Source organism: Pseudomonas sp. RT6P73, assembly GCF_054897715.1.
Genome location: NZ_JBUBUV010000002.1, coordinates 6,294,433 through 6,407,451, shown reverse-complemented (window position 1 = coordinate 6,407,451; position 113,019 = coordinate 6,294,433). Strand labels below are relative to the sequence as shown.

At 60.3% G+C, this 113,019-nt stretch carries 108 protein-coding genes, 1 pseudogene and 1 riboswitch (2 of these 110 cut by a window edge); of the genes and pseudogenes, 53 read left to right on the top strand and 56 right to left on the bottom strand.

Annotation, left to right across the window (positions count from 1 at the left end; all coding sequences use genetic code 11):
* On the top strand, positions 1-11 hold the 3' portion of the coding sequence (locus tag ACYZT6_RS29480; RefSeq protein ID WP_462029683.1) for a hypothetical protein. It extends 334 nt beyond the left edge of the window; the window shows 11 of its 345 coding nt (coding positions 335-345); its start codon lies off the left edge, out of view; the stop codon is at positions 9-11.
* Between the two features lie 91 nt (positions 12-102).
* On the opposite strand, the gene fba is transcribed toward ACYZT6_RS29480, so the two are convergent.
* The 6 genes from fba to tkt form a co-directional block, all read right to left on the bottom strand.
* Positions 103-1,167: a class II fructose-bisphosphate aldolase gene (fba, locus tag ACYZT6_RS29475; RefSeq protein ID WP_131060610.1), complete on the bottom strand. Its 1,065-nt coding sequence runs from the start codon at positions 1,165-1,167 to the stop codon at positions 103-105.
* 236 nt (positions 1,168-1,403) lie between these two features.
* Positions 1,404-1,736 carry an MliC family protein gene (locus ACYZT6_RS29470; RefSeq protein WP_462029682.1) on the bottom strand — a complete coding sequence of 111 codons (333 nt, stop codon included), beginning with the start codon at positions 1,734-1,736 and terminating at the stop codon, positions 1,404-1,406.
* Between the two features lie 56 nt (positions 1,737-1,792).
* Positions 1,793-2,014, bottom strand: a complete 222-nt coding sequence (locus ACYZT6_RS29465; RefSeq protein WP_462029681.1) for a hypothetical protein — start codon at positions 2,012-2,014, stop codon at positions 1,793-1,795.
* A 34-nt stretch (positions 2,015-2,048) separates the two neighbouring features.
* Positions 2,049-3,212, bottom strand: a complete 1,164-nt coding sequence (locus tag ACYZT6_RS29460; protein ID WP_462029680.1) for a phosphoglycerate kinase — start codon at positions 3,210-3,212, stop codon at positions 2,049-2,051.
* Between the two features lie 12 nt (positions 3,213-3,224).
* A complete protein-coding gene (gene epd, locus ACYZT6_RS29455; RefSeq protein ID WP_462029679.1) occupies positions 3,225-4,277 on the bottom strand; it encodes an erythrose-4-phosphate dehydrogenase in 1,053 nt (350 codons plus the stop codon).
* Between the two features lie 151 nt (positions 4,278-4,428).
* Complete coding sequence (tkt, locus tag ACYZT6_RS29450; RefSeq protein WP_438658960.1) at positions 4,429-6,426, bottom strand: transketolase; 1,998 nt, start codon at positions 6,424-6,426, stop codon at positions 4,429-4,431.
* A gap of 260 nt (positions 6,427-6,686) precedes the next feature.
* Between tkt and ACYZT6_RS29445 the strand changes: the two genes are divergently transcribed.
* From ACYZT6_RS29445 to ACYZT6_RS29430, 4 genes are all read left to right on the top strand, one after another.
* Entirely contained in the window at positions 6,687-7,682 is a 996-nt protein-coding gene (locus ACYZT6_RS29445) for an ArsR/SmtB family transcription factor (RefSeq protein ID WP_462029678.1), read from the top strand.
* 18 nt (positions 7,683-7,700) lie between these two features.
* Positions 7,701-8,891 (top strand): methionine adenosyltransferase, encoded by a 1,191-nt coding sequence (metK, locus tag ACYZT6_RS29440; RefSeq protein ID WP_010466931.1) that lies wholly within the window; start codon positions 7,701-7,703, stop codon positions 8,889-8,891.
* Between the two features lie 241 nt (positions 8,892-9,132).
* The gene (ligB, locus tag ACYZT6_RS29435; RefSeq protein WP_462029677.1) at positions 9,133-10,806 is read left to right on the top strand and encodes an NAD-dependent DNA ligase LigB; all 1,674 of its coding nucleotides are present in this window, start codon (positions 9,133-9,135) and stop codon (positions 10,804-10,806) included.
* A 98-nt stretch (positions 10,807-10,904) separates the two neighbouring features.
* Positions 10,905-11,300, top strand: coding sequence for a DUF1090 domain-containing protein (locus tag ACYZT6_RS29430; RefSeq protein WP_462029676.1), 396 nt, complete (start codon positions 10,905-10,907; stop codon positions 11,298-11,300).
* Positions 11,301-11,485: 185 nt separating this feature from the next.
* Here the strand turns inward: ACYZT6_RS29430 and ACYZT6_RS29425 are convergent, their stop codons facing one another.
* Positions 11,486-11,935, bottom strand: coding sequence for a c-type cytochrome (locus ACYZT6_RS29425; protein WP_462029675.1), 450 nt, complete (start codon positions 11,933-11,935; stop codon positions 11,486-11,488).
* A gap of 127 nt (positions 11,936-12,062) precedes the next feature.
* Here ACYZT6_RS29425 and mltA point away from each other — a divergent pair, with 127 nt between their 5' ends.
* The gene (gene mltA, locus ACYZT6_RS29420; RefSeq protein ID WP_462029674.1) at positions 12,063-13,247 is read left to right on the top strand and encodes a murein transglycosylase A; all 1,185 of its coding nucleotides are present in this window, start codon (positions 12,063-12,065) and stop codon (positions 13,245-13,247) included.
* A gap of 145 nt (positions 13,248-13,392) precedes the next feature.
* Here mltA and ACYZT6_RS29415 read toward each other — a convergent pair whose 3' ends face one another.
* Positions 13,393-13,776, bottom strand: a complete 384-nt coding sequence (locus ACYZT6_RS29415; RefSeq protein WP_462029673.1) for an MAPEG family protein — start codon at positions 13,774-13,776, stop codon at positions 13,393-13,395.
* Between the two features lie 40 nt (positions 13,777-13,816).
* Positions 13,817-14,650 carry an EamA family transporter gene (locus ACYZT6_RS29410; protein ID WP_462029672.1) on the bottom strand — a complete coding sequence of 278 codons (834 nt, stop codon included), beginning with the start codon at positions 14,648-14,650 and terminating at the stop codon, positions 13,817-13,819.
* Positions 14,651-14,951: 301 nt separating this feature from the next.
* Here ACYZT6_RS29410 and ACYZT6_RS29405 point away from each other — a divergent pair, with 301 nt between their 5' ends.
* The gene (locus ACYZT6_RS29405; RefSeq protein WP_462029671.1) at positions 14,952-16,121 is read left to right on the top strand and encodes an MFS transporter; all 1,170 of its coding nucleotides are present in this window, start codon (positions 14,952-14,954) and stop codon (positions 16,119-16,121) included.
* A gap of 212 nt (positions 16,122-16,333) precedes the next feature.
* On the opposite strand, the gene ACYZT6_RS29400 is transcribed toward ACYZT6_RS29405, so the two are convergent.
* Complete coding sequence (locus ACYZT6_RS29400; RefSeq protein ID WP_462029670.1) at positions 16,334-17,227, bottom strand: formate/nitrite transporter family protein; 894 nt, start codon at positions 17,225-17,227, stop codon at positions 16,334-16,336.
* A 205-nt stretch (positions 17,228-17,432) separates the two neighbouring features.
* Entirely contained in the window at positions 17,433-17,837 is a 405-nt protein-coding gene (locus ACYZT6_RS29395; RefSeq protein ID WP_010466921.1) for an acyl-CoA thioesterase, read from the bottom strand.
* A gap of 192 nt (positions 17,838-18,029) precedes the next feature.
* A riboswitch (S-adenosyl-L-homocysteine riboswitch) is annotated at positions 18,030-18,132 on the top strand.
* Between the two features lie 23 nt (positions 18,133-18,155).
* Here ACYZT6_RS29395 and ahcY point away from each other — a divergent pair.
* The 4 genes from ahcY (at position 18,156) to ACYZT6_RS29375 (ending at position 23,715) form a co-directional block, all read left to right on the top strand.
* The gene (ahcY, locus tag ACYZT6_RS29390) at positions 18,156-19,565 is read left to right on the top strand and encodes an adenosylhomocysteinase (protein ID WP_462029669.1); all 1,410 of its coding nucleotides are present in this window, start codon (positions 18,156-18,158) and stop codon (positions 19,563-19,565) included.
* Between the two features lie 185 nt (positions 19,566-19,750).
* Entirely contained in the window at positions 19,751-20,596 is an 846-nt protein-coding gene (metF, locus tag ACYZT6_RS29385) for a methylenetetrahydrofolate reductase [NAD(P)H] (protein WP_462029668.1), read from the top strand.
* Between the two features lie 197 nt (positions 20,597-20,793).
* Entirely contained in the window at positions 20,794-21,609 is an 816-nt protein-coding gene (locus ACYZT6_RS29380; protein WP_462029667.1) for a substrate-binding periplasmic protein, read from the top strand.
* Positions 21,610-21,831: 222 nt separating this feature from the next.
* On the top strand, positions 21,832-23,715 hold the full coding sequence (locus tag ACYZT6_RS29375; RefSeq protein ID WP_462029666.1) for a DEAD/DEAH box helicase: 1,884 nt from the start codon (positions 21,832-21,834) through the stop codon (positions 23,713-23,715).
* Positions 23,716-23,959: 244 nt separating this feature from the next.
* On the opposite strand, the gene ACYZT6_RS29370 is transcribed toward ACYZT6_RS29375, so the two are convergent.
* The 3 genes from ACYZT6_RS29370 to ACYZT6_RS29360 all read right to left on the bottom strand — a co-directional run bounded on the left by ACYZT6_RS29370 (position 23,960) and on the right by ACYZT6_RS29360 (position 27,162).
* Entirely contained in the window at positions 23,960-24,553 is a 594-nt protein-coding gene (locus ACYZT6_RS29370) for a YceI family protein (RefSeq protein WP_462029665.1), read from the bottom strand.
* 32 nt (positions 24,554-24,585) lie between these two features.
* On the bottom strand, positions 24,586-25,137 hold the full coding sequence (locus ACYZT6_RS29365) for a cytochrome b (protein ID WP_462029664.1): 552 nt from the start codon (positions 25,135-25,137) through the stop codon (positions 24,586-24,588).
* Between the two features lie 252 nt (positions 25,138-25,389).
* Complete coding sequence (locus ACYZT6_RS29360) at positions 25,390-27,162, bottom strand: flavin monoamine oxidase family protein (RefSeq protein ID WP_462029663.1); 1,773 nt, start codon at positions 27,160-27,162, stop codon at positions 25,390-25,392.
* A 222-nt stretch (positions 27,163-27,384) separates the two neighbouring features.
* Here ACYZT6_RS29360 and ACYZT6_RS29355 point away from each other — a divergent pair, with 222 nt between their 5' ends.
* A complete protein-coding gene (locus ACYZT6_RS29355) occupies positions 27,385-28,791 on the top strand; it encodes an adenosylmethionine--8-amino-7-oxononanoate transaminase (RefSeq protein ID WP_462029662.1) in 1,407 nt (468 codons plus the stop codon).
* A 165-nt stretch (positions 28,792-28,956) separates the two neighbouring features.
* On the top strand, positions 28,957-29,676 hold the full coding sequence (locus tag ACYZT6_RS29350) for a 16S rRNA (uracil(1498)-N(3))-methyltransferase (protein ID WP_131060587.1): 720 nt from the start codon (positions 28,957-28,959) through the stop codon (positions 29,674-29,676).
* A gap of 99 nt (positions 29,677-29,775) precedes the next feature.
* Here the strand turns inward: ACYZT6_RS29350 and trhA are convergent, their stop codons facing one another.
* Positions 29,776-30,393 carry a PAQR family membrane homeostasis protein TrhA gene (gene trhA / locus ACYZT6_RS29345; protein WP_462029661.1) on the bottom strand — a complete coding sequence of 206 codons (618 nt, stop codon included), beginning with the start codon at positions 30,391-30,393 and terminating at the stop codon, positions 29,776-29,778.
* Positions 30,394-30,522: 129 nt separating this feature from the next.
* On the opposite strand from trhA, the gene ACYZT6_RS29340 reads away from it, so the two are divergent.
* Complete coding sequence (locus ACYZT6_RS29340) at positions 30,523-31,443, top strand: LysR family transcriptional regulator (RefSeq protein ID WP_223431182.1); 921 nt, start codon at positions 30,523-30,525, stop codon at positions 31,441-31,443.
* A 184-nt stretch (positions 31,444-31,627) separates the two neighbouring features.
* Here ACYZT6_RS29340 and madM read toward each other — a convergent pair whose 3' ends face one another.
* From madM to mdcA, 9 genes are all read right to left on the bottom strand, one after another.
* Positions 31,628-32,392 carry a malonate transporter subunit MadM gene (gene madM, locus ACYZT6_RS29335; RefSeq protein ID WP_462029660.1) on the bottom strand — a complete coding sequence of 255 codons (765 nt, stop codon included), beginning with the start codon at positions 32,390-32,392 and terminating at the stop codon, positions 31,628-31,630.
* Position 32,393: 1 nt separating this feature from the next.
* Positions 32,394-32,810, bottom strand: a complete 417-nt coding sequence (gene madL, locus ACYZT6_RS29330; protein WP_462029659.1) for a malonate transporter subunit MadL — start codon at positions 32,808-32,810, stop codon at positions 32,394-32,396.
* 65 nt (positions 32,811-32,875) lie between these two features.
* Positions 32,876-33,787, bottom strand: a complete 912-nt coding sequence (mdcH, locus tag ACYZT6_RS29325) for a malonate decarboxylase subunit epsilon (protein WP_462029658.1) — start codon at positions 33,785-33,787, stop codon at positions 32,876-32,878.
* The gene (locus ACYZT6_RS29320; protein ID WP_462029657.1) at positions 33,784-34,395 is read right to left on the bottom strand and encodes a malonate decarboxylase holo-ACP synthase; all 612 of its coding nucleotides are present in this window, start codon (positions 34,393-34,395) and stop codon (positions 33,784-33,786) included. The genes mdcH and ACYZT6_RS29320 overlap by 4 nt, the downstream gene beginning before the upstream one ends.
* Positions 34,389-35,192: a biotin-independent malonate decarboxylase subunit gamma gene (gene mdcE / locus ACYZT6_RS29315; protein ID WP_462029656.1), complete on the bottom strand. Its 804-nt coding sequence runs from the start codon at positions 35,190-35,192 to the stop codon at positions 34,389-34,391. The genes ACYZT6_RS29320 and mdcE overlap by 7 nt, the downstream gene beginning before the upstream one ends.
* Entirely contained in the window at positions 35,189-36,031 is an 843-nt protein-coding gene (locus ACYZT6_RS29310) for a biotin-independent malonate decarboxylase subunit beta (RefSeq protein WP_462029655.1), read from the bottom strand. Before ACYZT6_RS29310 ends, mdcE begins: the two co-directional genes overlap by 4 nt.
* The gene (locus ACYZT6_RS29305) at positions 36,024-36,323 is read right to left on the bottom strand and encodes a malonate decarboxylase subunit delta (RefSeq protein WP_008026217.1); all 300 of its coding nucleotides are present in this window, start codon (positions 36,321-36,323) and stop codon (positions 36,024-36,026) included. The genes ACYZT6_RS29310 and ACYZT6_RS29305 overlap by 8 nt, the downstream gene beginning before the upstream one ends.
* Complete coding sequence (locus ACYZT6_RS29300; protein WP_462029654.1) at positions 36,323-37,180, bottom strand: triphosphoribosyl-dephospho-CoA synthase; 858 nt, start codon at positions 37,178-37,180, stop codon at positions 36,323-36,325. Before ACYZT6_RS29300 ends, ACYZT6_RS29305 begins: the two co-directional genes overlap by 1 nt.
* Positions 37,180-38,850, bottom strand: a complete 1,671-nt coding sequence (mdcA, locus tag ACYZT6_RS29295; RefSeq protein WP_010466882.1) for a malonate decarboxylase subunit alpha — start codon at positions 38,848-38,850, stop codon at positions 37,180-37,182. Before mdcA ends, ACYZT6_RS29300 begins: the two co-directional genes overlap by 1 nt.
* Positions 38,851-39,633: 783 nt before the next feature.
* Between mdcA and ACYZT6_RS29290 the strand changes: the two are divergent.
* Positions 39,634-40,016: pseudogene (locus ACYZT6_RS29290) on the top strand (DUF6124 family protein).
* Positions 40,017-40,135: 119 nt separating this feature from the next.
* Here the strand turns inward: ACYZT6_RS29290 and ACYZT6_RS29285 are convergent.
* From ACYZT6_RS29285 to pilG, 6 genes are all read right to left on the bottom strand, one after another.
* A complete protein-coding gene (locus ACYZT6_RS29285) occupies positions 40,136-40,591 on the bottom strand; it encodes a chemotaxis protein CheW (RefSeq protein ID WP_462029653.1) in 456 nt (151 codons plus the stop codon).
* Positions 40,584-46,484: an Hpt domain-containing protein gene (locus tag ACYZT6_RS29280; RefSeq protein WP_462029652.1), complete on the bottom strand. Its 5,901-nt coding sequence runs from the start codon at positions 46,482-46,484 to the stop codon at positions 40,584-40,586. The genes ACYZT6_RS29285 and ACYZT6_RS29280 overlap by 8 nt, the downstream gene beginning before the upstream one ends.
* 51 nt (positions 46,485-46,535) lie before the next feature.
* On the bottom strand, positions 46,536-48,593 hold the full coding sequence (locus tag ACYZT6_RS29275; RefSeq protein ID WP_462029651.1) for a methyl-accepting chemotaxis protein: 2,058 nt from the start codon (positions 48,591-48,593) through the stop codon (positions 46,536-46,538).
* A gap of 146 nt (positions 48,594-48,739) precedes the next feature.
* Positions 48,740-49,279 (bottom strand): chemotaxis protein CheW, encoded by a 540-nt coding sequence (locus ACYZT6_RS29270; RefSeq protein ID WP_462029650.1) that lies wholly within the window; start codon positions 49,277-49,279, stop codon positions 48,740-48,742.
* A gap of 10 nt (positions 49,280-49,289) precedes the next feature.
* Positions 49,290-49,655 carry a twitching motility response regulator PilH gene (gene pilH / locus ACYZT6_RS29265; RefSeq protein WP_027926574.1) on the bottom strand — a complete coding sequence of 122 codons (366 nt, stop codon included), beginning with the start codon at positions 49,653-49,655 and terminating at the stop codon, positions 49,290-49,292.
* Positions 49,656-49,712: 57 nt separating this feature from the next.
* Positions 49,713-50,117 (bottom strand): twitching motility response regulator PilG, encoded by a 405-nt coding sequence (pilG, locus tag ACYZT6_RS29260; RefSeq protein WP_219095115.1) that lies wholly within the window; start codon positions 50,115-50,117, stop codon positions 49,713-49,715.
* A 234-nt stretch (positions 50,118-50,351) separates the two neighbouring features.
* Here pilG and gshB point away from each other — a divergent pair, with 234 nt between their 5' ends.
* The 7 genes from gshB (at position 50,352) to ACYZT6_RS29225 (ending at position 56,415) form a co-directional block, all read left to right on the top strand.
* Entirely contained in the window at positions 50,352-51,323 is a 972-nt protein-coding gene (gene gshB / locus ACYZT6_RS29255) for a glutathione synthase (protein WP_462029649.1), read from the top strand.
* 106 nt (positions 51,324-51,429) lie between these two features.
* Complete coding sequence (locus ACYZT6_RS29250) at positions 51,430-52,329, top strand: energy transducer TonB (RefSeq protein WP_462029648.1); 900 nt, start codon at positions 51,430-51,432, stop codon at positions 52,327-52,329.
* A 192-nt stretch (positions 52,330-52,521) separates the two neighbouring features.
* Entirely contained in the window at positions 52,522-53,094 is a 573-nt protein-coding gene (locus ACYZT6_RS29245) for a YqgE/AlgH family protein (protein WP_077747229.1), read from the top strand.
* Entirely contained in the window at positions 53,094-53,531 is a 438-nt protein-coding gene (gene ruvX, locus ACYZT6_RS29240) for a Holliday junction resolvase RuvX (protein ID WP_003195067.1), read from the top strand. The genes ACYZT6_RS29245 and ruvX overlap by 1 nt, the downstream gene beginning before the upstream one ends.
* 80 nt (positions 53,532-53,611) lie before the next feature.
* Positions 53,612-54,115, top strand: coding sequence for a bifunctional pyr operon transcriptional regulator/uracil phosphoribosyltransferase PyrR (gene pyrR, locus ACYZT6_RS29235; RefSeq protein WP_462029647.1), 504 nt, complete (start codon positions 53,612-53,614; stop codon positions 54,113-54,115).
* A 27-nt stretch (positions 54,116-54,142) separates the two neighbouring features.
* Complete coding sequence (locus ACYZT6_RS29230; protein WP_007897943.1) at positions 54,143-55,147, top strand: aspartate carbamoyltransferase catalytic subunit; 1,005 nt, start codon at positions 54,143-54,145, stop codon at positions 55,145-55,147.
* On the top strand, positions 55,144-56,415 hold the full coding sequence (locus ACYZT6_RS29225; RefSeq protein ID WP_462029646.1) for a dihydroorotase: 1,272 nt from the start codon (positions 55,144-55,146) through the stop codon (positions 56,413-56,415). The genes ACYZT6_RS29230 and ACYZT6_RS29225 overlap by 4 nt, the downstream gene beginning before the upstream one ends.
* Before the next feature lie 108 nt (positions 56,416-56,523).
* Here ACYZT6_RS29225 and ACYZT6_RS29220 read toward each other — a convergent pair whose 3' ends face one another.
* Entirely contained in the window at positions 56,524-56,955 is a 432-nt protein-coding gene (locus ACYZT6_RS29220) for an NINE protein (RefSeq protein WP_131060571.1), read from the bottom strand.
* A 249-nt stretch (positions 56,956-57,204) separates the two neighbouring features.
* On the opposite strand from ACYZT6_RS29220, the gene ACYZT6_RS29215 reads away from it, so the two are divergent.
* On the top strand, positions 57,205-57,822 hold the full coding sequence (locus tag ACYZT6_RS29215) for a C40 family peptidase (RefSeq protein ID WP_461956131.1): 618 nt from the start codon (positions 57,205-57,207) through the stop codon (positions 57,820-57,822).
* Between the two features lie 156 nt (positions 57,823-57,978).
* Here the strand turns inward: ACYZT6_RS29215 and ACYZT6_RS29210 are convergent, their stop codons facing one another.
* The gene (locus ACYZT6_RS29210; protein WP_461977523.1) at positions 57,979-59,013 is read right to left on the bottom strand and encodes a type IV pilus twitching motility protein PilT; all 1,035 of its coding nucleotides are present in this window, start codon (positions 59,011-59,013) and stop codon (positions 57,979-57,981) included.
* A 56-nt stretch (positions 59,014-59,069) separates the two neighbouring features.
* Here ACYZT6_RS29210 and ACYZT6_RS29205 point away from each other — a divergent pair, with 56 nt between their 5' ends.
* The 10 genes from ACYZT6_RS29205 to ACYZT6_RS29160 all read left to right on the top strand — a co-directional run bounded on the left by ACYZT6_RS29205 (position 59,070) and on the right by ACYZT6_RS29160 (position 66,069).
* A complete protein-coding gene (locus tag ACYZT6_RS29205; RefSeq protein WP_462029645.1) occupies positions 59,070-59,756 on the top strand; it encodes a YggS family pyridoxal phosphate-dependent enzyme in 687 nt (228 codons plus the stop codon).
* A 35-nt stretch (positions 59,757-59,791) separates the two neighbouring features.
* Complete coding sequence (proC, locus tag ACYZT6_RS29200) at positions 59,792-60,610, top strand: pyrroline-5-carboxylate reductase (protein WP_462029644.1); 819 nt, start codon at positions 59,792-59,794, stop codon at positions 60,608-60,610.
* Positions 60,611-60,634: 24 nt separating this feature from the next.
* Complete coding sequence (locus ACYZT6_RS29195) at positions 60,635-61,222, top strand: YggT family protein (protein WP_462029643.1); 588 nt, start codon at positions 60,635-60,637, stop codon at positions 61,220-61,222.
* Positions 61,222-61,518 carry a DUF167 domain-containing protein gene (locus ACYZT6_RS29190; RefSeq protein ID WP_462029642.1) on the top strand — a complete coding sequence of 99 codons (297 nt, stop codon included), beginning with the start codon at positions 61,222-61,224 and terminating at the stop codon, positions 61,516-61,518. The genes ACYZT6_RS29195 and ACYZT6_RS29190 overlap by 1 nt, the downstream gene beginning before the upstream one ends.
* A gap of 181 nt (positions 61,519-61,699) precedes the next feature.
* Positions 61,700-62,839, top strand: coding sequence for a homoserine O-succinyltransferase MetX (metX, locus tag ACYZT6_RS29185; protein ID WP_462029641.1), 1,140 nt, complete (start codon positions 61,700-61,702; stop codon positions 62,837-62,839).
* 7 nt (positions 62,840-62,846) lie between these two features.
* On the top strand, positions 62,847-63,467 hold the full coding sequence (gene metW / locus ACYZT6_RS29180; protein WP_462029640.1) for a methionine biosynthesis protein MetW: 621 nt from the start codon (positions 62,847-62,849) through the stop codon (positions 63,465-63,467).
* 26 nt (positions 63,468-63,493) lie between these two features.
* Positions 63,494-63,928, top strand: coding sequence for a DUF4426 domain-containing protein (locus ACYZT6_RS29175; protein ID WP_462029639.1), 435 nt, complete (start codon positions 63,494-63,496; stop codon positions 63,926-63,928).
* Complete coding sequence (rdgB, locus tag ACYZT6_RS29170; RefSeq protein ID WP_462029638.1) at positions 63,925-64,521, top strand: RdgB/HAM1 family non-canonical purine NTP pyrophosphatase; 597 nt, start codon at positions 63,925-63,927, stop codon at positions 64,519-64,521. Before ACYZT6_RS29175 ends, rdgB begins: the two co-directional genes overlap by 4 nt.
* Positions 64,518-65,723 carry a radical SAM family heme chaperone HemW gene (hemW, locus tag ACYZT6_RS29165; RefSeq protein ID WP_462029637.1) on the top strand — a complete coding sequence of 402 codons (1,206 nt, stop codon included), beginning with the start codon at positions 64,518-64,520 and terminating at the stop codon, positions 65,721-65,723. Before rdgB ends, hemW begins: the two co-directional genes overlap by 4 nt.
* Positions 65,724-65,745: 22 nt before the next feature.
* Positions 65,746-66,069, top strand: coding sequence for a DUF3392 domain-containing protein (locus ACYZT6_RS29160; RefSeq protein WP_131061120.1), 324 nt, complete (start codon positions 65,746-65,748; stop codon positions 66,067-66,069).
* A 147-nt stretch (positions 66,070-66,216) separates the two neighbouring features.
* On the opposite strand, the gene ACYZT6_RS29155 is transcribed toward ACYZT6_RS29160, so the two are convergent.
* The 5 genes from ACYZT6_RS29155 to ACYZT6_RS29135 form a co-directional block, all read right to left on the bottom strand.
* Complete coding sequence (locus ACYZT6_RS29155) at positions 66,217-67,008, bottom strand: hypothetical protein (protein ID WP_462029636.1); 792 nt, start codon at positions 67,006-67,008, stop codon at positions 66,217-66,219.
* 186 nt (positions 67,009-67,194) lie between these two features.
* Positions 67,195-67,920 (bottom strand): tRNA (guanosine(46)-N7)-methyltransferase TrmB, encoded by a 726-nt coding sequence (gene trmB / locus ACYZT6_RS29150; RefSeq protein WP_462029635.1) that lies wholly within the window; start codon positions 67,918-67,920, stop codon positions 67,195-67,197.
* Between the two features lie 9 nt (positions 67,921-67,929).
* Complete coding sequence (locus ACYZT6_RS29145; RefSeq protein WP_008068101.1) at positions 67,930-68,724, bottom strand: thiazole synthase; 795 nt, start codon at positions 68,722-68,724, stop codon at positions 67,930-67,932.
* Positions 68,725-68,784: 60 nt separating this feature from the next.
* Positions 68,785-68,985, bottom strand: coding sequence for a sulfur carrier protein ThiS (gene thiS / locus ACYZT6_RS29140; protein WP_165557463.1), 201 nt, complete (start codon positions 68,983-68,985; stop codon positions 68,785-68,787).
* Between the two features lie 71 nt (positions 68,986-69,056).
* Positions 69,057-69,428 carry a DUF423 domain-containing protein gene (locus ACYZT6_RS29135; protein ID WP_462029634.1) on the bottom strand — a complete coding sequence of 124 codons (372 nt, stop codon included), beginning with the start codon at positions 69,426-69,428 and terminating at the stop codon, positions 69,057-69,059.
* Positions 69,429-69,502: 74 nt separating this feature from the next.
* On the opposite strand from ACYZT6_RS29135, the gene mtgA reads away from it, so the two are divergent.
* Positions 69,503-70,225: a monofunctional biosynthetic peptidoglycan transglycosylase gene (mtgA, locus tag ACYZT6_RS29130; protein ID WP_462029633.1), complete on the top strand. Its 723-nt coding sequence runs from the start codon at positions 69,503-69,505 to the stop codon at positions 70,223-70,225.
* Positions 70,226-70,423: 198 nt separating this feature from the next.
* Here the strand turns inward: mtgA and rpoH are convergent, their stop codons facing one another.
* The 4 genes from rpoH to ftsY form a co-directional block, all read right to left on the bottom strand.
* A complete protein-coding gene (gene rpoH, locus ACYZT6_RS29125) occupies positions 70,424-71,278 on the bottom strand; it encodes an RNA polymerase sigma factor RpoH (RefSeq protein ID WP_007897890.1) in 855 nt (284 codons plus the stop codon).
* A 112-nt stretch (positions 71,279-71,390) separates the two neighbouring features.
* Positions 71,391-72,413 (bottom strand): permease-like cell division protein FtsX, encoded by a 1,023-nt coding sequence (gene ftsX, locus ACYZT6_RS29120; RefSeq protein WP_462029632.1) that lies wholly within the window; start codon positions 72,411-72,413, stop codon positions 71,391-71,393.
* The gene (gene ftsE, locus ACYZT6_RS29115) at positions 72,410-73,081 is read right to left on the bottom strand and encodes a cell division ATP-binding protein FtsE (protein ID WP_461977547.1); all 672 of its coding nucleotides are present in this window, start codon (positions 73,079-73,081) and stop codon (positions 72,410-72,412) included. The genes ftsX and ftsE overlap by 4 nt, the downstream gene beginning before the upstream one ends.
* On the bottom strand, positions 73,078-74,577 hold the full coding sequence (ftsY, locus tag ACYZT6_RS29110; RefSeq protein ID WP_462029631.1) for a signal recognition particle-docking protein FtsY: 1,500 nt from the start codon (positions 74,575-74,577) through the stop codon (positions 73,078-73,080). Before ftsY ends, ftsE begins: the two co-directional genes overlap by 4 nt.
* A gap of 344 nt (positions 74,578-74,921) precedes the next feature.
* Here ftsY and ACYZT6_RS29105 point away from each other — a divergent pair, with 344 nt between their 5' ends.
* From ACYZT6_RS29105 to ACYZT6_RS29085, 5 genes are read left to right on the top strand one after another with little or no spacing between them, the layout of a single operon-like run.
* The gene (locus tag ACYZT6_RS29105; protein ID WP_462029630.1) at positions 74,922-76,277 is read left to right on the top strand and encodes a M16 family metallopeptidase; all 1,356 of its coding nucleotides are present in this window, start codon (positions 74,922-74,924) and stop codon (positions 76,275-76,277) included.
* Positions 76,270-77,760 carry a M16 family metallopeptidase gene (locus ACYZT6_RS29100; RefSeq protein WP_462029629.1) on the top strand — a complete coding sequence of 497 codons (1,491 nt, stop codon included), beginning with the start codon at positions 76,270-76,272 and terminating at the stop codon, positions 77,758-77,760. Before ACYZT6_RS29105 ends, ACYZT6_RS29100 begins: the two co-directional genes overlap by 8 nt.
* Entirely contained in the window at positions 77,760-78,371 is a 612-nt protein-coding gene (gene rsmD / locus ACYZT6_RS29095; protein WP_109635619.1) for a 16S rRNA (guanine(966)-N(2))-methyltransferase RsmD, read from the top strand. Before ACYZT6_RS29100 ends, rsmD begins: the two co-directional genes overlap by 1 nt.
* Positions 78,372-78,426: 55 nt before the next feature.
* Positions 78,427-79,425 (top strand): hydrolase, encoded by a 999-nt coding sequence (locus ACYZT6_RS29090; protein WP_462029628.1) that lies wholly within the window; start codon positions 78,427-78,429, stop codon positions 79,423-79,425.
* Positions 79,426-79,428: 3 nt separating this feature from the next.
* Positions 79,429-80,259: an AraC family transcriptional regulator gene (locus ACYZT6_RS29085; protein WP_462029627.1), complete on the top strand. Its 831-nt coding sequence runs from the start codon at positions 79,429-79,431 to the stop codon at positions 80,257-80,259.
* A 126-nt stretch (positions 80,260-80,385) separates the two neighbouring features.
* Here ACYZT6_RS29085 and ACYZT6_RS29080 read toward each other — a convergent pair whose 3' ends face one another.
* Positions 80,386-81,240 carry a sulfurtransferase gene (locus tag ACYZT6_RS29080; protein WP_462029626.1) on the bottom strand — a complete coding sequence of 285 codons (855 nt, stop codon included), beginning with the start codon at positions 81,238-81,240 and terminating at the stop codon, positions 80,386-80,388.
* 33 nt (positions 81,241-81,273) lie between these two features.
* Entirely contained in the window at positions 81,274-81,945 is a 672-nt protein-coding gene (locus ACYZT6_RS29075; RefSeq protein ID WP_109635625.1) for a TetR/AcrR family transcriptional regulator, read from the bottom strand.
* A 148-nt stretch (positions 81,946-82,093) separates the two neighbouring features.
* Here ACYZT6_RS29075 and ACYZT6_RS29070 point away from each other — a divergent pair, with 148 nt between their 5' ends.
* The 5 genes from ACYZT6_RS29070 (at position 82,094) to ACYZT6_RS29050 (ending at position 86,802) form a co-directional block, all read left to right on the top strand.
* Positions 82,094-83,524, top strand: a complete 1,431-nt coding sequence (locus tag ACYZT6_RS29070; RefSeq protein WP_462029625.1) for a coniferyl aldehyde dehydrogenase — start codon at positions 82,094-82,096, stop codon at positions 83,522-83,524.
* 28 nt (positions 83,525-83,552) lie between these two features.
* On the top strand, positions 83,553-84,098 hold the full coding sequence (locus ACYZT6_RS29065) for a twin-arginine translocation pathway signal protein (protein ID WP_462029624.1): 546 nt from the start codon (positions 83,553-83,555) through the stop codon (positions 84,096-84,098).
* A 159-nt stretch (positions 84,099-84,257) separates the two neighbouring features.
* On the top strand, positions 84,258-85,853 hold the full coding sequence (locus ACYZT6_RS29060; RefSeq protein ID WP_462029623.1) for a GMC family oxidoreductase: 1,596 nt from the start codon (positions 84,258-84,260) through the stop codon (positions 85,851-85,853).
* A gap of 115 nt (positions 85,854-85,968) precedes the next feature.
* Positions 85,969-86,448 (top strand): pantetheine-phosphate adenylyltransferase, encoded by a 480-nt coding sequence (gene coaD / locus ACYZT6_RS29055; RefSeq protein ID WP_131061099.1) that lies wholly within the window; start codon positions 85,969-85,971, stop codon positions 86,446-86,448.
* A 102-nt stretch (positions 86,449-86,550) separates the two neighbouring features.
* On the top strand, positions 86,551-86,802 hold the full coding sequence (locus ACYZT6_RS29050) for a YfhL family 4Fe-4S dicluster ferredoxin (protein WP_010466792.1): 252 nt from the start codon (positions 86,551-86,553) through the stop codon (positions 86,800-86,802).
* A 143-nt stretch (positions 86,803-86,945) separates the two neighbouring features.
* Here ACYZT6_RS29050 and ACYZT6_RS29045 read toward each other — a convergent pair whose 3' ends face one another.
* The 3 genes from ACYZT6_RS29045 to ACYZT6_RS29035 are packed head-to-tail and all read right to left on the bottom strand — an operon-like array spanning position 86,946 to position 88,997.
* Complete coding sequence (locus ACYZT6_RS29045) at positions 86,946-87,269, bottom strand: multidrug transporter (RefSeq protein ID WP_462029622.1); 324 nt, start codon at positions 87,267-87,269, stop codon at positions 86,946-86,948.
* 54 nt (positions 87,270-87,323) lie between these two features.
* The gene (mutM, locus tag ACYZT6_RS29040) at positions 87,324-88,136 is read right to left on the bottom strand and encodes a bifunctional DNA-formamidopyrimidine glycosylase/DNA-(apurinic or apyrimidinic site) lyase (RefSeq protein ID WP_462029621.1); all 813 of its coding nucleotides are present in this window, start codon (positions 88,134-88,136) and stop codon (positions 87,324-87,326) included.
* Positions 88,137-88,181: 45 nt separating this feature from the next.
* A complete protein-coding gene (locus tag ACYZT6_RS29035) occupies positions 88,182-88,997 on the bottom strand; it encodes an HDOD domain-containing protein (protein ID WP_462030030.1) in 816 nt (271 codons plus the stop codon).
* A gap of 364 nt (positions 88,998-89,361) precedes the next feature.
* On the opposite strand from ACYZT6_RS29035, the gene ACYZT6_RS29030 reads away from it, so the two are divergent.
* The 5 genes from ACYZT6_RS29030 (at position 89,362) to ilvD (ending at position 96,338) form a co-directional block, all read left to right on the top strand.
* Positions 89,362-90,558 carry a class I SAM-dependent rRNA methyltransferase gene (locus tag ACYZT6_RS29030; protein ID WP_462029620.1) on the top strand — a complete coding sequence of 399 codons (1,197 nt, stop codon included), beginning with the start codon at positions 89,362-89,364 and terminating at the stop codon, positions 90,556-90,558.
* 425 nt (positions 90,559-90,983) lie between these two features.
* Positions 90,984-92,063 carry a SagB family peptide dehydrogenase gene (locus tag ACYZT6_RS29025; protein ID WP_462029619.1) on the top strand — a complete coding sequence of 360 codons (1,080 nt, stop codon included), beginning with the start codon at positions 90,984-90,986 and terminating at the stop codon, positions 92,061-92,063.
* Positions 92,060-93,037 (top strand): diiron oxygenase, encoded by a 978-nt coding sequence (locus ACYZT6_RS29020; protein WP_462029618.1) that lies wholly within the window; start codon positions 92,060-92,062, stop codon positions 93,035-93,037. The genes ACYZT6_RS29025 and ACYZT6_RS29020 overlap by 4 nt, the downstream gene beginning before the upstream one ends.
* Positions 93,030-94,238 (top strand): multidrug effflux MFS transporter, encoded by a 1,209-nt coding sequence (locus ACYZT6_RS29015; RefSeq protein ID WP_462029617.1) that lies wholly within the window; start codon positions 93,030-93,032, stop codon positions 94,236-94,238. The genes ACYZT6_RS29020 and ACYZT6_RS29015 overlap by 8 nt, the downstream gene beginning before the upstream one ends.
* 258 nt (positions 94,239-94,496) lie before the next feature.
* The gene (gene ilvD / locus ACYZT6_RS29010) at positions 94,497-96,338 is read left to right on the top strand and encodes a dihydroxy-acid dehydratase (protein ID WP_462029616.1); all 1,842 of its coding nucleotides are present in this window, start codon (positions 94,497-94,499) and stop codon (positions 96,336-96,338) included.
* Between the two features lie 255 nt (positions 96,339-96,593).
* Here ilvD and ACYZT6_RS29005 read toward each other — a convergent pair whose 3' ends face one another.
* Positions 96,594-97,649, bottom strand: a complete 1,056-nt coding sequence (locus tag ACYZT6_RS29005; RefSeq protein ID WP_462029615.1) for an HAD family hydrolase — start codon at positions 97,647-97,649, stop codon at positions 96,594-96,596.
* Positions 97,650-97,903: 254 nt separating this feature from the next.
* On the opposite strand from ACYZT6_RS29005, the gene ACYZT6_RS29000 reads away from it, so the two are divergent.
* Positions 97,904-99,295: an L-cystine transporter gene (locus tag ACYZT6_RS29000; protein ID WP_462029614.1), complete on the top strand. Its 1,392-nt coding sequence runs from the start codon at positions 97,904-97,906 to the stop codon at positions 99,293-99,295.
* A 219-nt stretch (positions 99,296-99,514) separates the two neighbouring features.
* On the opposite strand, the gene ACYZT6_RS28995 is transcribed toward ACYZT6_RS29000, so the two are convergent.
* Positions 99,515-100,027: a dihydrofolate reductase gene (locus tag ACYZT6_RS28995; RefSeq protein ID WP_462029613.1), complete on the bottom strand. Its 513-nt coding sequence runs from the start codon at positions 100,025-100,027 to the stop codon at positions 99,515-99,517.
* Positions 100,028-100,112: 85 nt separating this feature from the next.
* On the opposite strand from ACYZT6_RS28995, the gene ACYZT6_RS28990 reads away from it, so the two are divergent.
* Positions 100,113-101,492 carry a DUF2868 domain-containing protein gene (locus tag ACYZT6_RS28990; RefSeq protein ID WP_462029612.1) on the top strand — a complete coding sequence of 460 codons (1,380 nt, stop codon included), beginning with the start codon at positions 100,113-100,115 and terminating at the stop codon, positions 101,490-101,492.
* Complete coding sequence (locus ACYZT6_RS28985; RefSeq protein WP_462029611.1) at positions 101,485-102,861, top strand: GTPase/DUF3482 domain-containing protein; 1,377 nt, start codon at positions 101,485-101,487, stop codon at positions 102,859-102,861. The genes ACYZT6_RS28990 and ACYZT6_RS28985 overlap by 8 nt, the downstream gene beginning before the upstream one ends.
* Before the next feature lie 137 nt (positions 102,862-102,998).
* Here ACYZT6_RS28985 and ACYZT6_RS28980 read toward each other — a convergent pair whose 3' ends face one another.
* From ACYZT6_RS28980 to ACYZT6_RS28950, 7 genes are all read right to left on the bottom strand, one after another.
* Positions 102,999-103,556: a phosphonate degradation HD-domain oxygenase gene (locus ACYZT6_RS28980; RefSeq protein WP_462029610.1), complete on the bottom strand. Its 558-nt coding sequence runs from the start codon at positions 103,554-103,556 to the stop codon at positions 102,999-103,001.
* Positions 103,556-104,689: a TIGR03364 family FAD-dependent oxidoreductase gene (locus ACYZT6_RS28975; RefSeq protein WP_462029609.1), complete on the bottom strand. Its 1,134-nt coding sequence runs from the start codon at positions 104,687-104,689 to the stop codon at positions 103,556-103,558. The genes ACYZT6_RS28980 and ACYZT6_RS28975 overlap by 1 nt, the downstream gene beginning before the upstream one ends.
* 117 nt (positions 104,690-104,806) lie before the next feature.
* Complete coding sequence (locus tag ACYZT6_RS28970; RefSeq protein ID WP_462029608.1) at positions 104,807-105,832, bottom strand: putative 2-aminoethylphosphonate ABC transporter substrate-binding protein; 1,026 nt, start codon at positions 105,830-105,832, stop codon at positions 104,807-104,809.
* Between the two features lie 84 nt (positions 105,833-105,916).
* The gene (locus ACYZT6_RS28965) at positions 105,917-107,641 is read right to left on the bottom strand and encodes a putative 2-aminoethylphosphonate ABC transporter permease subunit (RefSeq protein WP_462029607.1); all 1,725 of its coding nucleotides are present in this window, start codon (positions 107,639-107,641) and stop codon (positions 105,917-105,919) included.
* Positions 107,641-108,717: a putative 2-aminoethylphosphonate ABC transporter ATP-binding protein gene (locus ACYZT6_RS28960; protein WP_462029606.1), complete on the bottom strand. Its 1,077-nt coding sequence runs from the start codon at positions 108,715-108,717 to the stop codon at positions 107,641-107,643. Before ACYZT6_RS28960 ends, ACYZT6_RS28965 begins: the two co-directional genes overlap by 1 nt.
* A 232-nt stretch (positions 108,718-108,949) precedes the next feature.
* Positions 108,950-109,813 (bottom strand): LysR family transcriptional regulator, encoded by an 864-nt coding sequence (locus ACYZT6_RS28955; RefSeq protein WP_462029605.1) that lies wholly within the window; start codon positions 109,811-109,813, stop codon positions 108,950-108,952.
* A 15-nt stretch (positions 109,814-109,828) separates the two neighbouring features.
* Complete coding sequence (locus tag ACYZT6_RS28950; protein ID WP_462029604.1) at positions 109,829-112,114, bottom strand: heavy metal translocating P-type ATPase; 2,286 nt, start codon at positions 112,112-112,114, stop codon at positions 109,829-109,831.
* Between the two features lie 84 nt (positions 112,115-112,198).
* Between ACYZT6_RS28950 and cadR the strand changes: the two genes are divergently transcribed.
* Positions 112,199-112,648, top strand: coding sequence for a Cd(II)/Pb(II)-responsive transcriptional regulator (cadR, locus tag ACYZT6_RS28945; RefSeq protein ID WP_462029603.1), 450 nt, complete (start codon positions 112,199-112,201; stop codon positions 112,646-112,648).
* Between the two features lie 182 nt (positions 112,649-112,830).
* Here cadR and ACYZT6_RS28940 read toward each other — a convergent pair whose 3' ends face one another.
* Positions 112,831-113,019 carry the 3' portion of a hypothetical protein gene (locus tag ACYZT6_RS28940; RefSeq protein WP_462029602.1) on the bottom strand. 642 nt of this gene lie beyond the right edge of the window, so only the last 189 of its 831 coding nucleotides appear in the window; its start codon lies off the right edge, out of view — the gene reads right to left on this strand; its stop codon occupies positions 112,831-112,833.

Sequence of the window (113,019 nt, the reverse complement as noted above, 5' to 3'; positions counted from 1 at the left end):
AGAAAAAATAATATGGCCACATCAACTAATAGGAATAAAATATAACACCTACAAAAAACCCGCCTCTCGGCGGGTTTTTTATGCAACTCAAACGCAGAAGGCTTAGTTAACCTTGGCGTTCAACTCACCTTTCAGGTAACGCTGATACATCGCTTCCAATGAGATCGGCTTGATCTTCGAAGCATTACCGGCAGTACCGAAAGCCTCATAACGAGCGATACACACATCACGCATCGCAGTCACAGTCGCGCCGAAGAACTTACGCGGATCAAACTCACTCGGATTGGTAGCCATCAGGCGACGCATTGCGCCGGTGGAGGCCAAACGCAGGTCAGTATCAATGTTGACCTTACGCACGCCATACTTGATGCCTTCCACAATCTCTTCAACCGGCACGCCGTAGGTTTCTTTGATGTCGCCGCCGTACTGGTTGATGATCGCCAGCCACTCTTGCGGAACCGAAGACGAACCGTGCATTACCAAGTGAGTGTTCGGAATGCGTTTGTGGATTTCCTTGATGCGGTCGATGGCCAGCACGTCGCCGGTAGGTGGCTTGGTGAACTTGTAAGCGCCGTGGCTGGTGCCGATGGCGATGGCCAGGGCGTCGACTTGGGTGCGTTTGACGAAGTCAGCGGCTTCTTCCGGGTCGGTCAGCATTTGGCTGTGGTCCAGAACGCCTTCGGCGCCGATGCCGTCTTCTTCACCGGCCATGCCGGTTTCCAGCGAACCCAGGCAGCCCAGCTCGCCTTCTACCGATACGCCGCAGGCGTGAGCCAGGGCGACGGTTTGTTGGGTGACGCGGACGTTGTAGTCGTAGTCGGTCGGGGTCTTGCCGTCTTCGCCCAGGGAACCGTCCATCATTACCGAGCTGAAGCCCAGCTGGATGGAGCGCTGGCAGACGTCAGGGCTGGTACCGTGGTCCTGGTGCATGCACACCGGGATGTGCGGGAATTCTTCGATGGCGGCCAGGATCAGGTGACGCAGGAACGGTGCGCCGGCGTATTTGCGAGCACCGGCCGAAGCCTGGACGATCACCGGGGAGTCAGTCTTGTCAGCGGCTTCCATGATGGCGCGCATCTGCTCAAGGTTGTTGACGTTGAAGGCTGGAACGCCGTAGCCGAACTCGGCTGCGTGGTCCAGCATCTGGCGCATGCTGATAAGTGCCATTGTGTGTGTCTCTCCCGGTTTGGGTCGTTAATCGTGCCAGCCTGCCGTAGCGGCGGCGGCTATTCAAGTTATTGCAGATCGGGGGTTGGCCCGGGCTGCGAATTCGGGTGTTGCCTGAATCTCTGTAGGAGCGAAGCTTGCTCGCGAAAGCGGTTTAACAGGCAACACATGTGTTGAATGTGATGACGTCTTCGCGAGCAAGCTTCGCTCCTACAGGTTTCGCAAAAGCCTTTCAATTACTGCGCTTTACAACCGCGGCCAATCAAATCATTGGTGGCGACCCAGTAAACCAGGCCTTCCTCACCTTTTACGTGAAACGCCAGCATGTCATTGCTGTACAGCGAACCTTCGGCGCCGGGCTCAAGCTTCAAGCGGTAGACCTGATCGGCCCCGCCGAGGCGCACGTCGACTTCCTTGCGGCTGTCATCGGTGTAGCGCCAGAGCACTTTGGCCTGGCTGTCGCAGGTCCAGGTGGTCCAGTTGTCCGTCGATTCGGCAGGCGTGAACAGGTTGAAATTCGAGCAACCGGCCAGCAATGCCAACGCCATAACGGCGATAAAACCTTTCATCCATGTTCCTCGACTGACGGCGCACGCCGCCAGCCCTGAGTAATGTGTCAGACCCGTCAAGGGCAACCATGTTCCTTGGCCGGGGTCTGTGACTCGTATTTCTCCAGGCCATCAGGTCCGGAACGCTTGTTGATCACCGGGTTGGTTTCCGCTTGCCAGTCGGCCTGGTAACAGCCTTTTTCCACCGACTGCGGCGCAGGTTCTGGCTTGGCTTTCGGGTTACTCCCGCAAGCCACCAGCATACCCGCAGCGATCAACAGCGCTAACGGCTTGACCATGAGAACACTCCTTTGCGTGGCCAAATGGACGACCTCAGGCCTTGGCCCGGCTTTCCAGGACTTCAACGGCTGGCAAAACCTTGCCTTCCACGAACTCGAGGAACGCGCCGCCACCGGTAGAAATGTAGGAGATCTGATCGGCAACGCCATATTTATCGATGGCCGCCAGGGTGTCACCGCCGCCGGCGATGGAGAACGCCGAGCTGTCCGCGATGGCCTGGGCCAGGACTTTGGTGCCGTTACCGAACTGGTCGAATTCGAACACGCCAACCGGGCCGTTCCACAGGATGGTCTTGGACGACTTCAGCAGCTCGGCAAAATTCGCCGCGGTCTGTGGGCCGATGTCCAGGATCATATCGTCAGCGGCTACGTCAGCGATCAGCTTGACGGTAGCGGTCGCGCTTTCAGCGAATTCCTTGGCAACCACGACGTCGACCGGCAGTGGCACGCTGACTTTGGCCGCGATTTCGCGAGCGGTGTCCAGCAGGTCCGGTTCGTACAGGGACTTGCCGACCGGGTGACCGGCAGCGGCCAGGAAGGTGTTGGCAATGCCGCCGCCGACGATCAGCTGGTTGCAGATCTGGCTCAGGCTGTTCAGCACGTCGAGTTTGGTCGACACCTTGGAGCCGGCAACGATGGCAGCCATCGGCTGGGCCGGGGCGCCGAGGGCTTTGCCCAATGCGTCGAGTTCAGCAGCCAGCAGCGGACCAGCGGCAGCGACTTTGGCAAACTTGGCCACGCCGTGGGTCGAACCCTCGGCACGGTGAGCGGTGCCGAAGGCGTCCATCACGAACACGTCGCACAGGGCGGCGTATTGTTGGGCCAGTTCGTCAGCGTTCTTTTTCTCGCCTTTGTTGAAGCGCACGTTCTCGAACAGAACGATGTCGCCGGCTTTCACATCGATACCGCCCAGGTAATCGGCGACCAGCGGCACTTCGCGGCCCAGGGCCTTGCTCAGGTAGTCAGCGACGGGCTTGAGGCTGTTCTCGGCCGAGAACTCGCCTTCGGTCGGACGGCCAAGGTGCGAGCAGACCATCACGGCCGCGCCTTTTTCCAGGGCCAGCTTGATGGTCGGCAGCGAAGCCAGGATTCGCGCATCGCTGGTGACAACACCGTCCTTGACTGGGACGTTGAGGTCTTCGCGGATCAGTACGCGCTTACCTTGCAGATCGAGGTCGGTCATCTTCAACACGGTCATGGGTCGCATTTCCTACTGTTTTGGAGAGGCAGCTGCTTGCAGATAGTGTTCTGCAACGTCCAGCATTCGGTTGGCAAAGCCCCATTCGTTGTCGAACCAGGCCAGGATGTTCACCAGCCGTGGGCCGGAAACTCGGGTCTGACTGGCATCGACGATGGCCGAATGTGGGTCATGGTTGAAATCACAGCTTGCATGGGGTAGCTCGGTGTAGGCCAAAAGGCCTTTGAGCGGGCCGCTGGTGGCGGCCTCGCGCAGAATCCGGTTGACCTCGGTGGCGTCGGTGTCGCTGACGGTCTGCATCGTAATGTCGAGGCAAGACACGTTAACCGTTGGCACCCGCACGGCTTTGGCCTGAATTCGCCCGGCAAGTTCCGGTAGCAGGCGTTCGATGCCGCGCGCCAGACCAGTGGACACCGGAATCACCGACTGGAACGCCGAACGTGTACGGCGCAGGTCTTCGTGATGATAGGCGTCGATGACCGGCTGATCGTTCATTGCCGAGTGGATGGTGGTGATCGACACGTATTCCAGACCAATGGCCTGGTCCAGCAGGCGCAACAGCGGCACACCGCAGTTGGTGGTGCAGGACGCGTTGGACACCAGCAGCTCGTCGCCGGTCAGGCAATCCTGGTTCACGCCGTAGACGATGGTGGCGTCGACATCCGCCTCGCTGGCCATCGGCTGGGAAAACAGCACCCGTGGCGCGCCGGCGTCGAGGAACCGCTGGCCATCGGCACGCGTGTGGTAAGCGCCGGAGCACTCCAGCACCAGATCGACGCCCAGGGACGCCCAATCGATGCCTTCGGGGGTGGCACTGCGCAGGACCTTCACGCAGTCGCCATTAATATGCAGACAATCGCCATCGACCTTCACTTCACCGGGAAAACGCCCGTGCGTGGAGTCGAAGCGTGTCAGGTATTCGATGCTGGCCATGTCAGCCAGATCGTTGATCGCGACAATTTCAAACCCGGCCTTTTCGCCTCGCTCAAACAACGCACGCAAGACGCAACGACCAATCCGGCCGTAGCCGTTGAGTGCAACTTTGTAAGGACGCGGTTGAGGCATGGGATTCTCGATTACCGTGGTGAATCCGTCAAGTTCTGCGTTGAATGTTCAATTGCCTTCGCGGGCAAGCCTCGCTCCTACAGGTCGAGTTGATCTGTAGGAGCGAGGCTTGCCCGCGAAGACGTCAGCACAGACAACGCAGCTTTCGGACTTAGTCTTCCAGCAGCTCTTCAGCCTGACCCAGGATGTTTTCCAGGGTGAAGCCGAACTCTTCGAACAAGGCTGGCGCAGGCGCCGACTCGCCGAAGGTGGTCATGCCGATCACGCGACCTTCCAGGCCCACGTATTTGTACCAAAAGTCTGCATGAGCGGCTTCGATGGCGATACGGGCGCTGACCTGCAACGGCAGGACCGCTTGCTTGTAGCCGGCGTCCTGAGCGTCGAACACGCTGGTGCAAGGCATCGAAACAACGCGCACTTTGCGACCTTGCTCGGTCAGCTTGTCGTAAGCCTGAACCGCCAGACCCACTTCCGAACCGGTAGAGATCAGGATCAGCTCAGGCTCGCCTTCGCAGTCCTTCAACACGTAACCACCACGGGCGATGTCGGCGATCTGCAGCGCGCTGCGTTCCTGATGCTGCAGGTTCTGACGCGAGAAGATCAGCGCCGAAGGGCCGTCCTTGCGCTCGATCGCCTCTTTCCAGCAAACGGCCGATTCAACGGCATCGGCTGGACGCCAGGTGTCGAGGTTCGGTGTGCTGCGCAGGCTGGTCAGTTGCTCGATCGGCTGGTGAGTCGGGCCGTCTTCGCCCAGACCGATGGAGTCGTGGGTGTAGACGAACACCACGCGTTTCTTCATCAGCGAGGCCATGCGCACTGCGTTGCGCGCGTATTCCATGAACATCAGGAAGGTCGCGCCGTAAGGCACCAGACCGCCGTGCAACGCCACGCCGTTCATGATCGCGCTCATGCCGAATTCGCGAACGCCGTAGTACATGTAGTTGCCGCTGGCGTCTTCAGCCGAAACACCTTTGCAACCTTTCCACAGGGTCAGGTTGGAACCGGCCAGGTCAGCGGAGCCGCCCAGCAGTTCAGGCAACAGCGGGCCGTAGGCATTCAGTGCGTTCTGGCTGGCTTTACGGCTGGCGATGGTTTCGCCCTTGGCCGCGACTTCAGCAATATAAGCCGAGGCTTTTTCAGCGAAGTCTTCCGGCAGATCGCCGCCCAGGCGACGAACCAGTTCGTTGGCCAGCTCAGGGAAAGCGGCGGAGTAGGCAGCGAAACGCTGATCCCACTCGGCTTCGGCCGCTCGGCCGGCTTCCTTGGCATCCCACTCGGCATAGATGTCAGCCGGGATTTCGAACGGACCGTGGTTCCATTTCAGTGCAGCACGGGTCAGAGCGATTTCCGCGTCACCCAATGGGGCGCCGTGGCAGTCTTCTTTACCTTGCTTGTTCGGCGAACCGAAACCGATGGTGGTCTTGCAGCAGATCAGGGTTGGCTGATCGCTTTTGCGCGCGGTTTCGATCGCAGTCTTGATCTCTTCCGGATCGTGACCGTCGACGTTGCGGATCACCTGCCAGTTATAGGCTTCGAAACGCTTCGGGGTGTCATCGGTGAACCAGCCTTCGACTTCGCCGTCGATGGAGATGCCGTTGTCATCGTAGAAGGCGATCAGTTTGCCCAGGCCCAAAGTACCAGCCAGGGAGCCGACTTCGTGGGAAATGCCTTCCATCATGCAGCCATCACCCAGGAACACGTAGGTGTGGTGGTCGACAACGTTGTGGCCAGGACGGTTGAACTGCGCCGCCAGGACTTTTTCAGCCAGGGCGAAACCTACGGCGTTGGCCAGGCCTTGGCCCAATGGACCGGTGGTGGTTTCAACGCCTGGGGTGTAGCCGAATTCCGGGTGACCCGGGGTACGGCTGTGCAGTTGGCGGAAGCTTTTCAGGTCATCGATCGACAGGTCATAGCCGGTCAGGTGCAGCAGCGAGTAGATCAACATCGAGCCATGACCGTTGGACAGCACGAAGCGGTCACGGTCGGCGAACGATGGATTGCTCGGATTGTGCTTCAGGTAGTCACGCCAAAGTACTTCGGCGATATCCGCCATACCCATAGGGGCACCGGGATGGCCGCTGTTGGCTTTTTGCACGGCATCCATGCTGAGGGCACGAATGGCGTTGGCACGCTCACGACGGCTGGGCATCGCTGATCTCCTGGGGGCTGAATAAAACGAAACGGAAAAAAGGCGAGCATTTTCCCTCACCGGGCCGCCTCGGGGCAATGACAGATAGTCATCTGAAGGCGTTTTTCCAATTGTTAACAGCGGTTTCGACTGATGAAACCTTTTTGCAGTTCGTTTGTTGACTGAACCTAACGCCTGGAAGTGCCATCTATCGAGCAATATCAAAACTTTTTGATATTGCTCTTGCGGTGATTTCGGACCGTCACTAGACTGCTGGCCCTATGAATTTACGCGTGCCTTCCATTCAACATGACGATTGCGATGAGCTGGCGGCCCTGTGCAAGGCCGGCGGCGATCCTCTGCGGCTGAATGTATTGCGCGCGCTGGCCAACGATTCGTTTGGCGTACTGGAACTGGCGCAGATCTTCGGTATTGGTCAGTCGGGCATGAGTCACCACCTCAAGGTCTTGGCCCAGGCCGACCTGGTGGCGACTCGCCGTGAAGGTAACGCGATTTTCTACCGTCGCGCCCTGCCCCACACCGACCTGCTGGGCGGCAAGTTGCACGCTGCCTTGCTTGAAGAAGTGGACAACCTGACCCTGCCGGCCGATGTTCAGTCGCGGATCGCTCAGGTCCACGGGCAACGAGCCGCTGCCAGCCAGGACTTTTTCTCACGGGTCGCGGAAAAATTTCGTGCCCAGCAGGACTTGATCGCCGGCCTGCCGCAATACCGCGAAAGCGTGGTGGCATTGCTCGACAAGCTGAGTTTCAGTGAAGGCGCGACGGCCATCGAAGTCGGCCCCGGCGACGGTGAATTTCTGCCGGAACTGGCGCGCCGCTTCACCCAAGTCACGGCGCTGGACAACAGCCCGGCGATGCTCGAACTGGCGCGCCAGGTCTGCGAACGTGAAACGCTGGCTAACGTCAGCCTGCAATTGGCCGATGCATTGAATGGCGTCAGCCTTCAGGCCGATTGCGTTGTACTGAACATGGTGCTGCACCATTTCGCCGCGCCGGCCGAAGCGCTCAAGCACATGGCCGACTTGCTGCAACCGGGCGGTAGCCTGCTCGTGACAGAGTTATGTAGCCACAACCAGAGTTGGGCCAGGGAGGCCTGCGGTGATCTGTGGTTGGGGTTTGAACAGGACGATTTGGCCCGTTGGGCCACCGCTGCGGGACTCGTTCCCGGGGAAAGCCTCTATGTAGGCTTACGTAATGGTTTCCAGATCCAGGTCCGCCATTTTCAGCGACCGGCTGGCGACACTCACCATCGGTAAATTCAGGAAAAAATCGAGATGAGCGAATACTCCCTCTTCACCTCCGAGTCCGTGTCCGAAGGGCATCCGGACAAAATCGCCGACCAGATTTCCGATGCGGTGCTGGACGCCATCATTGCTGAAGACAAGTTCGCCCGCGTGGCGTGCGAGACTCTGGTCAAGACCGGCGTGGCAATCATTGCAGGTGAAGTCACCACGTCGGCCTGGGTCGATCTGGAAGAAATCGTGCGTAACGTCATTCTGGACATCGGCTACAACAGCTCCGATGTCGGCTTCGACGGTGCCACTTGCGGCGTGATGAACATCATCGGCAAGCAGTCCCCTGACATCAACCAGGGTGTTGACCGCGCCAAGCCTGAAGATCAGGGTGCCGGCGACCAGGGCCTGATGTTCGGCTACGCCAGCAACGAAACCGACGTGCTGATGCCAGCACCGATCACCTTCTCGCACCAGCTGGTGCAGCGCCAAGCCGAAGCCCGTAAATCCGGCCTGCTGCCTTGGCTGCGCCCGGACGCCAAGTCGCAAGTGACTTGCCGTTACGAAGGCGGCAAGGTTGTCGGTATCGACGCCGTTGTTCTGTCGACCCAGCACAACCCTGAAGTATCGTACAAAGACCTGCGCGAAGGCGTGATGGAGCTGATCGTCAAGCACGTGCTGCCTGCCGAACTGCTGACCAAAGACACCCAGTTCCACATCAACCCGACTGGCCAGTTCATCATCGGTGGCCCGGTGGGCGACTGCGGCCTGACCGGTCGCAAGATCATCGTCGACAGCTACGGCGGCATGGCCCGTCACGGCGGCGGCGCGTTCTCCGGTAAAGATCCATCGAAGGTTGACCGTTCGGCGGCCTACGCCGGTCGTTACGTGGCCAAGAACATCGTCGCTGCCGGCCTGGCCGAGCGCTGCGAGATCCAGGTTTCCTACGCGATCGGTGTTGCCCAGCCTACGTCGATCTCGTTGAACACCTTCGGCACTGGCAAAATCAGCGACGACAAAATCGTCAAACTGGTTCGCGAAATTTTCGACCTGCGTCCATACGCGATCACCACCATGCTCGACCTGCTGCACCCGATGTACCAGGAAACCGCAGCGTACGGCCACTTCGGTCGCACCCCGGCGACCAAGACTGTGGGCGAAGATACTTTCACCACCTTCACCTGGGAAAAAACCGACCGCGCCGACGACCTGCGTACTGCAGCCGGCCTGTAAGACTTTCCTGGCGGTACCAAAAGCCCCGCACGGTTCGCCGTGCGGGGCTTTTTATTGCGCGAAAATCGAAAGTACGCAGCCTCGTTTCACTCGACAGCTGCTACAAAAATATCTGTAGCAGCTGTCGAGTGAAACGAGGCTGCGTACTTTTGTCTCGAAACACACCGAAAAACATCCCTGCTGCCACCACCCGAAAGCTGACTAACCTTGAAAGCATTCCCCTTGAGCAAGGATGCTCACGATGCTTCTGCGCCTGTTTTCCACTTTGTTCCTGACCTTGTTCTGCCTGCACTCAACGGCCAACGACTGCCCCGACTGGTCACCCGCCCGCGCCCTGGACGAAATCACGGCCCTGCAAAAACAAATCGACTTCTGGGACGACAACTACCACCGCAATGGACGCTCACTGGTCGCCGACGAAATCTATGATCAATCCCGCGCGCGATTGAGCGAATGGCGTGAGTGTTTTGACTTGAGTCTTGCGCCCGACCCCTTGCGCACGGCGGGGGGCAAGATTACCCACCCCATCGCCCACACGGGCCTGGAAAAACTGCGTGACGGTCGTGCGGTCGAGCATTGGCTGCGCGAGCGCAATGATATCTGGATACAACCCAAGGTCGACGGCGTGGCCGTGACACTGATCTATCGCAACGGCGTGCTGCATCAGGCGATCAGTCGAGGTGATGGGGTAAACGGCCAGGACTGGACTGCTTCGGCCCGACTGATCGAGGCTATCCCCCGACAACTGGCACAACCATTGGATTTACTGGTGCAAGGCGAACTCTATTGGCGCCTCACCGATCACGTGCAAGCCAAGGCAGGCAGCCTAAACGCCCGCTCCACGGTGGCCGGGTTGATGGCCCGCAAAGAGCTGAACGCCGAACAGGCCGGTGGCATCGGGTTGTTTGTCTGGGATTGGCCGCAAGGTCCGGCCAGCCTGCCGGCACGCGTGGCGGCTCTCGATGGAATGGGTTTTCCTAGCACTGCGCCTTACAGTCAACCAATCAACGTATTCGCCGACGCTGAACAATGGCGCGATCACTGGTATCGCACACCCTTGCCCTTCGCCAGCGATGGCGTTGTTTTGCGTCAGAGCCAGCGTCCACCGGCCGAGCGCTGGCAGGCGCGACCGTCCTTCTGGAGTGTTGCCTGGAAGTATCCGTTTGCCCAGGCACTGGCCGAAGTGCGCAATGTCCACTTCAAAATCGGGCGGACGGGCCGGATTACACCGGTGCTGGATCTGTTGCCAGTGAAGCTCGATGACCGACAGATCAAGCGTGTGAGCGTCAGCTCATTGCGACGCTGGGAAGAGTTGGATATCCGCCCCGGGGATCAGGTGTCCATCAGCCTGGCGGGCCTGACCATTCCAAGGCTCGATGGCGTCGTGCTGCGCAGTACCGAACGCGCCGAATTGAATGTGCCATCGTCAGCAGACTTTCATCATCTGAGCTGCTGGCAACCGACGTCAGGATGCGAGAGCCAATTCCTCGCGCGCCTGACTTGGCTCAGCAGTAAGCAGGGACTGGCTTTGCCCCATCTCGGCCCTGGCACTTGGGAGAAACTTTTCGAAACAGGCCGCCTCAACAGCCTGCTGGATTGGTTGACCCTCGATGCTCAAGAGCTTGCTAACATTGATGGCTTCGGCGAACGCAGCGCGGCTCATCTTTTAAACAGCTTCAATAGCGCCCGGAAACGTCCGTTCGCTCGCTGGCTCAAAGCCTTGGGGTTGCCGCCCACCGGTCAGGCAAAGCTTGCCGATTCATGGCAGGAACTGGCGAATCGAAACACCGAACAATGGCAGGCAGAAGCCGGTATCGGCCCGGGACGCGCGACGCAGTTGAGTGCCTTTTTCCGCGACCCGCACGTGCTGGCACTGAGCCAAACATTACGTATGGCAGGGATCGACGGCTTTTAAACACCGCCGACACCCGGCAGCCCGGGAACCCAAAGGTGCCGACGGGCTCAAACGCCCATCGCCACATCGACCCGATTGTCTTTGCACATGGAGCTTTTATGAAATTTCTTTCACCGCTCGCCTTGTTGACCCTTTGCAGCGTGATGGCCGCTCCCCTAATGGCCGCTGAAGAAGCCCCTGAGCTGACCGGCTGCGCCGCGAAGAAACAGGGGATCATCAATCAGATCGAACTGGCCAAATCCCACGGCAACGCCGATCAACAGGCCGGCCTCGAAACGGCCCTGAGCGAAGTCACCGCCCATTGCACCGATGCCTCGCTGAAGAAGGAGCGGGAAAACAAGGTGCTCGACGCCAAGCATGAAGTCAGCAAGCGTCAGGCCGACCTGGACAAAGCCATGAAAAAAGGCGATCCGGAGAAGATCGACAAGCGCAAAAACAAACTCGCCGAGTCCCGCAAGGAATTGCAGGACGCACTCGACGAGCTGGATAAGTAAGCCCCGGAATTAAGCGAGGGAGCTTTTGTGGCGAGGGGGTTTACCCCCGTTGGGCTGCGAAGCGGCCCCAAATGCGGTTAGTCAAACAGACCGCAACTGCCGGTTTTACGACGGCTGCGCCGCCGAACGGGGCGATGCGGCGTTCCGACAAGCCCCCCTCGCCACAGGGCATGAGCAACATCAGATCAATGATCCCGAAACTCTTTATGGCAAGCACTACACGCATCTTCAACTTTCTGCACCGCCGGCCCCAGATTACTGGCCTTGTAAGGCTGAACCTTGCTGGCAATCACCAATTCACCGGTGGCGGTTTCAAGGGTGCGGACCATTTCCTGGAAACGTGCCTGCTGCTGCCACACATTATCCTTTGCGCTGGTGTGATCTTCTTCGCGCACCTGCGGGAAATGTTTCCACGGCTCGCGGGACAAGGCGTCAAGTTTCACAGCGCCTTCCTCGAATTTTGGACCGTCGAACGGGATACGACCACGCAACATACCGCCCAGGTCTTCGCCGGTCTTGAGCATCTGTTTGAAGATCGCCTTGCGTTGGCCCAGCGGCGAATTCGGGTCGACTCCACCGCAGGCAGACAAGGTCAGGCAGGCCAGCAATACAACGGAAAGTCTTTTAAGAGTCATGGTGGCTTCAGGTCACGGGAAACGGCGGCCAGTATCTCGCGTCATCGGCAAAGACCAATAGCCCTATTATCAATACGGGTTGTTTGAGCGCATGGAGCACTCGGGCAACCGGCAAAGGAATTACTCCATGAACAGCCGTTTCAAGGCATGGCATCACCACCTCGTGTGGACTTTTCCAATGGTGGCCGTGCTCGCTGGCTGCACCGGCGGCGATAAAAACACCCCTAAAACCCACGCGCTGGCGACCTACTCCAGTGCCACTTGGGAAGCCCTACCGGCAGTGTCCGACAACGACCTGGTCGCCGGCTTCGGCTCGTGGCGCAGCGCCTGCACCCGACTCAAGGCCGATCCGGTCTGGGGTTCGACCTGTGCGGCTTCCGCTAACGTGCCGCAAACCGCCAACGACATCCGCGGCTTCCTCAAGCAGAACCTCGACGTCTACGGCCTGCGCGCCGCCAATGACAATCCCAACGGTTTGATCACCGGCTATTACGAGCCGGTCTACCCCGGCAGCCTGACCCAGACCGAAGTGGCGAACATTCCGGTATACGGCGTACCCGAGGACATGATCATTGTCTCTCTGGACAGCATCTATCCGGAACTCAAGGGCAAACGCCTGCGCGGACGACTCGAAGGTCGCGTGCTCAAGCCTTACGACGACGCGGCAACGATTGAGACCAAAGGGGTCAAGGCGCCAGTGGTTGCCTGGCTGACCGACCCGATGAACCTGCAATTCCTGCAAATCCAGGGTTCGGGTCGCATCCAGCTCGACGACGGCCGCCAACTGCGCATTGCGTATGCCGACCAGAATGGCCATCCGTATCGGCCGATCGGGCGCTGGCTGGTGGAACAAGGCGAGCTGAAGAAAGAAGACGTGACCATGGGCGCCATCAGCACCTGGGCCAAGGCCAACCCGTCGCGCATTCCGGAGCTGCTGGGCAGCAACCCGAGTTACGTGTTCTTCACCCGCAACCCGGACAGCAACGAAGGCCCACGCGGCTCGCTCAACGTTCCGCTGACGGCCGGTTATAGCGCGGCAGTGGATCGCAAAGTGATTCCGCTGGGCAGTCTGTTGTGGTTATCCACCACTAAACCGGACGGCACCGCGCTGGTGCGGCCGGTGGCGGCGCAAGATACCGGCGGCGCGATTGCCGGCGAAGTGCGTGCGGATCTGTTCTGGGGCACTGGCGAGGCAGCCGGGCAATTGGCCGGGGACATGAAACAGCAGGGGCAGATCTGGATGCTGTGGCCTAAAGGCGCGGCGTTGCCGCAAGTGCCTCAAGTTGCCAATGCGGAAAAAGCCAAGCCCTGAAATCTGCACTGGCAGCCAGATAGCTTTCGCGGGCAAGCCTCGCTCCTACAGGGATGACCGTCGAACACACATTGTGTGTTCGCCGCAGATCCCCGTAGGAGCGAGGCTTGCCCGCGAAGAGGCCAGAGTAAACACCGCAAATCCGTCAGACTGAAACCACAAAGAAACTGACAATCAACCCCATCCCCACAAACCACACCAACGACCGCAAAATATGCCAGTCCGCCAGGTAGCAAATGATGTAGAGCAACCGGCTGGTGATAAACAAAACCGACAGCACATTGATCGTCACCAGCTCGGCATTGCCGGCCAGATGCGCAACGATCACCGCCGCCGCGAACGCCGGGGTCACTTCAAAACTGTTCAATTGCGCTGCGTGTGCGCGCCTACCCAAACCATTCAGCGAATCGAGAAAGTCCCGGGGGTCATGGTTGTCTCTCAGCCTGTAGCCGCCAACGACCTTTGCGATTCCCGTGCAGAGATAGGGCAGGAAGATCGCGATCAAAATGCACCATAGAGCAACCGTCATAAAGCAGTCCTTTCTTCAGTTTTAGAATGTTGAATAGCCGTCAGAACTTCATCACCAAAATACCAACCAGCACCAGCCCACAGGCTAAGAGCCTTGGCCTGCCGAAAGGTTCTTTCAGGTAGCGCATGCCGAACAGCACCACCAGGATCACGCTGATCTCGCGCAACGCCGCCGCTTCCGCAATCGACCCCAGCTGCATTGCCCACAGCACCAAAGCGTAGCTGAACAACACGCAGAACCCGACCGCCAGCCCCAGTCGCCACTGTTCACGCCAGAACAGCATGAACGCCGGGCGCTTGCGCACCAACGCCAGCAACGGGAACGGCCAGGCGCTGAGCAACGTGACCCAGACCAGGTAGTCCAGAGGGTGCGACCAGCGCCGCAACGCCTGGCCATCGATGAAGGTGTAGCAGCCGATGCACAGGCCGATCAGCGCCACCACCGGCAACATCGACCACGGCAGACGTGCACCGCCGCCGCCCTGCCAGAGCAGGCACAGCATGCCAAACGGGATTAACAGAATTCCGAAGATCTGCTGATTCGTCAGCACTTCGCCGGCGAAGATCAGCGTCAGTGCCAGCACCACCAGCGGCGACAGGCCACGCATCAGCGGATAGACCAACCCGAGGTCGCCGACCCGATAAGCCTGGATCAGCAGGTAGCGATAGAGCAATTCGAACGCCGCCGACGCCAGAATCCACGACCAGATTTCAATCGGCGGCAACACCACGAACGGCAGCATCAGGGCGACAAACAGCATCGCGACGCTGTCCATGCAGGCCACCACCAGCAACCGTTCGGCGCTGAACTTGATCAGGGTATTCCACGCCGCGTGCAACAGCGCCGCCACCAACACCAGAGCCGTTGCAAGCAAGGCACACTCCTTTTTTGTTGATCCCCTGCCCTGTAGGAGCCGGCTTGCTGGCGATGAACGATGACGCGGTCCGTTTGTTGGACCGCAGTGCCTGCATCGCCAGCAAGCCGGCTCCTACAAGGGACGAGGGATAATTGATTCGCCATATGTCGGCAGCTGTTTATACTGCAAGCGACCACGCCGCACTCAGTTGCGCACAGACTAATTCCAATAATTTTTGCCCCTGCCCGCGCTCATCGAGAACGGTCATCGGCATGCGTATGCCTGATCAGCGTCAAGACTACCGACAGAGACCTTGCGCATGCCACTCGCCTTGCTTGCCCTCGCTGTTGCCGCGTTCGGCATCGGCACCACTGAATTCGTCATCATGGGCTTGCTGCCCGACGTCGCCCGCGACCTCGCCGTGAGCATTCCCCACGCAGGTCTGCTGATCACCGGCTACGCCCTGGGCGTGGTGTTCGGCGCGCCGATCCTCGCGATCGGCACCGCCAACATGCCGCGCAAAGCCACGCTGCTGGGCATGACGTTGATGTTCATTCTCGGCAACGTGCTCTGCGCATTGGCGCCGAACTACGCCACGTTGATGGCCGCGCGGGTGGTCACCGCGTTGTGCCACGGTGCGTTCTTCGGCATCGGCTCGGTGGTCGCGGCCGGCCTGGTCGCACCGAACAAAAGGGCGCAGGCCATTGCCATGATGTTCACCGGCCTGACGCTGGCCAACGTGCTCGGCGTGCCACTGGGCACCGCGCTCGGACAGTACGCCGGCTGGCGCTCGACGTTCTGGGCGGTTTCGGTGATCGGTGTCATCGCAGCTATTGCGCAGTGGGTCTGGCTGCCGAAGGACATCGCGATGGACAAAGCCAACCTCGCCAGCGAGTTCAAAGTGCTGGGCAAGGTTAACGTGCTGTTGGCGTTGGGCATGAGCGTGCTTGCGTCGACCAGTCTGTTCAGCGTGTTCACCTACATCGCGCCAATCCTGCAAGACATCACCGGTGTCAGCCCCCATGGCGTAACGATCATGCTGCTGTTGTTTGGCGTGGGATTGACAGCGGGCAGCATGCTTGGCGGTCGCCTGGCGGACAGTCGATTGCTGCCTTCATTGGTCGGCATGGCGCTGGCCGTAGTGGTGGTGTTGGCTGCCTTCAGCCAGACCAGTCATTCGGTAATTCCGGCGGCGATCACTTTGGTGCTGTGGGGGATTTTCGCGTTTGCCCTGTGCCCGATCCTGCAACTGCTGATCATCGATCAGGCGCATGAAGCCCCAAACCTCGGTTCAACGCTGAACCAGAGCGCCTTCAACCTCGGTAATGCGGCGGGGGCGTGGATCGGCGGGTTGGTGGTTGCCAGCGGTGCCGATCTGGCGGACCTGCCATGGACCGGGGCGCTGGTCAGTGGCCTAACGGTGCTGACCGCGCTTTTCTACATCTACCTGCAACGTCGCGGTGCGGCTGCGGTCAATGTGTCCGGCTGAATAGCAGCGCCGCCCATGACATTGCTTTCGCGGGCAAGCCCGCTCCCACAGTGGATCTCAGTCGATTACAAACTTTGCATCCACTGAAGATTAATTGTGGGAGCGGCGGTGCGGCGATCCGACTTGCTCGCGAAGAAGTTGACGCGCTGCAACTGCCTGAACCCCCTATTTCTTACCTGCTGATATTTTCGGCACAGGCTGAGCATCACTGATTATTTTTTGCTCTTCCGCGGGTCGGATTCGGGCTCCGAGCCCTGATCCGCAGTCTTCTTCGGCGGTCCGCTCTCGCTGCGGATTTGCGCGTGGCTGATCAGCGCAAAGATGAAGCTGCCACCGATGATGTTCCCCGCCAGCGTCGGCCCGGCGAACACCATCCAGAAATCCTTCCACGGCAACTCGCCGGCAAACACCAGGTACGAGACCTCGGCCGAACCGACCACGATGTGGGTGAAATCCCCCAGCGCCATGAGGTAGGTGATGAGGATGATGATCCACATCTTGGCGCTCTCCATGGATGGAATCATCCAGACCATGGTCGCAATCATCCAGCCCGAAACGATGCCTTTGGCGAACATCTGGCTGGCGTCGTTCTCCATGATCTTGCGCCCGATATCGAGGAATGCCAGATCGGTCTTGCTGTCAAAAATCGGCAGATTCAGCATCACGTAGGCCACCAGCAACGTGCCGCAAAGGTTGCCCACCAGCACCACCGACCACAGGCGCAGCAAGCGGCCGAAATTATTCAGTGTGGGTTTGGTCATGATCGGCAGCACAGCCGTCAGGGTGTTCTCGGTGAACAACTGCTGACGGGCGAGGATCACCGCGAGAAAGCCTGCGCAGTAGCCAAAACTGGCGATGACCTTGAAGCCTTCACCGTCCGGCAGTCGGGAATTGAGCAGCCCCATGGCCATCAGCGACAGGCCCATGGTCAGGCCGGCGGCCAGCGCCGACCACCACAAGGCAGCGACACTGCGCTCGAGTTCCTGATCGCCCTGGGTTCGGATGATTTCGTGCAGCACCGCGGCGCGCGGTGGCTGGTTCTTGTCGACCTCGTGCCGTTCTTCCGGCGACAGGTTTGGGGTCTTGCCTTCTTTCTTGGCGTCCATAAAGCTCCGGAACCGGTGGTGTGTCATGTAGGTACGACACGCGCGGTTCGGAGCTGTTCACTGACCCGATGAATCAACGTTTATAGGGCGACCGCCATCGCGAGCAGGCTCGCTCCCACATTGGATCTTCAGCGAACACTATTTCTGTGAACGACAAAGATTAAATGTGGGAGCGAGCCTGCTCGCGATGGGCGCGCCGCCGATATCACTCGCTGGCGACGTCATCCTTGAACTGGTCTTTGACGTACTTGATCTCAGTCTGGCCATGCGGCGCGGGCAAGCCGTCTTCACCCAGATTGACAAAGACAATCTTGTCTACCGTGAGGATGCTTTTGCGGGTGATCTTGTTGCGCACTTCGCACTTCAGGGTGATGGAGGTGCGACCGAACTCGGTGGCGGTGATGCCCAGCTCGATGATGTCGCCCTGGCGCGAGGCGCTGACAAAGTTGATTTCGGAAATGTACTTGGTGACCACACGCTGATTGCCCAACTGGACGATGGCGTAGATCGCCGCTTCTTCGTCAAGCCAGCGCAACAGACTGCCGCCGAACAGCGTGCCGTTGGGGTTGAGGTCTTCGGGTTTTACCCATTTGCGGGTGTGGAAATTCATGGGGGGCTCCGGGCTTGAGGTGCTTGGGCGATACCTTATCGCCCCCCCAGCTTCAAGTTTTAAGCGACAAGCTGCAAGTTAAAAGCAGATTCGCTTTTACTTGCCGCTTGGAGCTTGTCACTTGCCACTAGCCGGATAAAGAAAGCTATAATCGCCACCGATTCAGAACGGCTACTACCGTTTTCCCGCCACCTGTCCGAGGGGCGCTGCAGCAGGTTCGACCTGTCAGGCTCGGATGGGGCGTTGACTGGCCATGATCGGCCGGACACTAAACGCACAACGGCGCCCATTCGCATACATTACGAATGGAGGCTCATCATGAGCGCTGTTATCACGCCTGCAGATTTTACCGATTACAAAGTGGCCGACATGTCCCTGGCTGCCTGGGGCCGCCGCGAAACCATCATCGCAGAATCCGAAATGCCTGCCCTGATGGGTCTGCGCCGCAAATACGCCGGTGAGCAACCGCTCAAAGGCGCGAAGATCCTCGGCTGCATCCACATGACCATTCAGACTGCCGTGCTGATCGAAACCCTGGTTGCCCTGGGTGCCGAAGTGCGTTGGTCATCCTGCAACATTTTCTCGACTCAAGACCAGGCCGCTGCTGCTATCGCTGCTGCCGGCATCGCGGTTTACGCCTGGAAAGGCGAAACCGAGGAAGAGTACGAGTGGTGCCTGGAGCAAACCATCCTGAAAGATGGCGCGCCTTGGGATGCCAACATGATCCTCGACGACGGCGGCGACCTGACCGAGCTGCTGCACAAGAAATACCCGGCGATCCTGGACCGCGTCCACGGCGTCACCGAAGAAACCACCACTGGCGTTCACCGCCTGCTGGACATGCTGGCCAAGGGCGAGCTGAAAATCCCGGCCATCAACGTCAACGACTCGGTGACCAAGAGCAAGAACGACAACAAGTACGGCTGCCGTCACAGCCTGAACGATGCGATCAAGCGCGGTACCGACCACCTGCTGTCCGGCAAGCAAGCGCTGGTCATCGGTTACGGTGACGTGGGCAAGGGCTCCGCTCAGTCCCTGCGTCAGGAAGGCATGATCGTTAAAGTCTCCGAAGTCGACCCGATCTGCGCCATGCAAGCCTGCATGGACGGCTACGAGCTGGTTTCGCCGTTCATCGACGGCATCAACGACGGCACCGAAGCCAGCATCGACAAAGCGCTGCTGGGCAAGATCGACCTGATCGTGACCACCACCGGCAACGTCAATGTTTGCGACGCGAACATGCTCAAAGCCCTGAAGAAGCGCGCTGTTGTCTGCAACATCGGCCACTTCGACAACGAAATCGACACCGCTTTCATGCGCAAGAACTGGGCATGGGAAGAAGTGAAGCCACAGGTTCACAAAATTCACCGTACCGGCGCTGGCGCATTCGACGCCCAGAACGACGACTACCTGATCCTGCTGGCCGAAGGCCGTCTGGTTAACCTGGGTAACGCCACCGGTCACCCAAGCCGCATCATGGACGGTTCGTTCGCCAACCAGGTGCTGGCGCAGATCTTCCTGTTCGGCCAGAAGTACGCCGACCTGTCGCCAGCCCAGAAAGCCGAGCGCCTGACGGTTGAAGTACTGCCGAAGAAACTCGACGAAGAAGTGGCCCTGGAAATGGTCCGCGGTTTCGGCGGCGTTGTGACTCAACTGACCAAGACCCAGGCCGACTACATCGGCGTGACCGTCGAAGGCCCGTTCAAGCCGCACGCTTACCGGTACTAACAGCAGCTGCGAGCTTCAAGCTTCAAGCAGCAAGTAAGAGCGATTCGTTTACTTGCGATTTGAGGCTTGCGGCCTGCTTCTTCATCGCTATTACGCAGCAGCGAGCTGTGAGCTTCAAAAGCAAGAATCGGCGCGAAGCCCTCTTGTACCTTGTAGCTTGCAGCTTGCAGCTGGAGGTCTCCTCCATGTCCCAAGACCGTCGCTACAGCTTCGAGTTCTTCCCTACGAAGACCGACGCTGGGCATGAAAAGCTAATCGCCACTGCTCGTCAGCTGGCTACGTACAACCCCGATTTCTTCTCCTGCACCTACGGCGCAGGCGGTTCGACCCGTGATCGCACGCTCAACACCGTGTTGCAGCTCGAAAGCGAAGTCAAAGTCCCGGCCGCACCGCATCTTTCCTGCGTTGGCGACAGCAAGGACGATCTGCGCGGCCTGCTGACTCAATACAAGGCAGCCGGCATCAAGCGTATCGTTGCCCTGCGCGGTGACCTGCCTTCGGGTATGGGCATGGCCAGCGGCGAATTGCGCCACGCCAACGACCTGGTTCAATTCATTCGTGAAGAAACAGGCGATCATTTCCACATCGAAGTCGCCGCTTACCCGGAGATGCACCCGCAAGCGCGCAATTTCGAAGACGACCTGAACAACTTCGTGCGCAAGGCCAACGCTGGCGCCGACAGTGCGATCACCCAGTATTTCTTCAACGCCGACAGCTACTTCTACTTCGTCGAGCGTGTACGGGCGATGGGTGTGAACATCCCGATCGTGCCGGGAATCATGCCGATCACCAACTACAGCAAGCTCGCGCGTTTCTCCGACGCTTGCGGTGCGGAAATCCCGCGCTGGATCCGCAAGCAGCTGGAAGCCTACGGCGACGACACCCAGAGCATTCAAGGCTTTGGTGAGCAAGTCATCACCGATATGTGCGAACGCCTGCTGCAAGGTGGCGCACCGGGGCTGCACTTCTACACACTGAACCAGGCTGAAGCGAGCCTGGCGGTGTGGAACAACCTGAAGCTGCCGCGCTAAGAGCAAGATCAAGAGATCGCAGCCTCGTTTCACTCGACAGCTGCTACAGAGTACTCATTTCCCTGTAGCAGCTGTCGAGTGAAACGAGGCTGCGATCTTTTGCATTCAGCGCACTTTTATTGTGCAGCAACACACGGAGATAGAGCTTGTGGATCCCGTTTCTGGCTCTTTATGATTTCTCGTCGTAATCTCAAGCCATGCCTTTGATCGCCCAGTTACTGACCGTGTTTCTTTTCACTTGCCTGAGCTTCGCCGCCCGGGGCGAGAAGCTGCGCATTGTCACCGAGCCGTGGGCGCCTTATGTCTATGAGCAAGACGGCAAATCCCTGGGCCTGGATTACGAAACCACGGACATCGTCTTCAAACGCCTGGGGATCGAAGTGGACTGGCAGTTCCTGCCGTGGAAACGCTGCCTGTCGATGCTTGAAACGGGCCAGGCGGATGGCGCGCTGGACATTTTTCACAGCGATGAACGCGACGCCACCTTGCTCTACCCCAGCGAACCGCTGTCGGAAGTCGAGTTCGTGATGTTCTATGCCAACGAGCGACCCCATCCGTTTCGCACCCTGGGCGACCTGAAAGGCCTGACCATCGGCACCTCGCCGGGTTATCTCTATAGCAAGGATTTCAGCGAATCGAACCTGTTCACCCGGGAGCCGGCGCCGACCCATGAAGCCAACTTCGGCAAACTGGTGCGCGGGCGGATCGACCTGCTGATCACCGATCGCCGGGTCGGGCAGCACTTGCTCGACGAATTGGGCATCCGCGACAAGATCACCGAAAACCCGACTGTCATCAGCCACCAGAGTCAGTTTTTGGCGGTACGGCGCAACGCCGGCATGGATTTGCTGGTGCAGCGTTTCGGTGCCGAGCTCAAGCGTTTCAAGCGCGAGCCCGCCTACGCTGAGCTGAGCGCCCGTTATGGCGCGGGGCCAGGCACCGGGGGGCAAGCCACCACCGCCACCACGGCCACGGTAAAAACCGTTGAGCAGCAGGAAAGCGGCGCGCAGTGATTGCTCTGTTATACTCCGGCGTTCCCGCCAGGCTCACGCCCGGACGCTCGGACTTGTTCAAGGCATCTCGATCCGCTACAGCGCAGCTTTTCAGCCCGCGCGAGCGCTCCAGACGAGCTTTCAAAGCCCAGCAGGACCGGACGGGATTGCGTTCTTCTTAAACGCCATTCGCGCCAGGCAAGACTCCCATTGGGCCAAGCCCTAACTAAAACAGGATTACTCATGTCCTTTGCTTCCCTCGGTCTCTCCGAGGCTTTAGTCCGCGCCATCGAGGCAGCGGGCTATACCGAGCCTACTCCGGTGCAACAGCGGGCTATTCCCGCCGTGTTGCAAGGTCGCGACCTGATGGTTGCGGCTCAGACAGGTACTGGTAAAACCGGCGGCTTCGCCCTTCCGATTCTGGAGCGGTTGTTTCCGGGCGGTCACCCGGACAAATCCCAGCGTCACGGCCCGCGCCAACCGCGCGTACTAGTCCTGACCCCTACTCGCGAACTCGCGGCTCAGGTACACGAGAGCTTCAAGGTCTATGCCCGTGACCTGAAGTTCGTCAGCGCCTGCATCTTCGGCGGCGTCGGCATGAACCCGCAGGTTCAGGCCATGTCCCGCGGTGTTGACGTGCTGGTGGCCTGCCCAGGCCGCCTGCTCGACCTCGCCGGTCAAGGCAGCGTCGATTTGTCCCACGTGGAAATCCTCGTGCTGGACGAAGCCGACCGCATGCTCGACATGGGCTTTGTCCATGACGTGAAGAAGGTCCTGGCTCGTCTGCCGAGCAAACGCCAGAACCTGCTGTTCTCGGCGACGTTCTCCAAAGACATCACCGACCTCGCCGGCAAGCTGCTGCACAACCCGGAACGCATCGAAGTCACGCCACCGAACACCACGGTCGAGCGCATCGAGCAACGTGTCTTCCGTCTGCCAGCCAACCACAAGCGTTCGCTGCTGGCGCACCTGATCACCGCTGGCGCCTGGGAACAGGTCCTTGTGTTCACCCGCACCAAGCACGGCGCCAACCGTCTGGCCGAGTACCTGGACAAACACGGCCTCGCTGCCGTCGCGATCCACGGTAACAAGAGCCAGAACGCCCGCACCAAAGCCCTGGCCGACTTCAAGGCCGGTGAAGTGCGCATCCTGGTCGCCACCGACATCGCCGCTCGCGGCCTCGACATCGACCAGTTGCCGCACGTGGTCAACTTCGAGCTGCCGAACGTCGACGAAGATTACGTTCACCGTATCGGCCGTACTGGCCGGGCCGGTCGTTCGGGCGAGGCGATCTCGCTGGTCGCTCCGGACGAAGAAAAGCTGCTGAAAAGCATCGAGCGCATGACCAAGCAGAAGATTGCCGACGGCAACCTGATGGGCTTCGACTCCAGCGCTGTAGAAGCCGAGAAGCCAGAAGTCCGCGAGCGTCCGGATGTGCGTAACCCGCGCAACCCACGTGGTCCGCGCGGCGACGGTCCGAACGGCACTGGCGGTGGCGGCGGTCGTAAAGACAAGGGCAAGGACAAGGGCGGCAAGGAAAAACCTGCAGCCACTGCCCGCGGTGATCGACCGGCGCGTGAACACAAGCCACGCGAAGGCACTCCGGCTCGCGAACAACAGCGTCCGGCGCCACGCGCTGCTGCTGATCGTGCTCCGGACGAGTTCCTGGACGACGACGTGGATAACTTCGGTAACCGCGTTGACTACGTTCCCCAGGCCAAACCGGCCCAGGGCCGTGGTCGTCGTCCGGGTGCACCGGCACAAGGCGCGGCAGCCGGCGCAGGCGCTGGTGCTCCGCGCACCGGCGGCAAGCCTCAGGGTCGCCAAAGCGGTCCGCGCAGCAGCGACGGCGCCACCACCGGCACGCCGCCGGCCAAGCGCAGCGGTCCACGCAACGGCGCTCCACGTGACGGCCAGGCCCGTCGCGAAGAGTCGCGCAACCGTCGCCCGGCCCGCACCGACGACCAGCCGCGCTCGGAACCCGCCGTGCAAAACCCGCGCGGCCCGGCACCGAAGATCATCCATAAAGAGTCGAAGACCGATCGGTTCCCGACTCCTGAGCAACTGGATCAATTGCCGGGCCGTCCTCGTGGTGAGAAGCCAGCGTTGCTGACACGCAATCGCTGATTAGCGCTGCAATGAAAAATGCCCCTGATCTCACGATCCGGGGCATTTTTTTATGCTTCATCATAACCCTGTAGGAGCGAGGCTTGCCCGCGAAGGGGTCAACCGGATTTCTGTGGTGAGGCCGCTGGCGCTTTCGCGGGCAAGCCTCGCTCCTACAGGATTTGTGGTGCGACGCAGATTATGTTCGGCAACAAAAAACGCCCCCGATCGTGAGATCGGGGGCGTTTTTGTTCAGGCGCGAAAATTATTTCGCTTTCACACCTTCAAACGTCACGTACAACTCGACCGCATCGGACGCTGGGCCCAGGTCTTTCTGCTTGCCGAAATCGGAACGCTTGATGCTGGTGGTGCCTTCGAAGCCGGCACGGTAGCCGCCCCATGGATCCTTGCCTTCGCCCAGGAAAGTCGCCTTGACCACAACTGGCTTGGTCACGCCCAGGATAGTCAGGTCGCCGGTCACGTCGGCAGTGTCTTTGCCAGCGGCGTTTTTGCCGGTGGATTTGACGCTGGTGGAGACGAACTTGGCGTCGGCGAATTTGCCCACGTTCAGGAAGTCACCGCTGGCGATATGCTTGTCACGTTCGGCGTGGTTAGTGAACACGCTGGCGGTGCGCACATTGAACTCGATCTTGCTGGCTTCAGGCTTGGCAGCGTCAAAGCTGAACTTGCCGTCGATGTCCTTGAAGGTACCGGTGATGTAGCTGTAGCCCAGGTGGCTGATCTTGAAGTCAACGAAGGCGTGCTGGCCTTCCTTGTCGACGACGTAGTCAGCCGCCATCACGTTAACGGACAGCAGAGCCGAACCGATTGCCAGAGCAGCGAGTGTTTTTTTCAACATGCTTTCTATTCCTTTGGAGTCGAGGTTGAACTTCAGGCTTTGCGGCCCAGCATTCGAGTGAGGGTCGCATCACGATCGATAAAGTGGTGCTTCAATGCTGCCAACGCATGGAGACCGGAAAAAATTACCAGCACCCACGCCAGGTACAAATGGATCACACCGGCGGTGTCTGCCTGGTCCGGTAGTCCGGAAACCAGCGCAGGAACTTCAAACAGGCCAAACACCGAAATCCCGACACCGTCTGCGGTGGAAATCAGGTATCCGGCAATCATCACAGCAAACAGACTGAGGTAAAGAAACGAATGACCGAATTTGGCGCCAAGACGCGTCATACGGCTATACGTTTCCAGTGTCGGCGGTGGTGGGCTGACAACGCGCCACAACACCCGCAGGAGCATGACCGCCAACAACACCAAGCCAATGCTCTTGTGCAATTCCGGCGCGTCTTTGCGCCAGGTGCTGTAGTAGTCGAGACCGACCATCCACAAGCCCAGCGCAAACAAACCAACGACCACCAGCGCCACGCCCCAGTGCATGAAGATGCTGACCCAGCCGTAGCGGGAAGAAGAGTTACGTAGCTGCATTGCCCAAATCCTGTGAGAACTGCGACCAAGACTATCGAGTTACCTATCGAATTAAAGCGGAAAATTTCGCTTTGAAATATCGAGAAATACGATCAAGAGTCTGAAATCGGTGAGTTAAGGAAAGATTAAAGACCAATGTGTAAAAAAAATGACGTCCAAATCAATAAAACCTGCCCCATGAGGTTTATTCGGTTCTTTTCTTCAGGCATAAAAAAACGCGGCATTTGCGCCGCGTTTCTTTAATCCCAAAGCTTACTGCGCTTTGGTATCTGTTGCCGGAGTCGCAGCGGGTTTGTCCGCTGGCTTCTTCGCCGGTTCAGCTTTCTTCGCAGGAGCTTTCGCCGGAGCCTTTTTGGCTTCGGTTTTAGCCGCTGGTTTCTTCGCCGCAGGCTTGGCGGCTGCCTTCTTGGCAGGCTCGGCTTTTACCGGCACAGCAGGCTTCGCTGCTTCAACTGGCGCAGCGGCCGGAGTTGGCGCTGGAGCAGGAGCCGGTGCTGGCGGAGCGACAGGCTCTGGTGCCTTGACCGGTTCCGGCTTCTTGCCGTCATCGGACGAACCGCCGAACAGGTTGGTGAAGAAGTTGCCTTTCTTCGCCGCCACCGCGCCGGCCGCCACAGCGGTCGCTGCCGGAACAACCTTGGCCGGTTCAAACGACTTGCCCGCCGCCAGGTCTTCAACCTGACTGGCAGCGCGCTGACCGGTGCGCAATGCGCCTTCCAGCGTGCCCGGGTACAAGGTGTCGGTGTGTTCGCCAGCGAACGCTACACGTTGCAGCGGACGTTCCCACAAGCGCCAGTACTTGCTGATCTGGCCCGGGCCGAAAGCCAGGTAAGCGCCACCCATCGACGGGTCGGTGCTGTAGCGGCGGATTTCATAACCGGTGAACGAACCGCGTGCCTGTGGATAAAACGCGTGCAGGCGAATCAGCACCTGGTCGACCATCTGCTTGTCGCCGAACGCCTGCATCACGCGCGCGTTGTCGCCAGACAGGTTGATCACCACGTTGGCGCCGCCCTTCAGCGCCGGCTCGACCCACAACATGCCCAGACCAGTGTTGCTGTAGATCTCGCCGGACATGCGCGCCTTGCTTTCCCACACTGGCGTCTTGAACTTCAGCATGATCTGGTCGCGCCAGCCGTAGTTGGTGCCTTTGATGGCGCCCAGGTGCTGGGCATCCAGCGCCGGGGTCATCTGAATCTTGTTCAGGGCGCGCAACGGCACCGCTACCACAACGTAGTCCGCCTGATAGCCAACGCTGCCGACTTTGACGGTCACGCCGTCCTTGTCCTGGCTGATGGACGACACCGGGGAGCTGGTTTTGATGGTTTTCAGTTGTTTGACGAAGGCCTGGGCCAGCACCGGGCTACCGCCGAGCAGGCGTGAGGCGCGCAGGTCGCGGTCGGAGACGCCACGGTAAACACGGCTCTGCTGTGCGAAATACAGCAGCGACAGGCGCGAAGGTTCGTCGTAACGGGTACGAATCTGCTGGTTCACCAACTGACGTGCAGTGGCTGGCAAGCTCAGGCGGTCAAGCCAGTTGGAGACGTTGATCTGATCCAGAGCGTGCAGCGTATTGTTGGCCGCCGGGTTCTGAGGATCTTCGATCGAGCGCGCCAGATCATCCACGGTTTTTTCATAGCGCTTGAGCGCTTCGGCAGTGGCGGGTTCCTTGGTGGCCAGGTCGGCAGCGGTGTAATACACGCCATCGATCAGGTAGCTCGGGGTCCGCACGAATTCAGGGGCTGGCGTGGTGCTCAGGTTGAAGGTCGATACGTATTTGTTCAGCACCGGCTGGGTCTTGTCGTTGCCGATCCACTCACTGGTGGCCATGCCGGAGCGACCGCCCAGGTTCGGCTTGGCTTCCAGCAGGGTCACCTGCCAGCCTTTGTTCTGCAGTTCGTAAGCTGCCGTCAGACCCGAGAGCCCGCCGCCGATCACGATCGCCGTTTTATCCTTGGCCAGCGCAGACACGCTGAACAGCCCCAACATCACCAGCGCACAGGCGCGCAGCCAACCAGCAGACATTCAGCGAACTCCGGAAATACACGAGGAAATAGCGGTTTTAGGAGTCAGACGACTCAAAGAACCGCGAAGAATACGTCAGCTATCAAAACGCCGCCAGCAACGTCTATCGACCTATACAAAGTAGCTCAATTGACACAATGGGTTGTCCCCGTGCAACGCATTGCATAGGCTTGCGCGATTGTTTGCCCGCGAAACCAGCGAGCCGCCTCGAGGAGACTGAACATGGGCCTGAATAATCAGTGGATGCAACGCGATCTCGCGGTGTTGTGGCATCCCTGCACCCAGATGAAAGACCACGAACAGCTGCCGCTGATCCCGATCAAGCGCGGTGAAGGCGTGTGGCTGGAAGACTTCGAAGGCAAACGCTACCTCGACGCCGTCAGCTCCTGGTGGGTCAACGTGTTTGGCCACGCCAACCCGCGCATCAACCAGCGCATCAAGGATCAGGTCGATCAGCTGGAGCACGTGATCCTCGCCGGTTTCAGCCATCAGCCGGTGATCGAGTTGTCCGAGCGCCTGGTGAAAATGACGCCGGAAGGCCTGACCCGGTGTTTCTACGCCGATAACGGTTCGTCCTGCATCGAAGTCGCGCTGAAAATGAGCTTTCACTACTGGCTCAACCGCGGCCAGCCGAACAAGAAGCGCTTCGTCACCCTGACCAACAGCTACCACGGCGAAACCATGGCGGCGATGTCGGTGGGTGACGTGCCGCTGTTCACCGAAACCTACAAGGCGTTGCTGCTGAACACCATCAAGGTGCCGAGCCCCGATTGCTACCTGCGCCCCGAAGGCATGAGCTGGGAAGAACACTCGCGCAACATGTTCGCCGCCATGGAACAGACCCTGGCCGAGAACCACGACACCGTCGCCGCAGTGATTGTCGAGCCGCTGATCCAGGGCGCCGGTGGCATGCGCATGTATCACCCGGTGTATCTCAAATTGCTGCGTGAAGCCTGCGACCGTTATGGCGTACATCTTATTCACGACGAAATCGCCGTGGGCTTCGGCCGCACCGGGACGATGTTCGCCTGTGAACAGGCCGGCATCCGCCCGGACTTCCTCTGCTTGTCCAAGGCCCTGACCGGCGGCTACCTGCCGCTGGCAGCCTGCGTGACGACTGAAGACGTCTACAGCGCGTTCTACGACGACTACCCGACCCTGCGCGCCTTCCTGCATTCGCACAGCTACACCGGCAATCCACTGGCGTGCGCGGCGGCATTGGCGACGCTGGATATCTTCGAAGAAGACAACGTCATCGAGAACAACAAGGCCCTGGCTCAGCGCATGGCCAGCGCCACTGCGCACCTGGTCGATCACCCGAACGTTTCGGAAGTGCGCCAGACCGGCATGGTGCTGGCTATCGAGATGGTCAAGGACAAGGCGACGAAAGAAGCGTACCCGTGGCAGGAACGTCGCGGCTTGAAGGTGTTCCAGCATGCGTTGGAACGCGGTGCTTTACTTCGACCGTTGGGCAGCGTGGTGTACTTCCTGCCGCCGTACGTGATTACGCCGGAGCAGATCGATTTTCTGGCCGAAGTGGCCAGTGAAGGCATCGACATCGCTACTCGCGATAGCGTCAGTGTTTCGGTACCGAAAGACTTTCACCCGGGCTTCCGAGATCCGGGCTAACAGTCACCGAGAAACCCTGTGGCGAGGGGATTTATCCCCGTTGGGCTGCGAAGCGGCCCCAAAGATGGGACTGCTGCGCAGTCCAACGGGGATAAATCCCCTCGCCACAAAAGCAAGCTCGCCCCCAATTACAATGCCGCACATCAGATTCAGTAGAGACCCAGCATGAGACTGTCCCGCTTCTTCATCGACGCCCCCCTGAGCATCGGCCAACACGAGTTGCCCGAGGCCCAGGCCCATTACATCAGCCGCGTGCTGCGCATGGCCGAGGGTGATGCGCTGCAACTGTTCGACGGCTCGGGCCATGAGTTTCGCGCCACGCTGGTGGAGGTCGGCAAGAAGCGCGTCGTCGTGCAGATCGATGAAAGCTTCGCCGGGCAGGTCGAATCGACGCTTGCGATCCATCTCGGCCAAGGCTTGTCCCGTGGCGAGCGCATGGATTGGGCGATTCAGAAAGCCACTGAATTGGGCGTCACTGAAATCACCCCGATTTTCAGCGACCGCTGTGAAGTCCGTCTGAAGGACGAACGCGCCGACAAACGCTTGATGCACTGGCGCCAGGTGGCGATCAGCGCGTGCGAGCAATGCGGGCGTTCACGGGTGCCGGTGATTCATCCGCCGCTGTTATTGGCGGACTGGTTGAAGCAGACCGAAGCTGAATTGAAACTGGTGCTGCACCCGGTGGCTGAGCCGTTGGTGAGTCATGAGAAGCCTGGGACGTTAGCGTTTCTGATCGGGCCTGAGGGTGGGCTGTCGGATGCTGAAGTCGATCAGGCAAAGAGCGCCGGGTTCCATGCCGCTCGCCTCGGGCCTCGGGTGTTGCGGACAGAGACCGCGCCGGTGGTTGCACTGGCGGTGGCCCAGCAGCTTTGGGGAGATTTCTAGGCCGCCATCGCTAGCAGGCTAGCTCCCACATTGAATTTTGGGTGTTCACCGGAGATCTCCTGTGGGAGCTAGCCTGCTAGCGATTGGCCGCGACGCGGTTTAAAGGACATAAAACATAATCGCGACAAAGTGCAGCACACTCCCCGCAATCACGAACAAATGCCAGATCCCGTGCGCATGCCGCAAACGGCTGTCCAGCGCAAAAAAGACAATCCCCACGGTGTACAACACCCCGCCCGACGCCAGCCAGGCAAACCCTGTACTGCCCAGCGCCGCGAGCAACGGCTTGACCGCCACAAGCACGATCCAGCCCATCACCGCATAAATCACGATCGAGAGAACCCGCGCTTCCGAACGCGGCTTGATCTCTTGCAGAATGCCGATCAGCGCCAGCCCCCAGACAATCCCGAACAGCGTCCAGCCCCACGGCCCGCGCAAGGTCACCAGGCAGAACGGCGTGTAACTGCCGGCAATCAGCAGGTAGATCGAAAAGTGATCGACCTTCTGCATGATCGCTTTCTTGCGCCCGCGCACGCTGTGGTACACGGTCGATGCGCTGTAAAGCACCATCAAGGTAAACCCGTAAATCGCCACGCTGACGATCTTCCACGGGCTGCCGTCCATGCTGGCAATCACCAGCATCCACACCACCCCGACCGTCGCCGCCACCGCCCCGACCAGATGCGTCCAGGCGTTCAATCTTTCCCCGTGATACATGTGTCGCTCACCTCAAAATTCGTTACAACATCGCGCAAGGCTCAGGCCTTGAGATTAAAAGCGCAATGTTTCAGATCACAAATCCCCTCATGCGTGCACAATCGAGCCATTCGAATAAGAGTCCACGCCATGTTGATCGACGAAGAGTTGACCCTGAAAAAACTCGAGGTGTTCCTCGCCTTCATGCGCACTGGCAACCTGGCCCGGGCCGCCGCCGAGTTGCAGACCAGCAACGTCAGCGTGCACCGCGCCATTCACTCCCTGGAAAGCGCTTTGCGCTGCCCACTGTTCAAACACGAAGGCCGCAACCTGACACCGCTGGAAAGCGCTTATGTGCTGGAAGAGCGGGCGCAGAAACTGATTCAGGACGTGGTCGAAACCGTGCGCCTGACCCGCGAAGCGGCCGGGTTCTCGGCTGAACGCTTCAAGCTCGGCTCGTTGTATTCGCTGACGGTGAAGACCGTACCGCAGCTGATCATGGGCCTGAAAATCCGCCGCAGCGAACTCAACATCGACCTGATCCTCGGCTCGAATTTCGACTTGCTATACAAGCTCAAGAACATGGAAGTCGACGCGATCCTGGTGTCGCTGGACGAGAGCGTCAACGACCCGGACTGCGAGCAGATTCCGCTGTTTTCCGATGACATCTTCCTGGCCACGCCGGCGGATTCGAAGTTTGCCCAACGGGCCGAAGTGGACCTGGCCGAAGTGCGCGACGAAACGTTCATCACCCTGACCCAGGGGTTTGCCACGCATCAGGACGGCAACCGGGTGTTCAAGCAGGCGGGGTTCGAGCCGAAGGTGGCGATGCAGGTTAACGACATCTTTACCCTGCTGAGCATGGTCAGCTCGGGGGTGGGTTATGCGCTGCTGCCGGGGCGGATTGCGGCGGTGTATGAGAACCGGGTAAAGCTGATTCCGTTGCAGGAAAAGTACCGGTTGCAGCAGCACATAGGCGTGGTGTTTTTGAAGGCCAAGGAGCGAGATCCGAATTTGTTGGCGTTGTTGGCGGAGTGTCGGATGTATGCCAATCGCAATGCTGTGGTGTGACTGAAAACCACCCCTCACCCCAGCCCTCTCCCCAATGGGGAGAGGGGGAAAGGGGGCCGATCTCCATGGTTTTCAAACCTGAGCTCGACTCGATATTTCAGGTCGCAGAATTTCTGAAGAAATCCCGGATCAGTCCCCTCGCCCCTTTGGGGAGAGGGTTAGGGTGAGGGGTGGTTTTGGAGTACTAGCCAACGATTCCGCGAACAATGAAGTACAGCAGCGATGGCCCCAGCAAGCACCCAAGCCCGGTATGGAACGTCGCCGTCAACGCGCCATAAGGCACCAACCGCCGATCCGTCGCCGCCAACCCGGCCGTCACACCGCTGACAGTGCCGGCCAGCCCGCCAAACACCATCGCCGAACGCGGGTTATCCAGCCCCATCCAGCGCGCGGCCATCGGCGTGCCGACCATCACCAGAATCGCCTTGATCAACCCGGTGGCAATCGACAACGCAACCACATCCGAACTCGCGCCAATCGCCGCACCGGTCACCGGCCCGACGATGTATGTCACCGCGCCCGCGCCAATGGTGGTCATGCTGATCGCATCGCGATAACCGAACGCCCAGGCCATGCTCGCGCCGACAATGAACGGCAGGATCGTGCCCAGCAGCAGCGCAATCACGCCAATCAACCCGGCCTTTTTCGCTTCGGTGGCCTGCACTTCGAACGCCGTAGCGACGATGGCAAAATCACGCAACATCGCGCCGCCCATCAAACCGATACCCGAGAACAGTGTCAGGTCCGCCAGGCCTTTTTGCCCACCGGTCATGGTGCCGCCGACCCAGGCCAGCACCAGCCCGATGACAATGGCAATCGCCGAGCCGTGAATCCGTCCGAACGTCAGCCGTTTGGACAACACCACCGACACCCACATGATCACGCCAACGAATGCGAACGCTGTGACCAGTCCGTTATTTGCCAGGCCTTTCTCAATGATTTCCAACATATCAACGGCCTCCTGCTGGCGTGCCAACCGGAGTTAATTCCACCGGTTCATCAGGCAACGGTTCGCCTTTGTGAGTGCGGCTGATCAGCGCAATCGTGCAGCCACAAATCACCACCGAACCGATTGCTGCCAACACCGCCACCGGGCCGCCGTGCAGGGCAGTCACGACGTTCTGTTGCGCAGCCATCGCGACCACCACCGGAATGTACATCGCGCCCCAGAAGCCGACGCCCATCTCGCAGTCCTTAGTCATGCCACCGCGTTTCTGCATCCACAGCCGTGCGCAGATCAACAGAATCATTGCGATCCCGACCCCGCCGACGTTTGATTTCACCCCCAGCAATACGCCAAGCATGTCACCCAGGATCACCCCTGCCAGCGTACAGATCGCCAACAGCGCCACACCGTAAATAATCATTGTTGTTGTCCTCAAAGTGCATCGTCGAATGTTGTTTTTGTTGTTCGAAGGCCTGAGTCGGTGGTCTAGGGTTGGCGGCTTCCCTCCTCACGCAACAGCGCCTGCAAGGTATCGAGGCGAGCACCGTCGAAAGCGATCACGGTGCCTTGCTCGAACACCCGGCGCGCCAGCCCGGTCAGCACCGCACCGGGCGGCAGTTCGATCTGTAGACGTACGCCACGCTCGTAAGCGCTTTGCACGGTGCCGCGCCAGTCGACGACGCGGCACATGTTGAAAGCCAGGTCATCGCGCAGGGCTTCGGTGTTGATGATGGGCCGGGCGCGACTGCCACTCAGGTAGCCCAATGTTGGTGTTTTCAGTTGCACTTTGGCGAAGGCTTCTGCCAGGGTTTTCGCCGGAGTTTCCAGCAGCGGGCAATGGGACGGCACGCTGACCGCAAGACGTTTGGCCAAGCCTGCACCGCGAACTCGCGCCAGCTCTGCGACGGCTTTCATCGCTGCATCACTACCGGCAATGACCACCTGGTTATCGGCATTGATATTGGCCAGATAAACCGGGGTGTCGACGCTGTGAACCTGCGCCAGCAATCCTTCCACTGTGGACAAATCAAGACCGATGATCGCGGTCATGCCGTAGCCTTGTGGATAAGCCCGCTGCATCAATTCACCGCGCAGGCTGACCAGATGCAGCGCATCGCTGAAGCTCAAGGCGCCAGCCACCACCGCTGCCGGGTAGGCGCCGATGGACAATCCCGCCACGTAATCCGGCGCCATTGATAACTGGCGCGAAGCCGCGACACCGGCAATCAACAAACAAAGCTGAACGGCCCGTGTCGACTTCAATGCCTCGGCAGAATCCAGCAGCAACGCGTCTTCGCCAAGCGTTTCACTCGCCTCGATCACCGTTTCGCGAGGCAAACGATGGAGCATGCCCGACTGCTGCGCGCCCTGGCCGGGGAACACCAGCAAACTGCTCATGCTGCTTGCTCCCACGGATCAATGACAAGGCAGGCTTCACGGGCGTTTTTCAACAAAACCTGGCGGGCAGGGCCGGCCCATTCGCGCAGGGCGACGGCACCGAAAGGTGTCTGCAACTGCATGTCCACCTGGCACAAAGCAGTATCCAGAATCTTCACCAGTTCCTGCGCCCTCAATCGGTCCAGCAGATGCGGCGTGCGCAGGATCAAGTCGAGATCACTGCCCTCGTGCAACGCCTGAAAACCGCTGGCCAATTCAAACCCGGCACTGCCGCTGACGCCCCACGCCCAACCACAATCGTCCAGCAGTGGCCGCAGCTGATTGAGGGCGTGTATTGCTGGTAGATCCCGCTCAATCAAGACATGACAAAGGTCTTCCGGTTGGACGCGACGAGAAATCGCATCGATCGCCATCGAGGTCGCATAACGCTGCTCACGCAAGCGCCCACGCACCCCGACCGCAACCTGACCCGACGCACTCAACGCACGCCGAACCACCACCGGTTGACCCGCACTGATCGACTCGATCACCCACGCAGGCGCGTCCACCGGCAACTGCTCCGGAGTCATGCCCCAAAGCAGGTCGTGGGCCAGGAACGTATTCACCACTGTTGTCTCAGCAGTTGGCGAACCTTGCTCGATGCTGCGCGGTTGGTCGCGCCCAAGCGGCTGCTCAGATCACGACCGTTGGCGGGAACATCGCCAATCGCCTGAATCAAACATTCAGTCACGCGCGCCAGGTCGGCTACGGTTGGCTGTTCAATCTGCTCGACCGACAAGGTTTCCCAAAGCAATCCCAGACTCGCATAGCTGTCGATGTCATACGCCATCGGCGGCACGCTGGCAGCCAGCGCTTCAAGCTCCTCGACACTGCGCAAGGTCACCCGCGCCGCCGAAGCCTTGCCCATCGCATGCACCATCACGCCGGGATCACGCAGCGCAATCAAGCGATTGGCCTGATACCCATGAGCCAGGAACGCCCCGGACATCGCCTTGCCCACCAGCAAACCAATCACCGCGTGGCCGGCCAACCGGGCGCGAGCATAGCTGTCCGCCGCACCGGCCAGGGCCTGATGAATCCCCAGCGCTTCTTCGCGACGACCGTAAGCCTGACTCGGCACATCGACGATGGCGATCAGGGCGCGCTTGTGCGGTGTATCCAGATCGGCGGTGATAACTTCATCCACAGCCTTGGCCAGACCCCAGCCTTCCAGCAGACCGACCTCGCCATTGCGGGCGCGGACGAAACGGTTGTCGGGGTCAGCCACCACGGCGATAAACCGTACAGCCTGATCACCCAACACACCGTCGGCCACCTTCAATGAATCGGGCAAACCATCGACCGGTTTCGCGCCTGCACTCAAGGCGTTGAACCAGTTCAAGCCCCTCAGGGAATACGTGCTCATGAGCGCTCTCCTTGATACAGATCGCGAACCGTCGCCGGCTCGATTTGCGGCATAGCGTCCAGACGGGCCAGCCGCTGCAAGAACAGGTCGGCCTGACGGCTGCGTTGTTGTTCTGGCAGACCTTGCTTGAGCAATTCACTGATCTGCTGCTGAATCTGCGCCACATCATCGGCGACATAACGGTCCACCAAACCACTGGCAAACCGTTGCTCGCCGCCGGTCAGGCTCCAGATGAAAGGACGGTCGCGAGAGTCATATTCCTCAAGCCCCGCTTCCTGTTCGATCACTTGCGGACCGTTGAGGCCAAGTCGCGCTTCCTGAGTCACCAGCAAATAGCTGCATAACCCGGCGGCAATCGACATCCCGCCGAAGCAACCCACGCTGCCGGCGACGACACCAACGACTGGCTGGTATTGGCGCAGATCGACAATCGCCGCATGAATATCGGCAATCGCCGCCAGCCCGAGGTTGGCTTCCTGCAAACGCACACCGCCGGTTTCCAGCAGCAACACGGCGCGGGTTGGAATGCCGTTGCGGTTATCTTCGGCGGCCAATTCCAGCGCGCCGGCCATTTTCGCCCCGCCGACTTCGCCGAGACTGCCGCCCTGAAACGCGCCTTCAATGGCGGCAATCACCACCGGTAAACCACCGATGCTGCCTTTGGCAATCACCACGCCGTCGTCGGCTTGCGGCACCACGCCCTGGCGCGACAGCCACGGCGACATGACACGTTGAAACGGGTCGAGTAATTCTCGGAAGGTGCCGGCGTCGAGCAAGGCTTTCGCACGTTGCCGTGCACCGAGTTCGACGAAGCTGTGCTTCTGGAGGAGATCAGTCATGGCCGATCTCCTCAAAACCTTGTTCCAGACGCAAGCGCACAACGCCCGGTGTCGCGCCGAAATCGTGGATATCGATGGCCATCGCCGGCGGTGTCTGGCCGTCGAACATCCGGGCAAACAGATGCTGCCAGCGTTGTTCCGCGCCATTGACCGAGGTCTGCACCTTGATCGTCAGTTTGCCGGCCTGACCCGGTTCGATCAGCACTTCCAGATCGCCCGAACCGACGCAGCCCACCAGCGTGCGACCGCGTGGCGGCTGCCCGGCGGGGAATTCAAAGGATAAGGTTTCCATCAGCAAGCTCCGGACTCGATGCGGTCGATAAACAGGCAGGCGGCGAGCAAATCCGCTGCACCACCGGGCGACGCATTCAATGCGATTAATTGTTCGTCCAGCTCATGCAAACGGCGGCGACCGGCGAGGCTGGCACTGCCGCCCGCATCGAGTACGGCCTGGGCACCGAGTTGCATGGCGTTAAGACCGTGTTCGCCCGCGCGGTAGAGCACGCAGGTGTCGACAAGATTGGTCATGATCGCCAGCAAGGCATCAAGCCGGGCGTTCTGCTCGCCATGGCCCAAGGCGCGGCTGCGTTTGAGTTGCGGCAAGGCGCGTTGCAGCACTGCCGGGAAACCGAGCTGAGCTTCTTCACGGGCACCGCGCGCGCCGTAACGTTGAGCGACTTGGGCGCCATGGCTGAATGGACGCGGTGCGTAACGGTCTTCGAGTAAAGCAAGGCGTGCGGCGCGCAAAGCAATCGAACCTGCGGCACTGGATTCAGGCTCAAGCGCGGCGGCGGTGACCAAAAGCCCCAAGGCCCAGATCGCCCCGCGATGAGTGTTCACGCCGCCAGTGGTGGCGAGCATCGCTTGCTCCCCTTCCCGACCCATACGCCCGACGGCTTCGCGCAGCGGCAAGCAGACTTCGCCGTACTCGCCGGCTGCTTCCGCCATTTCCTTGAATGCAGGCCACAGGGACAACGCCGAAGCGTGCATCAGCCCGAGGTGCAAATCGGTATGGGCGCCGTTGCCACGACGGTCGACCAGCGCCGGTTTCGGCGACAGGTCCGCTTCGTCGATCAACGCGTCCACGGCCATGTCCGCCAGCTGTTCAGCCAGGGAAAGCGTTTTCGGTTGCAGGTTGAATGCGTGCATTACCAGCTCCTGAACTTGGCGGGCGGGTTGTAGAGGCCCCCGGACCACTCGACGAGATCGGCCACACTTTTAGCAGCGAGCAATTCGCGGGTGGCGTCGGTGCGGCGGATGCCGAGGTCTTCGGGCAAGGCGATCAGGCCTTCGCGGCGCATGCGCGCGGTGTCTTTCGGGTTGTGGCGCAGGCCGATGGCGGTCACCCCGGCCACGGCGGCGATCATGGCCTGGCGTTCTTCGAGCGAGCGGGCCTTGTACAAATAGGCGATGCCTTCTTCGGTCAGCAGGTGGGTAACGTCGTCGCCGTAGACCATGATCGGCGCGAGTGGCATGCCGCTTTTTTTCGCCACCTCGATCGCATCGAGGGTTTCGACGAAGGTCGGTTTGCCGCCCTCCTGGAAGGTCTCGACCATTTGCACCACGAGTTTTTTGCCGCGTTCGAGCAAGGCTTCGGGCGCATCGTCGTGGCGCATGTCGAGCCAGGCCGGTGTGCTATGACGACGACCGCGCGGGTCGTGGCCCATGTTTGGAGCACCGCCGAAACCAGCCAAACGTCCACGCGTCACGGTGGAGGAATGCCCGTCGCCATCGACTTGTAATGTCGCGCCGATGAACAGGTCCACCGCGTATTGCCCGGCGAGTTGGCAGAACATCCGGTTGGAACGCAGGGAGCCGTCGCGCCCGGTGAAGAACACGTCCGGCCGCGCGGCGATGTAGTTTTCCATCCCCAGTTCGGTGCCGAAGCAATGCACGCTTTCGACCCAGCCGCTTTCGATGGCGGGGATCAAGGTCGGGTGCGGATTGAGCGTCCAGTTGCGGCAGATCTTGCCTTTGAGTCCGAGGGATTCGCCGTAGGTCGGCAGGATCAATTCGATGGCGGCGGTGTTGAAACCGATGCCGTGGTTCAGGGACTGGACGTTATGTTTTTCGTAGATCCCGCGGATCGCCATCATCGCCATCAGCACGTGTACTGGCTTGATGTGCCGTGGGTCGCGGGTGAACAGCGGTTCGATGTAGAACGGCTTGTCGGCCACCACCACGAAATCGACCCAGGACGCGGGGATATCGACTCGCGGCAGGTCGCTGACATCGTCCACCAATTGATTGACCTGGACGATGACGATGCCGTCGCTGAACGCGGCCGGTTCGATCAATGCGGGGGTGTCTTCGGTGCTCGGGCCGGTGTAGATGTTGCCGGCGCGGTCGGCCATGAAACCGGCCGAGAGCACGACGTTGGGAATCAGGTCGACCACCAGCCGCGCATAGAGCTCGATGTAGGTGTGGATCGCGCCGATTTCCAGCAGGCCGTCTTCCAGCAACTGGCTGATGCGCAGGCTCTGTGTGCCGGCGAAGGAGAAGTCGAGTTTGCGGGCGATGCCGCGTTCAAACAGGTCCAGATGCTCGGAGCGGCCGACGCTGGGCATGATCATGTGCAGGTCATGCAGCTTGGCGGGATCGGCCTTGGCCAGGGAGCGGGAGAGGAAATCCGCCTGCTTCTGGTTATTGCCCTCCAGCACCACGCGGTCGCCGGGCAGGATCAGGGCTTCCAGCGCTGCAACGATGTTGTCGGTGGGCAGCACCACACCGTCGGCCAGACCTCGCACAAGCTCGAGACGCCGCTGCTTTTCGCTGCGCCGCCGCGTCCATCGCGAGTCGGGGGATATTGTTGTAGTCATGACCACTCCACGGGTTCGCTGTCGTGGGAGTCACCTTAGGAGTGTTGGGTGGGGGGCATCAATCAAGCAGAGAGACGGATCGTTACGGTCAGGGTAATGGTTTGAAATGTTGGGTGGCTGTTAGATCCACCCCTCACCCTAACCCTCTCCCCAGAGGGGCGAGCGGACTGACCGAGGTGTTCTTGGAGCTACATCGACCTGAAATATCGAGTCGAACTCAAGTTTTGAAAAGCTTGAAGATCGGCTCCCTTTCCCCTCTCCCCTCTGGGGAGAGGGCTGGGGTGAGGGGTGGATTTCGAACACACCTAGTTTTCGTGTTGAAACCTCTGTCCTCAGAAAGCTCCACAGCGATCAGCGACAAGTCCCAAAAAAGGACCGATCAGTCCCTTTTTGGGAATCTTCAACCTGTCGCGAGCTGAATGGGGATTTGTGTTTAAAAGTTGCGCGGCAGGAAGGGTGAGCGACTACGCAGTCTGGCGTTGCTACCTACAGCAATGCGGGAACCCGCTGACTGGTGGGGTTTTACGTTGATCTTTATCGTTTATGGGTCGCTGCCAATTCAGCGACCGGGTCTGGACCCCCGAGGTGTAGAAGGCGCAATAGCGCCCCCTCATGACGTATGCTTGCGCACCTTTAATGTGTGTACTCCGTTATGGCGGCTGTGCGCGGGAGACTTTCGGGTCTACCGGGTTTTCTCCACCTCGGGTTCCAGCCCGCGTACAGCTGCCACCCCTTCGGCTGGAACCGATGGAGCAGCTGAAACTCATTACTGGAGATTTCACTATGTTCAAAGCCACTCCCAACCCCCCAGAAACCGACACCGATCCAGAGGCAGCCCTCGAAGCCGAAAAACTCAAAGAAGCCGCCGACCGCGCCTTCGCTCATTACTTCCCGCCCGCCCACGAAAAACCGGGCAAGCGCCGCAAGCATCCCCTCTTCACCGTCTCCCCCGATATCGATACCGAAGCCCTGCTGGCCAACGCCTCTGAAGACTTGCTGTCCATCAGCGCCATTGCGGCCGATCTGGCGGACGATGTGGAAGATCACGCCGCTCAGTAGCCTTGGCACTCAGCCGGATGGCCGATGGTGTGCAGTTGTTGGTGGAGCGGGCGCTGGATCATAACGAGTCGTTGCAGATGCAGCTGCGGGCTCAGGCCAAGGTTTAGCCGTTAGTTTTGCGGTGAATTGAAGGCCGCCTTCGCGGGCAAGTCGGATCGCCGCCCGCTCGCTCCTACAAGGACCACGCGAATCCTGTAGGAGCGAGGCTTGCCCGCGAAGGGGCCCGTTAGACTAGCCCGGCATTCACAAGCAAATCCTCAAGCGCCAGCAAATCCGGGACTTTGGCCACTTGCTCCCCCACCTGCACCGCCGCCTGTTCCAGCGAGCACAACGGCACATCGACATAACTCAACTGACTGTCGAGCTTGTACGACCGTGGAATCCCCTGCACCAGCAGCGCAATGAACTTCAGCTCCGGGCGTCCGCCCAAGGCATTCAGAATCACAATCCGCGCCCGCTCGCCGATGACGACTTTATTGCCGCACGCAGACTCAAAACTCAGCAACGGAATCTGCCGATCCCGCCACTTCACCAACCCCAGATACCACGGCGGTGTGTCCAGATCGAAGGCCCCCGGTTGATAGGCAATCAACTCCGCCACCGCCACGTTGGGCAGAATCAGATTGCGGTCAGCCAACGGCAACAGCAGGCCGGTGAGATTGCTGGTGCGATGTTCAAGCATGGGTTTTGCTCCACAGGGCGATGCTTTCGAGCAGCACCGATTCCTGGTACGGCTTGCCGAGGTAGTCGTTGACGCCGATGGCCATGGCGCGGTCGCGGTGTTTCTGGCCGGTGCGGGAGGTGATCATGATGATCGGCAAGTGCTGCAAACGTTCGTCGCTTCGCACTTGGGTCGCCACTTCGAAACCGTCCATGCGCGGCATTTCGATGTCCAGCAGCATCAGGTCGGGCATGTGCTCTTCGAGCAGCAGCATGGCGTCGACCCCGTCCTTGGCGGTCAGCACGTTCATGCCGTGGCGTTCCAGCAGACGGCTGGTGACCTTGCGTACGGTGACCGAATCGTCGACCACCAACACCAGCAGCGGTTTATGCGGCTCGACCTCCGCGTCCTGGGTCTGCGTGCGCTGCGGCATCTGCGCCTGCATGGCGCGGATCGGCGCCAGCAAGTCGAGGATCAGCACCACCCGGCCATCGCCCAGAATCGTCGCCCCGGACAGCCCCTGCACCGACGCAAACTGCGGCCCGAGGCTTTTGACCACGATCTCCCGAGTGCCGGCCATGGAGTCAACCTGCACGGCGATATGCCGCTCGTTGCATTGCACCAGCAAAACCGGCAGCGGCAGGCTCTGGCCCAGCAGTTTCGGGCGGGTGCTGGTTTTCAGCAGCTCACCGAGGTAGCACAGTTCGTAACGTTGTCCGGCGTATTCGTAGGTCGGCGGATCGAGTCGGTAATGCCCTTCGAGTTCGTTGGGCAACACACGAACGATGCCGTCGATGGTGTTCAACGGGATCGCGTACTGATCCTCCAGACACTGCACCATCAGCGCTCGGTTGACCGACACGGTGAACGGCAGGCGAATGCGGAAGTGCACGCCCTGCCCCGGTGTCGAGTCGATGACCATGGTGCCGCCGAGTTGGCGGACCTCTTCGTGAACCACGTCCATGCCCACACCACGCCCGGAGATCTGGGTGATTTTCTCGGCGGTGGAGAACCCCGGTTGCAGGATGAATTGCAGCACGTCGCGGTCGCTGATATCGGCGTCCGGCGCCAGCAAGCCACGCTTGATCGCCTTGCGCCGCACCGCCTCCAGCGGCACGCCCGCGCCGTCGTCGCGGATGTCGAAAATGATGTCGCCGCCCTCGCGGGACAGGTCGAGCGTAATCCGACCCTGAGCCGGTTTGCCCGCCGCGATACGCACCTCGGCCGATTCCAGACCGTGGTCCACGGCGTTGCGCAGCATGTGCTCCAGCGGCGCGGCCATGCGCTCGAGCACGTTGCGATCCATCTCGCCTTCGGCGTTACCGACCACAAACTCGACGTCTTTGCCCAGCTCACTGGAGACTTGGCGGACGATGCGTTTCAACCGCGGCAGCATGCGTTCGAACGGCACCATGCGCGTGCGCATCAGGCCTTCCTGCAATTCGGTGTTGATGCGGCCCTGCTGTTGCAGCAGGTTTTCCGCGTCCTGATTGCGGCGGTCGAGGGTTTCCTTGAGGTCGAGCAGGTCGGAGGCGGATTCGAACAGCGCCCGCGACAACTGCTGCAACTGCGAGTGACGGTCCATTTCCAGCGGATCGAATTCTTCGTAGCCCAGGCGTTCTGCTTCGACTTGCTGGCGGCTGAGAATCCGTCCCTGGGTTTCGGTATCGAGCCGCCGCAACTGATCGCGCATGCGCTCGATGGTGGTTTCCATCTCGCTCAGGGCCACCTGCGCATCGTTGACCTGTTGCTCGATACGGCCACGGAAGATCGACGTTTCGCCGGCCAGGTTGACCAGGTCATCGAGCAGCTCTGCCGAGACCTTGACCATGTCGGCACCCGCTTCGGCTTGCGGTGCGGGCGTGTCCGGTTTCGGCGCGGCGGGCAGCACCACTGGCGTATCGAGAACGGCTGGATGACTGAAGTTTTTGATCGCGTCGATCAACAGTTCGGCCGACGGCAACGGCTGACCGGCGCGAGCAGCATCGAGCATTTGCGCCAGTCGGTCGTGACTGCTTTGCAGCAGCGCGAATAGCGCCGGGGTCGGTTGCAGCACGCCAGCGGACAAGCCTTCGTAGAGAAATTCCAGCTCATGGGCGAGGTCGCCGACGGGGGCAATTTCCACCATCCGCGCACCGCCCTTGAGCGTGTGCAGGTCGCGCAACAGGGTTTCCACTTCCTGGCGGTTCGACGGCTCGGCTTGCCAGCGCACGAGGGCCGCGCCGGAGTTTTCGATGATGTCGAAACCTTCCTCAAGGAAGATGTCCAGCAATTCGGGGTCATGCCCCGGCGAGTCATTGGCCGGCGCCGGCTCTGCCACTTCCGCAGTGTTGGCGTTGCCCTGTCGGAACTCGCGAATCGCCTCGATCAGCTCGTTCGGAGCACCCAGGACGTGCTGGTTTTGCAGCTGTTCAAGCAGCACCGCGAGGCGGTCATGGCTCTGTTGCAGCAGCTGCGCCAAGGTTTCACTGTGGCTGTAACGGCGATCGACCAGACCTTCGTAAAGACTTTCCAATTCATGGGCCAGGTCGCCGACCGGCTCGACCTCGGCCATCCGCGCGCCACCCTTGAGGGTGTGCAAATCGCGCTGCAAGGACGACAGCGGCGCGGCGTTTTCCGGGTCGTTCAGCCAGCGCTGCAAGGCCTGACCGGCGCTCTCGAGAATATCCACCGCTTCTTCGAGGAAGATCGAAACGATCTCGTCATCGAGCTCGACCTGGGTCGCGGTCTGTTCCAGTTCCGCGGTGGCGCTGCCCAATTCCCGGATGCTCAGGGTGCGGCTGCCGTCGCTGCGGATCAGGCCCATGGACGACGGATCAAGGCTTTCATCCAGCAAACCGCGCAAGGCCCGGATGCGTTCCGGTTGCGGGCTGACTTCCTGGCCGGCGGCCAGTTCGTCGAGCATGTTGATCAGCGCTTCGTGGGCACTTTGCGCCTCGTGGAAAAACCGGTCGCTGACCGCCAGGCTACTTTCTTCCACCGCGCCATACAGGTCGAGCAACGCTTCGCACAGTTCATCCACCGGGTGCAGATCGGCGAGATGCGCGCCTTCGCCCAAGGTGGTCAATTCATCCAGCAACGCGGTGAGTTCCTGACGCTCGCCGGGGTGCTGCTGCCAGCGCTGCAACAGGCTTTCGGCGTCCAGCAGGATGTCCATGCCTTGAGCCAGGAAGTTGTTGATCAGTTGTGGATCACGCTTGGTCCGTAGCGCGGTGTTTGGCGCTTTCAACAGTGCGTCCAGACGCTCGGCGAGCAGCGCCTTGGTGCGTTCGATCAACGAATGAGCGCCCGGAACCTCGGCCAGCGGATCACCCTTGAGTTGCCGCAGTCCGAGACGGAACAAGCCTTCGGCTTCCAGCAGCAATTCGACTTCGTCGAGGTCGAGGGCGATCAGGTGCGCCTTGTACTCACGGGCGAGTTGATCCAGCGGCGTCGCCAGTTCGGCGATCGGCAATACGCCGGCCATTGAGGCGCTGCCTTTCAAGGTGTGCAACGCCCGTTGCAACTCGTCGCTGGCCTGCAGCGGTACATGCTCGGCGGCTTGATCGAGGAAGCGGTTGAGGCTGGCGAGATGGGTTTCGGCTTCCTTGCGGAAGATCTCCAGCAACAGCGGATCGAGGGCCGCGACGTCTTGAGTGTCTTCATCGCTGGCAGGCGTATCGCCCTTGGCGAGGGCATGGGCGCGAGCGGCCAATTGGTCGACCTGATTGCATTGGCGCTGGGCATTGGCGGCAAATTCAGCCACTAGCTCCGGCAGCAGGTCCAGTGCATCGCCGAGCAATTGTTGCACCGCCGCTCCGGGCGCAACGCTGTGTTCCAGCACGCGGTTAAGGAGGTTTTCCACCGCCCACGCCAGCTCGCCCAGCACCAGCGCACGGACCATCCGGCCACTGCCTTTCAAGGTGTGGAACGCCCGGCGCAGTTCACTCAACGCGGCTTTATCGTCCGGATTGGCCGTCCAGCGCGGCAAGTATTCCCGGAGGATATCCAGGACTTCATCGGTTTCTTCGAGGAAGACTTCCCGCAGCTCATCGTCCACCGGTTCTTCGCCGGCGGGCGGTGGCAGCAGGCTGCCCGGGGTGGTCAGGGCTGGTGGATTGACCGAAGACACAGGGCTGGCCAACATATCGGCCAACGACTGGACGGTATCGGGATCATCGAGCTCTTGCAGGTCCTGCATGACCTGGGCTTCACTCGGACTGAGCACATCCTCAAGCATCGGCACCTGCTGTTCGCTGGGGAAAAACCCGAGTGACGCCAGGCTTTTTTCCGCCACGTCGAGCAATTGTTCACCCGGTGCCTCGGGGTCGTCGCTGAGACGTTCCAGGTAGTACTCGATGCTGGTGATGACGTCGGCCAGGCTGTCCAGCTCCTGCCAGCCGGGCTGGCCCGGATCGAGCAGCAGATGCTCGCGAATGAAGTGGTTGCAGGTTTCGATCAGGCTTGCCGCACGGCTCAACGGAATCATCGACAGCGCGCCACGCACCTGAGTCAGCAACGCCGGCAAGGCCTGCAAATGCTGGCGGTCCCAATCGGCGTCGATGTAGTCGACGATCATGTCCTTGGCCTGTTGCAGGCAGATGCGCGCTTCCTTGATCACGATCTGGTGGATCTGCGTCAGGTCGGTGGTCGGCAGGTGACTTTCTTCCTGGCTCTCCGGCTCCACGGTGCCGACCATGCCGGCCAGCGTCGCTTCGACGTAGAGCAAGGCCCCGGCGACGTCCATGAGAATGGCGTCGTTGGGTTCGCGCTGGCCCTGAACAAGGCTCAGCACCACCGCCAGTTGATCGATGATGACTTTGCGCGGCTGGCCGAAACCCAGCACCGCCAGGGTGTCGGCGATTTGCCGCAGCGGTGCCAACAGGGTTTCGAGATCCGAAGTGTGCTGGCGGTCACTGCGCACGAACAGATCGAGGCGCTCCTTGACCCGCACCAGTTCCTCACAGAGTGCGGCGAGCACCGAGCGCATGGCGTCACGGTCGGGACCGGCCAGGCGTGCGCGTTCTTCGTCGACCATTGCGCTGTCAGGCAGCGCGTCGTCCAGTGAGTAACGATCTTTCATGGTCAGCATCTGCCCGGTAGGATGTTCGGCCTTGGCAATGTAGAACAGCAAACTCTTGAGCAACTCCGGCGGTGCCGGTTGATTGATGCCGCGTATGCCCTGTTCGAGCAGGCGCTTGAGTTCTTTGTCGGCGTCCTTGAACAGGCTGCGCAGCGCCGGGCTGTTGGCAATCGAGCCACCGCGCATGCCTTCGACCAGCGCCGAGGCGACTTGCCACAACGGGCTCAAGGGCGCATTGCCGCACAGACCTTCAAGGCGTGAAAAAACCTTGGTCAGATAACCGAGGTTAGTGTCGTCATCCTGTTCACGCAGCAATCCGACCAGTGCCATTTGCAGCATCTGCCGCAACTTGCGCAGCACATTGGGTAACTCCGCCGGTTCAAGCAGGGCCAGCGACTCTTCGTCCAGCGCCGGCAGGTCGAGCAATTGCGGGCTGAACAGACTGGTTTCCGACAACAGGCTTTCGCCCCGGGCACTGCGCAAGTCGTTGATCAACGGCAGCACCACCAAGGGCAGGTCACGGCGCGCGCCTTGAACCCGGTCAAGGTAGATCGGCAGTTGCCCGAGGGCTTGCAACAGCAGATGAAGCGCCTCGTCGCGATGGCTGACGCGGTTCTGTTGCAGGGCGGTGGCCAGTTGTTCCATTTCTTCGGCGAGCAGGGCCGCGCCGTAGAATTCGACCATCTGCAAACTGCCGTGAACCTGATGGATGCACGCCAGGCAATCGCTCAGGGCGTGCGTCGCCTGAGGGTCATCAAGCAGGGTTTCGATTGCTTGATGAGCCACTTTCAGCGTTTCGGCAATCTCGCCTTTGACCCACTCGAGGGCCACATAGTCGTGCCGATCACCCATAACCACTCCAAATCACTGCTCTACTCAAAAAAGCATTCGCCTGCCGGGGATTCACACTTTATCCGCAGCCTGCGCCTTGGCCGCCGGCAAGGTGAAACCGGACACCGAACGCCGCAGCTGGCTGGCCATTTTCGCCAGGTTGCCGATGCTCTCGGCGGTGGCGGTGGAGCCCGATGAAGTCTGCGTGGTGATCTGCTGGATCACGTTCATCGTCAGGGAAATCTGACCGGCCGAAGACGTTTGTTGCTGCGCAGCGTTGGAAATACTCTGGATCAGCGCCGCCAGGGTCTTCGATACACCTTCGATTTCTTCCAGGGCCACTCCGGCATCCTGCGCCAGACGCGCGCCGCGCACCACTTCGGTGGTGGTTTGCTCCATGGAAATCACGGCTTCGTTGGTGTCGGTCTGAATCGCCCGCACCAGGGTTTCGATCTGCCGGGTGGCGGCGGACGAACGCTCGGCCAGCCGCTGCACTTCGTCGGCCACCACCGCAAAACCGCGCCCGGCATCTCCGGCCATCGAGGCCTGGATGGCCGCGTTGAGCGCGAGGATGTTGGTCTGGTCGGCAATGTCATCGATCAGGCTGACAATGTCGCCGATTTCCTGAGAGGACTCGCCCAGACGTTTGATGCGCTTGGCGGTGTCCTGAATCTGCTCGCGAATGTTGTCCATGCCGTGGATGGTGTTGTGCACCACCTCGTTGCCCTTGTTGGCGATTTCCACCGAACGTTCGGCTACCGCCGAAGACTCCGCAGCGTTGGCCGAGACCTGATCGATGGACTGGGCCATGTCGTTGATCGCGGTCGAGGCTTCGCTGATCTGTTGGGCCTGATGCTCCGAGGCCTGAGCCAGGTGCATGGCGGTGGCCTGGGTTTCCTGCACGGCGGCGGCGACCTGGCCGGCGGTGAGGTTGATGGTTGCCACCAGGTCGCGCAGTTGATCGACGGAATAGTTGATCGAGTCGGCGATGGTCCCGGTGAAGTCTTCGGTCACCGAGGCGGTCACGGTCAGGTCGCCGTCGGCCAGGTCTTCGATCTCGTCGAGCAGGCGCATGATCGCGTTCTGGTTGCGCTCGTTCTTCTCGGCAGTTTCGCGCAACTGGCGATTGGTTTCGCGCACCATCACCAGGCCGATGAGGATGATCGACATCAGCGCCAACAGGCCCAGCACGTAGCCGCCGATGGTGTCGGTGTCGCGCCCACCGGCGAGGTTCTCGAAACCGGTGGCCAGGTGCGAGGCTTCGTCGAGCAGGGTTTGCGACAAGGTGAAAATGTTGGTCGCCGATTCGCGAACCTTGAACAGCTCCGGCGAGGTTTCAAGGATTTCATCGACAGAACCGGAGACGAATTCGAACAGTTCGGAAATCTCGGTCAACCGGGCGCGAGCATCGCGGTCTTCGACCTGGCTGACCCGCAGCGCCGCATTGCCCTGAAGCATGCCGTTGAGCACCTGACCGAATCGCGCGGCGTCACGACCGAAAGCGTCGGCGGCTTGCTGCGAGCTCTCATCGCCGGACAGCACAGTATTCACCGCGCCCAGAATGCGTTCGGCCAACAGCGACTGACGCTGGGCCATGGCCACCTGACCGGCCGGAGCACCGCGCTGCAAGAGAATTTCGACGACTTTTTCGTACTCGACCTGCAACTGCGGCACGGTTTCGGCCAGGGTTGCGGCGACTTGATGCAACGACAGTACGGTCTGCTCGCTGGAGAGAATCGCGTCGGTGTTTTTCAGCAGGCGCTCCCAATCGAGCTGCACGGCGCGCATTTCCGGGCGCACGGTGGACGGTGCCGGCGGCAGGCCGGTGACCGGGTCGCCCTTCTTCAGGTAACCCCAGCGTTGGGCGAAGTCGTTGCGTGCATCGCTCAGCAACTTGAAGGCAGCAGCCTTGCCGGCGGCGGCTTCGGTAGCGTTCTTGGCGATGCGTTGGGACAGCACGCGCAACTCGCCGGCGTGGCCGATGTACTGTTTGTCGTACGTGGCTTGAGTGTTGAGGTAAGCGAAGTTGGCGAACAGCAGCATGATGAAGATGATCAGCGCGATGAACAGCACGATGATCTGCGAGCGGCTGCGCGATCCTTCTGGCTTGCCTGTCTTTGTTTTTATCATCGGTCCTCGCCTGTACTGCCCAATTCAACGACGCCCTTGTAGGAGCGAGGCTTGCCCGCGAAGCAGGCGCTGCGGTCTTACAGGAACACCGCGTTTTCGTTCTTCGCGGGCAAGCCTCGCTCCTACAAAGTTGCATGTCGCCTTGATTACAGCGCTACATGCATAAAGCTTTGCGACTGCGCCAACGTAAACGGACTGAATATTTGCCACGTCTGCTCACGCTGAAACCGGCCTTGGACGAACGCTGCAATCGGCCCGTGCACATCAGTCATCGACACCGGTTCCAGACTGTCCCGGGCAAAGTGCTGCAAGCCGAAGACTTCGTCGACCATCAACCCGGCAAACACTTCGCCGTGTTCCACCACCAACACCCGCCGCTGTTTGCGCAGGGTCGACTGTTCATGACCGAAGAAGCCGCACAAATCCATGATCGGCAGCAATCGTCCGCGCAGGTTGGCCACGCCCTTGACCCAGGGTTTGACGCCCGGCAATTGGGTGAACCGCGGTTCGTGCAAGACTTCGCTGACTTCACCCATGGGCGCGACGTACCAGTGCTCGCCCAGGCGAAAACCGATGCCGCTCCAGCGGTCCTGCCGGGTCGGCTGGGACGGCAGATCCGCCGCCAGCAGACGACAGCGCTGGTCGATCTGCAGCAGCAGTTCGAAAGCCGTCAGCGACTCGGTCATGGCCGCACGATCAACCGGCCAGCACGTTGTTCAGGGTTTTGATCAGCGTCTCTTCGTCGACCGGTTTGGTCAGGTAATCCTTCGCGCCCTGGCGCGTGCCCCAGACCTTGTCGGTTTCCTGATCCTTGGTGGTGATGATGATTACCGGGATGTGCCCGGTGTCCGGGTCTTTGGTCAGCTGGCGGGTCGCCTGGAAACCGTTGAGGCCGGGCATGACGATGTCCATCAGCACGGCGTCTGGTTTTTCCTGGCGGGCCAGGGCCACGCCGTCGGCGCCGTTTTCGGCTTTCAACACTTCATGACCGTGCTTTTCCAGCATGCCGGTCAGTTTGTACATTTCGGTCGGCGAATCATCGACGATCAGAATACGTGCCATGGTCTTCCCCATTCTTGTCGACGCCGGGCCCGCTGGCCGGGCGTCACTGTGCGTGTCCTACTGCGGCAAAACGGCGGCGAAGCCCGGTACATGGGCCTGGATCGCGTTCAGCAGTTCTTCCTTGCTGAAAGGCTTGGTCAAAAACTGGTCGGAGCCGACGATGCGCCCCTTGGCCTTGTCGAACAGCCCGTCCTTGGACGACAGCATAATCACTGGCGTGGACTTGAACGCACTGTGGTTCTTGATCAGCGCGCAGGTCTGATAGCCATCCAGGCGCGGCATCATGATGTCGACAAAGATGATGCCGGGGTGATTGTCGGCAATCTTCGCCAGGGCATCGAAACCATCGATGGCCGTGATGACTTCACAACCCACGTTCTTCAACAGCGTTTCGGCGGTGCGACGAATCGTCTTCGAATCGTCGATCACCATGACCTTCAAGGCGCTGGAATGCTGGTCCATAAATGCTCTGCCGTCGCCTTTGCGAATCAAATTGTCCATTTCCGATAACCGGAGCCTCGAAACCCTTGATGTTTAAGGGCCGGAACGATATGGCAGCCTTTTTAGCACAGTCTCTAAATGCAATCTATCGGGGGACTGGCGCGGTGGTTTTTCCTTGACCGGAAACACACTGGGCGCCAATCTGACGCCACTTTTTCGTGTCCATTCGGACCACCCAAATTCGAGGAAAAACCCATGAGCGTTCGCGTCGGGATTGTCATGGATCCTATTGCCAGCATTTCCTATAAAAAGGATAGCTCGCTGGCCATGCTGCTGGCCGCACAGAAGCGCGGCTGGGAACTGTTCTATATGGAACAGCGCGATTTGTATCAGGGCGAAGGCGAAGCCCGTGCGCGGATGCGTCCGCTGAAAGTCTTCGCCAACCCGGAAAAATGGTTTGAACTGGAAGCCGAGACCGACGCGCTGCTGAGCGATCTGGACGTGATCCTGATGCGCAAGGATCCGCCGTTCGACATGGAGTTCGTCTACTCCACGTACCTGCTGGAGCAAGCCGAGCGCGCTGGCGTGCTGGTGGTCAACAAGCCGCAAAGCCTGCGCGACTGCAACGAAAAACTGTTCGCCACGCTGTTCCCGCAGTGCACGCCGCCGACCGTGGTCAGCCGCCGCGCCGACGTGCTGCGTGAATTCGCCGCCAAGCACGGCGACGTGATCCTCAAGCCGCTGGACGGCATGGGCGGCACCTCGATCTTCCGTCATCGCGCGGGCGATCCGAACCTCTCGGTGATTCTGGAAACCCTGACCGCGCTGGGCACCCAGCAGATCATGGGCCAGGCCTACCTGCCGGCGATCAAGGACGGCGACAAACGCATCCTGATGATCGACGGCGAGCCGGTGGATTACTGCCTGGCGCGGATTCCTGCCGCAGGCGAAACCCGTGGCAACCTCGCCGCCGGTGGCCGTGGCGAAGCCCGTCCGCTGAGCGACAAGGATCGCTGGATCGCCGCTCAGGTTGGTCCGACCCTGCGTGAGAAAGGCCTGTTGTTCGTTGGCCTGGACGTGATCGGCGAGCACCTGACCGAAATCAACGTCACCAGCCCGACCTGCATTCGCGAGATTGATAATGCGTTCGGCACCGACATCGGCGGGATGCTGATGGATGCCATTGAGAAGAAGTTGCAAGTTGCAAGCCACAAGCCGCAAGTTTGAAACACCCGGCATACAGCTTGTCGCTTGAAGCTTGTACCTTGAAGCTAAAAACCAACATTGCGCTATCATGCCGAGCCCATAAAATCGCGATGTTGGTTTTTCCCTCATGACTCTCCCGTCCGATCTGCCCGCTGAACTCGCCCATCGTGGTGTGCGCCCGGCCGATCGCCTCGGATTTACCCTGTTTCTCGCGGCGTTGATTCACCTGGCCTTGCTGTTGGGCGTCGGCTTTACGATGGTCGAACCCAAGCAGATCAGCAAAACCCTGGAAATCACCCTCGCCACCTTCAAAAGCGAAAAAAAGCCTGCGAAAGCGGATTTCCTCGCCCAGGAAAATCAGGAAGGCAGCGGCACCCTGGATAAAAAGGCGATCCCCAAGACCACCGAGGTCGCGCCCTTCCAGGACAACAAGGTGCAGAAAGTCACGCCACCGCCGGCCGCCAAGCCGCCAGTGCCGGAAGCCGCGCCCAAGGCTGCCGTGACCACCGTTGCGCCGAAGCCGAAAAAAGCCCCGGCCAAGAACGAAGAGGTCAAGCCACTCACCAAACCCGCCGTGGCAGCGCCGACGTTCGACACCGAACAGCTGTCCAGCGACATCGCCAGCCTGGAAGCGGAACTGGCCAACGAACAACAGCTGTACGCCAAGCGCCCGCGCATCCACCGCCTGAGCGCTGCCTCGACCATGAAAGACAAGGGCGCCTGGTATAAGGACGAGTGGCGCAAGAAGGTCGAGCGCATCGGTAACCTGAATTACCCCGACGAAGCGCGACGCAAGCAGATCTACGGCAATTTGCGCCTGATGGTCTCGATCAACCGCGACGGCTCGCTGTATGAAGTGCTGGTGCTGGAATCCTCCGGGCAACCGCTGCTGGATCAGGCGGCGCAGCGGATTGTGCGGCTGGCGGCACCGTTTTCACCGTTTACCGGGGATTTGTCGGATATCGATCGCCTGGAAATTATTCGGACCTGGAAATTCGCTCGTGGGGATCGTCTCTCCAGCAACTGACCACCTCCAATTCCCCTGTGGGAGCGAGCCTGCTCGCGATAGCGGCATCACATTCAACATCAAAGCGCCTGAAAGACCGCAATCGCTAGCAGGCTAGCTCCCACAGTTAATCTGTGTTGTTGCTGGCATTTGCGGCAATTCCTGTGCATCCCCAGCTTGTCAGTTCGCCCCTCCAACGCCACACTAGCGCTCATGAAGAACGTCAGCCCCAGCTACCTCAAGCATCACTTCCTGATCGCCATGCCTCACATGGCCGACCCGAACTTTGCGCACACTTTGACCTACATCGTCGAGCACACGGCCAATGGTGCCATGGGGCTGGTGGTCAACCGGCCGCAAGACCTGAATCTGGCCGATATCCTCGAGCAATTGCGCCCCGACATCGAACCGCCCGTGCTCTGCCAGCATGTGCCGATCTTTATCGGCGGCCCGGTCCAGACTGATCGCGGATTTGTTCTGCACCCCTCGGGCAAGACCTTTCAGGCGACCGTTGATCTGGAAGGCGACCTTTCCTTGTCCACCTCCCAGGATGTGCTGTTCGCCATCGCTGACGGTGTCGGTCCGGCCAAAAGCGTGATTGCCCTTGGCTACGCTGGCTGGGAAGCCGGGCAGCTCGAAGCCGAACTGGCGCAGAACGCCTGGCTGACCTGTCCGTTCGACGCCGACATTCTGTTCAATACCAGCAGCGAGCTGCGCCTGGACGCGGCGGCCAAGCACCTCGGGGTCAATCTCAGCCTGCTGACCAGCCAGGCGGGCCACGCCTGATGGCCCTGCGACTTATTCTGGGTTTCGACTACGGCACCAAACAGATCGGCGTTGCGGTGGGCCAGGTGATTACCGGCCAGGCCCGCGAGCTGTGTACCTTGAAAGCGCAAAACGGTGTTCCCGACTGGAACCAGGTCGAAGCCCTCATTAAAGAGTGGAAGCCCGACGCTGTAGTCGTCGGACTGCCGCTGAACATGGACGGCACGCCGAGCGACATGTGCCTGCGCGCGGAGAAATTCGCCCGCCGCCTCAATGGCCGCTACAACCTGCCCTTCTATACCCACGATGAACGCCTGACCACCTTCGAAGCCAAGGGTGAACGGCGTGATCGTGGCGGACAAAAGGGCAGCTACCGCGACAACCCGGTCGACGCCATTGCCGCCGCCCTGCTGCTGCAAGGCTGGCTCGACGAAAACACTGCGCTGTTCGAATCCTGAAGAGCCGTCACGGCGTCTCTCTTAGCTACAACCCGAGCCAAACCTCGCACGCACCGGCTCGGGCCCAAGAAGGAGCAACCATGAGCCTGCCCAATCCCGCCGAACTGATCAGCCAGATGGCGATCCGTCTCAAGGCACATCTGGAACACCGTGGCATCAGCGAACCACGCTACATCGGCATTCGTACCGGCGGCGTCTGGGTCGCCCAGGCGTTGCTCGAAGAATTGGGCAGCGACTCGCCGCTCGGCACCCTGGACGTGTCCTTCTACCGCGACGATTTCAGCCAGAACGGCCTGCACCCGCAAGTGCGCCCGTCCGCCCTGCCGTTCGAAATCGAAGGCCAGCACCTGGTGCTGATCGACGACGTGCTGATGAGCGGTCGGACCATTCGCGCCGCCATGAATGAACTGTTCGACTACGGCCGCCCGGCCAGTGTGACGCTGGTGTGCCTGCTGGACCTGGACGCCGGCGAGCTGCCGATCCGCCCGAACGTGGTCGGCGCGACGCTGGAACTGGCTGCCCACGAGCGAGTGAAGCTGTCCGGCCCGGAACTCAAGCTCGAACTGCAAGACCTCGCCCTTTAATTCGCCCTATTGAGAGTCCCCCTCGCGATGACGCCTCTAGAAACCAAGCGCCCGCTGCAGCTCAATGATCAGGGCCAGCTGCGACACTTCCTCTCGCTCGACGGTCTGCGCCGCGAGCTGCTGACGGAAATCCTCGACACCGCCGACTCGTTCCTCGAAGTTGGCGCCCGAGCAGTGAAGAAAGTCCCGTTGCTGCGCGGCAAAACCGTGTGCAACGTGTTCTTCGAGAACTCCACCCGCACCCGCACCACCTTCGAACTGGCAGCCCAGCGCCTGTCGGCCGACGTGATCACGCTGAACGTGTCGACATCGTCGGCGAGCAAGGGCGAAACCCTGCTCGACACCCTGCGCAACCTTGAAGCCATGGCTGCCGACATGTTCGTCGTGCGTCACGGTGATTCCGGCGCGGCGCACTTCATTGCCGAACATGTCTGCCCGCAAGTGGCGATCATCAACGGCGGCGATGGCCGTCACGCGCACCCGACCCAGGGCATGCTCGACATGCTGACGATTCGTCGACACAAGGGCGGCTTTGAAAACCTCTCGGTGGCCATCGTCGGCGACATCCTGCATTCGCGGGTGGCGCGCTCGAACATGCTGGCGCTGAAAACCCTCGGTTGCCCGGACATCCGCGTGATCGCACCGAAAACCCTGCTGCCGATCGGCATCGAGCAATACGGCGTGAAGGTTTACACCGACATGACCGAAGGCCTGAAAGACGTCGACGTGGTGATCATGCTGCGCCTGCAACGTGAACGCATGACCGGTGGCCTGCTGCCGAGCGAAGGCGAGTTCTACCGCCTGTTCGGCCTGACCACCGCGCGCCTGGCCGGGGCAAAACCGGATTGCATCGTCATGCACCCGGGGCCGATCAACCGTGGGGTGGAAATTGAGTCGGCGGTGGCCGACGGCCCGCACTCGGTGATCCTCAATCAGGTCACCTACGGCATCGCAATTCGTATGGCCGTGTTGTCCATGGCCATGAGCGGGCAGACAGCCCAGCGCCAATTCGAGCAGGAGAACGCCCAGTGAAGCTCAGCATTCTCGGCGCCCGAGTCATTGATCCAGCCACTGGCCTGGATAAAGTGACCGACATTCATATTGAAGCCTGCAAGGTCGTCGCCCTTGGCGCCGCACCCGCCGGTTTTGTGCCCGTCGACACCCTTGACGCCAAAGGCCTGGTGGCCGCCCCTGGGCTGGTTGACCTGAACGTCGCCCTGCGCGAGCCGGGTTACAGCCGCAAAGGCTCGATCGCCAGTGAAACCCGCGCCGCCGCGGCCGGTGGCGTGACCAGCCTGTGCTGCCCACCGAAAACCAAACCGGTGCTGGACACCTCGGCCGTGGCCGAACTGATCCTCGACCGTGCCCGCGAGGCAGGCAACACCAAAGTCTTCCCGATCGGCGCCCTGAGCAAAGGCCTGGAAGGCGAACAACTCGCCGAACTGGTCGCCTTGCGCGATGCCGGCTGCGTGGCTTTCGGTAACGGCCTGGACAGTTTCCGCAACACCCGCACGCTGTGCCGGGCGCTGGAATACGCGGCGACGTTCGACCTGACGGTGATTTTCAACTCTCAGGACCACGACCTGGCCGAAGGTGGCCTTGCCCACGAAGGCCCGACCGCGAGCTTCCTTGGCTTGCCGGGCATTCCGGAAACCGCCGAAACCGTGGCCCTGGCCCGTGACCTGCTGCTGGTCGAGCAAAGTGGCGTACGTGCGCACTTCAGCCAGCTCACCAGCGCTCGCGGTGTGGCCCTGATCGCTCAGGCCCAGGCCCGCGGCTTGCCGGTGACCGCCGATGTGGCGCTCTATCAACTGATTCTGACCGACGAAGCGCTGATCGACTTCAGCAGCCTATATCACGTCCAGCCGCCGCTGCGCACCCGCGCCGACCGCGATGGCTTGCGTGCAGCGGTGAAGTCGGGCGTGATTTCGGCGATTTCCAGCCATCACCAGCCGCACGAACGGGACGCCAAACTGGCGCCGTTTGGCGCGACCGAGCCGGGTATCAGCAGTGTTGAATTGTTGCTGCCGCTGGCAATGACGTTGGTGGAGGATGGTTTGCTGGATCTGCCGACGTTGTTGGCGCGACTCAGCACTGGACCTGCAGAGGCGTTGCGTTTGCCAGCGGGCACGTTGGCGGTAGGTGGGCCGGCGGACATCGTGCTGTTTGATCCGGCGGCTTCGACTGTTGCGGGTGAAAACTGGCTGTCCAAGGGCGAGAACTGCCCGTTCATTGGGCATAGTTTGCCGGGTGTGGTGCGCTACACGTTGGTGGATGGGCGCATCAGCCACCAGGCTTGAGACTGAGTTGTCCCAATCGCTAGCAGGGCTAGCTCCCACAGGGGATTTGTGTTGTTCACAGATCCTGTGTGGGAGCTAGCCGGCTACGGGCGGCGTTCCGACGATGGCTTACTGGAAGGTGCCTCTGTTCTGCGCGTTACGCACGGACACCTGATCATTCAGCGTCCAGAAGTCATACAAAACCCCCAGAAAGAACAACCCGCCTGTCACCAGGTACAGCAATCCGCTGATCCACTTCCCCTGATACATCCGGTGTACGCCGAATACCCCAAGAAACGTCAGCAGAATCCACGCAACGTTGTACTCGATGGGCCCGGCGGTGAAACGCAGGTCCGCTTCACGGTCCATGGCCGGAATCAGGAACAGGTCGATCAGCCAGCCAATGCCGAGCAAACCGAAGGTGAAAAACCAGATCGTCCCGGTCACTGGCTTGCCGTAATAGAAGCGGTGAGCCCCGGTAAAACCAAAAATCCACAGCAGATAGCCGATCATTTTGCTGTGCGTGTCTTGCTGCGGGCCGGCCTGTTGATAGGTGTTCATGAAGGACCTCGATTCACACGATAGATAAATATTCTTGAATTCTTTGTGACTTTTTTACAGGTTGCCGACGTATGGCACATGTTAACGTCGTTTCCGTCAAAGCCTTATACCACCTGACTTCTGTCCGACAATTGCGTCCATTTGCCGCTTATTTGGTTCCGTTGACCACAACTTGAATCGACCAACGGCCTCGGAACGTCAAAAAAAGCTGTTATAAAGTTGCGCGCTAACTTATATGAGCCTTGCCTAATGCGTCCATTTTTCAAGACATGGCTAACCATTTGCCTTTTGATGCCACTGGCCGCCCACGCCACCAATCGTGAGCAACGTCTTCCAAACGTTAATGGTTACACCCAAAAATCCCATGTTTCTGCTCCTTCGAGCAAAAACAAGAAATCCGAAAAACGTGCTCCACAGCTGGTCAGCAAAAGCAGCCTTGTTCCGCCGATGGCGACCAAGGAAAGCAGCAACGTGCTGAGTCGCGCCGTCAACGTCCTCGGTACACCTTACCGTTGGGGCGGCAGCAGCCCAAGTAAAGGGTTCGATTGCAGCGGCCTGGTGAAATACGCGTTCAACGACGCCACGTTCGACCTGCCACGCACGTCCAATGCCATGGCCAGCGGTCATGGCGAGAAAGTCGATCGCAAGGATCTGAAGCCGGGCGACTTGATTTTCTTCAACATCAAGAGCCGTCGAGTCAATCACGTTGCCATCTATCTGGGCAACGACCGCTTTATCCACGCACCGCGTCGTGGCAAGTCGGTGACCATCGACACCTTGAAGAAACCGTATTGGGAAAGCCACTACGTGGTTGCCAAGCGGGTTCTGCCGAAAGAGAAGAACACCCTTCAGGTTGTTCAGCGCTGATTTGAAATCCCCGGCCTGACCCGGGATTTGCTTTGATCGTGAGACCCTCTTCGCGGGCAAGCCTCGCTCCTACAGGTTTCCAGTCAATCGCGATATTGGCGAACGACAAATAACCTGTAGGAGCGAGGCTTGCCCGCGAAGGCGTTTCCGGACCGGTCAAAAATTGTCCGGTGACCGCGCCTTCTCCCGCGCATGCTCCCGGCTGATCAAGCCCTTGGTCACCAACTCCTTCAAGCACATATCCAGCGTCTGCATCCCCAAATTGCCCCCGGTCTGAATCGACGAGTACATCTGCGCCACCTTGTCTTCGCGGATCAGGTTTCGGATCGCCGAGGTGCCGAGCATGATTTCGTGTGCCGCAATGCGTCCGCCGCCGATCTTCTTGATCAGTGTCTGCGACACCACCGCCAGTAGCGACTCGGACAGCATCGAACGCACCATCGACTTTTCGTCCCCCGGAAACACGTCCACCACACGGTCGATGGTCTTCGCCGCTGACGTGGTGTGCAGCGTGCCGAACACCAGGTGACCGGTCTCGGCGGCGGTCAACGCCAGGCGGATGGTCTCCAGATCACGCATCTCCCCCACCAGAATCACGTCCGGGTCTTCCCGCAGCGCCGAGCGCAGGGCCGTGGCGAAGCTGCGGGTATCGCGATGGACTTCGCGCTGGTTGATCAGGCATTTGCGCGATTCGTGGACGAACTCGATCGGGTCTTCGATGGTGAGGATGTGGTGATGGCGATGGTTGTTGAGGTAATCGATCATCGCCGCCAGGGTGGTGGACTTGCCGGAACCGGTGGGGCCCGTCACCAGCACCAGGCCGCGCGGGGCCTCGGTGATCTTGCGAAACACCTCGCCCATGCCGAGGTCGTCCATGCTCAGGACCTTCGACGGAATGGTCCGGAACACCGCGCCCGCACCGCGATTCTGGTTGAAGGCGTTGACCCGGAAACGCGCCACGCCGGGCACTTCGAAGGAAAAATCAGTTTCCAGGTGTTTCTCGAAGTCCACCCGCTGGGTGTCGTTCATGATGTCGTAGATCAGTTCATGCACCTGTTTGTGGTCCAGGGCCGGCAGGTTGATGCGCCGCACATCGCCGTCAACGCGAATCATCGGTGGCAGGCCGGCAGACAGGTGCAGGTCGGACGCGCCCTGTTTAGCGCTGAAGGCCAGCAGCTCAGTGATATCCATAGCGCTCCTCAATTCCAGTAGAATGCCGCCAACCTTCAGACAGCCGGCGCCTCTTGATGTCCACGATAGCAGACAACATTCTCCAGGTTAGTTCGCGTATCCAGGCAGCGACCCAGGCTGCTCACCGCGACGAGCACAGTGTTCAACTGCTCGCCGTGAGCAAGACCAAGCCCGCCGAGGCCCTGCGCGAAGCCTATGCCGCCGGCCTGCATGACTTTGGCGAAAACTATCTGCAAGAAGCCCTGGGCAAACAGCTCGAATTGGCCGACCTGCCCTTGATCTGGCACTTCATCGGCCCCATTCAATCGAACAAGACTCGCGCTATCGCCGAGCACTTCGCCTGGGTGCATTCCGTGGATCGCTTGAAAATTGCACAACGCCTGTCCGAACAACGCCCTGCCGATCTGCCTCCCTTGAACATCTGCATCCAGGTCAACGTCAGCGGTGAAGCCAGCAAGTCCGGCTGCACCCCGGCCGACCTGCCGGCCCTGGCCAAGGCCATCAGCGAATTGCCGCGCATCCAGCTGCGCGGGTTGATGGCGATCCCTGAGCCGACTGAAGATCGCGCCGCCCAGGACGCTGCTTTTGCTGCCGTGCAAAGCCTGCAAGCCAGCCTGAACCTGCCGCTCGACACACTTTCCATGGGCATGAGCCACGACCTCGAGTCGGCCATCGCCATGGGCGCCACCTGGGTCCGTATCGGAACAGCCCTGTTTGGCGCCCGCGACTACAGTCAGCCATGAACCATGGCTGACGCACCTCTCTATAAGGACCTGACATGAGCAAGACTTGTATTGCCTTTATCGGTGCCGGAAACATGGCCGCCAGCCTGATCGGCGGCCTGCGTGCCAAAGGCCTGGACGCCGCACAGATCCGCGCCAGCGATCCGGGCGCCGAAACCCGCGCCAAAGTGCAGGCCGAACACGGCATTGAAGTTTTCGCCGACAACGCCGATGCCATTCAAGACGCAGACGTGGTCGTGCTGGCGGTCAAACCCCAGGCGATGAAAGCCGTGTGCGAAGCGATTCGCCCAAGCTTGAAGCCGAATCAACTGGTGGTCTCGATTGCGGCCGGCATCACCTGCGCCAGCATGAACAACTGGCTCGGCGCCCAGCCGATCGTGCGCTGCATGCCCAACACCCCGGCGCTGTTGCGTCAGGGCGTAAGCGGGTTGTTCGCCACGGCAGAAGTGAATGCTGAACAACGCCAGCAAGCTGAAGAACTTTTGTCGGCCGTCGGCATTGCCCTGTGGCTGAACGAAGAGCAGCAACTGGACGCGGTTACCGCCGTTTCCGGCAGCGGCCCTGCGTACTTCTTTTTGCTGATTGAAGCGATGACCGCCGCCGGCGTGAAGCTCGGCCTGCCAGCGGACATCGCCGCCCAATTGACGGTGCAAACCGCGTTGGGCGCCGCGCACATGGCCGTGGCCAGCGATGTCGACGCCGCAGAATTGCGTCGTCGCGTGACCTCGCCTGCGGGCACCACGGAAGCTGCAATCAAATCGTTCCAGGCCGGCGGCTTCGAAGCGCTGGTCGAAAAAGCACTCGGCGCCGCTGCGCACCGCTCGGCCGAGATGGCTGAGCAACTTGGCCGCTAATCAGCTCTTACAAAGGAATCAATGATGCTTGGACTCAATGACGCTGCCATTTTCATAATTAAAACCCTGGGCAGCCTGTACCTGCTGATCGTACTGATGCGCTTCATCCTGCAACTGGTTCGGGCGAACTTTTACAACCCGCTCTGCCAGTTCATCGTGAAAGCCACTCAACCGCTGCTCAAGCCGCTGCGCCGGGTCATCCCGAGCATGTTCGGACTGGACATGTCGTCACTGGTATTGGCGCTGATCCTGCAGATGCTCCTGATCGCGGTGATCCTGCTGCTCAAAGGCTTCATGGTCGACTGGCTGTTCCTGTTGCCATGGGCGCTGATCGCGCTCTTGTCGCTGTTTTTGAATATTATTTTCTGGGCGATGATCATCAGCGTGATTCTGTCCTGGGTCGCACCGGGCAGCCACAATCCGGGCGCAGAACTGGTCGCGCAGATCACTGAACCGGTACTCGCCCCGTTCCGTCGGATCATTCCGAACCTGGGCGGCCTCGACATCTCGCCGATCTTCGCGTTTATCGTGATCCAGTTGCTGCAAAGCTGGCTGATCCCGCGCCTTGCGTACTACGCCCTGATGCCGCAGGGGCTGCTCGGCCTGATCTGATGAACTACTTTCGCTGGGACGGTGACGATGTGATTCTGGAATGTCACCTGCAACCGGCAGCCCGCAGCGATGATTTCTGCGGGCTGCACGGTGATCGACTGAAGATCCGCCTGACGGCACCGCCGGTTGAAGGCAAGGCCAATGCGTATCTGATGGCGTTTCTGGCGAAGGCGTTTGGGGTTTCAAAGAGTCAGGTGAGTTTGATCAGCGGCGAGCTGAACCGGCAAAAACGTGTGCGGATCTGTTCGCCGAAAAAGCTGCCGGATTTGCCGGATCTGCTGCGTCCAGCAGGATAACCGCGTCATCGTTCTTCGCGGGCAAGCCTCGCTCCTACAGGATTGCGTAACCTTGTAGGAGCGAGGCTTGCCCGCGAATGCCACACCTCGGTCTAACTGAATGAAATCAGGCCCGCCCTTTGCTTGCCGCTAACCCCACCGGTCTTTAGACTTACGCCTCATTTCAACGAGAGCAGGGTCGATGCCAACTGCCTTTCCCGCCGATTCTGTTGGTCTGGTGACGCCGCAAGTGGCGCACTTCAGTGAACCCCTGGCCCTGGCCTGCGGCCGTTCGCTCCCAGCTTATGACCTCATTTACGAAACCTACGGCACGCTGAACGCCACGGCGAGCAACGCCGTGCTGATCTGCCACGCCCTGTCGGGTCACCATCACGCTGCCGGCTTCCACAGCCCCGACGACCGCAAGCCCGGTTGGTGGGACAGCTGCATCGGCCCCGGCAAGCCGATCGACACCCACAAATTCTTCGTGGTCAGCCTGAACAACCTCGGCGGCTGCAACGGCTCGACCGGCCCGAGCAGCGTCAACCCGGAGACCGGCAAGCCCTTCGGCGCCGACTTCCCGGTATTGACCGTGGAAGACTGGGTTCACAGTCAGGCGCACCTGGCTGACCGGATCGGCATCAGCCAATGGGCCGCCGTGATCGGCGGCAGTCTCGGCGGCATGCAGGCGATGCAGTGGAGCATCACTTACCCCGATCGCATTCGGCACTGCCTGGCCATTGCCTCGGCCCCCAAGCTGTCGGCGCAGAACATCGCCTTCAACGAAGTGGCGCGCCAGGCGATCCTCACCGACCCCGAATTCCACGGCGGTTCGTTCCAGGAGGCGGGCGTGATCCCCAAGCGCGGCTTGATGCTGGCGCGGATGGTCGGGCACATCACTTACCTGTCCGATGACTCGATGGGCGAAAAATTCGGCCGTGGCCTCAAGAGTGAAAAGCTCAACTACGACTTCCACAGCGTCGAGTTCCAGGTTGAAAGCTACCTGCGTTATCAGGGCGAAGAGTTCTCCGGGCGTTTCGACGCCAACACGTACCTGCTGATGACCAAGGCGCTGGACTACTTCGACCCGGCGGCCAACTTCGACGATGACCTGGCGAAAACTTTCGCCAATGCCCAGGCCAAGTTCTGCGTGATGTCTTTCACCACCGACTGGCGCTTCTCCCCTGCCCGTTCGCGGGAACTGGTGGACGCGCTGATGGCGGCCAGGAAAGACGTCTGCTACCTCGAGATCGACGCTCCGCAAGGCCACGACGCCTTCCTGATTCCGATCCCGCGCTACTTGCAGGCCTTCAGCAATTACATGAACCGCATTACGTTGTGAGAAAGCCATGAGAGCTGATCTGGAAATCATCCAGGAATGGATCCCCGCCGGCAGCCGCGTGCTCGACCTCGGTTGCGGTGACGGCGAGCTGCTGACCTGGCTGCGCGATAACAAGCAAGTCACCGGTTACGGCCTGGAAAACGACCCGGACAATATCGCCGAGTGCGTGGCCAAAGGCATCAACGTCATCGAGCAGGATTTGGACAAGGGCCTGGGCAACTTCGCCAGCAACAGCTTCGACGTTGTGGTCATGACCCAGGCGCTGCAAGCGGTGCACTACCCGGACAAGATCCTCGACGAAATGCTGCGGGTCGGCCGCCAGTGCATCATCACCTTCCCCAACTTCGGTCACTGGCGCTGCCGCTGGTACCTGGCGAGCAAGGGCCGGATGCCCGTATCCGATTTTCTCCCGTACACCTGGTACAACACGCCGAACATCCACTTCTGCACCTTCGAAGACTTTGAAGCGTTGTGCCGCGAACGTGAAGCGAAGGTCATTGATCGCCTTGCCGTGGATCAACAGCATCGGCACGGGTGGGCCAGTAAGCTATGGCCTAATCTATTAGGTGAAATCGGTATTTACCGCGTCAGCAGCCCAGGGTTGCAGGATCACAAAATCGCGGTCTGAACCACGACATTCCAAGGAGAACGATCATGGGTCGTCTAGCGCTGTTTGTACTCACTGCCTGCCTGAGCATCACTGCGATGGCCGCCGACGTCATCAAAGGTGATCGTCAGGAAAAATTTGGCGATGTGACGGTGCATTACAACACCTTCAACTCCACCTTCCTGACACCCGATATCGCCAAAGCCGCGGAGCTCACCCGCAGCAAGAACCAAGGCGTGATCAACGTTTCGGTGATCAAGGAAGGCAAACCGCTGATGGCTCAAGTCAGTGGAACGGTCAAAGACCTGACCAGCCAAAGTGTGCCGCTGAAATTCAAACAGATCACCGAACAAGGCGCGATCTACTACATCGCCCAGTTCCCGGTCGATCAGCAGGAAGTCCGCACCTTCGAGATCAAGGTGCAGAACGGCGATAAAACCAACACCATCAATTTCAACCAAGAGCTTTTCCCCGGCGAATGATGAACTTCACGCAACTCGTACTGGCCAGCCACAACGCCGGCAAACTCAAGGAACTCCAGGCCATGCTCGGCGAATCGGTGCAATTGCGCTCGATCGGCGAGTTCAGCAGCGTCGAGCCTGAAGAAACCGGCCTGTCGTTTGTCGAGAACGCCATCCTCAAGGCCCGCAATGCCGCGCGCATCTCCGGCCTGCCTGCGTTGGCCGACGATTCCGGGCTGGCGGTGGATTTCCTGGGTGGTGCGCCGGGGATCTACTCGGCTCGTTACGCTGACGGTCTGGGCGATGCGGCGAACAACGCCAAACTGCTCGACGCTATGAAGGACGTGCCGGAAGCCGAGCGCGGCGCGCAGTTCGTTTGTGTGCTGGCGCTGGTGCGTCATGCTGACGATCCGTTGCCGATCCTCTGCGAAGGCCTGTGGCACGGGCGTATCCTGCCGGCGGCTAGCGGCGAACACGGTTTTGGCTACGATCCGCTGTTTTGGGTGCCGTCGCGCGATTGCTCCAGCGCCGAGCTGAGCCCGAGCGACAAGAACCTCATCAGTCACCGCGCCCGTGCAATGGATCTGCTGCGCCAGCGTCTAGGCTTGATATGACCCTTGAATCATCCGCGTCACCGCTGATCTTCGGCGGTGCCGCACCAGCGCCCCGGGCCGCGCTCCCATTGCTGCCGCCCCTGGCGTTGTACATCCACATCCCGTGGTGTGTGCGCAAATGCCCTTATTGCGACTTCAACTCCCACACCGCCAGCCCTGTGCTGCCCGAAGAAGAGTATGTCGACGCGTTGCTGGCCGACCTCGATCAGGATTTGCACGCGGTCTACGGTCGAGAATTGAGTTCGATCTTCTTCGGAGGCGGCACGCCGAGCCTGTTCAGTGCCGAAGCCCTGGGCCGCTTGCTCAAAGGCGTCGAGCAGCGCATTCCGTTTGCCAGTGACATCGAAATCACCCTGGAAGCCAATCCGGGAACGTTTGAACAAGAGAAGTTCGTCGCCTACCGCGCGCTGGGGATCAATCGCCTGTCGATCGGCATTCAGAGTTTTCAGGAAGAAAAACTTAAGGCGCTCGGACGGATTCACAACGGTGACGAAGCCGTGCGTGCTGCCGGCATGGCCCGTCAGGCCGGGTTCGATAACTTCAACCTGGACTTGATGCACGGCTTGCCGGATCAGTCACTGGACGATGCGTTGAGCGACCTGCGCCAGGCCATCGCCCTGAAGCCGACGCATCTGTCCTGGTATCAGCTGACCCTTGAGCCGAACACGGTGTTCTGGAACCAGCCGCCTGTGCTTCCGGAAGACGACACGCTGTGGGACATTCAGGAAGCCGGACAGGCGCTGCTCGCCGAACACGGTTACGCGCAATACGAAGTCTCGGCCTATGCACAACCTGGTCGTCCAGCTCGGCACAACCTCAACTACTGGAGTTTCGGCGACTTCATCGGCATCGGTGCCGGCGCCCACGGCAAGCTCAGCCATCCGGACGGGCGCATCGTGCGCACCTGGAAAACTCGCCTGCCGAAGGATTACCTGAATCCGGCCAAAAGCTTCAAGGCCGGCGAGAAAGCGCTGACCAACGAAGAGCTGCCGTTCGATTTCCTGATGAATGCCTTGCGCCTGACCGAGGGCGTCGAGTCGCGGCTGTACCCGGAACGCACCGGACTGAGCCTGGAAAGCCTCGCTGAAGGCCGCCGGGAAGCCGAACAAAGCGGCCTGTTGCAGGTCGAACCGTCACGTCTGGCGGCGACCGATCGCGGACAGCTGTTTCTCAATGACTTGCTGCAAACATTTCTGAGCTGATTTCAGCCTTAGGGGAAAACGAATGGATTTGATACTCGACCTGCTCGCCACCGTGTCCCGCTGGAGCCGCAGCAACCTGTCGGAGATTTCTCTGGCATTGGTGGGCTGCCTGCTGGTGCTGTTCGGCGCCGACATCAAAGGCTGGGTCGACCAACGCCTGGGCAGCATCGCCGGTGCCTTGCGCGTGCCGTTGCTCGCGCTGGTGTGCATGATCGGGAGCGGCGTGGCGTTGATCTACGCCACGCCATGGATCATCAAAGGCCTGAGCCAGTTCAACAACTACAGCCTGGCGCCGGTGTTGTTGGTGGTGCTGGTGTTGATCGGCGTAGTCGCTGACCGCCGCTGACTCCAACTACAACCGAAAACAACGGTGGGAGCGAGCTTGCTCGCGATTAGGGCCTGACATTCAACATCTTCGTTGAGGGTCAGACCGCTATCGTCGGAACGCCGCCCGGACCAAGCTCGCTCCCCCAGTTTTTGTATTGCGATGCCTTTATTGCTTGTCGGCGACCTTGACTGCATTGCGCATCAGGGCGCTTAGCCCGTGAAAATCATTGCAGCCCAACGCTTCAGCTTCATCCAGGTAGGCAATATTCTCACTGTCAGGCCGGTCATCCTTGTCTACACGCGTCAGCGCCAGAATGTAATTGGCCTCGGCTCGATATTGATCTTCGGTCAGGACCAGCGCGACGGCGCGAGCCTGCATGGCCGCCAGCACACCCTGCTCCGGCGAGGGCACCGCCTCGTCCACGAAACACAGGGAATGCTTGGCCGGTAACGGATAGGCGTCACCATGGGCATCGGGCTTTTGCAGCAACTGTTCCAGCGACTGCAAATACTTCAGGTGATCCGCGTTGTGCAGATCAAACCTCTCGTATGCCTTATCACACAAGTGGTAATAGCCAACCGCTGCCGCCAGCAAGCCTTGGTCCATGGCTTTTTGGTAAAGGCCACACGTCTCCTTGCGCGTGCGCTCAGAGAACATCGGATTGTCCTGCAGGTTGGCCAGAAAGTACGTTGCACCCGTGTGTCCGCCATCCGACGCTCGTTTCAGATTGTCTGCGAGCGCTTCCAAATCACCTTCTGCATTGCGCAGCTGCTCTGGACTGAACGTGATAGCAGATTCCCCGGCGGCCTCCAGCCTTAACCTTTCATCGGCCTCACGCTTGAATTTGTCGGCCACTCTCTGGGCGCGTGCAAAGTATTCATCGGGCGTTACAACGCGTTCACAAGCTGCAGAAAACAGCAGACTTAAAAATAGCGTGCAGACAAAAATGACTTTCAAGACCTGTCTTCCTTTACAAGTGGGGACCTAGAGCTTTCGGCGGCCAGGCATCATTCTTGAACCCGGCACAAAACAAATGTGGGAGCGAGCTTGCTCGCGATGAGGGCCTGACATTCAACATCTTCGTTGATAGTCAGACCGCTATCGCGAGCAAGCTCGCCCCCACAGTTTTTATTGCGTTACGGCTCAGGACTGTTTTTCGAACTTCAGGTCCCACACGCCATGCCCAAGACGTTCGCCGCGGCGTTCGAACTTGGTGATCGGGCGCTCGGTCGGGCGCGGGACGCACTTGCCGTCTTCGGCCAGGTTGCGATAACCCGGCGCGACGTTCATCACTTCCAGCATGTACTCGGCATACGGTTCCCAGTCGGTGGCCATGTGCAGAATGCCGCCGACTTTCAACTTGCTGCGCACCAGTTCAGCGAAGGACGCCTGAACGATACGGCGCTTGTGGTGACGGCTCTTGTGCCATGGGTCCGGGAAAAACAGCATCAGGCGATCGAGGCTGTTGTCGGCCACGCAACGGTTGAGTACTTCGATCGCATCGCAATCGTAGACCCGCAGGTTGGTCAGGCCCTGGGTCAGCACGCCATTGAGCAGCGCGCCGACACCTGGACGGTGAACTTCCACGCCAATGAAATCCTGCTCCGCCGAGGCTGCGGCCATTTCCAGTAGCGAATGGCCCATGCCGAAACCGATTTCCAGCGAGCGCGGCGCCGAGCGGCCGAACACCTGGTCGAAGTCCACCGGCGCGTCAGCCAGCGGCAGGACGAACAGCGGAGTGCCCTGCTCCAGGCCTTTTTGCTGGCCTTCGGTCATGCGCCCGGCGCGCATCACAAAACTCTTGATGCGGCGGTGTTGGCGCTCTTCGCCTTCTTCCGTCTGGATTGGCGTGTCGTTTGATTCAGTCATCAATGGCTCTTACTTGATCAGACCATCCAGCGGCGAGGAGGCGCTGGCATAGAGTTTTTTCGGCATGCGACCGGCGAGGTAGGCCAGGCGGCCCGCGACGATGGCGTGTTTCATGGCTTCAGCCATCATGATCGGCTGCTGGGCGTGGGCGATGGCCGAGTTCATCAGCACCGCTTCGCAGCCCAGCTCCATGGCGATGGTGGCGTCGGAAGCGGTGCCGACACCGGCATCCACCAGCACCGGAATCTTGGCTTCTTCGAGGATGATCTGCAGGTTGTACGGATTGCAGATCCCCAGGCCCGTGCCGATCAGGCCAGCCAGTGGCATGACCGCGATAACACCAATTTCCGCCAGTTGACGGGCAATGATCGGGTCATCGCTGGTGTAGACCATCACGTCGAAGCCTTCCTTGACCAGCACTTCGGCGGCCTTGAGGGTTTCGATCACGTTAGGGAACAGGGTTTTCTGGTCTGCCAGCACTTCGAGCTTCACCAGGTTGTGGCCGCCGAGCAGCTCACGGGCCAAGCGACAGGTGCGCACAGCCTCGGTAGCGTCGAAGCAACCGGCGGTGTTAGGCAGGAAGGTGTAGCGATCCGGCGACAGGACTTCGAGCAGGTTCGGTTCGCCCGGGTTCTGGCCGAGGTTGGTGCGGCGCACGGCGAAAGTGACGATCTCGGCACCCGAGGCTTCGATGGCCAGGCGGGTTTCTTCCATGTCGCGGTACTTGCCGGTGCCTACCAGCAAACGCGACTGGTAAGTACGACCGGCCAGGACGAAGGGCTTGTCGCTACGAACGATGCTCATGGGAAATCCTCTGTAGGGGTGAGGTTCTTGCAGAATTCTGTACCCTTGCGGGCCGGGCGACTAGCCGCCGCCGATGGCGTGTACCACTTCGACATTGTCGCCGTCGTTCAGCGTGGTGTCTGCGTGCTGGCTGCGCGGGACGATATCCAGATTGAGTTCGACCGCCACACGGCGTCCGGTCAGTTCCAGACGGGTCAGCAGGGCCGCCACGGTTTCACCGTCGGGCAGTTCAAGGGATTCGCCGTTCAACTGAATGCGCATGCCGAATGCCGCCATCATTTTTAGGGGCTGGCATTCTAGCCCGATCAGTCTTGGCGACCCAAGCCCTTAAGTCAGCCCAAGCGCCAAGCGGCAAGCCCCAAGCAAATCCAGCCCGCGAGAAACGCGAGACCACCGAAAGGCGTGACGATGCCAAGCTTGCTCACGCCAGTGATTGTCAGCAGATACAAGCTGCCGGAAAACAGCAGTATGCCGATGGCAAACGATGCACCCGCCCACGTGATCAGGCGACCGGGAATCTGCGTGGCCAGCAGTGCCACGCCCAGCAAGGCCAGGGTGTGCACCAGTTGATACGTGACGCCGGTGTGAAAAATCGCCAGGTATTCAGACGTCAGACGGTTTTTCAGGCCGTGGGCGGCGAACGCGCCAAGCGCAACGCCAGTGAAGCCGAAGAAAGCGGCCAGCATCAGAAAGCCACGCAGCATGAAGAACTCCAGTCAGACTCGATCAACAGGGTCTGTATAATGGCCCGCTCAACGGGTTCGGCCAAGCCATCTCTATGCTGCGTATATTTTTGCGACGATTCACAAAGGCCCTGCTCTGGTTCGCGGGCGGCAGCATTTTGCTGGTTCTGATTTTTCGCGTGGTACCGCCACCGGGAACGGCGTTGATGATCGAGCGCAAGGTCGAATCCTGGTTCGACGGCGAACCGATTGACCTGCAACGCACCTGGAAGCCCTGGGATGAAATCTCCGATGACCTGAAAGTCGCCGTGATTGCGGGCGAGGATCAGAAATTCCCGGAGCATTGGGGTTTTGACTTTGGCGCGATCCAGAAAGCACTGGCCCATAACGAGCTCGGCGGTTCGATTCGCGGTGCCAGCACCTTGAGCCAGCAAGTCTCGAAGAATCTGTTTTTGTGGTCTGGGCGCAGCTGGCTGCGCAAAGGCCTGGAAGCCTGGTTTACCGGGCTGATTGAAGTGCTCTGGCCCAAGCAGCGGATTCTTGAGGTGTACTTGAACAGCGTTGAGTGGGATGACGGGGTGTTTGGCGCGGAAGCGGCGGCGCGGCATCACTTTGGTGTTGGTGCCAGGTCGTTGTCCCGGCAGCAGGCAAGTTTGCTGGCTGCCGTGCTGCCGAACCCGCGAGTGTGGAGCGCGAGCCATCCGACCAACTATGTTGCGCGACGGGCCGGGTGGATCCGGCAGCAGATGAGTCAGCTCGGAGGCGACAGCTACCTTGTAGGGCTCAACGATTCGCGGCGCGCGCCTTGGACCCGGTAACTACTTCCGCGACGATGCAATCCCCTGTAGGAGCGAGGCTTGCCCGCGAAAGCGGTATATCAGCCAACCTCTTCTTCGACTGATACACCGCTTTCGCGGGCAAGCCTCGCTCCTACAGGGGGCGGTGTGTCATCAGTAGGCACAAACAAAAACGCCCCGATCAATGATCGGGGCGTTTTTTATTGCCGGGCGCGCAGGTTAAGCGGCGATCGACAACTTGAGCTTGTTCATCGCGCTCTTTTCAAGCTGACGAATCCGCTCTGCCGACACGTTGTACTTCTGCGCCAGGTCGTGCAGCGTGGCCTTCTCTTCAGCCAACCAGCGCTGATAAAGGATGTCACGGCTGCGGTCGTCCAGCACTTCCAGCGCTTCGTGCAGGTTGTGGTTGGAGTTGTCGCTCCAGTCGGCATCTTCCAGTTGACGGGCCGGGTCGTACCGGTGGTCTTCCAGATAGTTGGCCGGCGACTGGAAAGCACTGTCGTCGTCCGCTTCTGCGGCCGGGTCGAAGGCCATGTCATGGCCGGTCAGGCGACTTTCCATCTCGCGCACTTCCCGCGGCTCTACGCCGAGGCTTTCCGCCACACGGTGGACTTCCTCGTTGTTCAGCCACGCCAGGCGTTTCTTCTGGCTGCGCAGGTTAAAGAACAGCTTGCGCTGGGCCTTGGTGGTCGCGACTTTCACAATGCGCCAGTTGCGCAGGATGAACTCGTGAATTTCCGCCTTGATCCAGTGCACCGCGAACGAAACCAGGCGCACACCCATTTCCGGGTTGAAGCGCTTCACCGCCTTCATCAGGCCGACGTTGCCTTCCTGAATCAGGTCAGCCTGAGCTAGGCCGTAGCCGGAATAGCTACGGGCGATATGTACAACAAAACGCAGGTGGGCGAGCACCATCTGCCGAGCCGCCCCCAAATCCTGCTCATAATAGAGACTCTCGGCCAGTTCACGCTCCTGCTCCGGAGTCAGCAATGGAATGCTGTTCACGGTGTGCACATAGGCCTCCAGGTTCGCACCCGGGACCAGAGCATATGCAGGTTGCAAAGAATTGGTCATACGAAAAAACCTCCCACTTACAAACTCGTGCAGTTCAGCACTGCGAAAATTGACCGGAAACCGAAAGACAAGTTCCCATAAACGCTGAAAGGTCAATACGAGCAAAATGATACTACTTAGGCGCAAGCTCCCTCAGGTGGCGTGCGACTGCAATCCATGCACCGATATACCCCAACAGCACCGCGCCAAGCAAGAGAGACAGACCGTCGGCAACTGGCACTCCGGCCAGTGCGAAATCACTGCCGTACAAACCGGCCAGCCCAACCACTGCGTCGTTCAGCCAGTTCAGGCCGAACGCCAATACACCCCAGGAAAGCATCCCCGCACCGAAGCCATACAACGCGCCCATATACAGAAAGGGCCTGCGCACATAGCTGTCCGTGCCGCCGACGAGTTTAATCACTTCTATCTCTGTGCGGCGGTTTTCAATATGAAGACGAATGGTATTGCCTATCACCAAAAGTAATGCAGAAACCAGAAGCACGGTCAGACCGAAGACAAAACGGTCACCCAGCTTGAGGATCGCTGCCAGACGCTCGACCCAGACTAGATCAAGTTGCGCCTGTTGTACCTTCGGCAGCTCGGAAAGTTTTTGTCGTAATGCTTCAAGCGCGGGCTTGTCGACTTCGTTCGGGGTCACCAGCACCACGCCTGGCAGCGGGTTTTCCGGCAGCTCCTTGAGCGCCTCGCCCAGACCGGACTGTTGCTGAAACTCTTCCAGCGCCTGATCACGACCGACATATTCCGCATCCGCAACACCGGGCATGCCTTTGATCTGCTCGCGCAACGACTCGCCTTCAGCAGGGCTGGCCTCGAGTTGCAGATACAAGGAAATTTGCGCCGCTCGCTGCCAGGAACCGCCCAGACGCTCGACGTTACTCAGCAAAAGTGACAGGCCCATCGGCAAGCTCAAGGCAACCGCCATTACCATGCAGGTGAAAAAGCTGCCGATCGGCTGTTTGCCCAACCGACGCAAGCTGTCCAGCAGGCTGGCGCGATGGCTTTCTATCCAGGCGCGAAATAGCGTGGCGAAATCCGGGCCGTCGTCATCGTCGCGTTTTTTCTTCTGCGGTTGCGGATCGGCGGCTTTCGGCGCCACACGTTCGGAAACCTTGGGGCTGCGTGTCGCACTCATTCGCCCGCCTCCCCGTCGCCGATCAGTCGGCCGCGTTGCAGGGTCAGCATGCGATGGCGCATGCGGGCGATCAGCGCGAGGTCGTGACTGGCGATCAGCACGCTGGTGCCCAGACGGTTGATGTCTTCGAACACGCCCATGATCTCGGCCGCCAGACGCGGGTCGAGGTTACCGGTCGGTTCGTCCGCCAGCAGCAAGGCGGGACGGTGGACGATGGCGCGGGCGATGCCGACGCGCTGTTGCTGACCGGTGGACAGGTCGCCGGGGTACAGATCGGTTTTATCCGACAGCGCCACGCGCTCAAGCGCCGAATCCACGCGCTTGACGATCTCGGCCTTCGACAGGCCAAGAATCTGCAAGGGCAGCGCGATGTTGTTGAACACCGTGCGATCAAACAGCAACTGGTGATTCTGGAACACCACACCGATCTGCCGGCGCAGATACGGAATCTGTGCGTTGCTGATGGTGGCGAGGTCCTGGCCGGCCAGCAGCAATTTGCCGGTGGTTGGACGTTCCATCGCCAGCAGCAGCCGCAGCAAGGTGCTTTTACCGGCGCCGGAATGGCCGGTCACAAACAAAAACTCGCCCCGACGGACTCGAAAGCTCAGCTCATGCAAGCCGACGTGACCGTTCGGGTAGCGCTTACCGACCTGTTCGAAACGAATCATGAACGCTCCCGCTCGGCAAACAGTGCCTGGACAAAGGGTTCTGCCTCAAAAGTACGCAAGTCATCGATGCCTTCACCGACGCCGATGTAGCGAATCGGCAAACCGAATTGCTTGGCCAGGGCGAAAATCACCCCACCCTTGGCGGTGCCGTCGAGCTTGGTCAGCGCCAGGCCGGTCAGTTCGACGGTCTGGTTGAATTGCTTGGCCTGGTTGATGGCGTTCTGACCGGTGCCAGCGTCGAGTACCAGCAGCACTTCGTGCGGCGCATCGGCGTCGAGCTTGCTGATGACCCGGCGAACCTTTTTCAGCTCTTCCATCAAGTTGTCTTTGGTGTGCAGGCGACCGGCGGTGTCAGCGATCAACACGTCAATGCCACGGGCCTTGGCGGCTTGCACGGCATCGAAGATAACCGAAGCCGAGTCGGCGCCGGTGTGTTGGGCGATGACCGGGATCTTGTTGCGCTCGCCCCACACCTGCAATTGCTCGACAGCAGCGGCACGAAAAGTGTCGCCAGCCGCGAGCATGACTTTCTTGCCTTCGAGCTGCAGCTTCTTCGCCAGCTTGCCAATGGTGGTGGTCTTGCCGGCGCCGTTGACGCCGACCACCAGAATCACGAAGGGCTTGTTCTGCGAGGTGATTTTCAGCGGCTGCTCGACAGGCTTGAGCATTGCCGCGAGTTCAGCTTGCAGGGATTTGTACAGTGCGTCGGCATCGGCCAGCTCTTTGCGCGCGACTTTTTGGGTCAGGCGCTGAATGATCACCGAAGTCGCTTCGACGCCAACGTCGGCGGTCAGCAGACGGGTTTCGATGTCTTCGAGCAGCTCGTCATCGATGATTTTCTTGCCCAGAAACAGGCTGGCCATGCCTTCGCCGATGCTGGCGCTGGTCTTGGAAAGGCCTTGTTTGAGGCGGGCGAAGAAACCGGCTTTGGTTTCTTCGGTACGTGGCGTTTCGACCGGGACTTCAACGGGAACGTCGGGCGTGGCGACTACCGGAGCAACAACGGGTGCAGGCGCTGGCGCTTCAACCACTGGCGCGACGAACGCAGGGATCACCGGTTCCGGAGCTACCGGCTCAGGCTCGGCCACGACAACCGGCGCAACTACAGGCTCAATAACCGGCGCTTGCACGGGCTCGGGAGCAAAGGCAGTCGGCGCAGGAATAGGCGGCGTCACATGCGGCGCCAGCTCATCTTCAACCAAGGCCACCGGTTCTTCCGCCACCGGCAACGTCAGCCACGGCTCGGCAGCGGATGTCAGCGGCTGCTCGGCAATCACTTCGGGATCCGCTTCAGCCACCGGTTGCAGTACCGGCTCAGCGATCGGCAGGACAACCGGCGCCAGCTCTTCTTCTATTACCGGCGCAGGTGTTGGCTCAGGAAGTGGTTGTGGCTGTTCGACGACGGGCTCCTGCGGCTTTTTGCGCAGCCATCCGAACAGGCTTTTCTTCTCGCCAGCCGCAGCTGGGGCTTTCTTGTCGTCGTTGGAACCAAACATGGAGGACGGCTATCTCACGGTAGCGACGCGCCTAAGGGCGCCCCGGCAAATAAATATTCGATGCAGAACAGACTGCGATTGACCCAGCTTGTTCACGCGCAACATTTTGTCGAGGTGCAAACAGCACCTCAAAGGTTGACTAATACGAAGGACTGGAACGGCATCGTCGGCGAAAACGCAGAGTTTAGCTGACAAACTCAAAGCTTCCGCAGGTAACCCATGCAACCTTCCGGCCGATCAAAGGCCTGATAGGCGTGGCCGCCAGTAAAACGGACCAGTATCCTAGCACCCTCTCGCCCGCCGACGCTAAGAACAAGCGGACAGCCCCAAAGGTTTAAAAACGAATGAATGCTTTAGCCCGCCGCGCTGCAGGCCTGCTGCTCAGCACAGTTTGTCTGCCCCTCTCGGCCCTGGCTGCCGATCCACAACCCACTCACGAATTCACCCTCGATAACGGCCTGAAGGTCGTCGTGCGCGAAGACCATCGTGCGCCGGTGGTGGTTTCCCAGGTTTGGTACAAGGTCGGCTCCAGCTACGAGACGCCAGGCCAGACCGGTTTATCCCACGCTCTGGAACACATGATGTTCAAGGGCAGCGAGAAAGTCGGCCCCGGCGAAGCGTCGCTGATCCTGCGCGACCTCGGCGCCGAAGAAAACGCTTTCACCAGCGATGACTTCACGGCGTATTACCAGGTGCTGGCCCGCGATCGCCTCAGCGTGGCCTTCGAACTGGAAGCCGACCGCATGGCCAGCCTGCGCCTGCCGGCCGTCGAGTTCGCTCGGGAAATCGAAGTCATTAAAGAAGAACGGCGTCTGCGCACCGACGACAAGCCGATGTCCAAGGCCTACGAACGCTTCAAGGCCATGGCCTTCCCGGCCAGCGGTTACCACACGCCGACCATTGGCTGGATGGCGGACCTGGACCGCATGAAAGTCGAAGAGCTGCGCCACTGGTACCAATCCTGGTACGTGCCGAACAACGCCACGCTGGTGGTGGTCGGCGACGTGACCCCGGACGAGGTCAAAAGCCTGGCCCAGCGTTATTTCGGCCCGATCGCCAAACGTGATGTGCCGCCGGCGAAAATCCCGCTGGAACTGGCCGAACCCGGCGAGCGCCAGATCACCCTGCACGTGCAGACCCAACTGCCGAGCCTGATGCTGGGCTTCAACGTGCCGAGCATCGCCACCGCCGAAGACAAACGCTCGGTGAACGCCTTGCGCCTGATTTCGGCCCTGCTCGACGGCGGCTACAGCGGACGCATCCCGACGCAGCTGGAGCGCGGCGAAGAGCTGGTGTCCGGTGGTTCGTCGAGTTACGACGCCTACACCCGAGGCGACAGCCTGTTCACCTTGTCGGCCACGCCGAACACCCAGAAAAAGAAAACCATGGCCCAGACCGAAGCTGGCCTGTGGAAGCTGCTCGATCAGCTGAAAACCACCGCGCCGTCCACCGAAGAACTGGAACGCGTCCGCGCACAGGTCATCGCCGGCCTGGTCTATGAGCGTGATTCAATCACCAGCCAGGCGACCTCCATCGGCCAGCTGGAAACCGTCGGCCTGTCCTGGAAACTCATGGACACCGAACTCGCCGACCTCGAAAGCGTGACCCCGGAAGATATCCAGAAAGCCGCCAAGCTGTATTTCACCCGCGAACGTCTCAGCGTCGCCCATGTACTGCCACTGGAGACGACTCATGAGTGAGCGTAAGAAACCCCGTCTGGCCCTGATCGGCCTGATCGCAGCCGTGCTGATCGGCTCCGCTGCGTTTTATCTGTCGAAAAGCGATGACACCAAGGCCAGCGAAGCCCTCGACAAGGCCAAGGCCAGCCAGAAGCTGCAATCGCTGACCGAACTCGACGGCAAGGCGCCGAGCCACCGCTCACTCGACGTACAGACCTGGAACACCGCCGAAGGCGCCAAGGTGATGTTCGTCGAAGCCCGTGAGCTGCCGATGTTCGACCTGCGCCTGATCTTCGCCGCCGGCAGCAGCCAGGACGGCAACGCGCCGGGTCTCGCACTGCTGACCAACGCAATGCTCAACGAAGGTGTGGCTGGAAAAGATGTCGGCGCCATCGCCCAAGGCTTCGAAGGCCTGGGCGCAGACTTTGGCAACGGCGCATTTAAAGACATGGCACTGGCTTCCCTGCGCAGCCTCAGCGCCGCCGACAAGCGTGAACCTGCGCTGAAGCTGTTCTCTGAAGTCGTCGGCAAGCCGACCTTCCCTGCCGACTCCTTTGCGCGCATCAAGAACCAGATGCTCGCCGGTTTCGAATACCAGAAGCAGAACCCGGGCAAACTGGCGAGCCTGGAGTTGATGAACCGTTTGTACGGCGATCACCCTTACGCGCATTCCAGTGACGGCACGGCGAAAACCGTCCCGGCGATTACCGTGGCGCAACTCAAGGCGTTCCACGAGAAAGCCTACGCAGCCGGCAACGTGGTGATTGCACTGGTGGGCGACTTGTCCCGCGCCGAAGCCGAGGCGATTGCCGCGCAAATCTCCAGCGCGCTGCCAAAAGGCCCGGCCTTGCCGAAAATCCCGCAACCGGTTGAACCGAAAGCGAGCATCGGGCACATCGAGTTCCCGTCCAAGCAAACCAACCTGATGCTCTCGCAACTGGGCATCGACCGTGACGATCCGGACTACGCTGCGCTCTCCCTGGGCAACCAGATCCTCGGCGGCGGTGGTTTCGGCACCCGCTTGATGAGCGAAGTGCGCGAGAAGCGTGGTCTGGCGTACGGTGTCTATTCGGGCTTCACCCCGATGCAGGCGCGCGGCCCGTTCATGATCAACCTGCAAACCCGCGCGGAAATGAGCGAAGGCACGCTCAAACTGGTGCAGGATGTTCTCGCCGACTACCTTAAAACCGGCCCGACCGAGAAAGAACTCGAAGACGCCAAGCGTGAACTGGCCGGCAGCTTCCCGCTATCCACGGCCAGCAACGCCGATATCGTCGGTCAGCTCGGCGCCATGGGTTTCTACAATCTGCCGCTGAGTTATCTGAACGACTTCATGCGTGAGTCCCAGAGCCTGACCGTCGAGCAGGTCAAAGCCGCACTGAACAAACACTTGAGCACGGACAAAATGGTCATCGTCAGCGCTGGCCCGACCGTGCCGCAAAAGCCGTTACCGGCCCCAACTGATAAACCTGCCGAGCAGCCGCTCGGGGTTCCGGAGCATTAATGGCCACTCGTCCTAAAAAACCCGTTCACAACGTACACAACGGCGTGAACCAACTGCGCATCATCGGTGGCGAATGGGGCAGCCGGAAGCTGAGCTTCCCGGACGCCCCGGGCCTGCGCCCGACCCCGGACCGGGTGCGTGAGACCCTGTTCAACTGGCTCGCGCCGTACGTTGCCGGGGCCAAAGTGTTTGATCCGTTCGCCGGCAGCGGCGCGTTGTTCCTCGAGGCTCTGTCCCGTGGCGCGGCGATGGGCCAGGCGCTGGACGCCAGCAACATCGCGGTCGCCAGCATCAAGGAGCATCTGGGTACGCTGCGCTGCACCACCGGCCAGATTCAGACCGCCGATGCCCTGCGCTACCTGGAAACCCAGACCGCGACCGCCTACGACCTGGTGTTCCTCGACCCGCCGTTCAACCAGGACCTGTTGCCGACCGTCTGCACCCTGCTTGAAGAGCGTCAGTGGCTGGCCAATGAGGCCTGGATCTACACTGAAAGCGAAAACGCGCCGTCGAGCCTCGGCTTGCCAGGCAACTGGCGCCTGCACCGGGAGCAGAAATCCGGGCGGGTGTATTACGCGTTGTGGCAACGTATGGCAGAGATCGCCGGTTAACCGACCGGCCTGAAAAGGTGCGCACCGGTTGCGCACCGCTGCATCGAGAGCAATCGTGTCCTTTCCGTCAGAACGCTTCACCCCCGCCTTCGGCCTCGGCAACCCGCACCTGCAAACCTTGTGGGGACCGCTTTGGCGCAAGACCACGCACATCGAACGCGAGCGCGAACGCTTGTGGCTTGAGGATGGCGACTTTCTCGACATGGACTGGCACGGCCCGCACACCGCTGATGCGCCGCTGGTGCTGGTGTTGCACGGGCTGACCGGTTCTTCGAATTCGCCTTATGTGGCCGGGGTGCAGAAAGCATTCGGTGCCCAGGGTTGGGCCAGTGTCGCGTTGAACTGGCGCGGCTGCTCTGGCGAGCCGAATCTGTTGGCGCGCAGCTACCATTCCGGCGCCAGCGAAGACTTGGCCGAAGCCATCAGACACCTGCGGGCCAAGCGCCCTCTCGCTCCGCTGTATGCGGTCGGCTATTCCCTGGGCGGCAATGTCTTGCTCAAGCATCTGGGCGAAACTGGCAGTGACAGCGGCGTGTCAGGCGCGGTGGCGGTATCGGTACCGTTTCGTCTCGATCAGTGCGCCGATCGTATCGGCCAAGGTTTTTCGAAGGTCTATCAGGCGCACTTCATGCGCGAGATGGTCGCCTACATCAAGAACAAGCAGCGCCAGTTCCAGCATGACGGACGCGAGGATGGACTGGCGGCATTGGCGGCGTTGGGCTCGCTGGAGAACATGCGCACCTTCTGGGATTTCGATGGCCGGATCACAGCGCCGCTCAATGGTTTTGTCGATGCCGAGGATTACTATCGCCGCGCCTCCAGTCGCTATTTCCTTGGCCGGATCCGCACGCCAACCCTGATCATCCAGGCGGCCGACGATCCCTTCGTATTCCCCCATAGCCTGCCGCACGCGTCGGAATTGTCCGCCTCCACTCAATTCGAGCTGCAAGCCAGGGGCGGGCATGTCGGTTTTGTCGATGGCTCGTTCCGGCAACCGGGTTATTACCTGGAACGACGCATTCCGCAGTGGCTGAGCGCCGTGGGTCGCGGGTAAGCCATGGACGCCGATCAGGGCGAGTCGATCCGCTTCTGGCAAACGGCGCCTTTGGCTGGCGTCGAGTTATTGTCCGCGCGCTACATCGAACACCGCTTTGCACCCCACGTGCATGACGGTTATGTGATCGGCATGATCATGGCCGGCGCCCAGCGTTATCGCTATCGCGGCGCCGAACACCTGGCCGGCAGCGGCACACTGGTGCTGATCAACCCTGATGAACTGCACACCGGCCACAAGGGCACGGAGGACGGTTGGTTGTACCGGGCGTTTTACCCGGACAGCGGGCAGATTCTCTCGCTGCTGGACGAACTGGAGCTGCCGACCACCAACCTGCCGGGGTTTGGCGCGACGTTGTATCGCGATCCGGATCTGGTGAAGGGTTTCTGCCAACTGCATCGCTTGCTGGAAAGTCCGTCCACGGCCCTGCAACAGCAAACGGTCTGGCGCGAGATGATGCTGTTGCTGCTGCAACGACATGCGGCCGTGCCGATCGCCGGCAAACCCGGCAAGGAGCACCGGGCGGTGACGCTGGCCAAGGACGTGCTGCATGCACAATTGGCAGCGCCGCCCTCGCTGGAAGAACTGGCGGCAGCGGTCAACCTGTCACCGTTTCACTTCGCCCGGGTCTTTCGCCGCGCCACGGGCATGCCACCGCACACCTGGTTGATGCAGCAACGCATCGCGCAGGCACGGGCGCTGTTACAGAACGGTTGTTTGCCGCTGGAGGTTGCGATGCAGCTGGGATTTGCCGACCAGAGCCATCTGAGTCGGCAGTTCAAGCAGGTTTACGGGGTTGGACCGGGGGCGTATCGCAGTGCGCGGCTATTCTGAAATATCAAAACAACCCGAATCCCCCTGTGGGAGCGAGCCTGCTCGCGATAGCGGTTTAACATTCGACATCTCTGCCGACTGATCCACCGCTATCGCGAGCAGGCTCGCTCCTACAGGGGATCAGTGTTATTCGCCGGTGGCGATGCCGTGTGCTGGATCGTTGATCCACTCGCTCCACGACCCGGCATACAACGAGCCCAACGGATACCCCGCGAGGCACAGCGCGAACAGGTTATGGCAAGCCGTCACGCCAGATCCGCAATAGGCCACCAGATCGGCCGGCGCACGATCGCCGAGTTTCGCGGCAAAACGCTGCTTGAGCTGCTCAGCCGGCAGGAAGCGCCCGTCACTGCCCAGGTTCTCGGTGAAGGCCGCACATTGCGCACCGGGGATGTGCCCGGCAATCGGATCGATCGGCTCGACTTCGCCCTTGAAGCGCGGTAAGGCGCGGGCATCGAGCAAGGTCAGCGCAGGCTGGCCGAGGCGCTGCTGGAGCTGTTCAGCGCTCAACAGCAGCGCATTGTCTGGCGTCCCGGTAAAGGTGCCGCGCTTGATGTCGCACCTGTCCAGACTCAGCGGCAACCCGGCCGCGTGCCAGGCCTTGAGCCCGCCGTCGAGAATGAACACGCCATCGCGCTTGCCCAGCCAGGCCAGCAACCACCAGGCCCGCGCCGCGTAGGCGCCGGGGCCATCGTCGTACAAAACCACTTCGCTGTCGGCGTTGATGCCCCACGCTTGCAGACGCTCGATCAAGTCTTCAGGTTCCGGCAACGGATGGCGCCCAGTCACGCCCTTGACCACTGCCCCGCTCAAATCACGCTCAAGATCGGCAAAGCTCGACCCGGCGATATGCCCTTCGGCATAGCTGCGCTGGCCGTAGTCAGGGTCTTCGAGGGCAAAACGACAATCCAGAATCACCAGCCCAGGCGCATCCTTTTTCAGGTCCAACGCTTGCGGGCTGATCAGTTGCGCAATGGGCATAACGGGCTCCTGTGATTAAGTCGGTCTTGAATCCTACTGCACTTCTTCAAGGGCCTGGGCCAGCGGCACGTAAAACTCTTCATACAGCGCGTTCACCGCGTCGCGAGACTGGTCCGTGACGAAACCGGCCTCAAGCACCAGTACCTGATACACCCCACGTTTAATCGCCTGCTCACTCAGGTGATTGGAATTTTCCCGCGTGGTGCACAGAAAACGCACCCAGGACGTCAGGATAATCCACGCATTGAGCGTCAGGGATTCGATCTGCACCTTGTCCATTTGCAGGATGCCGGCGTCGACGAAGGCGGCGTAGATGTGGGTGCCATGGATCAGGCAGCGCTGGGAGAAACGCCGATAACGGGCGGCCAGTTCGGGATCGCTGTCGAGCAAATGCTCAAGGTCACGATGCAAAAACCGGTAGCGCCACATCGCCGCCAGCAGTTCCTGAAGGTAGAAGCGCTTGTCCTCCACCGTGGACGCGCGGCCCTGAGGTGGGCGCAGGAAGCTGTCCACCAGGCTTTCGTACTCACTGAACAACACAGCGATGATCGCCTGCTTGTTGGGGAAGTGGTAGTACAGGTTGCCCGGAGAAATCTCCATGTGGGCAGCAATGTGGTTGGTGCTGATGCTGCGCTCGCCCTGTTGATTGAACAGCTCCAGGCTGTTCTGCACGATGCGCTCGCTGGTTTTGATCCGAGGGGCCATGGCTTGAGCTTTAATTCAGAGTGCGTTGGCGGGCATCTTACGACCTATCGGCGAGTGGATAAAACAATGCTGTACTCAGGATGCCATTTGACTTTATAGAGCATAGACTCTAAAAAGTGCCTCATTACAACAAAAACCGGAGCCGATCATGACCGCCGACATCGCTTACCTGCAGAACCTGCAACAGCCTCTGGACGAGCTCCAGGCCCTGTTTGATGCGCAGCGTGCGGCGTATGCGGCCAACCCGATGCCACCGGCCGCCCAGCGCCAGCAATGGCTCAAGGCCCTGCGAGATCTGCTGAGCAATGAGCGCCACGCCTTGATCGATGCCATCAGCCAGGACTTCAGTCACCGCAGCGCCGATGAAACCCTGCTCGCCGAGTTGATGCCCAGCCTGCACGGCATTCATTACGCCAGTCAGCACCTCAAAGGCTGGATGAAAGCGTCGCGGCGCAAGGTCGGCATCGCGTTTCAGCCGGCTTCGGCCAAGGTTGTTTACCAACCACTGGGCGTGGTCGGCGTGATCGTGCCCTGGAACTACCCGTTGTACTTGGCCATCGGGCCGTTGGTGGGTGCGTTGTCGGCGGGCAATCGGGTGATGCTCAAACTCAGCGAATCGACCCCCTCCACCGGTTTGCTGCTCAAGGAGTTGCTGGGCCGGATCTTCCCGCAAGACCTGGTCTGCGTGGTACTGGGCGAAGCCGATATCGGTGTCGCGTTCTCCCGGCTGCGTTTCGATCACCTGCTGTTTACCGGCGCCACCAGCATCGGCAAGCACGTGATGCGCGCGGCGGCCGAGAACCTGACGCCAGTGACCCTTGAGCTGGGTGGCAAATCCCCGGCCATCGTTTCCCTAGATGTGCCGCTCAAGGACGCCGCCGAACGCATCGCTTTCGGCAAGACCCTGAATGCCGGACAAACCTGCGTGGCCCCGGACTACGTGCTGGTGCCGGAAGCTCGTGTTGGCGCTTTCGTCGAAGCCTATCGCCAAGCGGTTCGAGGGTTTTATCCGACACTGGCCGACAACCCGGACTACACCGCGATCATCAATGACCGACAACTGGCACGGCTCAACGGCTACGTCAGTGACGCCACCAGCAAGGGTGCGCTGCTGATTCCGCTGTTCGATCAGGGCCAGGGCCGGCGCATGAGTCATAGCGTGCTGCTCAACGTCAGTGACGACATGACCGTGATGCAGGACGAAATTTTCGGCCCGCTGCTGCCAATCGTTCCGTACAAGGATCTTGATGAGGCGTTTGCCTACATCAATCAACGACCTCGTCCGCTGGCGCTGTACTACTTCGGCTACGACAAGCGCGAACAAAATCGCGTACTGCACGAAACCCATTCCGGCGGCGTTTGCCTCAACGACACTTTGCTGCACGTGGCTCAAGACGATATGCCGTTCGGTGGCATCGGCGCTTCGGGCATGGGCCATTACCACGGCCACGAAGGCTTCCTGACCTTCAGCAAGGCCAAAGGCGTGCTGATCAAACAACGCTTCAACGCGGCGAAACTTATTTACCCGCCGTACGGCAAAGCCATTCAGAAACTGATCCAGAAGCTGTTCATCCGCTAACGATCACACTCTTCGGGTAATAACAATAATGAGCCCAAGCCTGTCCGATACACCCGCGCTGTCACGGCGCGGCCTGCTTAAATTCAGCCTCGGCGCGAGTGCCTTTCTGGCCACGGCCGGATTGGGCGCGAGCCTCAGCGGCTGCTCGTCGAGCACCCCGGCAAGCGGTTTCGCGATCCTGCGTAGCGGCGACCTGCTGTTTCTGCGGGCATTGGTGCCGGTGATGCTCGAGGGCGCCGTGGCCATCGAGAAAATGCCGGCGGCCGTCGATGGCACCCTCAAAACCCTGGATAACGACCTGAATCATTTGTCGCCGGAGATGCTCAAGCTGACCCGGCAATTGTTCGACGTGCTGGGAATGGCGGTGACTCGCGGGCCGCTGACCGGGATCTGGGGCAGCTGGGAAAACGCCAGTGCCGATGAGATCCGGCATTTTCTCGATCGCTGGGAAAACAGCTCGTTGAGCCTGTTGCGCATGGGGCATAGCTCGTTGCTGCAACTGGTGATGATGGCCTGGTACAGCCGGGCGGAATCGTGGGTGCATTGCGGGTATCCCGGGCCGCCTGCCGTTTGAGACCGTGTCGCCCCCATCGCGGGCAAGCCACGCTCCCACAGGATTTGAGGTGAGCCATCCTTTTGTGAACGACTCAAACCCTGTGGGAGCGGGCTTGCCCGCGAAGACGTCAGCAGCCTCACCACTGCATCCAAACCATAACAACAAGAGAACCCGAAGATGCCCGTACCCGACCCGTTCCGCGAAGGCATGGCCCGTGGCTGGAAAACCTACAACGGCTCGCAACTGACCCAGGACCTGACCCTCGAAGCGGACGTGGCGATCATCGGCAGCGGCGCGGGCGGCGGGACCACCGCCGAAATCCTCAGCGCCGCCGGCTACAAGGTGTTGCTGATCGAAGAAGGGCCGCTCAAAACCAGCAGCGACTTCAAGATGCTTGAAGACCAGGCCTACACCAGCCTCTATCAGGAAGGTATCGGTCGCATGAGCAAGGACGGCGCGATCACCATTCTCCAGGGCCGCGCGGTGGGCGGCACCACGCTGATTAACTGGACATCAAGCTTTCGCACCCCCGACCCGACGCTCGAACATTGGGCCAAAGAACACGATGTCAAAGGCCATAGCCCGGCCGAGATGGCACCGTGGTTCGAGAAAATGGAACAACGCCTGGGTGTCGCCCCGTGGATGGTGCCGCCTAACGCCAACAACGACGTGATCCGCAAAGGCTGCGAAAAACTCGGATATTCCTGGCATGTGATTCCACGCAATGTGCGCGGTTGCTGGAACCTTGGCTATTGCGGCATGGGCTGCCCGACCAACGCCAAGCAATCGATGATGGTCACGACCATTCCCGCAACCCTGGAAAAAGGTGGCGAGCTGCTTTATCTGGCCCGCGCCGAAAAGCTCTCGATCAAGGACGGCAAGGTCACCGGCCTGCAATGTATGGCGATGGACGACCGTTGCGTCGCGCCAACCGGACGCACGATTACGGTCAAGGCGCGGCATTACGTGCTGGCGGGCGGCGGGATCAACAGCCCGGCGCTGCTCCTGCGCTCGGAGGCGCCCGATCCGCACACGCGCCTGGGCAAGCGCACGTTCCTGCACTTGGTGAACATGTCCGCCGGGCTGTTCGACGAGGTGATCAACCCGTTCTACGGCGCACCGCAGTCGATCTACACCGACCATTTCCAGTGGCAGGACGGCACCACCGGCAAGATGTCCTACAAACTGGAGGTGCCGCCGCTGCACCCGGCACTGGCCTCCACCCTGCTCGGCGGTTTCGGCAAGGAAAACGCCGGACACATGGAAAATCTGCCCCACACCCACGCAATGCTCGCGTTGTTGCGCGACGGTTTTCACCCGGACAGCCCCGGCGGCAGTGTCGAATTGCGCGGCGACAGCACGCCGGTGCTCGACTATCAGGTTTCACCCTATGCCTGGGATGGCTTGCGCCGGGCCTTCCACAGCATGGCCGAGATCCAGTTCGCCGGTGGCGCCAACGCGGTCATGCCGATGCACGCCGACGCGCGCTATGTGAAAACCCTGGCCGAAGCGCGCACGTTGATCGACGGTTTGAGCCTTGAGCTGTATCGCACCCGCCTGGGCAGCGCTCATGTGATGGGCGGTTGCGCCATGGGTGAAGACCCGAAAAACGCCGTGACCGACAGCCTCGGCCGGCATCACCAGATCAGCAATCTGTCGATCCACGATGGCTCGCTGTTCCCCACCAGCATTGGCGCAAACCCGCAATTGTCGGTCTACGGGCTGACGGCGCAACTGGCGACCTCCCTCGCCGAACGTTTGAAAAACCCATGAAAACGGAGAATATTCCAATCGTCTATAGTGCTTTCTTACCCAACAGGCGACTTGGCCGACCGGGAAGGCTGCGATACCATCCGACTCCCCAACGGACTCCCGCCAGGACGACGCGATGAACCGAGTGTTGTACCCAGGTACCTTCGACCCTATTACCAAGGGCCATGGCGACTTGGTCGAACGCGCCGCGCGCTTGTTCGATCATGTGATCATCGCCGTCGCTGCCAGCCCGAAGAAAAACCCGTTGTTTCCCCTGGAACAGCGTGTGGCGTTGGCCCGCGAGGTCACTAAACATCTGCCGAACGTTGAAGTCGTCGGCTTCTCGACGCTGTTGGCGCACTTTGCCAAAGAGAAGAACGCCAACGTGTTCCTGCGTGGTTTGCGCGCGGTGTCGGACTTCGAATACGAATTCCAGCTGGCCAACATGAACCGCCAACTGGCGCCGGATGTGGAAAGTCTGTTTCTTACACCGTCCGAGCGTTATTCGTTCATTTCCTCGACGCTGGTTCGTGAAATCGCAGCGTTGGGTGGCGATATCACCAAGTTCGTCCACCCTGTGGTGGCGGACGCCCTTACCGAGCGCTTCAAGAAGTAACGACCGCTCAAGCGGCGCCCGCGTGCACTGCGGGCGCCAATGCGGCACAATTGCGCGCATTGGTTTATTGCGCCCGGGCCTTGCGCCCTGGCTGGAGTTAGCATGTCCCTGATCATCACCGACGATTGCATCAATTGCGACGTCTGCGAACCCGAGTGCCCGAACGCCGCCATTTCCCAAGGCGAAGAGATCTACGTGATCGACCCGAACCTGTGCACGCAGTGTGTCGGCCACTACGACGAACCTCAGTGCCAGCAGGTTTGCCCGGTGGATTGCATTCCGCTGGATGAAGCGCATCCGGAGACTGAAGAGCAGTTGATGGCGAAGTATCGGATTATTACCGGGAAGGCTTGAGTCAGTTAGTTTTGTAGCGCCTGTGCCGGCCTCATCGCGAGCAGGCTCGCTCCCACACTGGATTTGCGTCGTTTACAAAACCCCTGTGGGAGCGAGCCTGCTCGCGATGAGGCCATCAGCAACACCGAAGATGTGACCTGATTTCACTCCCGCTGCTCAAACCCCTCCCCGATACACCCCAGACACCGCACAAACGCCGCTTTCGCCGGATCAACCACCAGCGCCTGCCCCGCATCGCCAATGCCGCCACCCAGTGCGGTAAACGGCAACGACACCACAAACGCCCCGGCACCGATCACCGTCGCTACGACCAACAAGGGTCGGGCGATCAGCAAGTCGCCGAGCATGGCGTAGGCCGGGGGGTTCTGGATGGTGTAACGCGGGTCACCGCTGCCGCTGTTTGCCGCCAGCGCTGGCGCACTGACGCTCAGCAGCAGCGCAACAACAAGGGTTCGAAACGAATTCATGGCACGGTCCTTCGGCTAGGCAGTAAGAACACTGACTATAGACCGTAGGACGTATCAGCTCTGACAGCGCGGGCAAAAGACGCTGGCGCGCTGCCCGAGTTTCACGTCCCGCAGCTCCGTGCCACAGACTTTGCACGGTTGATTGCCACGTCCGTAGACGAACAATTCCTGCTGGAAATAACCCGGCTGACCGTCACCGCCAATAAAGTCCCGCAACGTCGTACCGCCACGCTCGATGGCGGCGGCCAGAATGCGTTTGATCTCGATCGCCAGCTTCAAATAGCGCGCCCGGGAAATGCTCTTGGCCTCGCGACGCGGGTCGATACCGGCAGCGAACAGGGCTTCGGTCGCGTAGATATTGCCAACGCCGACCACCACCGCGTTATCCATGATGAACGGCTTGACCGCCATGGATCGTCCCCGAGACTGCTGGAACAAACGATCGCCATCAAACAGGTCGGTCAGCGGCTCCGGCCCCAGGCGAATCAGCAGTTCGTGGTTGAGCGGGTCGAGGCTCCAGAGCATCGCGCCAAACCGGCGGGGGTCGGTGTAGCGCAGGGCCAGGCCGGACTCCAGTTCGATATCCACATGCTCATGCTTGGCCGCCGGCATACCGACTTCCACCAGCCGCAGATTGCCAGACATGCCCAAATGACTGATCAGCGTGCCGACTTCGGCATTGATCAACAGGTATTTGGCGCGCCGTTCCACCAGCACAATACGCTGGCCGGACAATCGCACATCGAGGTCTTCAGGAATCGGCCAGCGCAAGCGCCGGTCACGCACGATCACCCGGCTGACGCGCTGGCCTTCCAGGTGCGGCGCAATCCCGCGGCGAGTGGTTTCGACTTCTGGCAATTCAGGCATGGTGTACTCGAATCAGGGCTCTCGAATAAATGAAGCAGCCGGTGCTCAGCGGTGAGCGCCGAGGTCGCGAATCGTTTGCTTGAGGGTCTCGAAGTCGTAATCCGAGAGGCCGACATAATCGAGCACCAGATGGCCGATGCTGTTCCATTCGTGGTCTTCGGTCTGATTACCCAACACCCGGTACGACGCACAAACATGCTCCGCCATTTTCAGGATCGCCAGCAGGTTCTTCAGCTGAGCGTTGCGCGAAGATTCGTCGCTGAAAATAGCCAGGGCATTGTGGTGATTGGCGATCGCGGCGGTCACATGCTCCGGCAGCCGCCAGGACTTGGCCGTGTAATAACCGACCACCGCATGGTTGGTGTTGAACACCCGGTTCTCGGTGTCGACTACCCGGCATTCGGCACTGGCGTTGGCGTAGGCCTCTTCCAGGACGGTCATGTAATTGGGGAAGCGCTGCAACATCAGCGGCACGCCGCAGTCGTGGAACAGCCCCAGCGCGTACGCTTCATCACCCGCCTGGGCGCCGATGCGCTTGGCCAGCGTCAGGCAGGTCATCGCCACGTCCTGAGCCGTATCCCAGAAACGGTTCAGGGTGACGATGGTGTCGTCGTTCATCTCGCCCTTGATCGACTGCGCATTGATCAGGTTGACGATCGAACGACTGCCCAGCAGGTTCACCGCACGCTGGATCGAGGCGATCTTGTTACTCAAGCCGTAATACGGCGAGTTGACGATCTTCAGCAAGGCGCCAGAGAGCCCCGGGTCCTGGGAGATCAGCTTCGCGATCACTTCCAGATCCGGGTCGGGCATGTACTGCTCCATCTGCAAATCCACCATGATTTGCGGCTGAGCAGGCACGCTGATGCCTTGCAGGGACTGTTGAATCTGTTCGGAAGTCAGCTCTTGGGACATAAGTACACACTCTGGGCCAGGGGCGATTCTAACCTTTATAAAGTTGGATCCGACAGCTTGGCCGCTACATCGGCCAAAGTTTCATCAAATGCCCAATCCAACTCCAAAAATACAGCGCACCCTCCTGTGGCGAGGGGGCTTGCCCCCGTTCGGCTGCGAAGCAGTCGTCGATCGGCATATGCGATGCATCTGATATATCAGGGCCGCTTCGCGCCCCAACGGGGGCAAGCCCCCTCGCCACAGGTCTATCTGCCAAGCCGGGGTCTTGCGCAACACGCTATACTCCCGCTCTTTTTTCCGGAGCGACGTCATGTCCCTGCCTAGCCTGCGCCTCAAAGCCAACGCCGACCGTCGCCTGCGAAACGGCCACTTGTGGGTCTACAGCAACGAAATCGATGTAGCGGCGACCCCGTTGCATGGCTTCAAGGCCGGTGACCAGGCGATCCTCGAAGCCGCCGGCGGCAAGACACTGGGCATCGTGGCCATGAGCCCGAACAACCTGATCTGCGCCCGTCTGCTGTCGCGCGACATCAAGGTGCCGCTGGACAAGTCGCTGCTGGTCCATCGCCTGAACGTTGCGCTGTCCCTGCGCGATCGCCTGTTCGACAAGCCGTTCTATCGCCTGGTCTACGGTGACTCCGACCTGCTGCCAGGCCTGGTAGTCGACCGCTTCGGCGACATCCTGGTGGTGCAGATCGCTTCGGCGACCATGGAAGCCCATAAAGAAGACGTGATCGCGGCGTTGACCCAAGTGCTCAAGCCAAGCGGCATCCTGTTCAAGAATGACTCCGCTGCCCGTGATGCCGAAGGCCTCAACCGCTACGTCGAAACCGTGTTCGGCCTGGTGCCGGAGTGGGTCGCGCTGGAAGAGAACGGCGTGAAATTCGAAGCACCGGTCATCCAGGGCCAGAAAACCGGCTGGTTCTACGACCACCGCATGAACCGCGCGCGCCTGGCCCCTTATGCCAAAGGCAAACGCGTGCTGGACCTGTACAGCTACATCGGCGGCTGGGGCGTGCAAGCGGCCGCATTCGGCGCCAGTGAAGTGTTCTGCGTCGACGCTTCGGCCTTCGCCCTCGACGGCGTCGAGCGCAACGCCGCGCTGAACGGTTTCGCCGAGAAAATGACCTGCATCGAAGGCGACGTGTTCGAAGCCCTCAAAGAGCTGAAAGCCAGCGAAGAACGCTTCGACGTGATCGTTGCCGATCCGCCCGCCTTCATCAAACGCAAGAAAGACATGAAGAACGGTGAAGGCGCCTACCGTCGCCTGAACGAGCAAGCCATGCGTCTGCTCAGCAAGGACGGCATCCTGGTCAGCGCATCGTGCTCGATGCACCTGCCCGAAGACGATCTGCAAAATATCCTGCTGACCAGCGCCCGTCACCTGGACCGCAACATCCAGATGCTCGAACGCGGCGGCCAGGGCCCGGATCACCCGGTACACCCGGCCATCGCCGAAACCCGCTACATCAAGAGCATCACCTGCCGGTTGCTGCCAAACAGCTGATTACGCCGGTTTGACGGGGAGCCGGCCGGCTCCCCGTTCCATTGTCTGTTATTGAACCCCCTCAAACTTCCTACACTTGCAGTCCTACAAACTTGCAGGACGTTTCCCTATATCTTTAATTAAAGAGAATACACCTGACAAAACTTGTTCATGCCCATGATCGTTCCGACAAAATTTCTGGAAGATTCCTACCTAATATTGCCTTGATAAGCGCTCATTACACTCTATGATTGAAAGTGTCACAACGAAGTGACACTCACTTTCAATTACAAGGAGTTCCAAATGAAAGCAATTACTCTGGAAGCTAACAGCATTGCCAACCTGGCTTTTCTGGTTGCCCCTAAAGCCCGCTAAGTAAATGAGACGCTGGGGAGTGCCGGCTACCCAGCGTTTTCTATGGCATTGCCCAGAGCGAACCGCCCATCATGCAGATCAGCCCTCACTTATTCATACTTCCGCGTACGCCCGGTCAAATAGTCTGGGATTACAAGAACCACAAGCAATTTGAACTTAACCTCAAGTATTCGACTCGACTGGCCGAACTGATCGACAACCCTGAAAAGTTTAATTACCGCAACACCATTGACACTCAACTACTCAACGCTGGAATACTGACAACATCAACAGCAGACATTATTGAATGGGGCTGGGATGAACTATCGAAGATATATCATATCGGCACCAAGAACATTCCTTGCGAACACATTCCGCAAGACATTAATGAATGGTCAAAACAATACCTTGATCATTGCACCGACGTGTTGGCCACACCTTCGCCGAAAGCCAGGCGCTCGGAACACATGGGAGGCGAGCTGATTGCCCTGCCTAAACCTTCCTCCCTGCCGGAAGGTTCCCTGGCAAACGCCTTGGTCAATCGGAAAACCTGCCGCACCTTCACGGGCGAAGCCGTTTCCCTCGAAGCGGTGAGCACATTGCTGTACCTGTCCCTTGGCTATCTGCATGAGCGCGAAAACGACGTCGACGAAAGCATTGTCGAAGGCCTCGGCGCCCGGCGAAGCAGCCCGTCCGGCGGCGGACTGAATGCCTGCGAAGGCTTTCTGCTGGTGCAGAACGTCAGCGGCCTGCAACCCGGGCTCTACGCCTATCACCCCATCGGGCACGCACTGAGTCTCGTTAATCCGCCGCCTCCTCAGCCTTTGGGGCAACTGATGTGTGGGCAACATTTCATCAACAACCTGCCCGCAGGCCTGTTCATCACCAGTCGATTCGACAAGCTGTGGTGGAAATATGAACACTCGCGGGCCTACCGAATGGCCTACGTGGAGGCCGGCCATATTTCTCAGACCTTTCAACTGGCGGCCACTTCGCTGGGATTGAACACCTGGCTGACCGGTGCCTTGACGGATGATCAGGTCGAAGCACTGTTGGGCCTTGAGGACAGCGCAGAACAACCGTTGTTTTTTGTCGGCTGCGGCCAGAGCGACGGGCAAGTGATGTGCAAGGAGTTAAAAGAGCTCCTTGGCAATCGGGGGCAGGAACAATGACCGAGCCCCTCATCGAACCTGCGTACTTCCCAGCCTCTTGGCCCAATCGCTTCACCCTTGGAGACTGGAATACCCGAGCCTCGGTGCGCATCAGCGAACACGCCTATCAATTGCCCTCGGACCTGAAACAGCAACTGGAAACCCGCCACTGGTTTCCACCAGCCTTCCTGCTCTACCTGAATCATCCGGCGATCAAAGCAGCAGGCAGAGGAATCATTCACCGTCTGTCCGCCAACCATCTGGTGCATTTCCTCGACTACACCACCCTGCTCGAACACCGCATCGTCAACCGATCCGTGGAAACCATCGTCCACAACGAACTGGGTGTTTCCATCCCCCAACGGATGAAAACGGCCGCGCTGCAGCTCTACACCGATGAGGCTTATCACGCGCTGTTCTCCAATAGCCTCGCCGAGCAGATTGCTGACATTTACGGCATGACTGATCGCCCGGTCATGCCCCAGCGGATAACCCGGCTGAACGCCCTGCTCGACCGCACACCTGACAAGCACAAAGCACTGGCGTGGTTTCTCGTCGGCTTCGTCTCGGAAACAATCATCGCCAAGGAACTGCTCGACGTTTGCCGCGACACGCTGGTCAGCAGCGTTCAGGAAATGCTCAGGGACCACCTCGCCGACGAGGCGCGACACAGTCGTTACTTTTGCGAAGTGTTCCACTACCTGTGGCTGCAGCTGAACTGCGGCCAACGCACGTTCACCGCCAGGATGCTCCTGGAAATCCTGCTGATTTTCTTTGAAATCGATGAACGCTGGCTTGGCGAAAGTCTGCGCAGCGCCGGCCTGGGTGAAACGCCTGTGGCGCAAATCCTTTGTGATTTGAGCGGCCCGCAAGCACAACGCCTGCGCGCCCGGTCGGGTGCTGGAGCCACGCTCAACGCAATGAAAAAGGCAGGATTCTTCGATCTGCCTGCCAATCGGCAACTCTTCTCCAGAGCAGGGCTTCTCGATGAATGACGGAAAGCATGTACCCCGTGTCGAAAAACATCGTGCGATGGTCATTCTGTTGATGACCATGACGTTGCTTGGCGTCTTTCCCCTGGATGTGGTGCTCCCGTCCTTTCCCGATCTTTCTGACTATTTTCGGACCTCACCGTCCGACATCGCCCTTTCCGTCAGCCTGTTCGCCATTGGCCTGGCGTTGTCCGTGGTGCTGGTCGGACCGCTGTCAGACGTGTGGGGGCGCAAGAAGCTGCTGCTGGCAGGTATCGCGATTGCGGTGGTCGGTGCCACGGGATGCGTGGTTTCCAGCGAATACAGCTGGTTTTTGTTCTTTCGCGTGATCCAGGCCGTTGGCTGCGGGTCCTTCGTCCTGTCGCAAGCACTGGTTCAGGATTTGTTCGTCGGCAAGGAACAGGAGCGAATCAGAATCTGGATGGTGACCGGCGGCGGGGTGTTCATTTCGATTTCGCCCCTCCTGGGGACGTGGCTGCAATTGCAGCTAGGCTGGCAGGGCAGCTTTTATGTGTTTATCACCCTCGCTGTCATTGTCTGGTTTAAAGCCTTTTTTCTGCTCAGGGAAAACCCGCACCTGCATACCTCGACCCATGAACGGTTTTTCAGCGCCTATTGGCGGCTGTGTGCGGATCTACGCTTCATGGGTTACTGGTTGATTTCAGCCTTGGCATTCGCCTGCCATTTCTCGTTCATCGTCACTTCACCGATCATTTTCATGGATCGGTTGGCGCTTTCGCCTTACGAATTTGCCTGGGCGTTGTTGCTGTATGGCGTGGCCTATGTGTTTGGCGGGATTGTCGCCAGCGCACTGCATCGGCATCTGCGTGCCAACACGCAGATAGTCATTGGTCTGGGGCTGATCGCTTTGTCAGGGCTGGTCATGCTGTGGCTGGCGGATCAGTTCGGGCTCTCTGCTGCGGCGGTTTTGATACCCATGCTGATTTGTACCGCAGGCACCACCATTGCCAGGCCCATCGCCAACTCCCAAGCCATGAGTCTCTACCCACAAAATGCCGGAACCTCTACCTCGGTGGGCGGCGTGCTGATTTTCATGTGCGGCGGCGTGATCAGTGTGGTGATCAATCTCGCGTCCGAGGACCTGACCACAGCACTTGCCCTGTGTTTTCTGACCTTGAGTGCCACGGGGCTTGGCTTGAATGTACTGATTACACGAAGGCACCTGGCGCTGAAGGTGGGCTGAAACCTGCCAGTCGTCATCCCGCACGTTGTGTCAGCGCTGGATCAACGCTTCCCGGCATTCCCTCCTGACGCCAGCCGTGTAGAATCGCGACATTCATCGCCAGTCATCCCCCGGCGGGTTTATGAGCTCAAGCTGAAGCGCGCGGCGATCCCGCAAAGTTATCGGCAACTTCCGGACACACGGCCATTTCTGAGTGTTCCAGACGTCAATAGAAGCTCACTTCCCTTTTGATACCTGATTAGCCGCCCGGAGTGCTTCATGCCTGATTACCGCTCGAAAACGTCCACCCATGGCCGCAACATGGCCGGCGCCCGCGCACTGTGGCGCGCCACGGGGATGAAAGATGACGACTTCAAAAAGCCGATCATCGCCATTGCCAACTCGTTCACCCAATTCGTACCGGGCCACGTCCACCTCAAGGACCTGGGCCAACTGGTCGCCCGCGAAATCGAACGCGCCGGCGGTGTAGCGAAAGAATTCAACACCATTGCCGTGGATGACGGCATCGCCATGGGCCACGACGGCATGCTGTATTCGCTGCCGAGCCGCGAGATCATCGCCGACTCCGTCGAGTACATGGTCAACGCCCACTGCGCCGACGCCATCGTCTGCATCTCCAACTGCGACAAGATCACCCCAGGCATGCTGATGGCTGCCCTGCGCCTGAACATCCCGGTGATCTTCGTCTCCGGCGGCCCGATGGAAGCCGGCAAGACCAAACTGGCCAGCCACGGTCTCGACCTCGTCGACGCCATGGTGATCGCCGCCGACTCCAGCGCTTCTGACGAGAAAGTCGCTGAGTACGAGCGCAGCGCCTGCCCGACCTGCGGCTCGTGCTCCGGCATGTTTACCGCCAACTCGATGAACTGCCTGGTTGAAGCACTGGGCCTGGCATTGCCCGGCAACGGTTCGACCCTGGCCACCCACAGCGACCGCGAGCAGCTGTTCCTGCAGGCCGGCCGCACCATCGTCGAGTTGTGCAAGCGTTACTACGGCGAGAACGACGAATCGGTATTGCCGCGCAACATCGCCAACTTCAAGGCGTTCGAAAACGCCATGACGCTGGACATCGCCATGGGCGGTTCCACCAACACCATCCTGCACTTGCTGGCCGCCGCCCAGGAAGCCGAGATCGATTTCGACCTGCGCGACATCGACCGTCTCTCCCGCCACGTGCCACAACTGTGCAAAGTCGCGCCGAACATCCAGAAGTACCACATGGAAGACGTGCACCGTGCCGGCGGGATCTTCAGCATCCTCGGTTCGCTGGCTCGTGGCGGTCTGCTGCACACCGACCTGCCGACCGTGCACAGCAAGACCCTAGCCGAAGGCATCGCCAAGTGGGACATCACCCAGACCGACGACGAAGCCGTGCATCACTTCTTCAAGGCCGGTCCTGCGGGCATCCCGACGCAAACCGCGTTCAGCCAGTCGACCCGCTATGAAACCCTGGACGACGATCGTGAAAACGGCTGCATCCGCAGTGTCGAGCACGCTTACTCGAAAGAAGGCGGCCTGGCCGTTCTGTACGGCAACATCGCGCTGGACGGCTGTGTGGTGAAAACCGCGGGCGTCGACGAGTCGATCCACGTCTTCGAAGGCAACGCGAAGATCTTCGAAAGCCAGGACAGCGCCGTACGCGGCATCCTCGCTGACGAAGTGAAGGCCGGCGACATCGTGATCATCCGTTACGAAGGCCCGAAAGGCGGCCCGGGCATGCAGGAAATGCTCTACCCGACGTCGTACCTGAAATCCAAAGGCCTGGGCAAAGCCTGCGCCCTGCTCACCGACGGTCGTTTCTCCGGCGGCACTTCGGGCCTGTCCATCGGCCACGCCTCGCCAGAAGCGGCTGCGGGCGGCGCGATTGGTCTGGTGCAGGACGGCGACAAAGTGCTGATCGACATTCCGAACCGTTCGATCAACCTGTTGATCAGCGACGAAGAAATGGCTGGGCGCCGTGCCGAGCAGGATCAGAAAGGCTGGAAACCGGTTGAGAAACGTCCACGCAAGGTGACTACCGCACTGAAGGCTTACGCTCTGTTGGCAACCAGCGCCGACAAAGGTGCTGTGCGTAACAAGGCGATGCTCGACGGGCTGTAAGCGTCAATCGCAGAAACAAAAATGCCCCGCCAAGTGCGGGGCATTTTTTTGTCTGACCGAAACCCGCCAAACGATGGAGATCATGTGGGAGCTGGCTTGCCTGCGAAGAGGCCGGCCCATCCAGCATTGACGTTGATTGACACACCGCATTCGCGGGCAAGCCCGCTCCCACAGGGATCTTTGGTGCTCACACAATCTGTGATTCACCCTAAACCTTGTGGGAGCGGGCTTGCCCGCGATTGAAGCGACTCGGTCTTACTGTATTTCTTCAGGCTTGACGATCACCCAGTTCTTGTCCGCCGTCACCGGCAACCCTTCCTTGGCCTGTGCTGCGGCGTGCTTGGCCATCATGCCGTTAATCTGGGTCATGTATTTGTCCTTGCGGTTGACCCACAAGTGGATGCCACCCTTGGCCACGTCGACGCTGTGGAACAGCATGAAACCGTCGCTGCTCGGAGTGTCGCCGCCCACCAGCACCGGTTTTTTCCACTCATCGATGTAGGTCAGGATCGCCGCTTGCTTACCCGCCATCCAGGTTGCCGGGGTCCACAGGTACGGGGTCAGTTCGAGGCCGAGGTTGGCCTTCTCGTCATACTTGCCCGCGGTGATTTGCTTGCGTGCTGTGGTCAACTCGCCGGACTTGGGGTCCTTGAGCAGCAGGCTCACGCCGATGACGTTTTGCGGTTTGACGTTGTAGCCGTACTTCGGATCGGAAGCGACCATGCGCACCAGCTCTTCGGAGGCCGCGGTCATCACGTAGACCTCGATGCCGTTCTCCATCAGCTTGTTGTACAGCTCGGTTTGACCGGTGAAGACTTTCGGCGGGTTGACGTCGAGTTTCTTGACCACATCGCCTTCGTAATAAGTGGCCGGCACCGGTTTGCCGGACGCCATCAACTCATCGACATAACCCTTGAGCTCTGCGAGCGTGAAGCCGGAGAACACCTGCGCGACCCATGGATAGCAAACCATGTCGTCGAGTTCGCAGAGGCGATAGTAGTAACTGAACAGGCTTTCCTTATGGTCGGCGGTGTCTTTGAACGGAATCAGTTTCAGGGAGGGGTCGAGTTTCTCGCGGGTGATCAGGCCTTTGTTTTCCATGTACGGCAGCAACGACTCTTCGAGGTCGTAGCGGTAACTGGTGTTGTCCATGTCGAACACTGCGTAGTTACCTTTGTTGGCGTTGGCCGCAATCATTGCGTCCAGCGCCTTGGCCTGATCGGCTGGCCAGTGTTTCAAATCCGTGGCAAAGGCTTGGCCGGCAAGGCCCAGACACAGTGCGGCAGCCAGAATTTTCGGTGCGAGTTTCATCGGCATGCTTTCCTTATTAAAAGACCCTGATGTAAAGACATCGACGCTAACAAATTTGTGTGACCGTCCCCGTCTGCCTGCGACCGTTAACGCACCTATTGCGCCAGCTGCATCCTTGACAGCGACATCGGCTTATTCCAAAAACGACAGTCAACAGAGTTTTTTGATATTAATTCATTGGAAATCAAGCTGTTAGGCTTGCCGGTTCGCAGCCACCCTGGAAGGTGGCTGGCACAAGTCTTATTGGAGTCCTTATGAATCTGCCGCTGATTCTCAATCTGCTGGTGTTCCTCGCCCTGCTGTTTGGCCTGGCGCAAACCCGTCACACCACCTGGAGCCTGGCGAAAAAAGTCCTGCTCGCACTGGTGCTCGGCGTGGCATTCGGTGTTGCCTTGCACACCATTTACGGTGCCGGCAACCCGGTGCTGAAAGCCTCGATCGGCTGGTTCGATCTGGTGGGCAACGGTTACGTGCAGCTGCTGCAAATGATCGTGATCCCGCTGGTGTTCGCCTCGATCCTCAGCGCCGTGGCGCGCCTGCATAACGCGTCGTCGCTGGGCAAGATCAGCTTCCTGACCATCGGCACGCTGCTGTTCACTACCGCCATCGCGGCGCTGATCGGTATCGGTTTGACCAACCTGTTCGGCCTGACCGCCGAAGGCCTGGTGGCCGGCACCCAGGAAATGGCCCGCCTGCAAACCATTCAGACCGACTACGCGGGCAAGGTCGCCGACCTGAATGTGCCGCAGCTGCTGTTGTCGTTCATTCCGCAAAACCCGTTCGCCGACCTGGCTCGCGCCAAGCCGACCTCAATCATCAGCGTGGTGATCTTTGCTGCGTTCCTTGGGGTCGCAGCGCTGCAACTGCTGAAAGATGACGTCGAAAAAGGTCAGAAAGTGATCAACGCCATCGACACCCTGCAAGCCTGGGTGATGCGCTTGGTGCGTCTGGTGATGAAGCTGACCCCGTACGGTGTGTTGGCGCTGATGACTAAAGTGGTCGCCGGTTCCAACCTGCAAGACATCATCAAGCTCGGCAGTTTTGTGGTGGTGTCCTACCTCGGCCTGGGTCTGATGTTTGTGGTCCATGGCCTGCTCGTGTCGGCGGCCGGGATCAACCCGCTGCGGTTTTTCCGCAAGATCTGGCCGGTGCTGACGTTTGCGTTCACCAGCCGCTCCAGCGCCGCGACGATTCCGCTGAGCATTGAAGCGCAAACCAGCCGCTTGGGCATCCCGCAATCCATCGCCAGTTTCGCCGCTTCGTTCGGCGCGACCATTGGCCAGAACGGCTGCGCCGGTCTATACCCGGCGATGTTGGCGGTGATGGTTGCGCCGACCGTAGGCATCAACCCGCTGGACCCGCTGTGGATCGCGACGCTGGTGGCGATTGTGACCTTGAGCTCGGCCGGTGTGGCGGGCGTGGGTGGCGGGGCGACGTTTGCCGCGCTGATCGTGTTGCCGGCGATGGGCTTGCCGGTGTCATTGGTGGCGTTGCTGATTTCGGTTGAGCCGCTGATCGATATGGGCCGCACGGCGTTGAACGTAAGCGGTTCGATCACGGCGGGGGCGATTACCAGCCAGATGATGCAGCAGACGGATAAAGAATTGCTGGATGCGGATGAGCATGCGGAGTTGGCTCACGCTTAAATTCTTTAGCGTCTGATCTGGCCTCATCACCAGCAGGCTGGCTCCCACAGGGATTTGGGGTGCTCACACAATCTGTGTTTCACCTCAGACCCACTGTGGGATTTAGCGTCTGATCTGGCCTCATCGCCAGCAGGCTGGCTCCCACAGGGATTTGGGGTGCTCACACAATCTGTGTTTCACCTCAGACCCACTGTGGGAGCCAGCCTGCTGGCGATGCTTTTAGGCTTTTTCCCAGACTTCGAAGTTGTACGCCGGTTTGTCATCCGAAGCCGGATTCTCGATGTTCGATACCAGCTTCCACTGCCCCAAATCAAACTCCGGAAACCACGCATCCCCCTCCGGGCTCAACGCCACGCGCGTCAGGTACAACCGATCCGCCTGCGCCATCCCCTGCGCATATAACTGCGCCCCGCCAATCAACATCACCTCGTCGACGCCCTGCTCCTTCGCCCATTCCTGCGCGCGAACCACGGCAGCCTCCAGCGACGGATAAACCTCCGCGCCTTCCAGCACCAGATCCGCCTGACGGCTGACCACGATGTTCAACCGGCCCGGCAGCGGACGACCGAGGGAATCCCAGGTCTTGCGACCCATGATGATCGGCTTGCCCAAGGTGGTGGCCTTGAAGTATTTGAAGTCCCCCGGCAAGTGCCAGGGCATGCTGTTGTCGACGCCGATCACACGGTTTTCACCGAGGGCTGCGATCAGGCTGAGGGGGAGTGATTTAGTCATGCCGGCGAGGATACCAGAGCCTCCCGTACCCCGATAAGCGCCACAGCGGTTATGCTCACAGCTCAATTGAGCGACGGGATGCTGCGTGACTGAACTGACTCCACTGCAAAACCTCTGGCTGACCGAGACGGTGCGCCTGCGTGAAGAACACGCCGGCCCCCTGGATGATCTGGAAGCCAACCGACTGGCCCGCAGCGCCGGCGGCGACCTGCCGACGCGCATTCAGCGCCGGGCCGTGTGGCTGGCCGAGCGCGACGGCTTGGCCGACGCCCTAAACCATTGGCTGCAAGGCGCGCGACTGGCGCTGATCGTCATGGCGGTGCTGGCCATCGTCAGCGGCGCTGGCCTGGCGTTCGCCGCGCTGGGTGACGGCCAGACCCCGGTGAATGTGTTCTGGGCCTTGGGCAGTCTGCTTGGGCTCAATCTGATTCTGCTGTTGAGCTGGGCGTTGGGGCTGGTGTTTGCCGGTGAACACGGCGCCAGCCTTGGACGCTTGTGGCTGTGGCTCAGCGAAAAACTCGCTCGCGATGCCAAAGCCGCGCAACTGGCGCCGGCCCTGCTGCTGTTATTGCAACGACAGAAACTCAATCGCTGGGCGATCGGCGTAATGGTCAACGGCTTGTGGTTGCTGGCGATGCTCAGCGCCCTGGCGATTTTGCTGACGCTCATGGCGACCCGGCGCTACGGCTTCGTCTGGGAAACCACTATTCTGCGCGGCGACACCTTCGTCGCCATGACCCAGGCCCTCGGCGCCCTGCCGGCCTTGCTCGGTTTCAGCGTGCCCACTGTGGAGATGATCCGCGCCAGTGGCGATGCCGCGCTGAACATCGAAAGCGCTCGCCAGGCCTGGGCCGGGTGGCTCGTCGGCGTGTTGCTGGTCTACGGCGTGTTGCCGCGTCTGTTGCTGATGGTGTTTTGCCGGTGGCGCTGGAAATCCGGCCAAGCGGCTTTGCGCCTGGATTTGAACCTGCCCGGTTATGCCCAATTGCGCGAACGCCTGATGCCCACCAGCGAGCGCCTCGGCATCAGCGATGCCGCGCCTGCGCAACTGCATCGTGTGGAAAGCGGTGTCAGTGAACAGCAAAGCGATGGCGCGCTGCTGGTGGCCATCGAGCTGGACGATCAACGCCCGTGGCCGCCGCAGCTGCCGAAAACCGTGAACAACGCCGGCATTCTCGACAGCCGCGAGTCGCGCAACAAACTGCTCGAACAGCTGAGTCGCTTTCCCCCGGCACGCCTGGTGATTGCCTGCGATCCGCGACGCTCACCAGACCGTGGCAGCCTGGCACTGATCGCCGAACTGGCGCGCAATGCCGCCGCCACCCGCGTCTGGTTGCTGCAAGCGCCGCCCGGCGAAGCACTGGACGCCGAACGCCTCGGCGACTGGCATGTGGCGCTGCAACAGCTGGACCTGCCGTTCGCCGATTGCGTGCCCGTGAATTGGCTGGAGACCGGTCATGACTAACGCCTGGAAAGCGCCCTTGAAGCTGGCCGTGGTCGGTCACACCAACGTCGGCAAAACCTCGTTGCTGCGCACGCTGACCCGGGATGTCGGTTTCGGCGAAGTGTCCCACCGCCCGAGCACCACCCGCCACGTCGAAGGCGCACGGTTGTCGGTGGACGGCGAGCCGCTGCTCGATCTCTACGACACGCCGGGCCTTGAAGATGCCATCGCCCTGCTCGACTACCTCGAACGCCTGGAACGTCCCGGCGAACGCCTCGACGGCCCGGCACGACTGGCACGGTTCCTGGAGGGCAGCGAAGCCCGGCAGCGCTTTGAACAGGAAGCCAAAGTGCTGCGCCAATTGCTCGCCTCGGACGCCGGCCTCTATGTGATCGACGCCCGGGAGCCGGTGCTGGCCAAGTACCGCGACGAACTGGAAGTGCTGGCCAGTTGCGGCAAACCGCTGCTGCCGGTGCTGAATTTCGTCAGCAGCGCCAACCATCGCGAACCGGATTGGCGTGAAGCCCTGGCGCGCTTGGGCTTGCATGCCCTGGTGCGTTTCGACAGCGTCGCGCCGTCCGAGGATGGCGAACGCCGACTCTATGAAAGTCTCGCCTTGCTGCTGGAAAACTCTCGCGAACAATTGGAGCGCCTGATCGCCGATCAACAGGCCCAGCGCCTGGCCCGCCAGCAAAGTGCGGCGCGGCTGATTGCCGAATTGCTGATCGATTGCGCCGCGTGCCGGCGCAGCGTGGTCAGCGATGCTGAGCAGGAACAACAAGCGATCAGCGAACTGCGCAAAGACGTTCGGCAACGGGAACAGCGCTGCGTGGAAGGCTTGCTCAAGCTTTACGCCTTCCGTCCACAGGACGCGGCGGCCAGTGATCTGCCGCTGCTCGATGGTCGTTGGGGCGATGATTTGTTCAACCCGGAAACCCTCAAGCAACTCGGCGTGAGAGTCGGCGGTGGCATCGCGGCCGGCGCGGCCGCCGGTGCCGGGGTCGACTTGCTGGTGGGCGGCCTGACCCTCGGCGCCGCGGCGCTGGCCGGCGCGATTGCCGGCGGTGCGCTGCAAACCGCTCGCAGTTATGGCAGCCGGTTAATGGGTAAGATCAGAGGCCAGCGAGAGTTGACGGTCGACGACAGCGTGCTGCGGCTATTGGCATTACGTCAGCGGCAACTGCTGCAAGCGCTGAATGCACGCGGACACGCGGCAATGGACAGCATTCAAGTGGCCAAGCCGCAGGACAAGACCTGGCGCGAAGGCAAACTGCCCGAAGCCCTGAACAAGGCTCGGGCGCATCCGCAGTGGTCGTCGTTGAATCCTCATCCCAAGTTGAGTCAGGCGGAAAGGCAGGAGCAAATCGAGATGTTGGCACAGCAACTTTAAAGCTGAGGTGTTTGGGCCGGCCCCATCGCGGGCAAGCCCGCTCCCACAGGATTTGCGTTAGACACTGGTTCTGTAGTCACTACGGAACCTGTGGGAGCGGGCTTGCCCGCGATGGCAGCGACTCGGTTCTCGAGCTATTACGCAGCCAACAGCCGCAACGCCTTGTCCTTCAAAACACCCAGATCAATCACCGGCACCCACATCTCCTTGGCCAACTCATCCCACTGCCGCATGCGCAAACTGACTTCGCACAATGGGTCCTGTTCGAAGGCTTCAGCCTCGGCAGGTGTCATCACCCCGCCCTGATATTCCAGGGTCCGGCGGCTGGCTTCGCTCAATCGCTCGTAGTACCCGGGCTCTTTGAGTGTCAGATAACGCTTGGCCTGAACGTGGTACTCCACCAGCCGCGCCATGCGCTCGCTGAAACCTGCGCGACGCAAGTAATCGGCGCCCAGACGCTCGTGGCTGACCACGCCGAAACCGCCCATGTTCTGCGCGCTGTCGGTGCAGATATGCCCGATGTCATGGAAGAACGCGGCCAGCACCACTTCATCATCGAAGCCTTCCGCCATGGCCAATTCCGCAGCCTGGGACATGTGCTCGATCTGCGACACCGGCTCGCCGATGTAATCGCTGTCGCCAAAGCGCTCGTATAAACCGAACACCTCGGCAATCACTTGTTCATGACGCGCCATCAATCTTCCCCCAACACGTGAGCGACATTACGTTCAGCCATCGCCGGCCCGACACTCATGCCGACCCCTGTGTGCATCAGCGCCACGCTCACACCTGGCATCGGCCGCAAGAACGAGAACGGCCCCGGTCCCCGTGACCCATAGACACCCTGCCAGCGCTCAACCACTTGCACCTTGCAACCCAGGGTTTGTTCAGCGAGTGCGATCATCCAGTTGTCCACTTGCTCGGCATTGAACGGTGACGGATCGCTGCCGTAATGGTGGGAGTCGCCGATGATCAGTTCGCCGTAAGGCGTCGGGCTGATCAGCAGGTGGATACCGTTTTCATGCAGGTGCGGTTCCTCGCGCAGGATCTGCGCCTGTACCGCCGCCGCTTCCGGCAGATCGGCGAAGGCGCCGTAGTGCACGCAACTCAAACCGGTGAGCAACGCGTGTTGCAGATTGAGGTTGATCTGCGGTCGGGCGCGGAGCATTTGCAGGCGGCAGATTTGCGGGTTAAGCGTGGCAATCGGCTCGGCCAGCAACGTCTGATAATCGTGGCCGGAACAGACGATGATCTGCTCGGCGCTGAAAGTGCCGGCGGTGCTGTGCAGCCGACCCGGTTCGATGTCGCGCACCAACGTGGAAAAGTGAAACCCGACGCCGAGTTCGCGGCGCAGGTAGTCGATCAGCGCCGGAATCGCTTCGCGGGAATACAGTTGCTGATCGTCCATGCCGTGCAACGCGGCGCGGTGATGGCGGAACTGGCCGCCGTACAAATCCCGTAACGCAGCGCCGCGCAGCAGGTCGACGCGATAACCGTGCTCTACGGCGCGGCCGGCGCAGAAGGCTTCCAGCAGGTGTTCTTCGGCTTCGGTGCGGGCGAACAGGTACGAGCCGTTGCGTTTGAGTTGCAGGCCGGCCAGTTGCGCCCATTGGCCCCAGATCTCACGGCTGGCTTTGGCCAGTTCGAGCATCGGGCCCGGTGGTTGGCCGGTGACGAGGGCCTGACCGAAGTTGCGGACCGAGGCGCCCAGGGGAGTTTCGCTGCGTTCGAAAACCGTGACTTTGAGGCCGCGTCTGGCGGCGGCGTAGGCGTGGGACAGGCCGAGGATGCCGGCGCCTACGATCAGCATGTCGTTGTGGTGTGTCATGAAGTTGTCCTGAATTCGAAGCTGCCTTCGCGGGCAAGCCTCGCTCCTACAGGAATACGCGATCATCTGTAGGAGCGAGGCTTGCCCGCGAAGGGGCCCTGTCAGCCGATGAAGATCTTACTTGGCAGCCACTTTCTCGGACTTGCCGTCATAACGCTTGCGCCACTCGGTCAGGATCTCGTCGCGATTCTTCGAGGCCCAGGCAAAGTCGTTCTTGATCAAACGCTGCTCATAATCCGCCGGCAATTCAGTCTGAGGCTTGGCAATACCCGGCTGAGCGAGCACAGCGAAGTTTTCTTTATAAAGCTCCATGGCCGCAGGACTTGCCGAGAAGTCAGCCAGTTTCTTCGCCGCCTCTTCATGCGGCGTGCCCTTGATCACAGCGGTCGCTTCGATCTCCCAGCCCAGGCCTTCCTTCGGCAGGATGATGTCCAGCGGTGCGCCCTGGCGCTTCAACTGAACCGCCGGGTATTCGAAGGAAATACCGATCGGAAACTCACCCGCCGCAGCCAGTTTGCAAGGCTTGGAACCGGAATGAACGTACTGGCCGATGTTCTGGTGCAGGTCGTCCATGTACTGCCAGCCCTGCTTCTCGCCGAAGGTTTGCAGCCAAGCGCTGACGTCGAGGAAACCGGTGCCGGACGAGGCCGGGTTCGGCATCACGATCTTGCCTTTGTACTCAGGCTTGGTCAGGTCTTGCCAGCTCACAGGTTTGGTCAAACCCTGCTTCTCGGCTTCGACGGTGTTGAAGCAAATGGTCGCAGCCCAGACGTCCATGCCGACCCACGCTGGCGGGTTGGCGGCATCGCGGTAGTTGCCGCCGATCTTGCCCAGGTCCTTTGGCGCGTAGCTTTGCAGCATGCCTTGCTGATCGAGGATCGCCAGGCTCGACGCGGCCAGGCCCCAGACGGCATCAGCCTGTGGGCGGGCTTTTTCGGCCAGCAGTTTGGCGGTGATGATGCCGGTGGAATCGCGCACCCACTTGATCTCGATGTCCGGGTTGGCTTTTTCGAAGGCTTCTTTATAGGTCTTCAGTTGTTCGGCTTCGAGGGCGGTGTACACCGTCAACTCGGTTTGCGCCGCAAAGGCGTTCAGGCTGAAAGCGGTGAGGACAGCAGCGGCCAGGGCCAGGGGCTTGAACATGATCTTTTCCTGTTTTGAGTTGAGGGTGTAAGTCAGTTGCCAGGCGCTGTCTGCCGCCACGCCTGTGCTTTTATGGGGACAGATTTATTTACCAGGCGCGGTCTGCCGCCAGGCCTGGGAGCGGCGCAGCAAACCGCGCGAGGCCCAGGCCAGCAGCAGGGACACGCCCGCCGAAGTGAACAGAATCAAAGTCGACATCGCCGCCGCGCCGCCGACATTGCCGGCGTCATCCATGTTCAGCACCGCCACCGCCGCGAGGATGGTGTCGGGGCTGTAGAGGAAGATCGCCGCCGAAACGGTGGTCATCGCCGAGACGAACAGGTAGCGCACGATGTCCAGCAGCGCCGGCAGGCAAATCGGCACGGTGACCCGCAGGTAGTGCCGATACAGCGGCGCCTTGAGCGACAACGCGGCGGCTTCGAACTCGGCATCGAGTTGGCGCAGCGCCGTGGTCGCAGTCATTTGCGCGGTGGTCAAATAGTGAGCAATGGTGCAGACCACCAGCAGGGTCATGGTCCCGTAGAGCACATGCAGCGGGTTGCCGCTGAGGTTGAAGAAGAAGACATAACCCAGGCCCAACACCAGACCCGGCACAGCCATCGGCACGAAACTGAGCATGCGCAGGGTCAGGTTCAGTCCGCGCTGGCCCTTGGTTTTTTCCATCAAGTAGGCGCCGGTGAAGATCAGCACGCTGCCGATCAACGCCGTGCACAAGGCCATCTTCACGCTGTTGCCATAGGCCAGCCAGCCGCCGCCCGCCGTGTCGTTGAACTGGTAGTGGTTGAGCGACAGCGACAGGTTGTACGGCCAGAATTTCACCAGCGAGGAGAACACCGCCATGCCGAACACCAGCAGCAACACCGCGCAGATCAGCAACACGATCGCCAGGTAGCAACCGTCCCGCAGTTTCGACGGTGCCGGTTGAAACACCTGGGCCCGGCCACTCATGGAATCGCCGTGACGCCGACGTAACCAGGCATCGACCCCGAAACTGAACAATGCCGGCAGCAACAGGACCATGCCGATCAACGCGCCGCGGCCGAATTGTTGCTGGCCGACCACAGCCTTGTAGGCTTCCAGCGCCAGCACCTGATAATCGCCACCGACCACCACAGGCACGCCGAAGTCGGTGATGGTCAGGGTGAACACCAGGCAGAACGCCGCGAACACCGCCTGACGGGTCGCCGGCCAGGTGATGCTGCGAAAGGCTTTCGCCGGACTGGCGCCCATGCTGGAGGCGGCATCGAACAGTCGCGCATCCGCCAGGGAAAGCGCCGACAGAAGAATCATCAGTGCGTGTGGGAAGGTGTAGATGACCTCACCCAGAACAATGCCCCAGAAACCGTAGATATTGTCCGAGAGCAAACCACGCAACATGCCCTGATTGCCGAACAGATACACCAGCGCAATGCCCGGCAGCATCGACGGCGCCATCAGCGGCAACAACGACATCCCGCGCCAGATCCCTTTGCCGGGGATCAGCGTGCGTTGCAGTGCGTAGGCAAACAGGTAAGCCAGCGGTACGACAATCGCCGCGACGCTGAGGGAAACTTTCAGGCTATTGCCGAGCAGCCAATGAAAGTTCGCACTGGTCACCAGCTCACGAGCGGCGACCAGACCACCGCCCTGCCCCGCTTCAGAACTGAAGCCGCGCCAGAAGATCGCCAGCAACGGCATCAACACCGCGATGCCGAGCAGCACCAGCAAAAGGACTTTGCCGCCGACCACGAACACCCGGTCGCCGATCTCGGCACGGGAGGTCTGCCGAACCTGCTTGTGCGGGATCGGCAGCGCGATGTTCGCGCTCATCAGGCAAACACCTGCAGGCTGCGCGGTGGCAAGGCGACCATGATTTGCTGCGCGCCAAGACGCGGCATCGCTTCCGGCGCGAGTTCGGCCAGCAGTGCATGACCCGGCAGTTGATCGAGTTCGAAGCTCATGCGGCAGCGGTTGCCGAGGAAGGTGATCTCGCGAACCTTGGCCGGGAACAGGTTTTCTTCATGCACCAGCGGGTTGACGTTGATCGCTTCCGGGCGGCAGAACAGACGGCCCGACGTGGTTTTAGCGCTGCCATCCGCCAGGCGCATGCTCATCCCGCCGACTTGGGCGTGGCTGTCGCTGCTGCGGTTGAACGGCAACCAATTGCCCTGGCCGACAAACTCCGCCACAAACGGTGTCGCCGGACGGTCGTAGATTTCCTGCGGCGTGGCGTACTGCTCGACCTTACCGTTGTTCATCACGGCGATGCGGTCGGCCATCAGCATAGCCTCGTCCTGATTGTGCGTGACCATCAGGGTGGTAACGCCGAGGTTGCGTTGCAGTTGACGCAGCTCGGTGCACAGATGCTCGCGAACCCGGGCGTCGAGGGCCGACATCGGTTCGTCGAGCAGCAACAACGAGGGCGCCGGCGCCAACGCCCGGGCCAGTGCGACACGCTGCTGTTGGCCGCCAGACAATTGGCCGGGATACTTTTTCTCGCTGCCGATCAGGCCGACCAGTTCCAGCATCTGACCCACGCGCTTGCGCACTTCATCGCGACCACTGCCGGCGAGGCCGTAGGCAATGTTCGCTTCGACGGTGAGATTGGGGAACAGCGCGTAGGACTGGAAGAGAATGCCGTAGTCCCGCGCCTGGGGTGCCAGGTGGGAAACGTCGCGATCGCCGAGGTACAACTCGCCGCTGTCTTGTTTCTCCAGACCGGCAATGCAGCGCAGCAAGGTGGTTTTGCCACAGCCCGACGGGCCCAGCAGGCACACCAGTTCACCGGCGGCGACGTCGAGGGAAACATTGTCCAGCGCAGTGAAGGCGCCAAAGCGCTTCTGCACGCCGCGCACTTTCATCGGGGCGCCGGGGTGGGTCAGGGCAGTTGCGATCGAGTGGTTCATGGACAGACCTCATCAAGCAGATGAGAGCCATCCTAGGTATGTAATGCGTCGGTCATATGGCAGTGAGGCAAAAACGGCTGATAGTGGTATTCAGGGATTTGGGTTGGGGGTTCAAGTCATGCGTTGGCTGATCTGACGCCTTCGCGGGCAAGCCTCGCTCCTACAGGTCGATCGCATTCCCCTGTAGGAGCGAGGCTTGCCCGCGAAGAGGCCAGACCAGTCACCACAACTTTTAGGCCGGAGCCATTTCCTGCGCCAACCCGAGAAACGCCGCCGGCAGCCGAGCGTTCTTTCTCTCTTTCAGGCAGTACAAATACTCGGGAATCTGCGGCGCATTCTCAATTGTCAGCACGCGCAGTTGCGGGTCATGCGGCACTTCCTGCCGGGCGATGATGCTGATGCCGATGTTGCGCAGCACCGCCTCACGAATCGATTCACGGCTGCCAATCTCCAGCAGCGGCCCGAAACTCACCCCGGCGCTGGCGAGCAACTCTTCGGTCAATCGCCGAGTGGTCGAGCCGGACTCACGCATCAACAACGTATGCCCGGCCAACGCACTCAGCGGCACATGATCATGCACCGCCAGCGGATGATTGCGATGCACCGCCAGCACCAGCGGATCGCTGCCGAGCACCCGACGAATCAATCGCGCATCGTCGAGCAACTGCGAGGACGCCGCGACGTCGACCCGGTAATCCTCCAGCGCCTCCAGCACCTGCTGGGAGTTGCCGATCTCCACCGACACTTCCACCTGCGGCAGGCGCTCGCGGAAGGTCTTCACCAGGTCCAGGATGTAATACGGCGCCGTGGCGGCGATGCGTAACGTGCCCTGGACCTGGCCGCTGTTGCGCAGGAAAAACTCGATGTCGGCTTCCTGCTGCAGCAGCGCCTTGACCATCGGCAGCAACCGCGCGCCTTCCTCACTGACACTGAGGCGGCGGCCGCCACGGTAGAACAGTTCAACCGAGTACTGGCTTTCCAGATGGCGGATCTGCGTGGTCACCGTGGGTTGACTCAGGCCGAGTTTTTTCGCCGCCAGGGTAATGCTGCCCAGGCGGGCAACCATGTAAAACGCCTTCAGCTCAGCACTCAGCACACCCGCCCCTCTCGATTATTTGCGCAGCAGGCGCAAACCGTTGAACACCACCAACAGGCTCACGCCCATGTCAGCGAACACCGCCATCCACATGGTGGCGATCCCGGCGAACGTTACCCCAAGAAAGAGCGCCTTGGTGACTAAAGCGAGGGCGATGTTCTGTTTGAGGATGCTCGACGTCTGCCGCGACAGGCGGATGAACGCGGGAATCTTGCGCAGATCGTCGTCCATCAGGGCGACATCGGCGGTCTCGATGGCAGTATCGGTGCCGGCCGCAGCCATCGCGAAACCGATCTCGGCCCGGGCCAGTGCTGGCGCATCGTTGATGCCGTCGCCGACCATGCCCACGTTACGCCCCTGTGCATAAAGGGCTTCGATGGCTTGCAACTTGTCGGTCGGCAGCAGATCGCCTCTGGCCTCGTCGATGCCGACTTGCGCGGCAATCGCTTGGGCGGTGTGGACGTTGTCGCCGGTCAGCATCAGGGTTTTGATGCCCAGATTGTGCAGTTGCTGGATCGCTTCGCGACTGGATTCCTTGACCGTATCCGCCACGGCGAACAGCGCCAGTGGGCCGGACTTGTCGAGCAACAGCACGACGGACTTGCCCTGTTTTTCCAGTGCAAACAGCTTTTCTTCCAGCGCAGGCGAACACAGGCCCAGATCTTCCACCAGACGGTGGTTGCCCAAGTGGTAGGTCTGACCGTTGATGTCACCGCGAACGCCACGCCCGGCCAGGGCTTCGAAGTTATCCACAGCAAGTGGCGCCAATTGTTTATCCACAGCCGCATTGGCGATGGCCAGCGACACCGGGTGATCCGAGCGACCGGCCAACGCCGCCGCAATCGCTGGGGCGGATGCGTCAGCGGTAGGATCAAGCGACAAATAATCGGTCTGCACCGGTTTGCCGTGGGTGATCGTGCCGGTCTTGTCCAAGGCCAGGTAATCAAGCTTGTAACCGCCCTCAAGGTAAACACCGCCCTTCACCAGGATGCCTTTGCGCGCCGCCGCTGCGAGGCCGCTGACGATGGTCACCGGGGTGGAAATCACCAAGGCGCACGGGCAAGCGACCACCAGCAAGACCAACGCCCGGTAGATCCAGTCGAACCAGACGGCGCCCATGAACAGCGGCGGGATCACCGCCACCGCCAAGGCGAGGACGAACACCGCCGGGGTATAGATTTTCGAGAACTGATCGACGAAGCGCTGGGTCGGTGCCCGCGCGCCCTGGGCCTGTTCCACGGCGTGGATGATCCGAGCCAGGGTCGAATTATTGGCCGCAGCGGTCACGGTGTATTCCAGCGAGCCTGCCTGGTTGATGGTACCGGCGAAGACTTTATCGCCCACAGTTTTCTCGATCGGCAGGCTTTCGCCGGTGATCGGCGCCTGATCGATGGTCGAACTGCCCGATACCACTTCGCCGTCCAGGCCAATCCGCTCGCCGGGACGTACCCGCACTCGTGCACCGAGTTCGATGGTTTTGACGTCTTGCTCGACCCAACTGCCGTCGGCTTGCTGCACCGTGGCCTGTTCCGGGGTCATCTGCATCAAACCGCCAATGGCATTGCGCGCCCGGTCCAGCGACTTCGCTTCGATCAACTCGGCCACGGTGAACAGGAACATCACCATCGCCGCTTCCGGCCATTGGCCGATCAGGACCGCGCCGGTCACCGCGATGCTCATCAACGCGTTGATGTTCAGGTTGAGGTTTTTGAGCGCGATCCAGCCTTTCTTGTAAGTGGTGAGGCCGCCACTGAGGATCGAAATCAGCGCGATGATTGCCACCACCCACGTCGGCGCGGCGTTGGTGAAGTGGATAACTTCTGCAGCCAGCGCACCCACACCGGACAGCGCCAAGGGCCACCAGTGCTTTTTCTCAGGGATCGGCGCGGGCGCTTCGGCACCCTGCTCCATCGGTTCGGCCACCATACCCAGCGACTTGATCGCCTCAATGATCGGCACAGTGCTCGGCAGGTCATGGGTCACGCCCAGTACCCGATTGATCAGGTTGAATTCCAGTTGCTGCACACCCGCAAGCTTGCCCAGTTTGTTCTGGATCAGCGTCTGCTCGGTCGGGCAGTCCATGGCGTCGATGCGGAAACTGCTCAGCCGTGCGCCGTCGGTCGGCTTGTCGTTCAACTTGATCAGCGAAGGCGCTGGCGCTTTCGAAGAACAGCAGGAATCCCCATGGCCGCCATGCTCGTGTTTCTGCACAGGCTGCAGCTTGTGGCTGTGATCGTGATCGTGATCGTGATCGTGATCGTGATCAGCCTCGGGTTTGTGGGTGTGAAGGGAATCGCTCATTGGTTGCGTCCATGAAGGTGCCTGTTGCCAAGTAAAGACCCTGTAGCCACTATAGGGTCAAGCACCTATTTGGAGATTGCGTTCATGAAGATCGGAGAACTGGCGAAACTCACCGATTGCGCCGTGGAAACCATCCGCTACTACGAGCGCGAAAACCTGCTGCCGGAGCCGGCCCGCAGCGACGGCAACTATCGCGTCTACACCCAGGTACAGGCCGAACGCCTGACTTTCATTCGCAACTGCCGCACCCTCGACATGACGCTGGAAGAAATCCGCAGCCTGCTGGCCCTGCGCGACAGTCCCCAGGATCAATGTGAAAGCGTGAACGCGTTGATCGACGAGCACATTCATCACGTGAAGGCGCGGATCGATGGGCTGATGGCATTGCAGATGCAACTGCTCGACCTGCGCCAACGCTGCAGCGAAGGACCGGATATTGATCAATGCGGGATTTTGCAGCGACTGGAAGTGAGTGGCGGGGTTGTGGCAACGGAAGTTGAGCATTCACATGTTGGCCGCAGTCACGGCCACTAAGGCCACCGAAAATCAAATGTGGGAGTGAGCCTGCTCGCGATGAGGCCATCACATTCAACATAGATGTTGACTGTAAGACCGCCATCGCGAGCAGGCTCGCTCCCACAGGGGTTTGTTGCTCAGGCTTGAACCGCCATCGGCGCGTAGTGCTATTAACCTTCCAACATCGTCACATCAAGCGACTAGACCAGTTTGAACTCCAGGGTGCCTCTGGGACCCATGCCGTAACTGATCCCCGGGACCATGCCCGAGCCCAGGAAAAGGCTACTGAACAGATGAACCGACTCCCCCCGATGCCCCTGATAGACAGAAGGCTCAATCCGAAACTCGATGGGTGAATCGGGACTGACCGCCAACTTGCGCTGATAGTC

Bases quoted from the DNA above. Each gene is read 5' to 3' on its own strand.
- fba (WP_131060610.1), bottom strand. From the start codon at position 1,167: ATGGCACTTATCAGCATGCGCCAGATGCTGGACCACGCAGCCGAGTTC.
- ACYZT6_RS29470 (WP_462029682.1), bottom strand. From the start codon at position 1,736: ATGAAAGGTTTTATCGCCGTTATGGCGTTGGCATTGCTGGCCGGTTGC.
- ACYZT6_RS29465 (WP_462029681.1), bottom strand. From the start codon at position 2,014: ATGGTCAAGCCGTTAGCGCTGTTGATCGCTGCGGGTATGCTGGTGGCT.
- ACYZT6_RS29460 (WP_462029680.1), bottom strand. From the start codon at position 3,212: ATGACCGTGTTGAAGATGACCGACCTCGATCTGCAAGGTAAGCGCGTA.
- epd (WP_462029679.1), bottom strand. From the start codon at position 4,277: ATGCCTCAACCGCGTCCTTACAAAGTTGCACTCAACGGCTACGGCCGG.
- tkt (WP_438658960.1), bottom strand. From the start codon at position 6,426: ATGCCCAGCCGTCGTGAGCGTGCCAACGCCATTCGTGCCCTCAGCATG.
- ACYZT6_RS29445 (WP_462029678.1), top strand. From the start codon at position 6,687: ATGAATTTACGCGTGCCTTCCATTCAACATGACGATTGCGATGAGCTG.
- metK (WP_010466931.1), top strand. From the start codon at position 7,701: ATGAGCGAATACTCCCTCTTCACCTCCGAGTCCGTGTCCGAAGGGCAT.
- ligB (WP_462029677.1), top strand. From the start codon at position 9,133: ATGCTTCTGCGCCTGTTTTCCACTTTGTTCCTGACCTTGTTCTGCCTG.
- ACYZT6_RS29430 (WP_462029676.1), top strand. From the start codon at position 10,905: ATGAAATTTCTTTCACCGCTCGCCTTGTTGACCCTTTGCAGCGTGATG.
- ACYZT6_RS29425 (WP_462029675.1), bottom strand. From the start codon at position 11,935: ATGACTCTTAAAAGACTTTCCGTTGTATTGCTGGCCTGCCTGACCTTG.
- mltA (WP_462029674.1), top strand. From the start codon at position 12,063: ATGAACAGCCGTTTCAAGGCATGGCATCACCACCTCGTGTGGACTTTT.
- ACYZT6_RS29415 (WP_462029673.1), bottom strand. From the start codon at position 13,776: ATGACGGTTGCTCTATGGTGCATTTTGATCGCGATCTTCCTGCCCTAT.
- ACYZT6_RS29405 (WP_462029671.1), top strand. From the start codon at position 14,952: ATGCCACTCGCCTTGCTTGCCCTCGCTGTTGCCGCGTTCGGCATCGGC.
- ACYZT6_RS29400 (WP_462029670.1), bottom strand. From the start codon at position 17,227: ATGGACGCCAAGAAAGAAGGCAAGACCCCAAACCTGTCGCCGGAAGAA.
- ACYZT6_RS29395 (WP_010466921.1), bottom strand. From the start codon at position 17,837: ATGAATTTCCACACCCGCAAATGGGTAAAACCCGAAGACCTCAACCCC.
- ahcY (WP_462029669.1), top strand. From the start codon at position 18,156: ATGAGCGCTGTTATCACGCCTGCAGATTTTACCGATTACAAAGTGGCC.
- metF (WP_462029668.1), top strand. From the start codon at position 19,751: ATGTCCCAAGACCGTCGCTACAGCTTCGAGTTCTTCCCTACGAAGACC.
- ACYZT6_RS29380 (WP_462029667.1), top strand. From the start codon at position 20,794: ATGCCTTTGATCGCCCAGTTACTGACCGTGTTTCTTTTCACTTGCCTG.
- ACYZT6_RS29375 (WP_462029666.1), top strand. From the start codon at position 21,832: ATGTCCTTTGCTTCCCTCGGTCTCTCCGAGGCTTTAGTCCGCGCCATC.
- ACYZT6_RS29370 (WP_462029665.1), bottom strand. From the start codon at position 24,553: ATGTTGAAAAAAACACTCGCTGCTCTGGCAATCGGTTCGGCTCTGCTG.
- ACYZT6_RS29365 (WP_462029664.1), bottom strand. From the start codon at position 25,137: ATGCAGCTACGTAACTCTTCTTCCCGCTACGGCTGGGTCAGCATCTTC.
- ACYZT6_RS29360 (WP_462029663.1), bottom strand. From the start codon at position 27,162: ATGTCTGCTGGTTGGCTGCGCGCCTGTGCGCTGGTGATGTTGGGGCTG.
- ACYZT6_RS29355 (WP_462029662.1), top strand. From the start codon at position 27,385: ATGGGCCTGAATAATCAGTGGATGCAACGCGATCTCGCGGTGTTGTGG.
- ACYZT6_RS29350 (WP_131060587.1), top strand. From the start codon at position 28,957: ATGAGACTGTCCCGCTTCTTCATCGACGCCCCCCTGAGCATCGGCCAA.
- trhA (WP_462029661.1), bottom strand. From the start codon at position 30,393: ATGTATCACGGGGAAAGATTGAACGCCTGGACGCATCTGGTCGGGGCG.
- ACYZT6_RS29340 (WP_223431182.1), top strand. From the start codon at position 30,523: ATGTTGATCGACGAAGAGTTGACCCTGAAAAAACTCGAGGTGTTCCTC.
- madM (WP_462029660.1), bottom strand. From the start codon at position 32,392: ATGTTGGAAATCATTGAGAAAGGCCTGGCAAATAACGGACTGGTCACA.
- madL (WP_462029659.1), bottom strand. From the start codon at position 32,810: ATGATTATTTACGGTGTGGCGCTGTTGGCGATCTGTACGCTGGCAGGG.
- mdcH (WP_462029658.1), bottom strand. From the start codon at position 33,787: ATGAGCAGTTTGCTGGTGTTCCCCGGCCAGGGCGCGCAGCAGTCGGGC.
- mdcE (WP_462029656.1), bottom strand. From the start codon at position 35,192: ATGAGCACGTATTCCCTGAGGGGCTTGAACTGGTTCAACGCCTTGAGT.
- ACYZT6_RS29310 (WP_462029655.1), bottom strand. From the start codon at position 36,031: ATGACTGATCTCCTCCAGAAGCACAGCTTCGTCGAACTCGGTGCACGG.
- ACYZT6_RS29305 (WP_008026217.1), bottom strand. From the start codon at position 36,323: ATGGAAACCTTATCCTTTGAATTCCCCGCCGGGCAGCCGCCACGCGGT.
- ACYZT6_RS29300 (WP_462029654.1), bottom strand. From the start codon at position 37,180: ATGCACGCATTCAACCTGCAACCGAAAACGCTTTCCCTGGCTGAACAG.
- mdcA (WP_010466882.1), bottom strand. From the start codon at position 38,850: ATGACTACAACAATATCCCCCGACTCGCGATGGACGCGGCGGCGCAGC.
- ACYZT6_RS29285 (WP_462029653.1), bottom strand. From the start codon at position 40,591: ATGCTTGAACATCGCACCAGCAATCTCACCGGCCTGCTGTTGCCGTTG.
- ACYZT6_RS29280 (WP_462029652.1), bottom strand. From the start codon at position 46,484: ATGGGTGATCGGCACGACTATGTGGCCCTCGAGTGGGTCAAAGGCGAG.
- ACYZT6_RS29275 (WP_462029651.1), bottom strand. From the start codon at position 48,593: ATGATAAAAACAAAGACAGGCAAGCCAGAAGGATCGCGCAGCCGCTCG.
- ACYZT6_RS29270 (WP_462029650.1), bottom strand. From the start codon at position 49,279: ATGACCGAGTCGCTGACGGCTTTCGAACTGCTGCTGCAGATCGACCAG.
- pilH (WP_027926574.1), bottom strand. From the start codon at position 49,655: ATGGCACGTATTCTGATCGTCGATGATTCGCCGACCGAAATGTACAAA.
- pilG (WP_219095115.1), bottom strand. From the start codon at position 50,117: ATGGACCAGCATTCCAGCGCCTTGAAGGTCATGGTGATCGACGATTCG.
- gshB (WP_462029649.1), top strand. From the start codon at position 50,352: ATGAGCGTTCGCGTCGGGATTGTCATGGATCCTATTGCCAGCATTTCC.
- ACYZT6_RS29250 (WP_462029648.1), top strand. From the start codon at position 51,430: ATGACTCTCCCGTCCGATCTGCCCGCTGAACTCGCCCATCGTGGTGTG.
- ACYZT6_RS29245 (WP_077747229.1), top strand. From the start codon at position 52,522: ATGAAGAACGTCAGCCCCAGCTACCTCAAGCATCACTTCCTGATCGCC.
- ruvX (WP_003195067.1), top strand. From the start codon at position 53,094: ATGGCCCTGCGACTTATTCTGGGTTTCGACTACGGCACCAAACAGATC.
- pyrR (WP_462029647.1), top strand. From the start codon at position 53,612: ATGAGCCTGCCCAATCCCGCCGAACTGATCAGCCAGATGGCGATCCGT.
- ACYZT6_RS29230 (WP_007897943.1), top strand. From the start codon at position 54,143: ATGACGCCTCTAGAAACCAAGCGCCCGCTGCAGCTCAATGATCAGGGC.
- ACYZT6_RS29220 (WP_131060571.1), bottom strand. From the start codon at position 56,955: ATGAACACCTATCAACAGGCCGGCCCGCAGCAAGACACGCACAGCAAA.
- ACYZT6_RS29215 (WP_461956131.1), top strand. From the start codon at position 57,205: ATGCGTCCATTTTTCAAGACATGGCTAACCATTTGCCTTTTGATGCCA.
- ACYZT6_RS29210 (WP_461977523.1), bottom strand. From the start codon at position 59,013: ATGGATATCACTGAGCTGCTGGCCTTCAGCGCTAAACAGGGCGCGTCC.
- ACYZT6_RS29205 (WP_462029645.1), top strand. From the start codon at position 59,070: ATGTCCACGATAGCAGACAACATTCTCCAGGTTAGTTCGCGTATCCAG.
- proC (WP_462029644.1), top strand. From the start codon at position 59,792: ATGAGCAAGACTTGTATTGCCTTTATCGGTGCCGGAAACATGGCCGCC.
- ACYZT6_RS29195 (WP_462029643.1), top strand. From the start codon at position 60,635: ATGCTTGGACTCAATGACGCTGCCATTTTCATAATTAAAACCCTGGGC.
- ACYZT6_RS29190 (WP_462029642.1), top strand. From the start codon at position 61,222: ATGAACTACTTTCGCTGGGACGGTGACGATGTGATTCTGGAATGTCAC.
- metX (WP_462029641.1), top strand. From the start codon at position 61,700: ATGCCAACTGCCTTTCCCGCCGATTCTGTTGGTCTGGTGACGCCGCAA.
- metW (WP_462029640.1), top strand. From the start codon at position 62,847: ATGAGAGCTGATCTGGAAATCATCCAGGAATGGATCCCCGCCGGCAGC.
- ACYZT6_RS29175 (WP_462029639.1), top strand. From the start codon at position 63,494: ATGGGTCGTCTAGCGCTGTTTGTACTCACTGCCTGCCTGAGCATCACT.
- rdgB (WP_462029638.1), top strand. From the start codon at position 63,925: ATGATGAACTTCACGCAACTCGTACTGGCCAGCCACAACGCCGGCAAA.
- hemW (WP_462029637.1), top strand. From the start codon at position 64,518: ATGACCCTTGAATCATCCGCGTCACCGCTGATCTTCGGCGGTGCCGCA.
- ACYZT6_RS29160 (WP_131061120.1), top strand. From the start codon at position 65,746: ATGGATTTGATACTCGACCTGCTCGCCACCGTGTCCCGCTGGAGCCGC.
- trmB (WP_462029635.1), bottom strand. From the start codon at position 67,920: ATGACTGAATCAAACGACACGCCAATCCAGACGGAAGAAGGCGAAGAG.
- ACYZT6_RS29145 (WP_008068101.1), bottom strand. From the start codon at position 68,724: ATGAGCATCGTTCGTAGCGACAAGCCCTTCGTCCTGGCCGGTCGTACT.
- thiS (WP_165557463.1), bottom strand. From the start codon at position 68,985: ATGCGCATTCAGTTGAACGGCGAATCCCTTGAACTGCCCGACGGTGAA.
- ACYZT6_RS29135 (WP_462029634.1), bottom strand. From the start codon at position 69,428: ATGCTGCGTGGCTTTCTGATGCTGGCCGCTTTCTTCGGCTTCACTGGC.
- mtgA (WP_462029633.1), top strand. From the start codon at position 69,503: ATGCTGCGTATATTTTTGCGACGATTCACAAAGGCCCTGCTCTGGTTC.
- rpoH (WP_007897890.1), bottom strand. From the start codon at position 71,278: ATGACCAATTCTTTGCAACCTGCATATGCTCTGGTCCCGGGTGCGAAC.
- ftsX (WP_462029632.1), bottom strand. From the start codon at position 72,413: ATGAGTGCGACACGCAGCCCCAAGGTTTCCGAACGTGTGGCGCCGAAA.
- ftsE (WP_461977547.1), bottom strand. From the start codon at position 73,081: ATGATTCGTTTCGAACAGGTCGGTAAGCGCTACCCGAACGGTCACGTC.
- ftsY (WP_462029631.1), bottom strand. From the start codon at position 74,577: ATGTTTGGTTCCAACGACGACAAGAAAGCCCCAGCTGCGGCTGGCGAG.
- ACYZT6_RS29105 (WP_462029630.1), top strand. From the start codon at position 74,922: ATGAATGCTTTAGCCCGCCGCGCTGCAGGCCTGCTGCTCAGCACAGTT.
- ACYZT6_RS29100 (WP_462029629.1), top strand. From the start codon at position 76,270: ATGAGTGAGCGTAAGAAACCCCGTCTGGCCCTGATCGGCCTGATCGCA.
- rsmD (WP_109635619.1), top strand. From the start codon at position 77,760: ATGGCCACTCGTCCTAAAAAACCCGTTCACAACGTACACAACGGCGTG.
- ACYZT6_RS29085 (WP_462029627.1), top strand. From the start codon at position 79,429: ATGGACGCCGATCAGGGCGAGTCGATCCGCTTCTGGCAAACGGCGCCT.
- ACYZT6_RS29080 (WP_462029626.1), bottom strand. From the start codon at position 81,240: ATGCCCATTGCGCAACTGATCAGCCCGCAAGCGTTGGACCTGAAAAAG.
- ACYZT6_RS29075 (WP_109635625.1), bottom strand. From the start codon at position 81,945: ATGGCCCCTCGGATCAAAACCAGCGAGCGCATCGTGCAGAACAGCCTG.
- ACYZT6_RS29070 (WP_462029625.1), top strand. From the start codon at position 82,094: ATGACCGCCGACATCGCTTACCTGCAGAACCTGCAACAGCCTCTGGAC.
- ACYZT6_RS29065 (WP_462029624.1), top strand. From the start codon at position 83,553: ATGAGCCCAAGCCTGTCCGATACACCCGCGCTGTCACGGCGCGGCCTG.
- ACYZT6_RS29060 (WP_462029623.1), top strand. From the start codon at position 84,258: ATGCCCGTACCCGACCCGTTCCGCGAAGGCATGGCCCGTGGCTGGAAA.
- coaD (WP_131061099.1), top strand. From the start codon at position 85,969: ATGAACCGAGTGTTGTACCCAGGTACCTTCGACCCTATTACCAAGGGC.
- ACYZT6_RS29050 (WP_010466792.1), top strand. From the start codon at position 86,551: ATGTCCCTGATCATCACCGACGATTGCATCAATTGCGACGTCTGCGAA.
- ACYZT6_RS29045 (WP_462029622.1), bottom strand. From the start codon at position 87,269: ATGAATTCGTTTCGAACCCTTGTTGTTGCGCTGCTGCTGAGCGTCAGT.
- mutM (WP_462029621.1), bottom strand. From the start codon at position 88,136: ATGCCTGAATTGCCAGAAGTCGAAACCACTCGCCGCGGGATTGCGCCG.
- ACYZT6_RS29030 (WP_462029620.1), top strand. From the start codon at position 89,362: ATGTCCCTGCCTAGCCTGCGCCTCAAAGCCAACGCCGACCGTCGCCTG.
- ACYZT6_RS29025 (WP_462029619.1), top strand. From the start codon at position 90,984: ATGCAGATCAGCCCTCACTTATTCATACTTCCGCGTACGCCCGGTCAA.
- ACYZT6_RS29020 (WP_462029618.1), top strand. From the start codon at position 92,060: ATGACCGAGCCCCTCATCGAACCTGCGTACTTCCCAGCCTCTTGGCCC.
- ACYZT6_RS29015 (WP_462029617.1), top strand. From the start codon at position 93,030: ATGAATGACGGAAAGCATGTACCCCGTGTCGAAAAACATCGTGCGATG.
- ilvD (WP_462029616.1), top strand. From the start codon at position 94,497: ATGCCTGATTACCGCTCGAAAACGTCCACCCATGGCCGCAACATGGCC.
- ACYZT6_RS29005 (WP_462029615.1), bottom strand. From the start codon at position 97,649: ATGAAACTCGCACCGAAAATTCTGGCTGCCGCACTGTGTCTGGGCCTT.
- ACYZT6_RS29000 (WP_462029614.1), top strand. From the start codon at position 97,904: ATGAATCTGCCGCTGATTCTCAATCTGCTGGTGTTCCTCGCCCTGCTG.
- ACYZT6_RS28995 (WP_462029613.1), bottom strand. From the start codon at position 100,027: ATGACTAAATCACTCCCCCTCAGCCTGATCGCAGCCCTCGGTGAAAAC.
- ACYZT6_RS28985 (WP_462029611.1), top strand. From the start codon at position 101,485: ATGACTAACGCCTGGAAAGCGCCCTTGAAGCTGGCCGTGGTCGGTCAC.
- ACYZT6_RS28980 (WP_462029610.1), bottom strand. From the start codon at position 103,556: ATGGCGCGTCATGAACAAGTGATTGCCGAGGTGTTCGGTTTATACGAG.
- ACYZT6_RS28975 (WP_462029609.1), bottom strand. From the start codon at position 104,689: ATGACACACCACAACGACATGCTGATCGTAGGCGCCGGCATCCTCGGC.
- ACYZT6_RS28970 (WP_462029608.1), bottom strand. From the start codon at position 105,832: ATGTTCAAGCCCCTGGCCCTGGCCGCTGCTGTCCTCACCGCTTTCAGC.
- ACYZT6_RS28965 (WP_462029607.1), bottom strand. From the start codon at position 107,641: ATGAGCGCGAACATCGCGCTGCCGATCCCGCACAAGCAGGTTCGGCAG.
- ACYZT6_RS28960 (WP_462029606.1), bottom strand. From the start codon at position 108,717: ATGAACCACTCGATCGCAACTGCCCTGACCCACCCCGGCGCCCCGATG.
- ACYZT6_RS28950 (WP_462029604.1), bottom strand. From the start codon at position 112,114: ATGAGCGATTCCCTTCACACCCACAAACCCGAGGCTGATCACGATCAC.
- cadR (WP_462029603.1), top strand. From the start codon at position 112,199: ATGAAGATCGGAGAACTGGCGAAACTCACCGATTGCGCCGTGGAAACC.